This window comes from Yoonia sp. R2-816, from assembly GCF_046762905.1.
Lineage (GTDB): Bacteria > Pseudomonadota > Alphaproteobacteria > Rhodobacterales > Rhodobacteraceae > Yoonia.
The window spans coordinates 1-111011 of the sequence record NZ_JBKQXN010000316.1 but is presented as its reverse complement, the minus strand read 5'-3'; the positions used below and the strand labels follow the sequence as shown (position 1 = coordinate 111011).

General features: G+C 59.4%; 124 protein-coding genes (1 of these 124 running past the window's edge). 62 read left to right on the top strand and 62 right to left on the bottom strand.

Annotated features, from left to right (window positions below):
* Positions 1–554: the 5' portion of a LysR family transcriptional regulator gene (locus ACFWW2_RS21660; protein ID WP_393931872.1), read on the bottom strand. Its footprint begins 325 nt before the window's first position; 554 of the gene's 879 nt are visible here — the first part of the coding sequence; the start codon lies at positions 552–554; its stop codon lies off the left edge, out of view.
* A 113-nt stretch (positions 555–667) separates the two neighbouring features.
* Here ACFWW2_RS21660 and ACFWW2_RS21655 point away from each other — a divergent pair, with 113 nt between their 5' ends.
* From ACFWW2_RS21655 to ACFWW2_RS21570, 18 genes are all read left to right on the top strand, one after another.
* Positions 668–1210 (top strand): FMN-dependent NADH-azoreductase, encoded by a 543-nt coding sequence (locus ACFWW2_RS21655; RefSeq protein WP_393931747.1) that lies wholly within the window; start codon positions 668–670, stop codon positions 1208–1210.
* Positions 1211–1354: 144 nt separating this feature from the next.
* Entirely contained in the window at positions 1355–1543 is a 189-nt protein-coding gene (locus tag ACFWW2_RS21650) for a hypothetical protein (protein ID WP_393931745.1), read from the top strand.
* 269 nt (positions 1544–1812) lie between these two features.
* Entirely contained in the window at positions 1813–2736 is a 924-nt protein-coding gene (locus tag ACFWW2_RS21645) for an alpha/beta hydrolase (protein ID WP_393931743.1), read from the top strand.
* A 9-nt stretch (positions 2737–2745) separates the two neighbouring features.
* A complete protein-coding gene (locus ACFWW2_RS21640; protein ID WP_393931741.1) occupies positions 2746–3102 on the top strand; it encodes a hypothetical protein in 357 nt (118 codons plus the stop codon).
* A 23-nt stretch (positions 3103–3125) separates the two neighbouring features.
* A complete protein-coding gene (locus ACFWW2_RS21635; RefSeq protein ID WP_393931739.1) occupies positions 3126–3620 on the top strand; it encodes a hypothetical protein in 495 nt (164 codons plus the stop codon).
* 36 nt (positions 3621–3656) lie between these two features.
* Positions 3657–4124, top strand: a complete 468-nt coding sequence (locus ACFWW2_RS21630) for a hypothetical protein (protein ID WP_393931737.1) — start codon at positions 3657–3659, stop codon at positions 4122–4124.
* A gap of 154 nt (positions 4125–4278) precedes the next feature.
* Positions 4279–5769, top strand: a complete 1491-nt coding sequence (gene ffh / locus ACFWW2_RS21625) for a signal recognition particle protein (RefSeq protein ID WP_393931735.1) — start codon at positions 4279–4281, stop codon at positions 5767–5769.
* A 3-nt stretch (positions 5770–5772) separates the two neighbouring features.
* Positions 5773–6321: a GNAT family N-acetyltransferase gene (locus ACFWW2_RS21620; protein WP_393931733.1), complete on the top strand. Its 549-nt coding sequence runs from the start codon at positions 5773–5775 to the stop codon at positions 6319–6321.
* A complete protein-coding gene (locus ACFWW2_RS21615) occupies positions 6318–6827 on the top strand; it encodes a GNAT family N-acetyltransferase (RefSeq protein WP_393931731.1) in 510 nt (169 codons plus the stop codon). Before ACFWW2_RS21620 ends, ACFWW2_RS21615 begins: the two co-directional genes overlap by 4 nt.
* Entirely contained in the window at positions 6824–7333 is a 510-nt protein-coding gene (locus tag ACFWW2_RS21610) for a GNAT family N-acetyltransferase (protein ID WP_393931729.1), read from the top strand. Before ACFWW2_RS21615 ends, ACFWW2_RS21610 begins: the two co-directional genes overlap by 4 nt.
* Positions 7330–7848, top strand: coding sequence for a GNAT family N-acetyltransferase (locus ACFWW2_RS21605; protein WP_393931727.1), 519 nt, complete (start codon positions 7330–7332; stop codon positions 7846–7848). The genes ACFWW2_RS21610 and ACFWW2_RS21605 overlap by 4 nt, the downstream gene beginning before the upstream one ends.
* A complete protein-coding gene (locus ACFWW2_RS21600) occupies positions 7845–8357 on the top strand; it encodes a GNAT family N-acetyltransferase (RefSeq protein WP_393931725.1) in 513 nt (170 codons plus the stop codon). Before ACFWW2_RS21605 ends, ACFWW2_RS21600 begins: the two co-directional genes overlap by 4 nt.
* Positions 8354–8860: a GNAT family N-acetyltransferase gene (locus ACFWW2_RS21595; protein WP_393931723.1), complete on the top strand. Its 507-nt coding sequence runs from the start codon at positions 8354–8356 to the stop codon at positions 8858–8860. Before ACFWW2_RS21600 ends, ACFWW2_RS21595 begins: the two co-directional genes overlap by 4 nt.
* Positions 8857–9423 carry a GNAT family N-acetyltransferase gene (locus tag ACFWW2_RS21590; RefSeq protein WP_393931721.1) on the top strand — a complete coding sequence of 189 codons (567 nt, stop codon included), beginning with the start codon at positions 8857–8859 and terminating at the stop codon, positions 9421–9423. The genes ACFWW2_RS21595 and ACFWW2_RS21590 overlap by 4 nt, the downstream gene beginning before the upstream one ends.
* Entirely contained in the window at positions 9416–9712 is a 297-nt protein-coding gene (locus tag ACFWW2_RS21585) for a chorismate mutase (protein ID WP_393931719.1), read from the top strand. Before ACFWW2_RS21590 ends, ACFWW2_RS21585 begins: the two co-directional genes overlap by 8 nt.
* 40 nt (positions 9713–9752) lie before the next feature.
* Complete coding sequence (gene rpsP / locus ACFWW2_RS21580) at positions 9753–10172, top strand: 30S ribosomal protein S16 (RefSeq protein ID WP_393931717.1); 420 nt, start codon at positions 9753–9755, stop codon at positions 10170–10172.
* A 210-nt stretch (positions 10173–10382) separates the two neighbouring features.
* Positions 10383–10892 carry a ribosome maturation factor RimM gene (gene rimM / locus ACFWW2_RS21575; protein ID WP_393931714.1) on the top strand — a complete coding sequence of 170 codons (510 nt, stop codon included), beginning with the start codon at positions 10383–10385 and terminating at the stop codon, positions 10890–10892.
* Between the two features lie 79 nt (positions 10893–10971).
* The gene (locus tag ACFWW2_RS21570; RefSeq protein WP_393931712.1) at positions 10972–11361 is read left to right on the top strand and encodes a VOC family protein; all 390 of its coding nucleotides are present in this window, start codon (positions 10972–10974) and stop codon (positions 11359–11361) included.
* A 39-nt stretch (positions 11362–11400) separates the two neighbouring features.
* Here ACFWW2_RS21570 and ACFWW2_RS21565 read toward each other — a convergent pair whose 3' ends face one another.
* A complete protein-coding gene (locus ACFWW2_RS21565) occupies positions 11401–12588 on the bottom strand; it encodes an elongation factor Tu (RefSeq protein ID WP_393931710.1) in 1188 nt (395 codons plus the stop codon).
* A 392-nt stretch (positions 12589–12980) separates the two neighbouring features.
* Here ACFWW2_RS21565 and trmD point away from each other — a divergent pair, with 392 nt between their 5' ends.
* Complete coding sequence (gene trmD / locus ACFWW2_RS21560; RefSeq protein WP_393931708.1) at positions 12981–13784, top strand: tRNA (guanosine(37)-N1)-methyltransferase TrmD; 804 nt, start codon at positions 12981–12983, stop codon at positions 13782–13784.
* Here trmD and ACFWW2_RS21555 read toward each other — a convergent pair.
* On the bottom strand, positions 13757–14398 hold the full coding sequence (locus ACFWW2_RS21555; RefSeq protein ID WP_393931706.1) for a VPLPA-CTERM sorting domain-containing protein: 642 nt from the start codon (positions 14396–14398) through the stop codon (positions 13757–13759). The genes trmD and ACFWW2_RS21555 overlap by 28 nt on opposite strands.
* A gap of 200 nt (positions 14399–14598) precedes the next feature.
* Here ACFWW2_RS21555 and ACFWW2_RS21550 point away from each other — a divergent pair, with 200 nt between their 5' ends.
* The 3 genes from ACFWW2_RS21550 (at position 14599) to rpmE (ending at position 16086) form a co-directional block, all read left to right on the top strand.
* Positions 14599–15180 (top strand): YceI family protein, encoded by a 582-nt coding sequence (locus tag ACFWW2_RS21550; RefSeq protein ID WP_393931704.1) that lies wholly within the window; start codon positions 14599–14601, stop codon positions 15178–15180.
* A 289-nt stretch (positions 15181–15469) separates the two neighbouring features.
* Complete coding sequence (rplS, locus tag ACFWW2_RS21545; RefSeq protein WP_393931702.1) at positions 15470–15853, top strand: 50S ribosomal protein L19; 384 nt, start codon at positions 15470–15472, stop codon at positions 15851–15853.
* 11 nt (positions 15854–15864) lie between these two features.
* The gene (rpmE, locus tag ACFWW2_RS21540) at positions 15865–16086 is read left to right on the top strand and encodes a 50S ribosomal protein L31 (protein ID WP_320238226.1); all 222 of its coding nucleotides are present in this window, start codon (positions 15865–15867) and stop codon (positions 16084–16086) included.
* Positions 16087–16168: 82 nt separating this feature from the next.
* On the opposite strand, the gene ACFWW2_RS21535 is transcribed toward rpmE, so the two are convergent.
* Positions 16169–16561 (bottom strand): four-helix bundle copper-binding protein, encoded by a 393-nt coding sequence (locus tag ACFWW2_RS21535; RefSeq protein WP_393931700.1) that lies wholly within the window; start codon positions 16559–16561, stop codon positions 16169–16171.
* Between the two features lie 190 nt (positions 16562–16751).
* Here ACFWW2_RS21535 and ACFWW2_RS21530 point away from each other — a divergent pair, with 190 nt between their 5' ends.
* The gene (locus ACFWW2_RS21530) at positions 16752–17426 is read left to right on the top strand and encodes a lysophospholipid acyltransferase family protein (protein ID WP_393931698.1); all 675 of its coding nucleotides are present in this window, start codon (positions 16752–16754) and stop codon (positions 17424–17426) included.
* A gap of 56 nt (positions 17427–17482) precedes the next feature.
* On the opposite strand, the gene ACFWW2_RS21525 is transcribed toward ACFWW2_RS21530, so the two are convergent.
* Complete coding sequence (locus ACFWW2_RS21525) at positions 17483–18766, bottom strand: DEAD/DEAH box helicase (protein ID WP_393931696.1); 1284 nt, start codon at positions 18764–18766, stop codon at positions 17483–17485.
* 378 nt (positions 18767–19144) lie between these two features.
* Between ACFWW2_RS21525 and ACFWW2_RS21520 the strand changes: the two genes are divergently transcribed.
* The 3 genes from ACFWW2_RS21520 to ACFWW2_RS21510 all read left to right on the top strand — a co-directional run bounded on the left by ACFWW2_RS21520 (position 19145) and on the right by ACFWW2_RS21510 (position 22254).
* Positions 19145–19657, top strand: coding sequence for a DUF4329 domain-containing protein (locus tag ACFWW2_RS21520; RefSeq protein WP_393931694.1), 513 nt, complete (start codon positions 19145–19147; stop codon positions 19655–19657).
* A 110-nt stretch (positions 19658–19767) separates the two neighbouring features.
* Positions 19768–20577, top strand: a complete 810-nt coding sequence (locus ACFWW2_RS21515) for a division plane positioning ATPase MipZ (RefSeq protein WP_393931692.1) — start codon at positions 19768–19770, stop codon at positions 20575–20577.
* A gap of 132 nt (positions 20578–20709) precedes the next feature.
* Complete coding sequence (locus ACFWW2_RS21510; RefSeq protein ID WP_393931869.1) at positions 20710–22254, top strand: FMN-binding glutamate synthase family protein; 1545 nt, start codon at positions 20710–20712, stop codon at positions 22252–22254.
* 51 nt (positions 22255–22305) lie between these two features.
* Here ACFWW2_RS21510 and ACFWW2_RS21505 read toward each other — a convergent pair whose 3' ends face one another.
* The 5 genes from ACFWW2_RS21505 to ACFWW2_RS21485 all read right to left on the bottom strand — a co-directional run bounded on the left by ACFWW2_RS21505 (position 22306) and on the right by ACFWW2_RS21485 (position 26880).
* The gene (locus ACFWW2_RS21505) at positions 22306–23271 is read right to left on the bottom strand and encodes a DMT family transporter (protein ID WP_393931690.1); all 966 of its coding nucleotides are present in this window, start codon (positions 23269–23271) and stop codon (positions 22306–22308) included.
* Between the two features lie 107 nt (positions 23272–23378).
* Positions 23379–24047, bottom strand: a complete 669-nt coding sequence (locus ACFWW2_RS21500; protein WP_393931688.1) for a VPLPA-CTERM sorting domain-containing protein — start codon at positions 24045–24047, stop codon at positions 23379–23381.
* A 188-nt stretch (positions 24048–24235) separates the two neighbouring features.
* A complete protein-coding gene (gene leuB / locus ACFWW2_RS21495) occupies positions 24236–25342 on the bottom strand; it encodes a 3-isopropylmalate dehydrogenase (RefSeq protein WP_393931686.1) in 1107 nt (368 codons plus the stop codon).
* Between the two features lie 204 nt (positions 25343–25546).
* The gene (locus ACFWW2_RS21490; protein WP_393931684.1) at positions 25547–25891 is read right to left on the bottom strand and encodes a hypothetical protein; all 345 of its coding nucleotides are present in this window, start codon (positions 25889–25891) and stop codon (positions 25547–25549) included.
* A 92-nt stretch (positions 25892–25983) separates the two neighbouring features.
* Positions 25984–26880, bottom strand: a complete 897-nt coding sequence (locus ACFWW2_RS21485; protein WP_393931682.1) for a LysR family transcriptional regulator — start codon at positions 26878–26880, stop codon at positions 25984–25986.
* A 96-nt stretch (positions 26881–26976) separates the two neighbouring features.
* Here ACFWW2_RS21485 and ACFWW2_RS21480 point away from each other — a divergent pair, with 96 nt between their 5' ends.
* Positions 26977–27885 carry an epimerase gene (locus ACFWW2_RS21480; RefSeq protein ID WP_393931680.1) on the top strand — a complete coding sequence of 303 codons (909 nt, stop codon included), beginning with the start codon at positions 26977–26979 and terminating at the stop codon, positions 27883–27885.
* Here the strand turns inward: ACFWW2_RS21480 and ACFWW2_RS21475 are convergent.
* The 4 genes from ACFWW2_RS21475 to ACFWW2_RS21460 all read right to left on the bottom strand — a co-directional run bounded on the left by ACFWW2_RS21475 (position 27820) and on the right by ACFWW2_RS21460 (position 31656).
* A complete protein-coding gene (locus ACFWW2_RS21475) occupies positions 27820–28779 on the bottom strand; it encodes an endonuclease/exonuclease/phosphatase family protein (RefSeq protein WP_393931678.1) in 960 nt (319 codons plus the stop codon). The two genes, ACFWW2_RS21480 and ACFWW2_RS21475, sit on opposite strands and share 66 nt — an antisense overlap.
* Before the next feature lie 20 nt (positions 28780–28799).
* A complete protein-coding gene (locus ACFWW2_RS21470; RefSeq protein ID WP_393931676.1) occupies positions 28800–29603 on the bottom strand; it encodes a hypothetical protein in 804 nt (267 codons plus the stop codon).
* A gap of 368 nt (positions 29604–29971) precedes the next feature.
* On the bottom strand, positions 29972–30577 hold the full coding sequence (gene leuD / locus ACFWW2_RS21465; RefSeq protein WP_393931674.1) for a 3-isopropylmalate dehydratase small subunit: 606 nt from the start codon (positions 30575–30577) through the stop codon (positions 29972–29974).
* Between the two features lie 44 nt (positions 30578–30621).
* Positions 30622–31656, bottom strand: coding sequence for a patatin-like phospholipase family protein (locus ACFWW2_RS21460; protein ID WP_393931672.1), 1035 nt, complete (start codon positions 31654–31656; stop codon positions 30622–30624).
* Positions 31657–31835: 179 nt separating this feature from the next.
* On the opposite strand from ACFWW2_RS21460, the gene ACFWW2_RS21455 reads away from it, so the two are divergent.
* Entirely contained in the window at positions 31836–32360 is a 525-nt protein-coding gene (locus tag ACFWW2_RS21455) for a hypothetical protein (protein WP_393931670.1), read from the top strand.
* Between the two features lie 434 nt (positions 32361–32794).
* Here ACFWW2_RS21455 and leuC read toward each other — a convergent pair whose 3' ends face one another.
* Entirely contained in the window at positions 32795–34201 is a 1407-nt protein-coding gene (gene leuC / locus ACFWW2_RS21450) for a 3-isopropylmalate dehydratase large subunit (protein ID WP_393931668.1), read from the bottom strand.
* Between the two features lie 229 nt (positions 34202–34430).
* Here leuC and ACFWW2_RS21445 point away from each other — a divergent pair, with 229 nt between their 5' ends.
* Positions 34431–35051, top strand: coding sequence for an SOUL family heme-binding protein (locus ACFWW2_RS21445; RefSeq protein WP_393931666.1), 621 nt, complete (start codon positions 34431–34433; stop codon positions 35049–35051).
* Positions 35052–35057: 6 nt separating this feature from the next.
* On the opposite strand, the gene ACFWW2_RS21440 is transcribed toward ACFWW2_RS21445, so the two are convergent.
* Positions 35058–36164 carry a calcium-binding protein gene (locus ACFWW2_RS21440; RefSeq protein ID WP_393931664.1) on the bottom strand — a complete coding sequence of 369 codons (1107 nt, stop codon included), beginning with the start codon at positions 36162–36164 and terminating at the stop codon, positions 35058–35060.
* Positions 36165–36246: 82 nt separating this feature from the next.
* On the bottom strand, positions 36247–36717 hold the full coding sequence (locus ACFWW2_RS21435; RefSeq protein ID WP_393931662.1) for a GNAT family N-acetyltransferase: 471 nt from the start codon (positions 36715–36717) through the stop codon (positions 36247–36249).
* 87 nt (positions 36718–36804) lie between these two features.
* Between ACFWW2_RS21435 and ACFWW2_RS21430 the strand changes: the two genes are divergently transcribed.
* From ACFWW2_RS21430 to ACFWW2_RS21415, 4 genes are all read left to right on the top strand, one after another.
* Positions 36805–38214 carry a mechanosensitive ion channel family protein gene (locus ACFWW2_RS21430; protein WP_393931660.1) on the top strand — a complete coding sequence of 470 codons (1410 nt, stop codon included), beginning with the start codon at positions 36805–36807 and terminating at the stop codon, positions 38212–38214.
* A 158-nt stretch (positions 38215–38372) separates the two neighbouring features.
* Positions 38373–39014, top strand: a complete 642-nt coding sequence (locus tag ACFWW2_RS21425; RefSeq protein WP_393931658.1) for a glutathione S-transferase family protein — start codon at positions 38373–38375, stop codon at positions 39012–39014.
* A 90-nt stretch (positions 39015–39104) separates the two neighbouring features.
* Positions 39105–40907: an NAD(P)/FAD-dependent oxidoreductase gene (locus ACFWW2_RS21420; RefSeq protein WP_393931656.1), complete on the top strand. Its 1803-nt coding sequence runs from the start codon at positions 39105–39107 to the stop codon at positions 40905–40907.
* 155 nt (positions 40908–41062) lie between these two features.
* The gene (locus tag ACFWW2_RS21415) at positions 41063–41464 is read left to right on the top strand and encodes a hypothetical protein (RefSeq protein WP_393931654.1); all 402 of its coding nucleotides are present in this window, start codon (positions 41063–41065) and stop codon (positions 41462–41464) included.
* Positions 41465–41494: 30 nt separating this feature from the next.
* Here ACFWW2_RS21415 and ACFWW2_RS21410 read toward each other — a convergent pair whose 3' ends face one another.
* The 3 genes from ACFWW2_RS21410 to acs all read right to left on the bottom strand — a co-directional run bounded on the left by ACFWW2_RS21410 (position 41495) and on the right by acs (position 45884).
* Positions 41495–43006, bottom strand: coding sequence for a winged helix-turn-helix domain-containing tetratricopeptide repeat protein (locus tag ACFWW2_RS21410; RefSeq protein WP_393931652.1), 1512 nt, complete (start codon positions 43004–43006; stop codon positions 41495–41497).
* Positions 43007–43121: 115 nt separating this feature from the next.
* Entirely contained in the window at positions 43122–43676 is a 555-nt protein-coding gene (locus tag ACFWW2_RS21405) for a hypothetical protein (RefSeq protein WP_393931650.1), read from the bottom strand.
* A gap of 249 nt (positions 43677–43925) precedes the next feature.
* Positions 43926–45884 (bottom strand): acetate--CoA ligase, encoded by a 1959-nt coding sequence (gene acs, locus ACFWW2_RS21400; RefSeq protein ID WP_393931648.1) that lies wholly within the window; start codon positions 45882–45884, stop codon positions 43926–43928.
* 205 nt (positions 45885–46089) lie between these two features.
* On the opposite strand from acs, the gene ACFWW2_RS21395 reads away from it, so the two are divergent.
* Positions 46090–46554 (top strand): YdcF family protein, encoded by a 465-nt coding sequence (locus ACFWW2_RS21395; RefSeq protein WP_393931646.1) that lies wholly within the window; start codon positions 46090–46092, stop codon positions 46552–46554.
* Positions 46555–46618: 64 nt separating this feature from the next.
* A complete protein-coding gene (locus tag ACFWW2_RS21390) occupies positions 46619–47284 on the top strand; it encodes a hypothetical protein (RefSeq protein WP_393931644.1) in 666 nt (221 codons plus the stop codon).
* Here ACFWW2_RS21390 and ureG read toward each other — a convergent pair.
* The 7 genes from ureG to ureC form a co-directional block, all read right to left on the bottom strand.
* A complete protein-coding gene (gene ureG / locus ACFWW2_RS21385) occupies positions 47281–47889 on the bottom strand; it encodes an urease accessory protein UreG (RefSeq protein WP_393931642.1) in 609 nt (202 codons plus the stop codon). The two genes, ACFWW2_RS21390 and ureG, sit on opposite strands and share 4 nt — an antisense overlap.
* Before the next feature lie 3 nt (positions 47890–47892).
* The gene (locus ACFWW2_RS21380; RefSeq protein ID WP_393931640.1) at positions 47893–48300 is read right to left on the bottom strand and encodes a DUF3995 domain-containing protein; all 408 of its coding nucleotides are present in this window, start codon (positions 48298–48300) and stop codon (positions 47893–47895) included.
* On the bottom strand, positions 48297–48932 hold the full coding sequence (locus tag ACFWW2_RS21375) for an urease accessory protein UreF (RefSeq protein ID WP_393931638.1): 636 nt from the start codon (positions 48930–48932) through the stop codon (positions 48297–48299). The genes ACFWW2_RS21380 and ACFWW2_RS21375 overlap by 4 nt, the downstream gene beginning before the upstream one ends.
* Positions 48925–49380: an urease accessory protein UreE gene (locus ACFWW2_RS21370; protein ID WP_393931636.1), complete on the bottom strand. Its 456-nt coding sequence runs from the start codon at positions 49378–49380 to the stop codon at positions 48925–48927. Before ACFWW2_RS21370 ends, ACFWW2_RS21375 begins: the two co-directional genes overlap by 8 nt.
* 4 nt (positions 49381–49384) lie before the next feature.
* Positions 49385–49978, bottom strand: a complete 594-nt coding sequence (locus ACFWW2_RS21365) for a hypothetical protein (RefSeq protein ID WP_393931634.1) — start codon at positions 49976–49978, stop codon at positions 49385–49387.
* A gap of 135 nt (positions 49979–50113) precedes the next feature.
* On the bottom strand, positions 50114–50338 hold the full coding sequence (locus ACFWW2_RS21360; protein ID WP_393931632.1) for a DUF1127 domain-containing protein: 225 nt from the start codon (positions 50336–50338) through the stop codon (positions 50114–50116).
* A 120-nt stretch (positions 50339–50458) separates the two neighbouring features.
* Entirely contained in the window at positions 50459–52219 is a 1761-nt protein-coding gene (gene ureC / locus ACFWW2_RS21355) for an urease subunit alpha (protein ID WP_393931630.1), read from the bottom strand.
* A 61-nt stretch (positions 52220–52280) separates the two neighbouring features.
* Here ureC and ACFWW2_RS21350 point away from each other — a divergent pair, with 61 nt between their 5' ends.
* Complete coding sequence (locus tag ACFWW2_RS21350; protein WP_393931628.1) at positions 52281–52940, top strand: hypothetical protein; 660 nt, start codon at positions 52281–52283, stop codon at positions 52938–52940.
* Between the two features lie 203 nt (positions 52941–53143).
* Here ACFWW2_RS21350 and ACFWW2_RS21345 read toward each other — a convergent pair whose 3' ends face one another.
* The 8 genes from ACFWW2_RS21345 to ACFWW2_RS21310 form a co-directional block, all read right to left on the bottom strand.
* On the bottom strand, positions 53144–53449 hold the full coding sequence (locus ACFWW2_RS21345) for an urease subunit beta (protein WP_393931626.1): 306 nt from the start codon (positions 53447–53449) through the stop codon (positions 53144–53146).
* 18 nt (positions 53450–53467) lie between these two features.
* Positions 53468–53770 (bottom strand): urease subunit gamma, encoded by a 303-nt coding sequence (locus tag ACFWW2_RS21340; protein ID WP_393931624.1) that lies wholly within the window; start codon positions 53768–53770, stop codon positions 53468–53470.
* 3 nt (positions 53771–53773) lie between these two features.
* Positions 53774–54613, bottom strand: coding sequence for an urease accessory protein UreD (locus ACFWW2_RS21335; RefSeq protein WP_393931622.1), 840 nt, complete (start codon positions 54611–54613; stop codon positions 53774–53776).
* A 155-nt stretch (positions 54614–54768) separates the two neighbouring features.
* Positions 54769–57060 carry a glycosyl hydrolase family 28-related protein gene (locus tag ACFWW2_RS21330; protein WP_393931867.1) on the bottom strand — a complete coding sequence of 764 codons (2292 nt, stop codon included), beginning with the start codon at positions 57058–57060 and terminating at the stop codon, positions 54769–54771.
* 185 nt (positions 57061–57245) lie between these two features.
* On the bottom strand, positions 57246–58880 hold the full coding sequence (locus ACFWW2_RS21325) for a substrate-binding domain-containing protein (RefSeq protein ID WP_393931620.1): 1635 nt from the start codon (positions 58878–58880) through the stop codon (positions 57246–57248).
* Between the two features lie 183 nt (positions 58881–59063).
* Complete coding sequence (locus tag ACFWW2_RS21320) at positions 59064–59468, bottom strand: DUF4864 domain-containing protein (protein ID WP_393931618.1); 405 nt, start codon at positions 59466–59468, stop codon at positions 59064–59066.
* Between the two features lie 52 nt (positions 59469–59520).
* Complete coding sequence (locus ACFWW2_RS21315; protein ID WP_393931616.1) at positions 59521–59865, bottom strand: hypothetical protein; 345 nt, start codon at positions 59863–59865, stop codon at positions 59521–59523.
* A 22-nt stretch (positions 59866–59887) separates the two neighbouring features.
* The gene (locus tag ACFWW2_RS21310) at positions 59888–61456 is read right to left on the bottom strand and encodes a lysine--tRNA ligase (protein WP_393931614.1); all 1569 of its coding nucleotides are present in this window, start codon (positions 61454–61456) and stop codon (positions 59888–59890) included.
* 108 nt (positions 61457–61564) lie between these two features.
* Here ACFWW2_RS21310 and ACFWW2_RS21305 point away from each other — a divergent pair, with 108 nt between their 5' ends.
* The 3 genes from ACFWW2_RS21305 (at position 61565) to ACFWW2_RS21295 (ending at position 63599) form a co-directional block, all read left to right on the top strand.
* Positions 61565–61984, top strand: a complete 420-nt coding sequence (locus tag ACFWW2_RS21305; RefSeq protein WP_393931612.1) for a tellurite resistance TerB family protein — start codon at positions 61565–61567, stop codon at positions 61982–61984.
* A gap of 90 nt (positions 61985–62074) precedes the next feature.
* Positions 62075–62257, top strand: coding sequence for a PLDc N-terminal domain-containing protein (locus ACFWW2_RS21300; RefSeq protein WP_393931610.1), 183 nt, complete (start codon positions 62075–62077; stop codon positions 62255–62257).
* A gap of 67 nt (positions 62258–62324) precedes the next feature.
* Positions 62325–63599, top strand: a complete 1275-nt coding sequence (locus tag ACFWW2_RS21295; protein ID WP_393931608.1) for a DUF2330 domain-containing protein — start codon at positions 62325–62327, stop codon at positions 63597–63599.
* Positions 63600–63651: 52 nt separating this feature from the next.
* On the opposite strand, the gene ACFWW2_RS21290 is transcribed toward ACFWW2_RS21295, so the two are convergent.
* The 6 genes from ACFWW2_RS21290 to mgrA form a co-directional block, all read right to left on the bottom strand.
* Positions 63652–63951: a hypothetical protein gene (locus ACFWW2_RS21290; RefSeq protein ID WP_393931606.1), complete on the bottom strand. Its 300-nt coding sequence runs from the start codon at positions 63949–63951 to the stop codon at positions 63652–63654.
* A 95-nt stretch (positions 63952–64046) separates the two neighbouring features.
* Positions 64047–65510 (bottom strand): D-alanyl-D-alanine carboxypeptidase/D-alanyl-D-alanine-endopeptidase, encoded by a 1464-nt coding sequence (dacB, locus tag ACFWW2_RS21285; protein ID WP_393931604.1) that lies wholly within the window; start codon positions 65508–65510, stop codon positions 64047–64049.
* Positions 65510–66103, bottom strand: a complete 594-nt coding sequence (locus tag ACFWW2_RS21280) for a nicotinate-nucleotide adenylyltransferase (RefSeq protein ID WP_393931602.1) — start codon at positions 66101–66103, stop codon at positions 65510–65512. The genes dacB and ACFWW2_RS21280 overlap by 1 nt, the downstream gene beginning before the upstream one ends.
* 61 nt (positions 66104–66164) lie before the next feature.
* The gene (locus ACFWW2_RS21275) at positions 66165–66983 is read right to left on the bottom strand and encodes a TolB family protein (RefSeq protein WP_393931600.1); all 819 of its coding nucleotides are present in this window, start codon (positions 66981–66983) and stop codon (positions 66165–66167) included.
* A gap of 27 nt (positions 66984–67010) precedes the next feature.
* The gene (locus ACFWW2_RS21270) at positions 67011–68597 is read right to left on the bottom strand and encodes a glycoside hydrolase family 43 protein (protein WP_393931598.1); all 1587 of its coding nucleotides are present in this window, start codon (positions 68595–68597) and stop codon (positions 67011–67013) included.
* The gene (gene mgrA / locus ACFWW2_RS21265; RefSeq protein WP_393931596.1) at positions 68594–69649 is read right to left on the bottom strand and encodes an L-glyceraldehyde 3-phosphate reductase; all 1056 of its coding nucleotides are present in this window, start codon (positions 69647–69649) and stop codon (positions 68594–68596) included. Before mgrA ends, ACFWW2_RS21270 begins: the two co-directional genes overlap by 4 nt.
* 166 nt (positions 69650–69815) lie before the next feature.
* On the opposite strand from mgrA, the gene ACFWW2_RS21260 reads away from it, so the two are divergent.
* From ACFWW2_RS21260 to ACFWW2_RS21250, 3 genes are all read left to right on the top strand, one after another.
* Complete coding sequence (locus ACFWW2_RS21260; RefSeq protein ID WP_393931594.1) at positions 69816–70013, top strand: hypothetical protein; 198 nt, start codon at positions 69816–69818, stop codon at positions 70011–70013.
* Positions 70010–70450, top strand: a complete 441-nt coding sequence (locus ACFWW2_RS21255) for a hypothetical protein (protein ID WP_393931592.1) — start codon at positions 70010–70012, stop codon at positions 70448–70450. The genes ACFWW2_RS21260 and ACFWW2_RS21255 overlap by 4 nt, the downstream gene beginning before the upstream one ends.
* 70 nt (positions 70451–70520) lie before the next feature.
* Positions 70521–71189 carry a DUF2306 domain-containing protein gene (locus ACFWW2_RS21250; RefSeq protein WP_393931590.1) on the top strand — a complete coding sequence of 223 codons (669 nt, stop codon included), beginning with the start codon at positions 70521–70523 and terminating at the stop codon, positions 71187–71189.
* On the opposite strand, the gene ACFWW2_RS21245 is transcribed toward ACFWW2_RS21250, so the two are convergent.
* The gene (locus ACFWW2_RS21245; RefSeq protein ID WP_393931588.1) at positions 71150–71746 is read right to left on the bottom strand and encodes a hypothetical protein; all 597 of its coding nucleotides are present in this window, start codon (positions 71744–71746) and stop codon (positions 71150–71152) included. The genes ACFWW2_RS21250 and ACFWW2_RS21245 overlap by 40 nt on opposite strands.
* Positions 71747–71815: 69 nt before the next feature.
* Between ACFWW2_RS21245 and ACFWW2_RS21240 the strand changes: the two genes are divergently transcribed.
* From ACFWW2_RS21240 to ACFWW2_RS21225, 4 genes are read left to right on the top strand one after another with little or no spacing between them, the layout of a single operon-like run.
* Positions 71816–72748, top strand: coding sequence for an aldo/keto reductase (locus tag ACFWW2_RS21240; RefSeq protein WP_393931586.1), 933 nt, complete (start codon positions 71816–71818; stop codon positions 72746–72748).
* Positions 72745–73815 carry an NAD(P)/FAD-dependent oxidoreductase gene (locus ACFWW2_RS21235; RefSeq protein ID WP_393931584.1) on the top strand — a complete coding sequence of 357 codons (1071 nt, stop codon included), beginning with the start codon at positions 72745–72747 and terminating at the stop codon, positions 73813–73815. The genes ACFWW2_RS21240 and ACFWW2_RS21235 overlap by 4 nt, the downstream gene beginning before the upstream one ends.
* Complete coding sequence (locus tag ACFWW2_RS21230) at positions 73812–74531, top strand: GNAT family N-acetyltransferase (protein ID WP_393931582.1); 720 nt, start codon at positions 73812–73814, stop codon at positions 74529–74531. The genes ACFWW2_RS21235 and ACFWW2_RS21230 overlap by 4 nt, the downstream gene beginning before the upstream one ends.
* Positions 74532–74583: 52 nt before the next feature.
* The gene (locus tag ACFWW2_RS21225) at positions 74584–74892 is read left to right on the top strand and encodes a hypothetical protein (protein ID WP_393931580.1); all 309 of its coding nucleotides are present in this window, start codon (positions 74584–74586) and stop codon (positions 74890–74892) included.
* 3 nt (positions 74893–74895) lie between these two features.
* Here the strand turns inward: ACFWW2_RS21225 and ACFWW2_RS21220 are convergent, their stop codons facing one another.
* From ACFWW2_RS21220 to ACFWW2_RS21210, 3 genes are all read right to left on the bottom strand, one after another.
* Complete coding sequence (locus tag ACFWW2_RS21220) at positions 74896–75186, bottom strand: DUF6958 family protein (RefSeq protein ID WP_393931578.1); 291 nt, start codon at positions 75184–75186, stop codon at positions 74896–74898.
* Positions 75187–75236: 50 nt separating this feature from the next.
* Positions 75237–77732, bottom strand: a complete 2496-nt coding sequence (locus tag ACFWW2_RS21215; RefSeq protein ID WP_393931576.1) for an FAD-dependent oxidoreductase — start codon at positions 77730–77732, stop codon at positions 75237–75239.
* 123 nt (positions 77733–77855) lie between these two features.
* Positions 77856–78806 carry a hypothetical protein gene (locus tag ACFWW2_RS21210; RefSeq protein ID WP_393931574.1) on the bottom strand — a complete coding sequence of 317 codons (951 nt, stop codon included), beginning with the start codon at positions 78804–78806 and terminating at the stop codon, positions 77856–77858.
* Positions 78807–78973: 167 nt separating this feature from the next.
* Between ACFWW2_RS21210 and ACFWW2_RS21205 the strand changes: the two genes are divergently transcribed.
* Positions 78974–79630 carry a hypothetical protein gene (locus tag ACFWW2_RS21205; protein WP_393931572.1) on the top strand — a complete coding sequence of 219 codons (657 nt, stop codon included), beginning with the start codon at positions 78974–78976 and terminating at the stop codon, positions 79628–79630.
* Positions 79631–79640: 10 nt separating this feature from the next.
* Here ACFWW2_RS21205 and ACFWW2_RS21200 read toward each other — a convergent pair whose 3' ends face one another.
* Together ACFWW2_RS21200 and ACFWW2_RS21195 are read right to left on the bottom strand one after the other, a co-directional pair.
* Entirely contained in the window at positions 79641–80723 is a 1083-nt protein-coding gene (locus ACFWW2_RS21200; RefSeq protein ID WP_393931570.1) for a hypothetical protein, read from the bottom strand.
* A 124-nt stretch (positions 80724–80847) separates the two neighbouring features.
* Entirely contained in the window at positions 80848–81834 is a 987-nt protein-coding gene (locus ACFWW2_RS21195) for a 2-hydroxyacid dehydrogenase (protein ID WP_393931568.1), read from the bottom strand.
* Between the two features lie 110 nt (positions 81835–81944).
* Here ACFWW2_RS21195 and ACFWW2_RS21190 point away from each other — a divergent pair, with 110 nt between their 5' ends.
* The 3 genes from ACFWW2_RS21190 (at position 81945) to ACFWW2_RS21180 (ending at position 84009) form a co-directional block, all read left to right on the top strand.
* Positions 81945–82472 carry an SH3 domain-containing protein gene (locus tag ACFWW2_RS21190; RefSeq protein ID WP_393931566.1) on the top strand — a complete coding sequence of 176 codons (528 nt, stop codon included), beginning with the start codon at positions 81945–81947 and terminating at the stop codon, positions 82470–82472.
* A 62-nt stretch (positions 82473–82534) separates the two neighbouring features.
* Positions 82535–83029, top strand: coding sequence for a hypothetical protein (locus tag ACFWW2_RS21185; protein WP_393931564.1), 495 nt, complete (start codon positions 82535–82537; stop codon positions 83027–83029).
* 74 nt (positions 83030–83103) lie between these two features.
* Complete coding sequence (locus tag ACFWW2_RS21180; RefSeq protein WP_393931562.1) at positions 83104–84009, top strand: cation diffusion facilitator family transporter; 906 nt, start codon at positions 83104–83106, stop codon at positions 84007–84009.
* A 105-nt stretch (positions 84010–84114) separates the two neighbouring features.
* Here ACFWW2_RS21180 and ACFWW2_RS21175 read toward each other — a convergent pair whose 3' ends face one another.
* The 7 genes from ACFWW2_RS21175 to ACFWW2_RS21145 all read right to left on the bottom strand — a co-directional run bounded on the left by ACFWW2_RS21175 (position 84115) and on the right by ACFWW2_RS21145 (position 91535).
* Positions 84115–86142 carry a M3 family metallopeptidase gene (locus ACFWW2_RS21175; protein ID WP_393931560.1) on the bottom strand — a complete coding sequence of 676 codons (2028 nt, stop codon included), beginning with the start codon at positions 86140–86142 and terminating at the stop codon, positions 84115–84117.
* 93 nt (positions 86143–86235) lie between these two features.
* Positions 86236–87024 carry an amino acid ABC transporter permease gene (locus ACFWW2_RS21170; protein ID WP_393931558.1) on the bottom strand — a complete coding sequence of 263 codons (789 nt, stop codon included), beginning with the start codon at positions 87022–87024 and terminating at the stop codon, positions 86236–86238.
* Between the two features lie 43 nt (positions 87025–87067).
* The gene (locus ACFWW2_RS21165) at positions 87068–87850 is read right to left on the bottom strand and encodes a transporter substrate-binding domain-containing protein (RefSeq protein WP_393931555.1); all 783 of its coding nucleotides are present in this window, start codon (positions 87848–87850) and stop codon (positions 87068–87070) included.
* Positions 87851–87892: 42 nt separating this feature from the next.
* Complete coding sequence (locus tag ACFWW2_RS21160) at positions 87893–88948, bottom strand: HesA/MoeB/ThiF family protein (RefSeq protein ID WP_393931553.1); 1056 nt, start codon at positions 88946–88948, stop codon at positions 87893–87895.
* Complete coding sequence (dut, locus tag ACFWW2_RS21155) at positions 88945–89400, bottom strand: dUTP diphosphatase (protein WP_393931551.1); 456 nt, start codon at positions 89398–89400, stop codon at positions 88945–88947. Before dut ends, ACFWW2_RS21160 begins: the two co-directional genes overlap by 4 nt.
* Complete coding sequence (coaBC, locus tag ACFWW2_RS21150; protein ID WP_393931549.1) at positions 89397–90590, bottom strand: bifunctional phosphopantothenoylcysteine decarboxylase/phosphopantothenate--cysteine ligase CoaBC; 1194 nt, start codon at positions 90588–90590, stop codon at positions 89397–89399. The genes dut and coaBC overlap by 4 nt, the downstream gene beginning before the upstream one ends.
* 66 nt (positions 90591–90656) lie before the next feature.
* Positions 90657–91535 carry an RNA polymerase factor sigma-32 gene (locus ACFWW2_RS21145; protein WP_393931546.1) on the bottom strand — a complete coding sequence of 293 codons (879 nt, stop codon included), beginning with the start codon at positions 91533–91535 and terminating at the stop codon, positions 90657–90659.
* Positions 91536–91627: 92 nt separating this feature from the next.
* Between ACFWW2_RS21145 and cobU the strand changes: the two genes are divergently transcribed.
* The 4 genes from cobU to ACFWW2_RS21125 are packed head-to-tail and all read left to right on the top strand — an operon-like array spanning position 91628 to position 95019.
* Positions 91628–92152, top strand: a complete 525-nt coding sequence (cobU, locus tag ACFWW2_RS21140) for a bifunctional adenosylcobinamide kinase/adenosylcobinamide-phosphate guanylyltransferase (protein ID WP_393931544.1) — start codon at positions 91628–91630, stop codon at positions 92150–92152.
* Positions 92149–92712 carry a histidine phosphatase family protein gene (locus ACFWW2_RS21135; protein ID WP_393931542.1) on the top strand — a complete coding sequence of 188 codons (564 nt, stop codon included), beginning with the start codon at positions 92149–92151 and terminating at the stop codon, positions 92710–92712. Before cobU ends, ACFWW2_RS21135 begins: the two co-directional genes overlap by 4 nt.
* Positions 92713–92770: 58 nt before the next feature.
* Positions 92771–93463, top strand: coding sequence for a glutathione S-transferase (locus tag ACFWW2_RS21130; RefSeq protein WP_393931540.1), 693 nt, complete (start codon positions 92771–92773; stop codon positions 93461–93463).
* 41 nt (positions 93464–93504) lie between these two features.
* Positions 93505–95019 carry a YifB family Mg chelatase-like AAA ATPase gene (locus ACFWW2_RS21125; protein WP_393931866.1) on the top strand — a complete coding sequence of 505 codons (1515 nt, stop codon included), beginning with the start codon at positions 93505–93507 and terminating at the stop codon, positions 95017–95019.
* Here ACFWW2_RS21125 and ACFWW2_RS21120 read toward each other — a convergent pair.
* From ACFWW2_RS21120 to rsmI, 4 genes are all read right to left on the bottom strand, one after another.
* Positions 94989–95876 carry an alpha/beta hydrolase gene (locus ACFWW2_RS21120; RefSeq protein WP_393931538.1) on the bottom strand — a complete coding sequence of 296 codons (888 nt, stop codon included), beginning with the start codon at positions 95874–95876 and terminating at the stop codon, positions 94989–94991. The two genes, ACFWW2_RS21125 and ACFWW2_RS21120, sit on opposite strands and share 31 nt — an antisense overlap.
* Before the next feature lies 1 nt (position 95877).
* Positions 95878–96822 (bottom strand): glutathione synthase, encoded by a 945-nt coding sequence (gshB, locus tag ACFWW2_RS21115; protein WP_393931536.1) that lies wholly within the window; start codon positions 96820–96822, stop codon positions 95878–95880.
* 69 nt (positions 96823–96891) lie between these two features.
* The gene (locus ACFWW2_RS21110; protein ID WP_393931534.1) at positions 96892–97248 is read right to left on the bottom strand and encodes a YraN family protein; all 357 of its coding nucleotides are present in this window, start codon (positions 97246–97248) and stop codon (positions 96892–96894) included.
* Positions 97245–98105, bottom strand: a complete 861-nt coding sequence (rsmI, locus tag ACFWW2_RS21105) for a 16S rRNA (cytidine(1402)-2'-O)-methyltransferase (protein ID WP_393931532.1) — start codon at positions 98103–98105, stop codon at positions 97245–97247. Before rsmI ends, ACFWW2_RS21110 begins: the two co-directional genes overlap by 4 nt.
* Positions 98106–98207: 102 nt before the next feature.
* Here rsmI and ACFWW2_RS21100 point away from each other — a divergent pair, with 102 nt between their 5' ends.
* From ACFWW2_RS21100 to murJ, 3 genes are all read left to right on the top strand, one after another.
* Entirely contained in the window at positions 98208–99383 is a 1176-nt protein-coding gene (locus ACFWW2_RS21100) for a penicillin-binding protein activator (RefSeq protein ID WP_393931530.1), read from the top strand.
* Positions 99343–102153, top strand: coding sequence for a [protein-PII] uridylyltransferase (locus ACFWW2_RS21095; RefSeq protein ID WP_393931528.1), 2811 nt, complete (start codon positions 99343–99345; stop codon positions 102151–102153). Before ACFWW2_RS21100 ends, ACFWW2_RS21095 begins: the two co-directional genes overlap by 41 nt.
* A gap of 73 nt (positions 102154–102226) precedes the next feature.
* Positions 102227–103777, top strand: a complete 1551-nt coding sequence (gene murJ / locus ACFWW2_RS21090; RefSeq protein WP_393931526.1) for a murein biosynthesis integral membrane protein MurJ — start codon at positions 102227–102229, stop codon at positions 103775–103777.
* Here murJ and ACFWW2_RS21085 read toward each other — a convergent pair.
* Complete coding sequence (locus ACFWW2_RS21085) at positions 103774–104472, bottom strand: rhomboid family intramembrane serine protease (RefSeq protein WP_393931524.1); 699 nt, start codon at positions 104470–104472, stop codon at positions 103774–103776. The genes murJ and ACFWW2_RS21085 overlap by 4 nt on opposite strands.
* Before the next feature lie 100 nt (positions 104473–104572).
* Here ACFWW2_RS21085 and trpS point away from each other — a divergent pair, with 100 nt between their 5' ends.
* Positions 104573–105589: a tryptophan--tRNA ligase gene (gene trpS, locus ACFWW2_RS21080; protein WP_393931864.1), complete on the top strand. Its 1017-nt coding sequence runs from the start codon at positions 104573–104575 to the stop codon at positions 105587–105589.
* Here trpS and ACFWW2_RS21075 read toward each other — a convergent pair.
* The 3 genes from ACFWW2_RS21075 to ACFWW2_RS21065 form a co-directional block, all read right to left on the bottom strand.
* Complete coding sequence (locus tag ACFWW2_RS21075) at positions 105559–105762, bottom strand: hypothetical protein (RefSeq protein WP_393931522.1); 204 nt, start codon at positions 105760–105762, stop codon at positions 105559–105561. The genes trpS and ACFWW2_RS21075 overlap by 31 nt on opposite strands.
* Positions 105763–105764: 2 nt before the next feature.
* Positions 105765–106727, bottom strand: a complete 963-nt coding sequence (locus tag ACFWW2_RS21070; protein WP_393931520.1) for a sulfurtransferase — start codon at positions 106725–106727, stop codon at positions 105765–105767.
* Positions 106728–106888: 161 nt separating this feature from the next.
* The gene (locus ACFWW2_RS21065) at positions 106889–107386 is read right to left on the bottom strand and encodes a GNAT family N-acetyltransferase (protein ID WP_393931518.1); all 498 of its coding nucleotides are present in this window, start codon (positions 107384–107386) and stop codon (positions 106889–106891) included.
* A 453-nt stretch (positions 107387–107839) separates the two neighbouring features.
* Here ACFWW2_RS21065 and ACFWW2_RS21060 point away from each other — a divergent pair, with 453 nt between their 5' ends.
* The 4 genes from ACFWW2_RS21060 to ACFWW2_RS21045 are packed head-to-tail and all read left to right on the top strand — an operon-like array spanning position 107840 to position 110859.
* Positions 107840–108703, top strand: a complete 864-nt coding sequence (locus ACFWW2_RS21060; protein ID WP_393931517.1) for a branched-chain amino acid aminotransferase — start codon at positions 107840–107842, stop codon at positions 108701–108703.
* Positions 108700–109755 (top strand): AbrB family transcriptional regulator, encoded by a 1056-nt coding sequence (locus ACFWW2_RS21055; protein WP_393931515.1) that lies wholly within the window; start codon positions 108700–108702, stop codon positions 109753–109755. The genes ACFWW2_RS21060 and ACFWW2_RS21055 overlap by 4 nt, the downstream gene beginning before the upstream one ends.
* Positions 109756–109789: 34 nt before the next feature.
* Positions 109790–110245 carry a universal stress protein gene (locus tag ACFWW2_RS21050; RefSeq protein ID WP_393931513.1) on the top strand — a complete coding sequence of 152 codons (456 nt, stop codon included), beginning with the start codon at positions 109790–109792 and terminating at the stop codon, positions 110243–110245.
* Positions 110245–110859 (top strand): type II CAAX prenyl endopeptidase Rce1 family protein, encoded by a 615-nt coding sequence (locus ACFWW2_RS21045; RefSeq protein WP_393931511.1) that lies wholly within the window; start codon positions 110245–110247, stop codon positions 110857–110859. The genes ACFWW2_RS21050 and ACFWW2_RS21045 overlap by 1 nt, the downstream gene beginning before the upstream one ends.
* Positions 110860–111011 lie beyond the last annotated feature (152 nt).

Sequence of the window (111011 nt, the reverse complement as noted above, 5' to 3'; positions counted from 1 at the left end):
TTGAAGTCGTCGATCCCGTCAGGCAGCCCGTGCCGCGCCACATAGGCGTCAGAGGCGACCAACGCCATCTGCTGATGCATGAAAGGCTGAACCACATTGTCCGGTTCTTCCGGCATGGTTCCGGCCCGGATCGCCACATGCGCCTCACCATATTCCAGCCGGAACACCCGGTCGCCGGTCCGGTAGCGGATCCGCACCTCGGGATGTTCGGCCTGAAAATCGACCAGGATCGGTGTCAGCATACGCGATGCCATGCCAAGGGAAGTGACCACCAGATCGCCCGAGACCCCTTCGCCCTGCCCTTTGATCCGGCCTGCCAGTTGGGTGAACTGATCATCGGTGGCCTGCGCCACCTGCAAGAGGTCCTGCCCGGCTTCGGTCGCGGTGTAACCTCGCGCATGCCGCTGGAACAGTTTGACCCCCAGCCGCTGTTCCAGCGCATCGATATGGCGGATTACGGTAGCGTGGTGGACCCCCAATTGCTCGGCCGCGCCGCTGACGGTGCCTTTGCGCGCGACCTGAAAGGCGGTCCTGATTTCATCCCAATTGTCCATCTGCGTATCCTGTGCGCTGGCAAACATGTGATGTTAGAAATCAGGCATTTCGTTCGTGAGCACAAGAAGTAAATAAGGGATCACAGAGTATTTACACGCTCAAGGAGCATCCGATGACCCATACTATCCTGCATATCAACGCCTCTGGCACCACTGACGGTTCCGTATCCCGCGCTGCAACGGCACGGCTGATTGCCGACATGGACCCGACCAGGGTCATCACCCGCGATCTGGCCGCAACGCCGCTGCCGCAGGTGGACGGCACATGGATCACTGCGCGCATGGTGCCCGAGTCTGACCGCACTGACGCAGACCGGGCTGCGCTGGCATTGTCTGATGAACTGATCGCAGAGCTGAAGGCCGCTGATACCGTTGTAATCGGGATGCCGATGTACAATTTCGGCATGCCCGCCGCGCTTAAAGCTTGGATCGACCTGATCGCGCGGCCCAAAGTGACCTTTGCCTATTCCGAGGATGGTCCGGTTGGCCTGCTGGAGGGGAAAAGGGCGGTGGTCGCCGTTGCCTCCGGCGGCGTGCCGGTGGACAGCCCCGTGGATTTCGCCACCCCGCATCTGCGGCAGGTGCTGCGGTTCATCGGGATCGAGGATATCACCGTGCATGTGGTCAAGGATGTGATTGCAGCGCAGGCCGCCTAAGGTTTGCGCCACTCCGTCATCATCAGATAAGGCATGTTCTGGTAGGCCGCGATCCGGTCTGCAGGGCCGGTGGCGGGTCGCTCAAGCCGGACAGGATTGAATGATCCAAACCGTGAGACCTAACGGCAACAGGATAGTCAACGCATGCAAAGCGTTGATCGCAAGAGTTCGGTCAAACTTTTTCATGCCGACCGCCGCCAAGATAGCATCCTTAAGGCCAAAGCGATTGTGGCGGGACACAATGTAAGTCAGCAGGATCACCATTGGCCAAAAAACCAAATGAACCCAAACAAAGTCTTCACTGCACGGCAAAAAAGAAACCTCCTGCTCTGAACACTTCTACAGAATTCGTCATCAAAGCGTGGCGCGCAAGGCTTTTCAGTTCTGCGATAACTGAGGTCTCCGGGCCGCTAAGCCTTGCTACCATCCCACCTGTTAGTGATATTTCTGCTTGGTTGCAGCAATTTCGGCGAAGCCTCCGACATAGGTGCCGCCGGGGTGTTCTGCGCACGCCGCATCAATCGAAGCAATGTCTTAGCAACCCGGCGCGCCGCTGTCAGCCACCGCTTGACCGCATTGCCCATCACCGCAAGAGTGCGCCCATGCTATCGCGTCAACAGAAATTCTGGAACATCTATGCCCGTCTGGTGCAAAAACCGGCACTTGCCCTGATCGGATATCAGCCGCTGGCCCGTAAGGTGGCTGATCTGAACGCCGTTCTGACGCTCAAAACACCGGCCGATTTGCGGCTGACCGACCGGACGCTGACCCATGCCGATGAAACGGTGCAGGTGACACTTTGCCAGACGGGCCCGGACCCCGCCGGCGGCACGATGCTTTATCTACATGGCGGGGCGTTCATGATCGGCAATTTGCGCATGTACCGGCATCTGGTCGCCCGCTTGGGCGACGCCGCCGGGCAGCGGGCGTATTTCCTGCATTACGGGCTGGCCCCGGAACACCCCTATCCCATCGCCTTGGATCAGGCGACTGTCGCTTATCAGGCCCTTTGCGCTGATCCGGACGCGGGGCCGATCAGCATTGCCGGGGACAGTGCGGGCGGCAATCTGGTTTTTGCCTTGCTGCACCGCATTTGCAGCCGTGACCTGCCCCGGCCTGCCGCAGTGGTGGCCCTGTCGCCGCTGACCGATATGCGGATGACCGGCGCGTCCCTGCGCACAAATGCAAAGTCCGACCACCTCGTCGCCCCCAGTTGGGCGCGACGCGGGAAGGAGGCCTATCGCGCAGGCCATGATACGGCAGACCCTGAATTGTCGCCAGTGCTGGGCGATTTTAATGGCGCGCCACCCTGTCTGATCCATGCCGATGATACAGAAATACTGCTCGATGATGCGCGCGCCATCGCCGATGCCCTGCGCGCGCAGGGGGTTCCGGTGACGTTGGAGATTAGCCATGGCCGCACTCATGTCTGGCATCTGAATGTGGGGCGCAGCCCCGAGGCGGACGCGTCCGTCGCCGAAATCGGGCAGTTCATTCAGCGCGTGACTTCGCCAAAATCGCCCTAACTGAGGGAGATGACACGGACCACTGCCCTGACCCTTCTCAAAGCCGCGCTGACGGTGGCCTTTCTTTATTTCGGGCTGCGCAAGCTGCTGAGCTATCACGTCGATGTCGGGATTTACGAGGCGATCGGGTTTGGCCAGTTCCCCCGCTATATCACCGGATCGGTCGAGGTTCTGGGGGCCGCCCTTCTGTGGAGGCGTGGTGCGGAAGGTTTCGCCGGCTTGCTATTGCTGGGCACGATGATCATCGGACTGAGCGCGCTGCTGATCTGGGTCGGCCCGCCTTATTGGCACTTGCTGGTGTTGATGGCGGGGTCGGCCACGGTGGCCTGGGTGCATCGCGATCAGTTGCTGCGCTTGATCCGTTAGGCAGGTCCGCTTACCTGTAAGCTATGAAGATTGTGCGAAATCAGCCGGATATTCTTGTCCTGCAATCGGCCCCATGGGTGCTGGGCGCGGTGCTGGTGGCGGTCATCATTCTGCTGACCGGTCTGGGTTTGCACCTGATGGCCGGAGACAATACCGGCGCGGCCTTCCTGTGTTTTGCCTTCGGGCCCGGATTTACCGGTCTTTTCTTTGTCATGTTTGTCCGGCGTGACGATCTGGTGCTGGATCGGCAGCGCAATCTGGTCGAGCTTTATCACGCAAGTGTTCTGGGCCATCAGACAAAGCAGCATTGCCTGCATCACCTGCGCCGCGCTATCGTGCAAAGCCGCCGGATGCGCCACGGCGATCCGGCATATCGCGCCGTTCTTGAGCTGGACAACGGCGTGCATCGTGACACCGCGCCAGTGACCGAGATATTCATCGAAGGCCCGGATGCGGAACGGGACGCAGCCGCGATCAATCGCTGGCTGGGTGTGTCTGGCCTGCGTGTTGCGGGTTAGGCGGACATGACGATTGTCCGCAATAGCCCTCAACAGTTGATCCTTCGATCAGTCCCCTGGGTGCTGGGGGTCATCTTTGCTGCGACGATCCTTGGCCTTTCGGCTGCGGGACTGAAAAACCTGGCCGCGGGGCAATACGATACCGCCGCGATGATGTTTCTGTTTGGGCCGGTTTTTATGGGTATCTTTTTTGCCGTCTTCGTGCGCCGCGATGACCTTATCCTTGACCGCAGCCGCAATCTGCTGGAGTTGCGCCATGCGACGGTACGGGGTCGCCGCAAGATCAGGCATGACTTGCACCATCTGAGCCGCGCCATGGTGCAGACCAACCATTCCAATGATGGCGAGACATATCGGGTCGCCCTCGTACTGGACGGCGGCATGGACGCAGGGATTCACCCGGTGACCGAGGTTTATACAGGCGGGACCGGGGCGCAGCGAACGGTTGACGTGATTAACGCTTGGCTGGCCATGGATGTTGACTCAGGCCAAAGGCAGGCGTAAACGCGCCCCAACACCCGGATTGCATCAGCTTTCCGGTCCCCGATATCAGGGGATCGCCCTCCGTCAGCGCGTTGCGCCCACGGGGGCGCTACTGCATTTGGCCGCGCGTTCTTATATATGCGTGGCAACCGAAACGACGTGAGGGCCTTGGCCGATGTTTGAAAATCTCTCCGAACGCCTGTCTGGTGTTTTCGACAAGCTGACCAAGCAGGGTGCGCTGTCCGAGGATGATGTCAAAACCGCCCTGCGCGAGGTGCGGGTGGCCTTGCTGGAGGCTGACGTGTCCCTGCCCGTCGCCCGCGATTTCGTGAAGGCTGTGCAGGACAAGGCGACCGGTCAGGCGGTCACCAAATCAATCACCCCCGGCCAGCAGGTCGTCAAGATCGTCCATGATGAACTGAAACATGTGCTGACCGGCGATGCCGACCCCGGCGCGCTGAAGATCGACAATCCCCCGGCCCCGATCCTGATGGTCGGTCTGCAGGGGTCGGGTAAGACGACCACGACCGCGAAGCTGGCCAAGCGGCTGAAAGAGCGCGAGGGCAAGCGGGTGCTGATGGCCTCGCTCGACACCAACCGCCCTGCCGCGATGGAGCAGCTGGCTATCCTTGGCGGGCAGATCGGCGTGGATACCCTGCCGATTGTTCCCGGTGAAACCCCGGTGCAGATCGCGAAACGGGCCAAGACGCAGGCGTCTTTGGGTGGTTACGATGTCTATATGCTCGACACCGCGGGCCGCTTGCATATCGATCAGGAACTGATCGCGCAGGCCGCCGAGGTGCGCGATGTCGCCAACCCGCGCGAGACGCTACTGGTGGTCGACGGCCTGACCGGTCAGGACGCGGTGAATGTCGCGCAGGAATTCGACGACAAGATCGGCGTGACCGGCGTGGTCCTGACCCGGATGGACGGTGACGGGCGCGGCGGTGCGGCCCTGTCGATGCGGGCGATTACCGGCAAGCCGATCCGCTTTGTCGGTCTGGGCGAAAAGATGGACGCGATCGAGACGTTCGAGCCGGAACGGATCGCGGGCCGTATCCTTGGCATGGGCGATATCGTGGCCCTTGTCGAAAAGGCGCAGGAAACGATCGAGGCCGAACAGGCCGAACGCATGATGAAGCGGTTCCAGAAGGGCCGGTTCAACATGAATGATCTAAAAATGCAGCTTGAACAGATGATGAAGATGGGCGGCATGGAAGGGATGATGGGCATGATGCCCGGCGCCGCGAAAATGGCCAAGCAGATGGATCAGGCGGGGTTCGATGACAGCATCCTGAAACGCCAGATCGCCCTGATCAATTCAATGACCAAGGCAGAACGGGCCAACCCCGATCTGCTCGCCGCCAGCCGCAAGAAACGCATCGCCAAAGGGGCCGGTCTGGAAGTGTCCGAACTCAACCGCCTTGTGAAACAGCACAAGCAGATGGCGGGGATGATGAAGAAGATGGGCAAGGGCGGCATGCTGAAACAGGCCATGAAGGGCATGTTCGGCAAGGGCGGCGGCATGCCCGACATGAACGACCCCGAGGCGATGGCTCAGGCCGCAAAGGAACTGCAAGGCAAGATGCCGGGCGGTCTGCCCGGACTGGGCGGCGGCGGTATGCAGCTGCCCCCCGGACTGTCAGGGTTTGGAAAGAAGAAGTAACCGATGACCCCCGCCCCCACCCTCACCACGGCGCGGCTGATCCTGCGCGGTCCAGAGAAACGCGATCTCGCGGCCTTTACCGCTTGGCTGACGCGCTCTGAACGTATGGTGCATGTGGGCGGTAACGACACTGAGGGCAATGCATGGCGCGGGTTTCTGGCGGGGATCGGGCATTGGAACTGGCACGGTTACGGGTTTTTCACCGTCGTGGAAAAGGATTCCGGCATTGCGGCGGGGCGCGTCGGCATTCTCAACCATATCGAATGGCCGCAGCCGGAACTGGCCTGGCATATGTATGACGGGTTCGAAGGCAAATCCTTTGCGTTCGAGGCGGCCTGCGCCGTGCGCGAATGGGCCGGCAAGGAACTGGGGCTGGAGCCACTGATTTCACTGATCGCCCCCACCAATTTCCGCTCGATCAAATTGGCCACCCGGCTGGGCTGCAAGGAAGAACGCCGCGCCACGGTACAGGACGAGAAGGTCATCGTATTCCGCCACCTGCGCTATGACGACACGCGCGCCAAGGTCCAACTGGACAAGGTGCGCGCATGATCCCGACTCTGACAACAGAGCGGCTGACGCTGCGGGTGCCAAAGCTGGAGGATTTTCCGGTATTCGAAGCATATCTGCGCAGTGACCGGTCGCAATATGTTGGCGGTCCGATCACAGATCGCGCAACTATCTCACATGCATTGGGTCATGTGACCGGCCTGTGGATTTTGCGCGGTTATTCTTCATTCACCGCCTGTCTGCATGATGGCACCGTAATCGGTATGTTTGGGCCATGGTATCCGATAACCTGGCCGGAACCGGAGTTTGGATGGAGCCTTTGGGACGAACGGTTTGAAGGTGAGGGATATGTTACCGAAGCGATGCGCGTCCTGATCCCGTGGACCTGGCAAAGAACTGATCTAAAGACCGTCGTCGCCCATATCCACCCCGACAACGCCGCCTCGATGCGTGTCGCTGAACGCCTCGGCGCCACGGTTGATCCGGCAGCCCAACCGCCCAATGACAAACCAACCGTCACCTATCGTTTCATGGCGGACGCGTCATGATCCCCACCCTCACCACATCTCGGCTGACGCTGGGCCCGTTCAGCATGGCGCATTACGAGGCGTTTCATGCATTTTGCGCCACGGATCGCTCCAGGTTTCTGGGCGGCCCGACGGATGACCCCCGCGACAGTTGGGACAGTTGCATGCAAGGTCTCGGTCAGTGGATCGCCCGCGGGTACGGTGCCTTCTTCATGACCGAAACAGCCACCGGCGCGCCGGTCGGACGTACACAGCTGCGCCATCCGATTGATCTGAACGAACCGGAACTGGCTTGGGCGGTCTACGAGCGTTTCGAAGGCAAGGGCCTTGCCCATGAGGCGGTTCTGGCAGTTCGCGAGTATGCCTATCGGACACTTGGCTTTGCCCCGCTAATGTCGCTGATCGCCTCGGAAAACACCCGCTCTGTCGCGCTGGCTGAAAAGCTGGGCTGTGTGCCGGATGGTGAAAAAGCATATGACAGCGATGTCAGTGTCACAATCTACCGGCATCCGGGGGTTGGCGCATGACCGCGACCTTGCAGACGCCGCGCTTGATCCTGCGCCGCCCGACACCTGCCGACTGGCCAGCATTCCGTGACTTCTATATTTCGGAACGCGCGGCCTCATTGGGTGGTCCTGCCACGCTGGGCAAAAGCTGGCGCCATTTCGCTTCAGAGCTGGGCCATTGGGAGATCCATGGCTATGGCATGTGGACCGTCACCCTGCGCGGCGATGATAGGGCGGTTGGTCTGATCGGCCCGTGGACCCCGGTGGATTGGCCCGAGACAGAGATTGGCTGGATCATCCTTTCAGGTGATCTGGAAGGCAAAGGCGTGGCGACTGAGGCGGCCGCCGCAGCCGTGAAACATGCCTATGAGGTGCTGGGCTGGCACACGGCTGTCAGCTATATCGCGCCAGAGAACACACGTTCGATCCGTTTGGCGGAGAAGCTGGGGGCGGTGCGTGACGATAATGCCCCCAAGCCAGAGGCTTACCCGGATACGCTGGTCTATCGGCATCCTGTACCGGAGGTGTCGGCATGATCCCCGTGCTTCAGACAGAGCGGCTGACGCTGCGCGCGCCCTGTTGGGACGATTTTGACGCTTACGCCGCGTTCCGCGCATCGGACCGGGCCAAGCTGCTTGGCGGGCCCTACACCCGCGCCCAAGCCTTTGACCAATTGGCCGAGATCATCGGACATTGGACCTTGCGCGGCTATGGCCGATGGATGGTGGCGGATCGCGAGACCGATCAACCACTGGGCATCGTCGGGTTGTTCTATCCCGAGGATTGGCCGGAACCGGAAATCGCATGGTCTGTCTTTGAAGCGGGAGAAGGGCGCGGGATCGCCTATGAGGCTGCAATGGCGTCGCGCGCCTACGCCTACGACACGCTGGGTTGGACCACTGCGGTCAGCCTTATTGATCCATCCAATACGCGCTCCGTCGCACTGGCCCGGCGCATGGGGTGCATGGACGGCGAAACCTATGACCATCCGACCTATGGCACCCTGCATATCTGGCGGCATCCGGCACCGGGGGATTGCGCATGATCCCGACCTTGCAGACCAAACGGCTGACCCTGCGCCCCTACCGGCGCGATGATTTTGACACCTATGCGGCGTTCATGGCCTCAGAGCGTGCCTGTTACATGGGTGGGCCTTTTGACCGCGATAAGGCCTGGGCGTGGTTCACAAATGATGTGGCAACATGGGCTCTTTATGGGTTTGGAACCTTGGCGATGGTTTATGACGGCAAGCTTGCCGGTGGCGTCGGCCTTGTGCATCCGCCCCATTTTCCTGAGCCTGAATGCGGCTGGTTCGTTTTTGATGGTTTCGACGGCCTTGGGCTGGCGACCGAGGCCGGTCGGACAATGCTGGATCATACATTTGCGACAACCGATCTGGCCACAATCGTAAGCTATGTGCATGTGGAAAATGCAGCGTCCATCCGGGTGGCCGAAAAGCTGGGCGGTGTGCGAGACCCAAATGCTGCAAAAGCTGATGGCGACGGTGACGATACCTTCGTTTTTCGTCACATGCGGGGTGCAGCATGACGCCCTGGACGAACCGCCCCATAAAAACGCTGGACCAGATCAAGGCCCTGCAGAACGCCGTGCCGGTGATTGAAACCGACCGGTTGATCCTGCGCCTGCCCCGGATCGACGACTGGGCAGTGCTGGAGCCAATCTGGACCACCGATCGCTCGATCCATATTGGCGGGCCTTTCACGCCGGAAGCCGCCTGGCTGGATTTCAACCAGCTCGTCGCAGGATGGGTTCTGCGCGGCCATGGCGCGCTGACGATCTGTACCCGGGATGGGGCCGTGCAGGGCATGGTCCTGCTGGGGCATGAGTTTGGCGATCCGGACCCGGAACTGGGCTGGCTTCTGACCGAAGCCGCCGAGGGGCATGGCTATGCGACCGAGGCTGCATCGGCGCTGCTGCCGTTGTGTCGCAATATCTATGGCGACGCATTCGTCAGCTACATCGCAGAGGCGAACACGCCATCAATCCGCATCGCCGAAAAGCTGGGGGCCGTGAAGGGCACCCCGCATCCACGCCGCACCGATGATGTGGTCGCCTATCGTTATACCAGTAAAGGAGGCAGCAATGACTGATGCCGTCGCCCGTGCCGCAGAGGTCCTGAAAGGCCACCGCGAAAGCATCGACCGGCTTGATGCCATCCTCGTCTATACATTGGGCGAGCGGTTCAAGCACACACAGGCTGTGGGTCGGCTCAAGGCCGAACACGCCCTGCCCCCGTCCGACCCCGCGCGCGAAGAACAGCAGATCGCGCGGCTGACCGATCTTGCAAACCGGGCCGATCTTGACCCGGAATTTGCCAAGAAATTCCTGAACTTCATCATTCAGGAAGTGATCCAACACCACAAACAACACCAATCCTGAGGGGCATCCCCCTCAAACCCATCTTAAAGGAGAAAACCAGATGGCAATGAAGATCAGACTGGCCCGTGGCGGCTCAAAGAAACGTCCGTTTTATGCGATTGTCGCCGCCGACAGCCGCATGCCACGCGACGGCCGCTTCATCGAGAAACTGGGCACATACAACCCGATGCTGCCCAAGGACAGCGAAGAGCGCGTCAAGATGAACATGGAGCGGGTCAAGTACTGGCTGGGCGAAGGCGCACAACCAACCGACCGTGTGTCGCGCATGCTGGAAGCTGCTGGCGAGCTGCCCAAGAAAGACCGCAGCAACCCCAAGAAGGGCACACCTGGCAAAGCCGCACAGGCCCGCGCCGAGGAGAAGGCAGAAAAGGCCAAGGCTGCTGAAGAAGCCGCCAACGCCCCTGCGGAAGAGGCCCCTGCAGAGGACGCCCCAGCCGAAGAAGCTGCGGCTGAAGAGTAAGACCCCTTGCCTTGCCCCGAGCGTTGAAGCTTGGGGCGGGCCCATCCCTGGCTTTATGAGGCCGCATGTTCCGCCTGCTGCGTTTGATCATCCTCACAGGTTTCGCTTTCGTTGCGGGCATCCTGTTTGAACGAAACAATGCACAGGATACATGCACCAGGGGGGGTGGGCTTTGGATCGATGATATCTGTGTAGGAGTGGACCTGACCAATGACTGACCGCGTAATCGTTGGGGCCATCGGTGGCGCATTTGGCGTCAAGGGCGAGGTCCGCCTGAAATCCTATTGCGCCGATCCTGCCGCCATCGCCGACTACACCCCGCTTTATACCGAAGACGGGCGCGCCTTTGCGCAAGTCGTCCTAACCGGCCAGATGAAGAACGGTTTCGCCGCCCGGCTGGATGGCGTGATCACCAAAGAAGACGCGGACGCGCTGCGCAATGTCAGCCTTTATGCCGACCGGGCGCAGATGCCGTCCCTCCCGGATGACGAATACTACTATGCCGACCTGATCGGCCTCACCGTGCTGGACACAGGCGGCGCCACGCTTGGCACGGTCAAGAACGTGATGGACCACGGCGCTGGCGATCTGCTTGAAGTCGCCGTACCGGGCCAGGCCGAAACCGTACTGCTGCCCTTTACCCAGGCCAATGTGCCCACCGTGGATCTGACCGCCGGCCGGATCATCGCGGACCCGCCACTGGGCAGTTTTCCCGACTAGGGCAAGGTCATGCCTTGCCTTGTCCCACTCAGGCCGCATGATACCCGCAGAAGTGCCTCGACTATAATCGGAGACCGCGATGCTACATCATGTCGAGATTTACGTGTCCAACCTTGCCGCCTCTCAGGCGTTCTGGCGCGGCCTGTTGGGGCAGATCGGCTACACCCAATCGGATGCCTGGGATGAGGGTTTCACGCTCAAGAACGGCAAAGACGCCTATCTGACCTTTGTTCAGGTCGAAGACCGGCACGCGTCGCGCCCCTATCATCGCTGCGCAGTCGGTCTGAACCAAGTGGCGTTCACGGTCAAAGACCGCCCGACCGTGGACAGCCTGCGCACCTATTGCCAGCAGCAGGGTATCACCTGCCTTTACGATGACCGCTATCCGTTCGCCAATGGCGGCACGGATTACTATGCGCTGTTTGTCGAAGACCCTGACCGAATCAAGGTGGAAATCGTGGCAGGTTAGTGCCGGGGCCCCGATTGCGCAGGGCCCCAGCTATGGCTTTCAGGCGGTGACGTCGGTTACCACACCTGCACCAACGGTCCGGCCGCCTTCGCGCAGGGCAAAGCGGACACCGGGTTCAATGCCGACGGGCCTGTGCAGGACAAACCCGACCTCGGCCCGGTCACCGGGCATCACGGGCAGATCACCCGTCACGCTGACCACACCGCTGACATCGGTCACGCCGAAATAGAACTGCGGGCTGTAGCCGGTGGAAAAGGGCTTATGACGGCCCCCTTCATCGGCGTTCAGCACAAAGATCTCGGCCCGACCGGCGGTGAACGGCTTGACCACGCCCGGCGCGCTGAGGATCTGGCCGCGCTGGACCTCGTCCCGTTTCAGGCCCCGCAGCAGCAGACCGACATTCATACCGGCCCGTGCCTCCGGGATATCGCGCCGGAAGGCCTGCGTTCCGGTGACCACCACCTCGGCCCCGTCATTGGCCAGACCGATGATTTCGACCGCTTCGCCAACGCGAACGACACCACGCTCCACCCGGCCGGACACCACGGTGCCACGGCCCGGAATGGTGTGCACGGCCTCGATCGGCATCATGAACGGGCTGTCATAATCCCGGACGGGATCCGGGAAATGACGGTCCATCGCGTCGACCAGTGCTTTCACACAACCCACTTCGGGCGCGTCGATCTCACCTGCGACGGCCTTTTCAAGCGCCTGCAGGGCAGAGCCGAAGATGAAGGGGGTGTTTTGATACCCCTGCGCCTCCAGCAACGCACCTGTTTCCAGCTCAATCAGTTCGGCCATGTCGGCATGGTCGGCGTCATCCAGCATGTCCATCTTGTTCACAAAGACCACCATGTGGCCCACATTCACTTGACGGGCGAGCAGGATATGCTCGATTGTTTGCTTGGCCGCACCTTCGGTGCCGTCCACCAACAGGATCGCCCCGTCCATCTGGGACGCGCCAGTGATCATGTTCTTCACATAATCGGCGTGGCCCGGGCAGTCGATATGGGCATAGATCCGGGTGTCAGAGCTATATTCCACATGGGACGTGTTGATGGTGATGCCGCGCGCCTTTTCCTCGGGCGCCTTGTCGATCTGGTCAAACGACATGGCCTGTCCGCCAAGGCGGGCGGCCTGCACTTGCGTCAGGGCCGAGGTCAGGGTCGTTTTCCCATGGTCGACGTGACCGATGGTGCCGACATTAATGTTCAGTTTCGTAGCCATTTCTGGTTCTCCTTTTCGCTACGAGCGCCGCCGCGCATCCGCTGGCCAAGCGGACACGAAGCGGCCATTGGTATCTGGCGCGCCAAATTCTAGTGTCGAGTCAATCATGGCCCGAAATGAAAAACCCCGGCGGGCATTTGGCCATCCGGGGTCACATTGCGGAACCGTATCGGAGGCCATCGGCCCCCGGGAGTGTTAGTCACAGAGGCAGGTCAAATTTCCATGCGTCTTCGCTTGCAACAGCAAAGGCTGATGCAGCGCGCAGGTTCAGTTTGTCCAAGACCATCATCATGACGGGTATCCTCTGGGTTTGAGCCGCGGCAGATAAGGACTGTGATTTCACATTGCAAGAGAAAGTTTGCACCTGCGGTGAAATCCCCTAAGACAGCGCCATGACAGACAAGACCCCGAAATCCGCTGGCCGCATCAAGGTCCGCCCGACCCTGCAGCCGCGTGAGCTGATGACCGATACCCCGGCGCTTGCTGGTGCGTGGACGGCGCAGATCATCACGCTGTTTCCGCAGGCCTTTCCGGGCGTGCTGGGCGAAAGCCTGACGGGCAAGGCGTTGCAGGACGGGATCTGGCAACTCGAAACCTTTGATCTGCGCCGCTACGGCATCGGCAAACACCGCAATGTCGATGACACGCCTGCCGGTGGCGGGGCCGGTATGGTCCTGCGCGCCGATGTGCTTGAGGCCGCGATCACCGATGCCCGCGCCGGGGCGCGCGGGACCATGCCGCTGGTCTATCTGTCGCCACGGGGGCGCCGCTTTGATCAGGCGGTGGCGCGGGACTGGGCGCGGCGCGACGGGGTGACCATGCTTTGCGGACGCTTTGAAGGGGTGGACGAACGGGTCCTGACGCATTTCGGTGTTCAGGAGGTTAGCCTTGGCGATTTTGTCCTGACCGGCGGAGAGATCGCAGCACAGGCGATGATCGACGCCACCGTGCGCCTGTTGCCCGGCGTGCTGGGCAATGCCGAAAGCGCGGTCGAGGAAAGCTTTGCCACCGGCCTTCTGGAGCATCCGCAATACACCAAACCTGCCGAATGGCAGGGCCACGCGATCCCGGACGTGCTGCTGTCAGGCAATCACGCCAAGATCGCGGAGTGGCGGCGGGCCATGGCCGAAGATATCACCAAGGACCGGCGGCCCGACCTTTGGGCGGCCTATAAGGCGCGCAAGGGCAATAACTGACGGCGGCGCATCAGCCCCAGCGCGCCAAGGCCCGACAACAGCAGAACCATCCCTGCTGGCAGCGGGATCGGCGCGGTGGAGCCTTCGAAACTGACGGTCTGGTTGAAGCCGATATTGTCATCCGCCAAGGACACGAACGCCCCGCTGAAAAAGCCTGACATACTGGCCCCTGACAGGAACATGGTCAGATCGGCAGCTGATGTGATGGGCAGGAACCCGGGCGTGCTGGTGTAGACGAACTCATACGCCCCGGCAGAGATGAAATAACCCGGGAAAATGCCCGTCAGCCCGCCCAACTGGCCGCTGATCGTCACCGTTCCGGCGCTGCTGTCCTGCGCAAATGTCTTTTGAAAGAACGATCCGGCGGTGCCGCCGCCGATCTGGGCGCTGAAAAACGCGTCCTGGAGGGCAAAGTTGAAATCGGTCTCGGTCTCATCGATGATGGCGCCACCGGTGCCCATTTCACCCACCGTGGCGGAGCCGAAAAAGCCAACGCCCTGCGGTTCGCCCTGACCAGTGACGGCTGTCAAGATCAGGTCGTAACTGAAGGTGGCGGCGCTGGCAGAAGTGGTGAATGTAAACAGCGCACAAAAAATGCAGATGATCTTATACATCACAAAATCCTTTCCTTAAATGCGGATAGCATAGTCGAAAAACGTGTTTCTGACAATTGTTGGCGTAATCCCGAACCGCGGCCGCAGTGGTTGCATGCCGTTCACAATCTCGCGCCCATGGGCTGAAATCCGATAGTGTATGCGCTAAGGCTGAGAGGGCAGGACGCACTGGACCTGCTTTCATCGAATGGAGCGACCTCATGCTGACGATCTTCAAGACCGCCACACTTGCCCTTACCCTGATGTCTACCGCCGCCCTGGCTGACACCTGGACGCTAGACAGCGACCGATCAGTTCTGGGTTTCGGATCGATCAAGAATGACGACACCGGCGAGGCGCATGTATTCCAGCGATTGTCTGGCAGCGTGAACGATGACGGACAGGCAGTGATCGACATCGACCTGACATCGGTCGAAACCAATATCGACATCCGCAACGAACGGATGCAGGAACATGTCTTTGGCCCGGCAACCACGGCCACCCTGACGGCCAATGTCGACATGGACCAGATTGCAGCGCTGCGTGTCGGCGACAGCACCGTGACCGAGATCGAGGGAGATGTGGGTTTTCTGGGGCAGGACATTCCGGTGTTTCTGGATGTGTTCATCATGCGCATGAGCGAAGATCAGGTGCTGGTGACGACCAACAGCATGCTTTTCGTCAGTACCGAAGAGGCCGGGATCAATGCCGGGATCGATACGCTGATGGAGATTGCTGGGCTGGACGGGATCACCCGGACCTTCCCGGTGACATTACGGCTGATCTTCGACGCGACAGCCTGAAAACAGGCACTTTTGAAGGTATGACCCCTTGATCCGATGCACCGGGGCTCGTATACGGGCGCATCTTCGGATCGGGTAACCGATTCCGGGGGTTGATCTATGGAACCGCTGGAGCGCTGGACGACCCTTCGTTGGGTCATGATCCACCAGACAGGCCGGACGATCACAAAAAACAAACGATGACGGCACCCTGCGGCGGGCGGCATGACCGGACCCGGAAACGACACGCAGCTCTGACGCCACGAAGACACGTCACGGGACAACCCGTGCTAGATTTTAGGAGCGGATCATGGATTTGATCGCACAACTCGAAGCCGAGCAGATTGCTCAGCTGGGGAAGAATATCCCCGATTTCAAAGCGGGTGATACCATCCGCGTCGGTTACAAAGTGACCGAAGGCACACGGACCCGTGTGCAGAACTACGAAGGCGTCTGCATCGCCCGCAAGAACGGCAAAGGCATCGCCGGGTCGTTCACCGTTCGCAAGATTTCCTTTGGTGAAGGTGTGGAACGTGTGTTCCCACTCTATTCCACCAATATCGACAGCATCGAGGTCGTCCGCCGTGGTCGCGTGCGCCGCGCCAAGCTGTATTACCTGCGTTCGCGCCGTGGTAAATCCGCACGGATCGCAGAGGTCGCAAACTACAAGGCCCCCAAGGGCGCTGAAGCGTAAGGACGTCAGCTATGAAAAAAGATATTCACCCCGATTATCACATCATCGACGTCAAGATGACCGATGGCACAGTGGTGCAGATGAAGTCCACCTGGGGCAAGGAAGGTGACACCATGTCGCTGGACATCGACCCCTCCGTTCACCCGGCCTGGACCGGTGGCGGCACCCGCCTGATGGATGCCGGCGGTCGCGTGTCGAAGTTCAAGAACAAATACGCCGGTCTGGGTTTCTAAGACCGGGATGGGTCAAGACCCATCTTACGTTGTTGCAACGCCGCTCCGTTTTGGGGCGGCGTTTGTTTTTGAGCAGCAACGATCAAAGGTTCTGCGCAGCCTTCCGGCAATCTGCCGCACATTCCCGGCACATGCGTGCGCAACGAACGCAATGCGCGTCGTCATGCATCTCGCACATCTCGGCGCAGGTGTCGCAGGCCTCGGCGCACATCTCCAGCATCGCCTTCAGGACCTCTTCATTTGCACCGGTCCGCCGGCTGGCCACCCGGAAGGTCGCGTTGCAGATATCGGCGCAATCCATGCATTTGCGGATGCAGTCCCCGCGATCCGCGGCGTCTGGTTCTGCCGCGCAGGCGTCAGCGCAGGAATTGCAGATGGCGGCACAATACATGGCGTGCCGTACCGCTTCGGTCAGGATGTCGTTGTCATGACCCGCCACATCGGGGTGTTCGGCAATCATTTCCTTGATGGACATGGGATTTCCTTTTTCTTTACAACAGGAAAACATCTTGGCCACAGATTGGTTCCGCGTGGCTGATGCGGGAATGCGACAAGATGATCCGAAAACCACCCTGTCGGGATTACATTCAGACGCAGGTTGATAAGGTGACGCCAAAGCGCAGAAGAGTTTTCATGTTCCGATCAAACCAACCCGAACATCCCAAATGCTAGCTTTCCTTGACGCGACCGTCGGCAAGTGGCTGCGGCATTTCTTTTTTGTTCTGGTTCGCACCTATTATGCGCTGTTCTACAATGTCAGCTGTGCCAACAAGCACCTGTTACAGGACCAACATGGCACGCTGATCCTGGCCACTCATGTCAGTCGCCATGACGGGCCGCTGATCTCCGCGCTGCTTTATTCGACGATGCGGATCAGGCCGACGGTGCATTACCACGAATATTACAACTGGGTTCAGTGGTTTCCCATGATGGTCGCAGGGGCCATCCCGATGAGCTCGCCCAAAAGCTGGCCCGAGGAGAAGCGCAAAGCCCGCAAGACGCAGACGCTGCAAGCCATCCGGGACAGCCTGGCCCGCGGAGATTCCCTTCTGCTGTTTCCGGCAGGTCGTGTTCGCCGTCAGGAAAGAGAGATCGTCGAACCCTACCTGTCAGGCGTACATGACATCATCAGGGCACAGCCCAACACACCGCTGATGCTGCTCAAGATTGATGGGCTGGGGCAGTTTCAGTATGCAAAGCATGATCTTTTCTGGAGCTTTCTGGGCATCACCAAAGGGCGCAGGCATGTCAGCGTGACGATCACACCTATCGAAAAGCTTGATACCTCAATGGAGCGTGAAGCGTTCAACGCCCATCTGGAAACACTTCTGAACGACTGAATGGATCGCCGGCACCGGTGAGGTCCCGGATCAGCTCCGGGACCGGTTTTCCTAGATCAGGCCGCCGATTTTCCGCGTGACCGGTTGCCACCACTGCGCCGCCGCTGTCCGGCGGGCTTGCCACCGGCCGGTTTACCCTGCCGCTGACCGCCACCGCCGCCACGCCGTCCGCCGCCACCACCATTGGGTCGCTTTTTCTGGCCTGGCTGGATTTCCCACCGGCGACCGGAGGCGACAGGGATCGTTTCCTTCATCGCTTTCTCAATGTCCTGCAGCTCTATCATCTCATCCGGGGCGACCAGCGCAATCGCGGCGCCATCGGCCCCGGCCCTTGCTGTCCGCCCGATCCGGTGAACGTAGTTTTCGGCCACATTGGGCAGATCATAGTTATAGACATGGCGCACATCGGGAATATCGATGCCCCGGGCGGCCACATCCGTGGCCACCAGCACACGCACCTTGCCTGCCTTGAAGGCGGCAAGCGCGCGTTCGCGCTGACCCTGGGACTTGTTGCCGTGGATGGATGCGGCGGCGAAACCTTTTTTCTCCAGCACTTTATACAGCTTCTCGCAGCCATGTTTGGTGCGGCCAAAGACCAGCGCCAACTCGTCCCGGTGGGCATCAAGCAATTCGACCAACAGGTCCATCTTGGCGGCTTGCGCCACAAAATGCACCGACTGGTTGATCTTCTTGACCGCCTGACCCGGCGGGTTCACCTGCACACGCACCGCGTCCTTGAGATAGGTATCGGCCAGTTCATTCATCAGTTTCGGCATGGTGGCCGAAAACATCATCGTCTGGCGATCCTTGGCCAGCAGGGGTGCGATCCGGCGCAGGGCATGGATGAACCCCATGTCGAGCATCTGGTCGGCCTCGTCCAGCACCAGATAGATCGTTTCGTCCAGCCGCACCGCGCGGCGGTCCAGCAGGTCGATCAGACGGCCCGGGGTGGCGACCAGCAGGTCAACACCGTTTGCCAGCCGCTTGGTCTGGGCAACAATGCCGGCACCACCGACCACTAGCGCCACTTTCAGATGGCTGCCCTTAGTATAGGCGGTCAGGTTGTCGGCAATCTGCTTGGCCAGTTCGCGAGTGGGCGCAAGGATCAGACCGCGCACCGTCTTGGGGTTCGGCTTGACCCCGGCCTTCATCAGGGCGTGGATCATCGGCAGGCCAAAGGCCGCCGTCTTGCCGGTGCCGGTCTGAGCCAGGCCCATCACGTCGCGCCCGTTCATGGCGTGCGGAATGGCCTGTTTCTGGATCGGGGTGGGATCGGTGATCCCCTGTTCTTTCAGTATGTTAATCAATCGGGGCGCAAGGCCCAGCATGTCAAAATCCATGGAATGGATATCCTATTGTCTGCGGGGCAAGCCCCGCGCATATATGTCGGCCCATGACCGGATGTCATGAACGCGTGCAAGGTTGCGCCATATGCTGACAGCCTGAACCGCATTGTCCGGGCGCCGATCTGGCGCGGGACCCCTGCGTGATGTGGGAACCGGGAGGTTTGGTCGATGCCTTGCGATGGACATTTGTCCCGCTCTGCTCACGCGGCAGCTTGCATCGGTTGACTGGCACATGAGGGTTTGCAGTGCCGCTGTCAAGGTCAGCGTTGATCCGGGATCCGGAAAACCCTGCGTCGTGGCGCATGATCCTCATTTCGCGATCAACCCAAATCCAGTAGGTGAGGGATCATAAAGATTGTGAGGTTGCCAATGATGAAACACCTGATCCCCCTGTTGCTTTTGCCTGTCGGCGCGCTGGCCCAGCCTGCCGATGAACAAAGCCTTGTCATGGGTGTGTTCGCATCGCTGCAACCCGTTTCGATCCGTGAAAATGTCGAATACTGCGGCTATGTCGGGTTTGATGCTGCAGGCGTGCTTATCGCCTCGCCACCAACGCGCGGGGATGAGGCGTCGTGCCTGTCCGATGATCCGCAGAACATCGCGGTCATCACCGCCTCTTATCACACGCACGGTGCCTTCACCCCCGACTACTTTAATGAGGTTCCCAGCGGCGACGATATGGAAGGTGATGAGGAGGAAGGGATCGACGGCTGGGTCGCCACCCCCGGCGGGCGTCTGTGGTATATCGACACCACGGATATGGTGACCTTTCAGGTCTGTGGGCTGGGCTGCTTGCCCAGCGATGCTGACTTTGTCGCCGGTGACATGGGCATTGTCGCCGACAGCTACGCCTATGATGATCTGGTCAAGCGACTGGAAGAGTAGCCCACCTATCGCAACGACCAAAAAACTGGCCACTGACCTGATGTAGCGCTTTCCCTGCGCGCACCCCCATCATAATGTGCGTCAAATCACCAAAGACCGGGGCAGACTGCGTGGCGCATATCATCGTTGTGGGCAATGAAAAGGGTGGCGCGGGCAAGTCCACCGTGTCCATGCATGTGGCCACCGCGCTTTCACGCATGGGCCACAAGGTCGGCACGTTGGACCTTGACCTGCGCCAGCAGACGCTGGGGCGCTATATCGCCAACAGGCAGTCATTCCTTGCAAAGGAAGGGTTGAACCTGCCCACGCCTGACTATGCCGAACTGCCAGATATTGACCCCGCCAGCCTTCAACCGGGCCAGAATGCGCAGGACCAGGCCCTGTCACAGGCGGTCGAGGCGATGCATGATGTCTGCGATTTCATCCTGATCGACTGCCCCGGCTCCCACACAAGGCTCAGCCAGTTGGCGCACGCCATGTCAGACACATTGATCACACCGCTGAATGACAGTTTCGTGGATTTCGATCTGTTGGCCCATGTGGATGGCGAGGGGGAGGAGATTATCGGCCCGTCGGTCTATTCCGAAATGGTCTGGAACGCGCGCCAGATGCGGGCGCAGGCGGGTATGAACCCCATCGATTGGGTGGTGGTGCGCAACCGATTGGGGACCACAGCGATGATCAACAAGGAAAAGATGCAGCGCGCGATTGCCAAGCTGGCCAAGCGGATCGGGTTTCGGGCCGCCCCCGGTTTTAGCGAACGCGTAGTGTTTCGGGAACTCTTTCCCCGCGGTCTGACCTTGCTGGATCTGCGTGATATCGGCGTGACCAGTCTGAGCATGTCCAACATCGCCGCACGGCAGGAACTGCGCGAGTTGATCAAAGCGCTTGATCTGCCGGGTGTCACACCGGATTTCTAGCCTTCCGCTTCCCGTTATGCCCACCTAACATCCAATCCAAATCTGGGAGGATCCATTTTGCGAAATCTGTGGGAATTGGAACGGTTTACGACGCTGGCATTGGTTTGCGCCCTGACAGTGATTTGCTTTGTTGTGGGTTTCTGGATTCCGTGGGTGTTCATCCTGTGCCTTGGCTTCGGTGCCCTTTCGGTGCTGGGCTTTCGTGACCTGCAACAGCCGCGCCATTCGATCCTGCGCAACTATCCCGTGCTGGGCCATATGCGGTTTCTGTTCGAAGGGATCCGCCCCGAAATCCGCCAGTACCTGATCGAAAGCGATCAGGACGAACAGCCGTTCAGCCGCGAACAACGCTCACTGGTCTATCAGCGCGCCAAGGGCGAAGAGGACAAACGCCCCTTCGGCACGCAGGAAGCGGTGTATGAGGCTGGCTATTCCTGGCTCACCCATTCGGTGCAGCCCACCCATTTCGACGATAACGATTTCCGGGTGATGATCGGCGGACCGGATTGCAAGCAACCCTACTCCGCCTCGCTTTATAATATCTCGGCGATGAGCTTTGGATCGCTGTCGGCCAATGCCATTCTGGCGCTGAATACCGGGGCCAAGATGGGCGGGTTCGCCCATGACACCGGCGAAGGCGGGATCAGCCGCTATCACCGCGAACCGGGCGGCGATCTGATCTATGAAATCGGGTCAGGTTATTTCGGTTGCCGCAATGATGATGGCAGCTTCAACCCTGACAAATTCGCCGAACAGGCGGCCAGCGATCAGGTCAAGATGATCGAGGTGAAGCTGAGCCAGGGGGCCAAGCCGGGCCATGGCGGGATGCTGCCCGCGTCCAAGATCACGCCAGAGATCGCAGAGGCGCGCGGCGTGCCGATGGGCATCGATTGCGTGTCACCCGCAGCCCACAGCGCCTTTTCCAACCCGATTGAACTGATGGAGTTTCTGGGGCTCCTGCGCGAAAAATCAGGGGGCAAGCCGGTCGGTTTCAAGCTTTGCATCGGGCACCGGCGCGAATTCATGTGCATGGTTAAGGCGATGCTGGAAACGGGTATCGTGCCGGATTTCATTGTGGTGGACGGCACCGAAGGGGGCACAGGTGCGGCCCCGCTGGAATTCGCCAACCATGTCGGCATGCCAATGGTGGAAGGGCTGACATTCGTGCACAACACGTTGCGCGGCGCCGGCATCCGCGATCAGGTCAAGATCGGGGCGGCGGGCAAGCTGGTCAGCGCCTTTGACATCGCCCGGGCGCTGTCACTGGGGGCGGATTGGTGCAACTCGGCCCGCGGTTATATGTTTGCCATCGGCTGCATTCAGGCGCAGGCCTGCCATACCAATCACTGCCCTGTGGGCGTGGCCACGCAGGACCCGCTGCGCGCACGTGCGCTGGATGTGGGCAATAAAAGCCAGCGGGTGGCGCGGTTTCATGACAACACCCTGAAAGCGTTGGGTGAAATGGCCGGGGCGGCAGGGCTGAAAAACCCGTGCGAATTCCTACCCTATCACTTCATGGCACGGCGCAGCGATGGGCAGATGACCGAAGCGGCGGATGTTTATACCTACATGCCCGAGGGCTTTCTGCTGGACGACAGCCCGGATGAACACGGCTACAAAGAACGCTGGGCCCGGGCAAATGCCCATAGTTTCGCACCACCTGAGGCCGCGCGCTGACAATTTCCTTACAAAGGAAATTGCCAAGAATTTTCTGAAAATTCTTGCGGCTCACTCCTGCCGGGGCGGTGTCTTGCCAGCAAGACGCATGACCATGCTGACCCGTGGTGTGGTGCCCGTTTCTGACCGCGACCGTGTGCGCAGGACCGGCGTATTTTCAGACGTACCGCTGCGGCTTTCGCGCAGTACGATATACAGACCACTGCAGATGATAATCCCTGCGCCAATCATGGTGGCCTGATCAACCACCTCGTCAAAGAACAGCAGACCAAACCCGGTCGCCCAGATGATCTGGCTATATTGCATGGGCGCGATGATCGCCGCCTCGCCCACCTGATAGGCGGCGATGACAAAGCGGCTGGCGATCCAGGCAAAGACGGCAGTGATCCCTAACATGCCCAGATGCTCAATCGGCATCGGCTGATAAACGAATGGCAGGGCGCAGGCCATGACCACAAAGTTCACCACCATGGGATAAAGCAGCATGACCACAGGCCGTTCTTCTGACCCGATCTTGCGCACCACGATGGACGCCACAGACCCGCAGATCGCGGCGGACAAGGCCGCCAGATGGCCCAGCGACAATTCGGTCTGTCCGGGCCGCAGCACCACTAGCACGCCCGCGAGTCCCACCAGTACCGCCAGCCAGCGGCGCAGGCGCACCTTTTCGCCCAGCACCGGAATGGCCAGCACCGTGATCAACAAGGGCGAGGCGAACAGGATCGCATAGGTCTGCGCCAGCGGCAGGACCGAAAACGCATAGAATGCCGACACACCCGTCACTACCGCCGCCCCGGTCCGCAAGGCCAGCCACCAGGGATGCACCGGCACTAATGTGCCGGGTGTCGCATCGCGCATCAGCATCACAGTCGCCAGCGGAAAGCTGAGCAGCACACTGAAAAACACGATCTGAATGGGTGAATAGATGCCGCCCAGGAATTTGACGAACACATCATGGGTGGAAAACACGCCAAAGGCGATCAATGCGAACAAGGCACCTTTGACATTTGGGGACATGGGTCAATCCTTTGTGCAGTTACCGCTAACTGACAAAGGAATGACCATAGGTCAACGCAAAGGGGCGGCCCAATGGACCGCCCCTGCATATTTCTATCAGACTGTGATCAGGCTGCGCGGCGGCGCAGGAACCCAAGACCAAACAGACCGGTCAGCAATAGAAGTGCACCGGCAGGCAGCGGTATGGCCGCGGTATCAACGTCGATACGCCCAATCCGGAAGTTGTCAAACCGACCATCGGCACCAAAGCTGATCGAATGACCAGAGGCCACGGTCAGCGATGCCAGGCTGAATGGATTGCTGTTCGAGATATTGATTTCCTCACGGACCAGCGTGCCATCAACGAAAACGTCAAAGTCATCATTCCAATCCACACCTGTGAACAGGATCGAGGTGAAATCAACAACGCGGTCGAATGCAAAGGTGATCAGATCGTTGCCGTGGTTGCCATCAATCGAGCTGCCGTCCCAGAAACCATCAATCCCAAGACCGGCATTGGTCTGGCGCACATAACGATGACCCCAGAAACCGCAACCGCCGTCGGAACAGTCGCTATCGATGATCGTGTCGTTGGGCTGACCTGCGGGTGCACGGTAGCGTCCTGCGGTCACATCAACGCTGAGCCCGTCAACTGTTGCAGAATAGCTGCCGTAGCCCGAGGAATTGTGGGCTGGCCCGCCATTCATAAAGTCGAAACTGATGGTAGCTGCCATTGCTGGCATCGCGATCAGTGTAGCCGCTGCGGCTGCCGCGATTCTCTTGACGATATAATTCATTGTTTTTCCAATAATTTTTATAACCGATTATCGAACTCGTGTTTACCTTCTGTTAACACTACCTTTTTTTGGCCTCAATTGCCAGCGTTACACCCGAAAAACACCACATTCCGGACACTTTCAACCGGGCCGTGCAGGGCGCTCTGCCAGTCGCCCACGGCGAGCACGGCCCTTGGTTGATTTCGATACTATAGACTCGCGCCCAATGCAGCGATGATCACATCACCCATCTGTGTGGTGGACAGTGGCGTTCCATCATCCGGTCCCATCAGATCACCTGTGCGCGCGCCATCCGCTAGAACCTTTTCGATTGCGGCCTCCAGACGATCCGCTTCGGCCCCTTCGTCAAAGGAATATCGCAGCGCCATCGCAAAGCTCAGGATACAGGCGATCGGGTTCGCCTTGCCCTGCCCGGCAATATCCGGTGCTGAACCGTGGACAGGTTCATACATCGCCTTGGGCCGCCCATTGGCCATCGGCAGACCCAGCGATGCGGACGGCAACATACCCAATGACCCCGTCAGCATCGCCGCACAATCCGACAGGATATCGCCAAACAGGTTATCGGTCAGGATCACGTCGAACTGCTTGGGCGCGCGGACCAGCTGCATCGCACCGTTATCGGCATACATATGGCTCAGCTCAACATCGGCATAATCGGTCTGATGGACCTCAGTGACCACATCGCGCCACAGGATGCCGCTTTCCATGACATTGGCCTTTTCCATCGAACAGACCTTGTTCGACCGTTTGCGCGCCAGATCAAAGGCGGCACGGGCAACCCGTTCAATCTCGGCCTCGGTATAACGCTGGGTGTTGATGCCCACGCGCATGTTGTCCTCGGTATGGATGCCGCGCGGCTCACCGAAATAGACACCCGAGGTCAGTTCGCGCACGATCATGATATCAAGGCCTGCAACCACATCCTTTTTCAGCGAAGAAAAATCAGCCAGCGCGTCGAAACACTGGGCCGGGCGCAGATTGGCAAACAGGTCCATTTCCTTGCGCAGGCGCAACAGCCCGCGCTCGGGCTTCAGGCTGAAATCCAGATTGTCATATTGCGGGCCGCCCACAGCACCCAACAGCACCGCGTCAACCTCTTGCGCCTTGGCCATCGTTGCGTCCGTCAAAGGCACACCATGGGCATCATAGGCGCAGCCCCCCACCAGATCCTCTGACACATCAAATGTCAGGTCACGCTTGTCGCCAAACCAGTCGATGATCCGCTTTACCTCTGCCATGACTTCGGGGCCGATGCCGTCACCGGCGAGGATCAAGAGGGATGGGTTTGGCATGAGGCACCTTTTGTCACAATTATGGTTCGCCTCGACCTAGCGTGACCGCTGCAAAGGTGCAAGCAAACGGCGACATATGGTTGCCCCGAAACGGGGACGCGTGGCATCACTACCAACGGGCATTGCGGGTCGCAGCAAACACGACCTGCTCAAATAAACGCAATCAAATGCGCGCTGGCGTCGTAAGATGAATAGGGCCTGACCCTAGTTGGTTTCATCACCGCTGGCAGGTTCCGCCGTTTCAGCGGTCGCCGACGTCTCGCCTTCCGCATTTGCCGTCACCGGTTCATCGAGACAAGGTATGAACAGTTCCATCCCAACGGCAAGACTGCCCGGATCAGGTCCGATAATCAGCCTGTTGCGCTGGTGAAGGTTTTCAACCTCCTGTGTTGTGCCATAAGCCCAAGCAGAGATATTCGACAGGCTGTCTGCCTTTTCGACCACATAGGTTGTGTCACATTTGATTTCGTCAGAATGGGCATGGGCGGTCACCGCAAGGTTCGCGCAAATCAGCGACAGTGCGGATACCGAAATACCGGGCAATTTCATGTCTCTCTTTCCCTAATAACTTACAAACGATGCCATCATTGAATATCATGCTGGCAAAACTAAGGCGACGGGCGTGCCGCGGTCAGATCTGGTCAGACAACCAGCGGCTTTAATCCCTCTGCGAGCAGGTCCCACACGCGCCTGATCCGCGGGGTCTGGCGCATCGCCTCGTGCGCAGTCAGCCACACTGGCAAGGTGGGCAGCGGGATGCCGATGTCGATCTCTTCAATTAACGGATCGTTTCGCCCGATATCGGCTTGGGCAAACCCGATCCCGCAGCCCGCGCGCACCAGTTCCCAATAGGCGATATTGTCATCGCAGCGGGTCTTGAAGAACTCCCGTTCGACCGGAATGCCAAATTCGGCAAACCCATTGATTATGTCAGGGTTCGTGTCATAGCCGACAAAATCATGCGTCGGCAGATCAGCCAGGGATTGCGGCCTGCCCCGGTCGGCCAGATAGGATTTGGCGGCAAAGACCCCCAGCGGGATATCCCCGATATGCTGGGTTACCAGGTCCAATTGGGTCGGGCGGTACATGCGCACGGCGATATCCGCCTCGCGATAAAGCAGGTTGCGGCTGTCATCGCTGGGGACAAGTTCAATGGCGATTTCGGGCTCCAGCCTGCGGATACGCGCGATGACCGTTGGCAGATGCATGGCCGATGTGGCCACGCTGGCGGTGATCCGCACGGTGCCTTCCAACCGGGCCTGCTGGCCCGCGGCGGTCAGTGCGATCTGCTGGACGGCGGCGCGCATCGCCTGCGCCGGGGCGACGAGATCGGCGCCGGTCTTGGTCAGGGCAAAGCCACGCGGCTGCCTGCGAAACAGCTCGGCCCCCAGTTGCGCCTCGATCGCCCTGATCTGGCGGCCCAGCGTCGGCTGACTAGTGCCAAGTTCGCGGGCCGCCCCTGAAAGGCTGCCGGTTTCGGCCACCGCCAGAAAGGCTTGCACCAGTGACCAGTCCAATGATGAGAGCGGCTTATCCATTCATTCATGAATACATGATCTGCGATTTTCGGCAATTTATTTGACGACATGAATAGATCATCTTGGCTGCAACTGCCCATCAACAGGAGCGATCCCATGCAGCAGACAGTTCTAATTCTTGGTGCCAACGGCAAGATCGGCAGCCATGCCGCCGACGCGTTCTGGAACGCAGGCTGGGCCGTGCGTCACTTTGAACGCGGCACCGATATGGTCACGGCGGCCAAGGGTGCCGATGTCATCATCAATGGCCTGAACCCGCCCGCCTATCACAACTGGGCCGAAGCGATCCCGGCGATCACCGAACAGGTGATCGCTGCAGCCCAGGCCACCGGGGCGACTGTGATCATCCCCGGAAACATCTACAATTTCGGTGATCAACCCGGTGTTCTGGATGAAAACACCCCGCAAACCGCCCAAACGCGCAAAGGCCAGGTCCGGGTCGCGATGGAGGGCGCCTATAAAGCCTCTGGCGTGCAGACGATCATTCTGCGGGCAGGCAATTTCATCGACCCCAAAGGCAATGGCGATTACATGAGCCTGCTGGCCTTGCGCGAAATCGGCAAAGGCAAGGTAACAGCGGCGGGCGATCCGGATGCGCTGCAGGCCTATGCCTATATGCCCGACTGGGCGCAGGCGGCGCTGGCACTCGCCGAAAAGCGGCACGACCTGGCGCAGTTCGAAGACGTGCCCTTTCCCGGCCACGCCTTTACCACCAATCAGCTTCTGGCCGAACTGCAGGCCGTTTCGCCCCGCAGGCTGCGGCTGGCTCACTTTCCCTGGTGGCTGATGACCGCGCTGGCCCCGTTCTGGGAACTGGCCCGCGAAATGCGTGAAATGCGCTATCTTTACAGCATGCCGCATCAAATCGGATCGGCCAAATTCAACCGGCTGCTGCCGGGCTTTCGCCCCACCGGTCTGGATCAGGTCATGCGCACTGGCCTACCGGCTGATATCCACCCAGACCAGATGATGCGGTCCGGCGGCAAGACCATCGCTGCCGAGTAATCCAGCCCCCGGCGCGGGCCAATAGACACCCGCGTCGGCAACCCGCCAATCGGCAGATGGCAGCACATAGCTGACCCGCAGATTGCCTGGTCCACCCTCTTCGGGCCAGTCCGCGGTATCAAGCCCCGGCAACGGATCCTGCAGCCGGGGATCCGCGAGAAAATCTGCCATGGCGTCTGAAAACCCGTCGCCATCTGCCGGGTCAAGGTTTGCATTGCCCGCAATCACGAAACTGTCCGGCGCAGGACCAAATCCGCCATCCAGTACAACCTGCCAGAGCCGCAATTCATCCCGGTTGCGCAATCCGTTGCGGTCCTCTGGCCCGTCGAACACTGGCGGGGTCGCGGCAAAAGCCATCAGCGACAGCGGCCCATCGGGCAGGTCAACTGGCACGATCCAATGGCCTGATGTGGACAGGCGCTGCACCTCCAGCACCTCTGGCGGGTAGAACCCTTCGGGCAGCGTGGCACCCGGCAAATCCCGCCATAGCAGGCCCGAAAGATCCGTCGCCTCGCTCAGCGCGAAACGCGACAGGATCGCCATGCCCCCATCACCGGCAAAACGACCATAGCCGATAGCATCGCGCGGCTCACCCAGTCGCCCGTTGCGATCCAGATCCAGACCTGTGGCAAGACCGGTGTTCGGACGCAATGCAAAGCGATGCGGAAACAAATCACCAAACGTGTCGGCAAAGGCGTTCAGGGCAACGCCATCAAGATCATAATCGAAATCAGTCAGAACCAGTACATCCGGGGCGATATGGGCGATGACCGCCTGACTGGTCGCGATCTGGCTGTCCTCGGCCTTCAGAATATCACGCAGCAGCAGGCCCGGACCATCACGGCTGAGCGGGGTGGCATAGGTGGCAATCCGATAGGTGTCAGCGGCTGCCACTAGCGGCAGGCCGGTCAAAATCAGGCAGGCAATAACCGATCGGCCGCCGCCTTTTTTGAGGCCTTTTGGCGCTGCTGATGGATCATGCGGGCCACACGGGTCAGCGCAATCCCCCGCATCAGAATACCTGCAGGCAAAAATGCCCATGCTGTCACCGTCCAGATCATGGTGTGCGGATCGTCAAGGCGAATGGGTGCCCCCAGATAGCCCGAAAACTTCACCATCGCCGGCACCAAGAAGGGCAGCAGAAACCCTAAGATAATGTTAATCCAGCCATCCCGGCGCAGGCGTTTGACCACATCGCCACCCGATGTCGGGTCGAATGTTGGCAGGTTGATCCAGACGTTGAACGATCCGCCCCGCGGGGGCCATTGCTGCAGACGCAGCAGAATCATAAACCAGATGATCGACAACAGCGACAGCAGATAGCTGAACCCGGCTGCATCGCGCATTGTCTCGACATATTGTGGGGTGGCAGATGGCGGCATGATCGACACCATCAACCGGACCGGCGAATAGGGAAAATCAATCATCCGCCCGATCTGCGCCCCGCTCATCTGAAAAAACTCAGTCAGCGTCGACGGCGCTACATAACCCCGAAAGATAATCGACAGCGACAACACCGTGGCGAACAGGGCACAGAACCGGACCCGGTTAAACGGCGGTGCATCACGAAATTCGACAAGGCTTGGGCTACTGGCGCTATATTCCACCAGCGTGAAAAGGGCCGCAAAAATCGCGATGAGGACGATAACCTGCGTCCCGTCACTGGACCGCCCGGGGACAAGCGCCGCAGGAAGCCCGATCAATATCACGACGAGCACTGCGCGAACCAAAGCTCCTGGCAGTCGAAATAGCAATTTATCCCGTACCCTCATATGATCTACGCCGCGCGGCGGCGTGACCGATGTCCCGATTAGCATGCCGTCCCGACATGCGTCTTTCCTAAGGTGTAACCGTCACTAATTCTTTATGTCCCGACTATATTTTAAAACCCGCAATGCATTTGTCCAATGCTTTGCGTGTAACCTGTGGGGACAATGCAACTGATAAATGATAGATCAGCGATCCATCAGCAATGATCAGACCTTTAAGATACACGGATAAATGGCGCAAAGTGAAGGGTTATTTGCGCGACGTCACGCATCCGGCGCGTCAGCGCGCAAGACCAGGCGGCCTTGCGCGGATCGTATTACACCCAAGGACGGGCGGCGGTGGCCTGAGCCTCAAAGCTGTCGATGGCAGCCGCTTTTTCCATTGTCAGGCCGATGTCGTCCAGACCGTTCAGCAGGCAGTGCTTTTTGAAAGGATCAACATCAAACGCAAACACATCCCCATCGGATGACGTGATCGTCTGCGCCTCAAGATCAACCTCGATCCGGGCGTTCGACCCTTTTTCGGCGTCCTTCATCAGCACATCGACCTGTTCCTGCGGCAGGGCAATGGGCAGGATGCCGTTCTTGAAGCAGTTATTGTAGAAAATATCGGCATAGCTGGGCGCAATGACACAGGTGATCCCAAAATCGGCGATGGCCCATGGCGCATGTTCGCGCGACGACCCGCAACCGAAATTCTCACCGGCCACAAGGATCTGCGCACCGCGATATTGCGGCTTGTTCAGCACGAAATCCGGAATCTCGTTGCCATCATCATCGTAGCGCATTTCGTCGAACAGGTTCACCCCAAGGCCCGACCGCTTGATCGTCTTCAAGAACTGCTTGGGGATGATCATATCGGTGTCGATATTGACCAGCGGCAAGGGGGCGGCGATCCCGCTCAGCTTGGTGAACTTTTTCATTTGCGTCTCCGTTGAACCGGCCCTGTTGGGGGGGCGTGGCTGTTTCACCAGTCCTTAATCAACTTGATTGCATCTTTCCAGCCCTGCCCCTTCTTTGCATCGGCAATCGCTGCGTCCATGATGGCGTAATCGGCATTCTCATATGCATCCAGCGGCACAGGTCTGCTCAGCACAGGATTGATCCGCGCCATCCGGTGGCCCAACAGGCGGTCGGCGATGGACCCGGCGTTCTGCGCCGACAGATCCATCGTCATGACCAGCAGTGCTGTGGCGGGCGCACCCCTGCTCGATTTCCAAGGCCGCAACCACGACGTCACCCCCCAACCCAGCGGCTTGCCAATCGCCTTGGGAGAGATCCCCTGCGGGGTCAGACCCGTACCGAACGAGATGACCTCGATATCAGCCAGCGCTGACGCTTTGCCCGTACTCAGCGCCACTTCGATGGCATTCATCACCGGATTATTGGCAAATGTACCGCCATCGGCAAAATAGCCGCGCTTTCCAATCTGATGCGGTGGGAAATAGGTCGGCGCGGCAGACGTTGCCAGTGCGGCATCCGCAAGCAGGATATCACCATAATCATCGCCGGCGTTCAGGTTATTCAGGGTGACAGGCATCCAACCCGGCGGTTTGGACCCATCGTCAAGCAGTTGCGCCGTATTGACGGCAATCATCTTTTCCGTGGTGCCACCCAAGGTGGCTGTCTTGTCCGGCAGCAACTCGTCGATGACCTGGCGCAGGCCCGTCGCCACATATTCACATTCGAAAATCCCTGGCCCGGCCCGCAGACCCTCTGCCTCAACCGCCTGACGCATGGCCATATCGGTGGCATCGGCGCTGAAGAATGTATTTTCCTTGAAAATCGTCGCCGCCTTGGTGGCATAGACCGAAACGATGTCGTCAATCGGCACGCCCGCGCCCAGCGCAATCGATATCAACCCCCCGGTCGATGTGCCAGCAAACCCGTGCACCCCGTCCAGTAGCTTGCCATCGGTTTCGGTGTTCAGCGCCTTGATCAGCGAACTGGAAAGATAGCCGCGAATGCCGCCGCCATCGCAGGACAGAATACGAAATGTCATCGGAAAATCCCCATCTGAATGCATCAGGGTTAAGTCTAACAGCCGCATTCCGGTCTTGCCGGTGTCCCGGGACACAGACGGCAGCGCATCTTTGCCAATGCCACATTCAGGTCATGCTTTGATCACGAATCCCCGTTCTAGATGCTTACCACCACAGATTGACAACCGGACCAGATTTCATGCCCATTCTCATTGCAATCATCGCGGCCGCCACGGCCTTTTACTTTCTCGTCATCCGCGCCCGGAACGCGGCCAATATCGCAACCGACATGATGGATATGGCCAATGATGTGCGGCTGGCCGCCCGCCGGTTCGGCTTCAAACGGCAAACCAACCTGCACCCGGTCGAAAGCATCGAAGACCCCAACCTTGCCATCACCGCCATCGCGCTCAGCTTCCTGGAACTCAACGACCTGCCCACGCAGGACCAGCGCAACGCGATGATCGTGCAGGCGCAATCAACACTTGACATCTGCAAGACGGATGCCGAGGAAATGATGGTGCTGGGCCGATGGCTGATGAATGAATGCCACGGGGCCGACGGGGCGATCAGCCGGATCAGCCGCAAGCTCTACAAACTTGACGGCGCAAAAGGTTTTGATCCGCTGATGACGCTGGTCAAATCAGTCCTGCCCGAGGACGGGCTAAACGACAAACAGCGCGATGCGCTGGACGACATCAAACGGGCGTTCAAGATCAGGTAGGGCCCTACAAAAGCGGAAGGCCGTGCTGACCTAAGACCTTGTTCTGGCATTGCACGCGACCAGCCAACCTCTCCGCTTCGGTCGGGCCATTCTCAACCCAGCGCGGAGTTTCGTAGTAAATGCAAACATCCAGCGCCTTCGCCCTGATGCTACGGATCGCACAGGTCTCGTCATCCAGATCTTCCCGAGATTCAGGCGACCGGTCTGCGCATCGTCCGCGGTAGTAAGCCAAACGTTCGTCTGCTGTTGTTGACAGAAACCATGACTCGCCGCCAATGCGATCCGGATCAGGCACGTTGTCTCCACAATACCCCGTCGGATTGTGACAACCCAACACTGTAGAGCATGAGATTACGCCGAAACCCAGCAGAACAAATGAGAAGCTGATCCAGACCCATTTCATCGAATATCACCAAATGTGAGCGGCGCGCCGGTCACATCATCTCCCGCACATCCGTCAGCCGCCCGGTGATCGCCGCCGCCGCCGCCATCTGTGGCGACATCAGGTGGGTGCGTCCGCCCCGACCCTGACGGCCCTCGAAGTTGCGGTTGGATGTGGCCGCACAGCGCTCGCCGGGTGCCAATTGGTCGGGGTTCATCGCAAGGCACATCGAACAGCCCGCAAGGCGCCACTCAAACCCAGCCTCCTTGAAGATATCCGCCAGCCCTTCTTCCTCCGCCTGCGCGCGGACAAGGCCCGATCCGGGCACAACCATCGCCCGCAACCCGTCCTTCTTCTTCTTGCCCTTCAGGATCGCGGCAGCGGCGCGCAGATCCTCGATCCGGCCATTGGTGCAGGAGCCAATGAACACCGTGTCGATCTCAATCTCGGACAAGGGCGTGCCGGGCTTGAGGTCCATATAGTCCAGCGAACGCTGCGCGGCTCCCACCTTGCCGCCCTCGAAATCGTCGGCGGAGGGGACCGTGGCCGTGATCGGCAGTACATCTTCGGGCGATGTACCCCATGTCACCACTGGCGCGATATCCTCGCCCTTCAACGTGACCACCTTGTCGAAATGCGCGCCTTCATCAGTGTAAAGCGTGCGCCAATAGGCCTCTGCCGCTTCCCATGCGGCACCCTTGGGAGCATGTGGACGGCCCTTGCAGTATTCGAACGTCTTTTCGTCCGGGGCGATCAGACCGGCACGCGCGCCGCCTTCGATGGCCATGTTACAGACGGTCATGCGGCCTTCCATGGACAGATCGCGGATCGCCTCACCACAATATTCGATGACATATCCGGTGCCGCCGGCAGTACCGGTCGCCCCGATCACGGATAGGGTGATATCCTTGGCGGTGACACCGGGACGCAGCTTGCCCGTGATCTCGACCTTCATGTTCTTGGATTTCTTCTGGATCAGGGTCTGGGTGGCCAGCACATGCTCCACCTCTGACGTACCGATGCCATGGGCCAGCGCGCCAAAGGCACCGTGGGTCGCCGTATGGCTGTCACCACACACCACAGTCATGCCGGGCAGCGTCCAGCCTTGTTCGGGCCCAACGATATGAACGATCCCCTGACGGACGTCGGAAACGGGGTAATAGTGAATGCCAAATTCCTTGGCATTGGTATCCAGCGCGGCCACCTGAATGGCACTATCTTCGGTCATGTTCTTGGGATCATCACGCCCCGGCGTTGTCGGCACATTGTGGTCCGGCACGGCGATGGTCTTTTCCGGGGCACGCACCTTGCGACCCGCCAAGCGCAGACCCTCAAACGCCTGCGGGCTTGTCACCTCGTGCACCAGATGGCGGTCGATATAGAGCAGGCATGTGCCGTCTTCGGCTTCGTGGGCGACATGCGCGTCCCAGATTTTATCATAGAGCGTTTTGGGGGACATGGGTCCTCTCCCGTATCTGGTGTCAGTAAAAGGCAGGCGTGCGGAAACGGGGGCGGTCAGCCCCGGGCAAGGATTGTGCAGTTGGCACCGTAAAACCGCCATGGCAGGCGGGCGCGGTCATCCATGTCAAAAACCTGTTTCATAAGGGGTCAGATACATCGGCATCGCCTGTCCCGCAAGAGTGATCGGAAACGCAACATCATCCGTACCAATGAAAAGAGAGGATGCCATGATACGAACCGCAGCAGCGCTGACAGCCATGATCGCCGCGACCCCCGCCGTGGCCCAGGACAGCTATAACGGCTATGAAACGCCAGCATACACGGTGGTGGCGCAGGACGGACCTTATGAAATCCGCGAATACAGCCCCACCATTCTGGCCGAAGTGACAGTGAAATCCGAACGGTCACAGGCCTTGCGTCAGGGTTTCCGCGTGCTGGCGGGATATATCTTTGGTGGCAATACCAGCGCCGACAAGGTGGCAATGACCACGCCCGTGGCTCAGACGCCCGCCGAAAGCATCACCATGACAACGCCTGTGACCCAAACCGGTGAGTCGGGGTTGTGGACCGTCAGTTTCATGATGCCGCGGGAATACACGCTTGATAGCCTGCCGATCCCCGACAGCAACGCGATCCGGTTCACGCAAACACCGCCTGACACCCAGGTGGTCCTGCGGTTTTCCGGTTGGGCGACACAATCCAGACTGACGCAGCACGAGGCCGATTTACGCCGCTACGCGATACAGGCTGGCCTGTCAGTAAAGGAGCCCGTTCGCCACTATTACTACGACGACCCCATGACGCTGCCATGGAAACGGCGGAACGAAGTGGCGTTCAGTATCGAGTGATTTTGATCAGGCGGGCGGGCTGGTGTTGAGGAACCCAGGTAATGCGTTCTTTACGGTCTCTAACGTCGCTTCAGGATTGAACAAGGTGAAATCAGCCTCGGTCAGCACATCATCCGGCCCCGGCTCGGGGATATCGTTGTCCGTCAGCACAACCGCAAAATCGCTTTCGTCCAAACTCGCAATAGTGGCACCACGCAGAAACGCGCGGGACACTTCATAGTCAAAATCCGGATCGGTCGGATCGCCCATCGCATCCTCGAACCGGGCCTCAACCAGAACGCCGTCTTCACCGTCCAAACTGGTCTCTGTCAGTACAAAATCCACAGCGGGCGCTGTCGCCCCGTCAAGATCAGCGTCAATGGTCAGCACCAGTTTGTGCTGCGCAGGATTGAATTCGACAATCGTCGCCAGCGTATCCTGATCATCTTCCAGATTGGCGAAGGCAAAAAAGTTGGTGGGGCCTTCGTCGTCCTGCAGATCGGACTCACCGGTCACCAGGATCAACTCATCCAGTTCAGGGGTGCCCACTTCACCCGGCGGTGCACTGTTCACACCGCCTACAGCCAGGCTCAGGCCCTTCGGATTATCCGGCGTGCTGTTATCGCTGTCATCACCCCACATGAACAGCGTATCCTCGCCCCCCTGACCGCGAATGATGTCCAGCGTCTCAGTCGCATTCACCAGTTCATTGTCGATCAGGCGCGCATTAAAACCGCTTTTGATGACGTCGGTGCCACGGCCGCCCAGAATGGTGTCCGAACCATAACCGCCATCGATCATATCATCACCCGCGCCGCCCTCAATCCGGTCATTGCCGTTATCACCATTGATAATATCGTTGCCTGCGCGGCCTTGGATGACATCGCGACCTTCGCCGCCATTCACCGTATCATTACCCAACCCGGCATTGACGAAATCATTGCCGCCACCGGCATTAATAATATCGTCACCCGCCAGCGCAAAAATGCTATCCGCACCCTCTGTGCCGTTGATCGGTTCGCCTTCGGGACTGCCATCAATCCGGTTGGCCTCGTCGTCATCATCGTCCCCACCCAGAAATGGCACGGCAAGGGCCAAACCGAGGCCGAGAAGCAAAAGAATGGAAAGATCCATGATGGCTGATCCAGTACAAATATCCGTTAAGAGTTTGTAAACCTTTCATCGCAGCCGCGACAAGGCTTGCAAAAGGACAGCGTTAATTGCGCATCTCAACTGTGCGTTCGGTGCCATCCCAATGGTCGCGAACGGAAACAAAGCCCAGCCTTTCGTAGAATGGTATCCCAGCGATGGACGACCGGACGGTAAATCGGGCAATCCCGCTTTCGGCGGCCTTGGCGACCACATGCGCATAAAGCCGCGCACCAATGCCAAGGCGCTGCATGCGCGCATCCACAAAGAAGGTTTTGACCGCCGCCGTCTGACCATCCTCATCCAGATCAAGACTGGCCGTCCCCACAACCCTGTCGCCCTGTAACGCCACAAAGGTTGCGTGCCGGTTGCCAAGCATGGTTTTCACACCCTCCACACTGAAATGGCCGGCAACACGGGCGACATTCTCGGCCCCATAATCGGCAAGGTTAGAGGCATAAAGCACCGCAATGACAAGTTCTGACAGGGCAGGCGCATCCGCCATGACTGCAGGGCGCACCGTAATTTCCTCAGCCATTTCAGCACCTCACCTGTTTGCGGCAACTTGCCTGCCCGGTCCGGCCCGTGCAACACTTGTCCAAACAGCCACCACTGCAGGACCCCCATGTCGCGTCACGTCAATATGAAAGGCCCCGATGACGCGATCACCGAAATGGTGCCGGAAGAGGCGCTTGAACAGGCGCTGACCATTGGCACCGATCTTTATGATCAGGCCCAGGTCTTTATCAGCAGCATGTTCCGGACCTGGAACCTTTATCAGATCCTGATTGCCATTGGCCTGTTCATTCTGGCCCATTTGATGCGCAAGGTTCTGGGCCCGCGTATTCGCGCCTGGATGGGCGCACGGCATGACTGGCCCAAATGGCGCATGCGTATCCTTGTGGTGGTTCACCAACGACTACGGGCGATCTTCTTTGTCGGGCTGATCTGGGCCACGATCTACATCATGCGCGAGGTCACATGGCCCAGCCGCAGCTATCTGCTCAGTATCATCGGGACGCTGGCCTTTGCCTGGCTGGTCATCGCCTTCCTGACGCGCCTGATCAAAAGCCCGTTTTTGCGAAAAATGGTGCGCTACGGGGCGTGGACTTATGCCACATTGGTCATCCTCGGACTGCTGGATCAGGCGGAACAACTGCTCGACGCGGCCGGTTTCCAGATCGGTGAAATCCGGTTCTCGCTGCTGCTACTCGCGCAGGCGCTTGTGGTTCTGGGGGCCACGATCACGCTGGCCCGGTTCCTGACGACAACCACAGCCGGGCGGGTGCGCACCAACGAAGACATCAGCCCGTCCATGCAGGTGCTGATTATCAAAGGTGTGCAGATCGCCTTTTATGGGGCCGCCTTCTTTGTCGGGGTCCGGGCGCTCGGGATCGACCTGACCGGCCTTGCGGTGCTGTCCGGTGCCATCGGTGTGGGCCTTGGTTTTGGTCTGCAAAAGGTGGTGTCAAACCTCGTCTCAGGCGTCATCATCCTGCTCGACAAATCGATCAAACCCGGCGACGTCATCAGCCTCGGCGACACGTTCGGCTGGATCAATTCGCTGGGCGCGCGTTACGTTTCCGTCGTCACCCGTGACGGGCGCGAATACCTGATCCCGAACGAAGACCTGATCACTGGTCAGGTCGTCAACTGGTCCCATTCCAACGATTTCGTCCGGCTCGACATCCATTTCGGTACATCCTACGCGGACAACCCGCATCAGGTGCGCCGGATCGCGATCGAGGCCGCGCAAAGCGTCGACCGGGTCCTGAAAAACCGGCCCACCGTCTGCCATATCGTGGGCTTCGGGGACAGTTCGGTCGATTATATCCTGCGGTTCTGGATCAGCGACCCGACCGGCGGGCTGACCAACATTCGGGGGAATGTGTTTCTGGCGCTCTGGGATGCGTTCGCCGAAAACGATATCTCGATCCCCTTCCCTCAGCGCGAGGTCAAGCTGCTGGACAGCGAAACGGTCAATATCGCTATGGATGGCAGCAGGCCAAATCTGCAAAAGGGTGCTGCGGAATAAACCGGCACTTGCGTGCAGGACGGGCCCGCAGGCTCCGGAAACCACGAGGCGGGACTGTGCATCAAATCAAAAAGCGGGAAACATCTGTTCTTTCCTGACAGGAACTGGCAGCAGCCCCTGCTACTTCGCTGTCAGACCCAAGCAACAGGAGAACTCCAATGATCACCCTCTACTACTCACCACAATCCCGTTCGACCAGCGTTCTCAGCCTGTTGCGCCTTATGGGAAAGGAAACGGAGGTAAAGATTGAAACGGTCCATATCCAGCGTCAGAGCGGCGCCGGAAAAATAGACCCGCGCAACCCACACCCCGATGGCAAGGTCCCTGTACTTGAGGTTGATGGTCAAGTGATCAGGGAACGGGCCGCGATCATGCTGTGGCTGACGGACCATTTTGACAGCGATCTTGGGCGCGGTATCTCATCGCCGGGCCGTGGCGCTTACCTGTCCTGGCTCTTTTACTACGGCAATGTCATGGAACCGCTGCTGTATCTGGGCTTTCTCGAAATGGCCGACAACCCACTGGTCAAAAGCTGGTGCCGCGACAGTGCCACCATGTATTCAACAATCGAAGCCGCCCTCGCCCGCCATGATTTTTTGATTGATGATCAGTTTTCGGCAGCCGATCTGCTGATGGTATCACCATTCTCCTGGCTGCCCGATGCCATTCCAGACAGCAAACCGATCCGTGACTGGATCGCCCGCTGCGAGGCCGCACAGGATATGGTATTTATTGCCGAGACGGAAAATGCCGCCATGAAAGAACTTGGGCTGCCAACCGGCGACGAACCAGCAACTTAGTGGCAGAACCCCAGGTCATGACCAACGTCGCATAGGGCGAATCCCTTTGCCCGTGCGAAACTATCCTCTCAATGAGTGGGAGGAACGACTTTGCTTGATACGACAACAAACGATCACGTCACCACATTCCTGAACGATTTCGGCGGTGCTCTGGAGGCTGGCGATATCGACGCCGCCGTCGCCATGTTCGTGGATGACTGTTACTGGCGCGATCTGGTCAGCTTCACCTGGAACATCAAAACCATGGAAGGACCCGATCAGGTCCGCGACATGCTGAACGCCCAACTGGCCAGCACCAAACCATCCAACTGGCAAATCGCCGAAAGTGAAACCGCGACCGAGGATGGGGGCATCACAACCGCTTGGATCACGTTCGAAACCGGCGTCGCCCGCGGCTATGGCCTGCTGCGCCTGCGCGACGGCAAAATCTGGACCCTGCTCACCACGATGTCCGAACTGAAAGGGCACGAGGAACCGCTGGGTCACGAACGCCCGCTTGGGGCCAAGCATGGTGCAGGCAAGCACCGGCTGACCTGGGCGGAAGAGATCGCAAAGGAACGCGCCGAACTCGGCTATAAAACCCAACCCTACACCGTCATCATCGGCGGCGGGCAAGGCGGCATTGCACTGGGTGCCCGGCTGCGGCAGTTGGGCGTGCCCACCATCATCGTGGAAAAGAACGACAAACCCGGCGATAGCTGGCGCAAGCGGTACAAATCGCTCTGCCTGCATGACCCGGTCTGGTACGACCACCTGCCCTACCTGCCGTTCCCGCCCAACTGGCCGGTTTTCGCGCCCAAGGACAAGATCGGCGACTGGCTGGAAATGTATACCAAGATCATGGAGCTGAATTACTGGACCCGCTCCATCGTCACCAACGCCAAATATGACAAGGCGGCAAAGGAATGGACCGTCACCGTGGACCGGGACGGCGAAACCGTCACGCTGAAACCGAAACAACTGGTCTTTGCCACCGGCATGTCCGGCAAGGCAAACGTGCCGGATTTCCCCGGCATGGACACGTTCAAGGGTGATCAGCACCATTCCAGCCAGCACCCCGGCCCTGACAAATACAAAGGCAAGAAAGCGGTCGTCATCGGCTCCAACAACTCCGCCCACGACATCTGTGCGGCGCTCTGGGAAAACGATGTGGACGTCACCATGGTGCAGCGGTCCACCACCCATATCGTCCGATCCGAACCGCTGATGGAAATCGGCCTCGGCGATCTTTATTCGGAACGGGCCGTCGCCGCCGGGGTCACCACGCAAAAGGCCGACCTGATCTTCGCCTCCCTGCCTTACGCGATCCTGCACGACTTCCAGATCCCCGTGTATGACAAGATCAAGGAGGTGGACGCCGATTTCTACGCCGCCCTTGAAAAGGCCGGGTTCCAGCTTGATTGGGGCGCCGATGGCTCCGGCCTCTTCATGAAATACCTGCGCCGCGGGTCGGGCTATTACATCGATGTGGGCGCCAGCCAGTTGATCATCGACGGCAAGATCAAGCTGAAGGCGGGGCAAGTCACCGAAATCGTGCCTGACGGCGTGATGCTCGATGACGGCACCAAGCTTGAGGCTGACCTGATCGTCTACGCCACCGGCTATGGCTCGATGAACGGCTGGGTCACCGACATCATCGATCAGGACACGGCGGACAAGGTCGGCAAGGTCTGGGGGCTGGGCTCAGACACACCCAAGGACCCCGGCCCATGGGAAGGCGAACAGCGCAACATGTGGAAACCCACCCAGGTCGAAAACCTCTGGTTCCACGGCGGCAACCTGCACCAGTCGCGGCACTATTCGCAGTTCCTGTCGCTGCAACTCAAGGCCCGCATGGAAGGGATCGACACACCCGTCTACGGGCTGCAAGAGGTGCATCACAACGGGCGGTAGGCGCAGGGCGGGCAAGAGCCCGCCCTTACCAACCCCACAAAAACTCCACAGGAACTCAACATCCCTTCCCGCGCACAGATGTTAGGGTGTGCGGCGTGGGAATGCACATTTTGCTGCACCGCATTTGAAAAAGTTCATTTTGAAAGGAAACGAAGATGCAAAATTCCGATTTCGTGTGGTTGAACTTCGACACAGAATTCGTGTCAGCCAACCAAGAGGCAACACGGACCTTTGTCATTGATGAAGAGCCCAGCGCGGCCAGCCAAAGCGGTTCGCGCATCAGCGCCGAAGGCTACCTTGTTATACAAGCCCAGGATGTCGGCAATTCCTCGACAGACGAAGGGGATGAGATCACCCACCGGATCCTGATCAACGACAAGCATCTGCCGTCCTTCGACATGGTCGACCGCGAAGGCTGGAACCTGTGGATGGATCGCATCCCGCGCGATTTCCTCAAGAAGGGGATCAACACACTGACCATCCGCAGGCGGGCAGTTGACCGGTTCCGTGTGGCCAATGTCGTCGTGCATTGGCGCGAAGGACAGCCTGCCAACTGATCCAGGCCCGGGCGCTGATATCCTCCCAAATCAGCGCCCGTCCAGACCAGCGCGCAGCAGGGTGACGGCGGTGTCGTAACGATCACGGGCTTTCGGGTCCGCTATTGGAAAATACCGGGCATAGAACTCCGGATCGAAGCCGGGATAGCGTTCCAATAGGTCTTCATAAGTAATCACCGCCGCCGCAATCTGCCCCAGCATGACCTGCGACAAACAGCGATAAATCATGGCAGAGACCCGTTGCGGCCCCGTTTTTGAGGCCGCAACACTTTGCGCATATTCACCAAAGTAAAAACGCAGGCGGGCCTCGACAAAGCGATACCAGCCCGGCGGGGCATGATTGATCGCATGGGCGCGGTCAAAAAACTGGCGCGCGGTTTTGAAACGGCCCTGCAGGACGCATAATGCAGTGGCCACGCAAATGCTGGCATCAGCATCTGATCCGCAACTGTTCTCGGCCTGAGCCAACGCCTCAAGCCCGCCGGCCAGATCGCCTTCACGCGCGCGCTGAAGTGCCATGAACGACAGCGTGACAGGATCACGCGGGTTCAGCACATAAGCGCGATCCATCGCCTCTGCGGATCTTTTCAGAATATCGGGGTCCTTGCCTGCAAAGACGTCAAACGACCACTGCAGCATGATCGACTTCATCACCCAGCACCGTGCAAACCCGGGGTCCAGCGCCAGTGACTGATCCAGATGATCTAGAGCACGGGTCACGCTCGCCTCGTCAAAGTTCAACTCCAGATCGCAACCGCAGATAAAATGCTCAAAGGCGGTCAAGTGCCCACGGCGCTTACGTGCAATCAGCCGAAAGGCCGCTACATGCAGTTCCCCGTGCCAACCCGCCAGCGCATGAACAACCTTGTGGACCAGATCCTGCAGCTCCGCCTGATCGGTGCCGGTCACGTCAAATCGCTGCGCCCAGACATGACGACCGGTTTCGCCCTCAACCAGAAAATAGGTGACATGGGGCTGACATCCGGCCACGGCCATCCGGCTTTCCAGCAGATAGCCCACCCCAAGCTTGCGGGCCGTCGCGGCAGGATCAGCAGGCAGGTCAGAGGCAAAAGAGGCATGGCGCGACACCACATCAATCGGCCCGCTATTGGCCAGCGACGCCACAATCGCATCTGACAACGCCTCGGCGATCAGAGTTAATGCCGGATCATCGCCAGCAACAATCGGAGGCAAAACGCCAATCGTAGATCGGTCCAGATCAGTGCTGGGGGCGCCCGGTTCCTGCGCGAATGACACCTCGCCAGCAAGCTTAAAACCCTTCCCGCGCACGGTTTCTATATAGCGGGGCTGACGGGCGTCATCGCCAAGCGCCGTGCGCAAATCAAAGACATACTCCCGCACAAGATCTTCTGTCACATGCAAGCCGGGCCAGACGTCTGCCAGAATATCCTGCTTGCTGACAACCTTACCTTTCTTGTGCAAAAGGCAACGCAGGACAGCCGCCGCCTTGGGGGTGATATGGGTCACCACATCATCCGAAATGATCCTGTTTTCAGGCTCGTCAAAAAACCACTTCTGCAAATGCCTGCCCCCTTCATTTGTCTAATGGACGCAACGGGAATGGGCTAAAATAATGAGCTGCAGCACATCACGGCTGCGACGTTTTCAGTACATCAACTAAGGGAAAAAGTCACCCTCACGGGATCAGAATACCACTGCGTTGAAACGTCGCCGCATCCGTGGTCCCGTCATCGTAATCAATCTCGACCGTCACGCTTTGCACGGTTTCAGGCGCGAACGTCACCCAGATCGGAAACGCCACCGGGTCGGTCAGCGCGGCGGGTTGGGCCGTATCTTCATAACACGGCTCCATCTCCACCACCTGATCGGCAGGCGCGCCGTTGACGCCATAGCGGATTTCCCACAAGCCACAACGCCAGGACAAAAGACTGGTGAAATAAAGCAGATCCTGCCCTTCATAAAGCCGGACCGCGACCCAACTGCCCTTGGTGGCGTCCAGAATAGGGCGGACCTCAGTTGCATTCAGAAACTTGCCGGTTGGTTCCTGCGGCTCTGGAGTGCGTGTGTCGGTGGCAGGCGCCGGCTGCGGTTCTTCAATCGCCTCTGGCGCGGCCTCCGCCGCAGGTGCGTCAACGACAGGAGCCATGGGCGTCGCGCGCGCAGCAGAGTCCGATCCGCCCGGTGTTCCACCAACCAGCACAATGAAAAAGATGACAACAAGTTCCAGCATGATATCGCCTTTCCAAATCGGCGGTCGGGGTCAGCCAACCATATCAAAACGTTAATGGCGTCTTCATACGTCCACCGCGCGCTGCCTTAAACCGGCAATTTGGGCGAAAAGGGTCCGACGCAAGTCCGACGTTTTGCCGACGCGATGCCGATAGGTCAAAATCGTGAAAACCCCCGCATTAACTGGTGATTCGCAAAAAAGGCCGCGCAAGGGTGTTGCGCGGCCCCGAACATAGCACCGAACGTTGCGTCAGCCCCGGTTCATCCGGTTCTCGATCAGGTCATCGACCACCGACGGATCAGCCAGGGTCGAGGTATCACCCAGCGCCCCGTAATCATCCTCGGCGATCTTGCGCAAGATCCGCCGCATGATCTTGCCCGATCGTGTTTTCGGCAGGCCCGGCGCCCACTGGATCAGATCAGGCTTGGCAATCGGCCCGATCTCGGCCCGGACCCAGGTCTCCAACTCCTTGCGCAGGTCATCCGAGGGCTCTTGCCCGGTCATCAGGGTCACATAGGCATAGATGCCTTGCCCCTTGACCGGATGCGGATAGCCGACCACAGCCGCCTCAGCGACCTTGCCATGGGCGACCAGCGCGCTTTCCACCTCGGCCGTGCCCATCCGGTGACCGGACACGTTGATCACATCGTCCACACGGCCCGTGATCCAGTAATAGCCATCGGCGTCACGTTTGCAGCCGTCACCGGTGAAATAGTAATTCTTGTAGTCGGCGAAATAAGTCTTTTCGAACCGCTCATGATCACCCCAGACCGTGCGCATCTGGGCGGGCCAGCTATCCTTGATGCACAACACGCCCTCGGCCGCCGTGTCGTGGATTTCCTCACCCGTGGTCGGTTCCAGAATGACCGGCTGAATGCCAAAGAACGGCAGTGTCGCCGACCCCGGCTTGGTCGCTGTGGCCCCCGGCAGTGGGGTCAGCAGATGCCCCCCCGTTTCGGTCTGCCACCATGTATCGACGATAGGCACTTTGCCTTTGCCCACGACATTATTGTACCAGTTCCACGCTTCGGGGTTGATCGGCTCACCCACGGTGCCCAGCACCTTCAGATCAGAAAGGTCATATTTCTCAACAAAATCATTGCCCTGCCCCATCAGCGCACGAATGGCAGTCGGGGCGGTGTAGAATTGGTTAACCTTATGCTTTTCGCAAACCTGCCAGAACCGACCCGCATCGGGATAGGTCGGCACCCCTTCGAACATCAGCGTGGTCGCCCCGTTGGCCAGTGGGCCATAGACGATATAGCTGTGTCCGGTCACCCAGCCCACATCAGCCGTACACCAGAAGACATCACCATCATGATAGTCGAACGTGTACTGATGGGTCATCGACGCATAGACGATGTAACCCCCGGTGCTATGCACCACGCCCTTGGGCATGCCGGTCGAGCCTGACGTATAAAGTATGAACAGCGGGTCCTCGGCGTTCATCTCTTCCGGCGGACAATCGGCGCTGACCTGTTCTTCCATCTCGTGCAGCCAGTAGTCGTCTTCGCCGCGCCACGCGATCTGCTGCCCGGTGCGGCGGACGCACAGGCATTTGACGTCATGCATCACGTTGATCAGCGCCTGATTGACACTGTCCTTGAGGTTCGTCACCCGGCCACCCCGCGGCGCACCATCGGCAGTAATGACAACCTTGGCATTTGAGCCGCTGATCCGCGCGGCCAAAGCGTCGGCAGAAAACCCTGCAAAAACAATGGAATGGATGGCGCCGATCCGGGCGCAGGCTAGCATGGCATAGGCGGCCTCCGGGATCATCGGCATGTATAGGACGACGCGATCACCCTTTTTGACGCCCAGTTCCTTCAGGCTGTTGGCCATGCGGCAGGTCTTGTCATGCAACATCTTGTAAGTGATGTGCTGGGCGTCATCATCGGCGCTATCGGGTTCCCAGATAATCGCGGTCTGATCGTCACGATCCGCCAGATGCCGGTCAATGCAGTTGGCACTGACATTCAGCGTGCCATCCTCGAACCATTTGATGTCGATATTGCCGGGGGCGAAGCTGGTGTTCTTGACCTTGGTAAACGGCTTGATCCAGTCGACGCGCTTGCCATGTTCGGCCCAGAACGCCTCAGGATCATTGATCGAGGCCGCGTACATCGCTTCATACTTCGCCTTATCCGCATGGGCGCCTGCGGCCATTTCGGCGGATGGCGGATAGGTTCCGGCTGGTTGATCGGTCATAGCGGTCTCCCCCTCATTCATGTCGTTCGGGCCGCGCAAGTGCGTCGGCCTCCTCCATCGCTTATCATGGGCAGATTGCAGCGGAATCCAAGTCGGCTAAAAGTGTCAGGCCAGAGTTTGTCAATCCTGGCGCGTCAGGGTCGGTGGTCCCGTCAACGAATTGACACCCCTTTCCTTTCGGTTTGCGGCCCGCTTAGATCGCCAGATGGACGCAATCCTGATCCTCGGTGCTGCTGTCTGGCAGGACGGCCCGTCACCCACATTGCGGCGGCGCACGGCCCATGCTGCGCGCCTGTGGCATGCAGGCCGCGCGCCGTTGATCATCCCCTGTGGTGGATTGGGCCGGCATCCGCCCAGCGAAGCGGCCGTGATGCAACAGCTTTTGATCGACGCCGATATACCCGCATCTGCAATCCGGCCCGAGGACCAATCGACGACAACGCTGGAAAACATACGCAACGCCAAACAGCTTCTGCCCGGTCCGCGGATCATCATCGTCACCGATCACTATCACGGCCGGCGCGCCCTGATGGTGGCGCGGCACCTGCAATTGCAGGCCGAACTTTCCGCACCAAAGACGCCCCATATCCCCCTGAAACAACATCTACGCGAGGCGCTGGCCCGCCCCGCCTACGCCCTGAAACTGCGCCGCCTGCCGCGCGACGGTTAACACATCTTAACCTGTAATTAACTCATCCAGCAGAAAGATGGTCCCCGTTCAAACGGATGAGTTCATGCGGGTTTTTCTGGTTTCAGTGTGGCTGACGATGGTGGCAAACATGGCCCATTCCGGGGCGTGGGCCCGCGAAGAAGGGCAGTTTTTCATCGCCTCTGCCAGCAATGTCACCCTGTTCGAAGACATCGATGACCCGATGTATTACGATCCCACGTTCTATGCCGAATATGGGCTGACACCGCTTGTCACGCTGGGTGCGGAATACTTCACAACCGAACGGGACACGGTCCAGACCGGGTTCGTTTTTGCCCGCATCCCGCTGGGGGATACAACGGGGACGGACCGCTTTGCCGCCAGTCTGGCCTTTGGGGCGGAAATCCTGCCGTTCGAAGACCCCACACCGCTGGTGCGCGGCGGCCTGTCCTGGGGCCGCGGTCTGGAAAATGGCTGGCTGGCGGTCGACACCAGCGCCACCTACAACCGCACGACGGAATTGTTCATTCCCAAGGCTGATTTCACCTGGGGGCATAAACTGACGGATCGCTGGACGGTTATGTTCCAACTCCAGACCGGCAGGACCAAGGATGATGCGGACTACAGAAAGATCGAAACCGCTGTGGTTTTCAGTGTCATGGATGGCATGCGCATCACATTTGGCGCGATCCAGCCGCTGAACGGGGATGATCCGGGTGCCTTGCGTGTCGGGCTATGGCAGACGTTCTAAAGCCCGCCAACCTCGCGCAAAAGGCGGATGACCTCATCCACCCCGTCGCCATGGCGCAGACTGGCGAATACGACCGGCAGGTCACCACGCATCCGCGCCGCATCCCGCGCCATCACATCCAGCGACGCACCCACATGCGGGGCCAGATCGGTTTTGTTGATCACCAGAATATCGGACCGGGTGATCGCCGGGCCGCCTTTGCGCGGGATCTCTTCGCCCGCAGCCACGTCGATGACATAGACGGTGACATCGGCCAGTTCCGGGCTGAACGTGGCCGACAGATTGTCGCCCCCGCTTTCGATCAGCACCAATTCCAGATCGTCATGCCGCCCACGCATCTCGGCCACAGCGGCCAGATTGATCGACGCATCCTCGCGGATCGCCGTATGCGGGCAACCCCCGGTTTCGACGCCCATCACCCGGTCGGCTGGCAGGATCTGCATACGCATCAACGCCTCTGCGTCCTCTTGCGTGTAGATATCGTTGGTGATGACCCCAAGGCTGACCTGTTCCTTCAGCGCGCGTGCAAGGGCAGCGGTCAGCGTGGTTTTCCCGGCCCCGACAGGCCCGCCAATTCCCACACGCAATGGTCCGTTCGGTGACATTGATCAGCTTCCCAGATTAAGAATGATGAACGCGATGCCAAGGGCCAGGCAGAGCGGGCCATAGACGCGGCGGTCCAACGTGGCAAAGGGTTCCTCCGGCGTCATCAGGCGCCATTTCTTCAGATAGGCCAGCGCGCCGCGGGCCAGAAATACCGCCGTTGCCCCCATGAACAAGACGGTACGCAGGCTGCCCTGCGGCAGGAACAGAACCGCCGCAGCCAGCAGGCTCAGCCCGCCAGCCACCAGAAAACACGGGATCGGCCCCGGCATCCGCGTGACACCGCGCGCGCCGACCACCGCCTTCGCCAGCGACTCTTCGTTCCGGATCGGCACCCAGACGCCAAAGCCCCACAGCGCATGAACCAAGGCCACGCCAAGCAGCACGATCACAATGAAGCTGGACAGGATCATGACCTGAAAATCCGCGGATAATGTGTTTCATGCTGCATTGAAGCGATATCGACAGCAAAGGCCGCACTGCCAATATCGTCAAGCGTCGCGGTCAATGCCTCTGCCCCCGTTTCAATGCACACCGGTGACAGACCCGCCAGAATACGCTGCCCCTCGGTCTGGCCCAGCGGCATCAGACGGGTCGCGGCCTGCACCAGATTGCTGACAAAGGCCTGAAGCCAGAGTTGCACAACAGGCCGCGCGTCGAGCCCGATCAAACCAGCAGCCCGGCCAACTGCAACCGGGTAAGCCATATCAGGCAGATCAAGGCCCCAGCCCGCACGGGTCGTTGCCGCAAAGGCCGCGCCTTGCTGCAAGGTTTCTTCTCGCCGTTCGCGCGATGGGGCAAGGGCAGCAGCGAGCTCTGCGACCTCTGTCACATCCTCTGCCCCATGTGCGACACACAGCAGGATAGCATCAGACCGGCCTGCCCCATGGGTTAATACAGCACTTAGCCAGTCGGCTAAGCTTGCGGAATCTGTGACATCCCCGCGACTTACGGCGCGTTCCAAACCATGTGACCATGCAAAGGCGCCGACAGGATAGGATGGCGACAGCCATTGCGTCAGGGTCAGAAGATGATCGTCAAGCATGGGAATGACTGTGATCATGACCCATGGTGCGGCCATGGCCATAGGCCCCGCCTTCGGGGGTGAAGGGACCGTCGAAATCACTCACCGTGGCACCCAATTGTTCCAGCATGGCTCGCATGACCTTTTCACGCTGCACGACAAGCGCATCAGGCTCGATGGCACATGGCGCGTGCCGATTGCCGACATGCCAGGCCAACCGCACCAGATCACCAGTGACCCTCATCAGCGGCTCGTCCGCTGCGGCCACGCCGATGAGCCGGCCATCCTCCAATGCAAACGCATCCCCGGCATTCACGGATGTGGTTTGTGGCAGGTCCACCAGAAACCCCTCGCCCTCTGCCGTCTGCAGCCGTTTGCGACGCAGCATGCGGGCATCATAGGTCAGCCGCACCGTGGCCGATGTTTCAACATCGGTCCCGCTGACAATCTGATGGGCAATCGCGGTCATCCGGTCAGTTCCTGATGGTCTTGATGTCGGCAACAGGATAAATATCAGCTTCCGTCATTTCATCGTCGAAATAGGAATGCAGCACGCTGATCCCCAGTTCGGGCAGATAATGCACAACTTCCTGATGGTCATAATCGTCACTAGTATGCGAAAAGGTGCCTGGGATCATTGCATAGCTGCACTTGCCATATGTGACAGTGGCGCGATCGCCCCAATCAATTACGATGTTCTCGGGGTATAACCCGCCACCATCGCGAACGGTCGTGCCAAACTTCATCTGCGTGTTGGAGTCGGGAAGTGGCATGTCACCGGCGGCCATCCTAAAGGCAAAGACCGCCTGAGTGTAAGGATCAATCGATCCATCGATGACATCCGCAACCTCAAGCACGTAAATCCCCTGCCCCAGCAAAGTGCGCGCGACATAGCCATCGGTGTAGGTGCTTATCGTCTCGACCACGCCGGGACGCAGGGCGCGGTAGTCATCCGTTGTGCCGTCCGCCTGCACCAGACGGATGCCGCTGGCCAGATCCGCACCCACCGGGCAGGACGCAATGGCCGGTGTCGCAATAACGCAAGCCAAAAAAAGTCTGATCATCATGCTGGGGCCCCCGCACTTCTGCTCCGGCCCTCAGATTACGCCACCATGCGCCTGTTGCAATGACTTATCAGTGACTTGATCGGTCACATGTCATTGCAATTGGCGAAGGTCCATTTTTTCAGCGCTTCACGACGCTCAGGCGTCGTGACGGAACATCATGTTGACGGCCTCTGCACGGGTCAGACCGCGGGCAGCCAGATCGGCATCTGTCATGTTGTTGATCTGATGGAGCGCCTGGGTGCGCGAATTGTTCTCGGCCAGCGAAATGAACCAGCGACCAATGGCCCGGAACGGTGTCAGCACCAGTTCGATCATCATTTCGCGGTTGGAAATCAGTGTGTTGTCGGTTTGGAAAGCCATTTTGTGCCTCTTTTCAGCGAATATCTTTCCTCCCTGCGACAGATGTAGTCTGGCACATGCGGTCCAACAATCGCCGAAGACGCATTCCGACTATGCGCCCAGCGCATTGATAACGTTAGGTCAGAAAAGGAAATAGCGCTGTGCCATGGGCAGGCTTTCCGCAGGCTGGCAGGTCAGCAGTTCACCATCGGCCCGTACCTCGTAGGTTTCGGGGTTCACTTCGACTTGCGGCATTGCATCGTTCAACTTGAGGTCTTTCTTACCAATGCCCCGCGTGTTGACCACCGGCAAAGTCTGTTTGGCCAGTCCAAGGCTGTCGGCGATGCCCATGTCCTGCGCGGCAGCACTCACGAACGTGACCGCAGAGTGTTCGACAGACCGCCCGTAAGACCCGAACATCGGACGGGTATAGACCGGCTGCGGCGTCGGGATCGATGCATTGGGGTCACCCATCTGTGCGGCCACAATCGTGCCGCCCATCAGGATCATCTCCGGCTTCACCCCGAAAAAGGCCGGGTTCCACAGCACCAGATCGGCACGTTTGCCGGTTTCGACCGAACCCACATGCGCCGAAATCCCATGCGCAATCGCCGGGTTGATCGTGTATTTCGCGATGTAGCGACGGACACGCAGATTGTCGTTGTCGCCCGTCTCCTCGCTCAACTGCCCGCGCTGCACCTTCATCTTGTGCGCGGTCTGCCAGGTCCGGATAATCACCTCGCCCACGCGGCCCATCGCCTGACTGTCGGACGCGATGATCGAAAACGCGCCCATGTCGTGTAGGATATCTTCTGCCGCGATGGTTTCACGCCGGATGCGGCTTTCGGCAAAGGCCACATCTTCGGGGATCGATTTGTCGAGGTGATGGCAGACCATCAACATATCCAGATGTTCATCCACCGTGTTGACGGTGAAAGGCCGGGTAGGGTTGGTCGAGGATGGGATGACGTTCGGCTGACCGCAAATCTTGATGATATCCGGGGCATGACCGCCGCCCGCGCCCTCGGTATGGAAGGCGTGGATCGTCCGGCCCTTCATCGCGGCAACCGTGTTTTCGACGAACCCACTTTCATTCAGAGTGTCGGTGTGGATCATCACCTGCACATCCATCGCGTCCGCCACGTTCAGGCAATTGTCGATGGCCGCCGGGGTCGTGCCCCAATCCTCGTGCAGTTTCAGGCAGGCCGCCCCGGCCAATACCTGCTCTTCCAGCGCGGCGGGCAGTGACGCATTCCCCTTGCCCGCAAAACACAGGTTCATCGCAAAAGCATCCGCGGCCTGCAGCATCCGCCCGATATGCCATGGGCCAGGTGTGCAGGTCGTGGCCAGGGTTCCGTGGGCCGGGCCGGTACCGCCGCCGATCATCGTGGTCAGGCCGGAATGCAACGCATCCTCGATCTGTTGTGGGCAGATGAAATGGATGTGGCTGTCGATCCCGCCAGCGGTCAGGATGCGCCCTTCGCCCGCAATCGCCTCGGTCCCCGGCCCGACGATGATATCGACGCCGGGTTGTGTGTCCGGGTTGCCCGCCTTGCCGATCCCGACAATCCTGCCATCCTTCAGCCCGACGTCGGCCTTGATGATCCCGGTCCAGTCGACAATCAGCGCGTTGGTGACAACCGTATCAACGGCCCCCTCGGCCCTTGTGACCTGACTTTGGCCCATGCCGTCGCGGATCACCTTGCCGCCGCCGAACTTGACCTCTTCACCATAAAGCAACGCGTTGCTGCCAGACCCGCCAGTGGCGGCCGTCCCTGCCCGTTCCGCAGTCAGATCCCGCTCAACTTCGATGATCAGGTCTGTATCGGCGAGCCTGACGCGATCCCCCACAGTGGGGCCAAACATGGCGGCATAGTCAGCGCGAGGGATCGTTGCGGGCATATGGTTCTCCGGTCAGGTTTTCGCTGGGTCCTTTTCAGCGCTCCAGGGGGCGTCAGGCACAGTGATCTTCTTTGATTTTGGTGCGGGCTTGGCGGGCTTCGCCGGGGCTTTCGCAGCCGAGGTTGCGACAGTTTCCGTGACGGGCTTCGACGGCTTTGTCGTGGCCTTTTTGGCCGGTGCTGGCTTTGCGCTTGCTGTCTTTTCAGGCGCTGACTTTTTCGCCGTCTTTTTCTTTGGCGTGTCAACCTTCGCGGTGGTTTTGGCGACAGCTGGCTTTGGCGCGGCGACCTTGGTCACCGGTTTTGCGGCAGGCGTGGGCTTTGCTGGTTTCGCAGCAGCCACTTTCGGCGCAACTGCTTCAGTTGTCGACTTGGTCGGGGCAGGCTTCGCCGCTACCTTTGCAGCAGGTGCTGTTTCAACGGGTTTGGCAGCGATGGCCGGCTTGGGTGCCGCGACCTTCGGGGTCGTTTTCGGTGTGGGCGCTTTTGTCACTGCCTTCTGTGCGACCGGGGCTACTGATGCGGGCTTGGTGACAACCTCTGCCAATACCGGTTTGGGCGCGGGGGACTTGGCTGCAGATTTTGATGGCTTTGCCACCGCCGATTTCTTAGCCGGGGCTGCCTTTTTGGCGACCGGCTTGGCTTTGGCCGCCTTTTTCGGGGAAGCCGCTGGCGCAGCCTCGCTCCAGAACGGCAGCATCATTGCTTTCTGGGCGACATAGGTCTGGTCCAGAACGGTCTGCGTCAGGCGCATCTGCTGGCCAATCACCGCGCTGGAGGCACGCAGGATTTCGGCAGAAACGGTCAGTGTGAATGCTGGGGTCATCTTTCGTCCTTCAGGTTAAGGGAAAATCTCACGGCACGATTATACCCTACATACTTTGCGGTCGCAGCATTTTTCTGCACCGCAGCAAACCGAATACCCCTATAAATCGCCCATGACCTTGCCATTGAAGCCAAACACGCGGCGCGCGCCCGCTATCGGGATCAATGCCACCTCGCGTCGCTGACCCGGTTCGAATCGCACTGCCGTTCCAGCGGCAATATCCAGACGCATCCCGTGCGCAGCGTCCCGGTCAAAATCCAACGCCGCATTCGTCTCGGCAAAATGAAAATGCGAACCAATCTGCACCGGACGATCCCCGGTATTTGCAACCTCGATCACGGTCACCTCAGCGCCCGCATTCAAGGTAATATCCCCCTCTGCGGCCATCACTTCACCCGGTTTCATTTGGTTCCCCCTCTTTTTTCAACGGATCGGATCATGGACCGTCACCAGCTTTGTGCCATCGGGGAATGTCGCCTCGACCTGCACCTCGTGGATCATCTCGGCGATCCCGTCCATCACCTGGTCGCGGGTGATGACATGCGCCCCTGCCTCCATCATGTCGGCCACGGACCGGCCATCGCGCGCACCTTCGACTACCGCATCGGTGATCAGGGCAATCGCCTCGGGATAGTTCAGCCTGACACCACGGGCGAGCCGCTTGCGGGCAACCTCGGCGGCCATGGCGATCAACAACTTGTCCTTTTCGCGCGGGGTCAGTTGCATATCTTACAGTCTCCAGACACGGGGCATCGGGGCATCAGTCAGTGCTTCAACCACAGGGATCAGGTCGCGGCGCAGCGTAAAACTGTCGGCCGCGAGGAACCGTAACAACAGCAAATCATCTGTGATCCGGCTGACCCCGACGGTATCGGGTAGTTGCAATGACTGCGTGGCCCCTGGCCCTGCGAACAGGACCGTCGCCATCGCCCCGGCATCACCCCCGATGGCCTGACGCTGCAGCAATGCCTGTGCATCACCCATCAAACGCACCGCATCGGCGAATACCAACCGACCATCGCGATAGACGCGCCACTGATCGGTAAAGCGTAGGTCACGCAGTTTTTCACCCATCGCGGCCCGCCCGAAAACCAGCGTCTCCACGATCAAGGCTTTTGCATCTTGCGCCAGATCCACCCTCAACCGGCGGTTCAGTGCGGCACCTTCGAACAGGATCGTCTCTTGCGGGATCCAGTCGATGCGGGCAGCTGCGCAGGCCTTCAGACACAATTCCGTCCGCGCCACCTGCCCCGGCTGTGCCATATAGGCGCGTTCAGCCGCTTGCGATGACATCACAACATGCGCGCTCGCTTCGGCGGTCACATCGATCATCATCCGGTCGCCACCGGTCAATCCACCCGCCGTGTTCAGAAACACCGCTTGCAGGGCATCGCCGCCCGTCTGAGGAAACAGCGCCTTTAATGATCCTTCCTGCCGCAGATCACCAATAACAGTGGCTGCGTCGCGCCGCTTGGCGGCAAGCCGCAAGGCCCCGCGGGCGCGCGGTGCCGCCTCAACATTCTGGATTTGCGCAGCGTAGGTAATGGTAAAAGCCCAACATTCAGTCAATTGGGCCTTTGCTGCCAAAGAATGCGGCGTCTTGGCCAGAACAAGGGGAGCGAGCACAGATCAAAAAGCGTCCCAGCACAAACAAACCGCACAAGAAACGAGCACCGCACAAAAAAAGGGCGCCAAAAAGCGCCCTTTGAAAAAACCGAACCAGATCAAATCTCGGGCTGATCCATCCGAACCTGAAACCGGACCCGCCCCTTGACTGGTCGCGACCAGTTGACCTGCACACTGCGCAGATCAGATCCCTTTTCACCCTCGGCCCACGGAAAATCATGCACGCGGTTGTTAGCGGTGTCCGTGATTGACCCGATCGGGGCTATACTTTCAACCGTTTTCGCGCGCCCACCAAAGGGCAGGACCGTCCCGGTGCTCATCGTCCATGTGCTCGCCTCGGTCGCCTGGGTATGTGTCAGGAACACCGGGTTCTGGGCGGGCTGGTTGACGTTGTGGTAAGTGTTGCCACTGAACTCCAGACCGCGTGTGCGGTTGAAATCGAGATCGGCAAAGGTCGTATCCACATTATCCACCCGGTCGATCCGGCCATTCAGCGAACGGAATACATTGCTGACCACCGAAAAACCGTTGATGTAATGACCCGGACCATAAGGTTTGATCACGATGAAATTGAACCAGGTCGCCACATCATTGGTGGTGAAAATGTTGCCCGTGATGGTCAGCCCGCCAAAGGAAAATTGATTACCCAACGCGGGTGAGCTGAAATGCTCATTCGTCCACTCAATGAAGTTGTTGTCGCAATAGTTGCCGGTGAACACACTTTTTGGGTTCAATTCGGTAAGGATAATACCACCCTTGCGCGGGCCGTTGATCTCATCATCGCCATGGAACCAATGGTTCGCCGTAATTAGGTTGCCGCTTCCCGCAAGCACACAGAAATGCTTGAACTTGCTCACCCTATTGTCGCGGATTTTCACATCATTGGCGTTGGCGTTGAACCCGATGCTGACGCGATCAGAAACCGGCACGGCCTGCTCGTCCGAAATCAACTGGCAACGATCGATCATCATCCCCTGACAGCCAACCCCGGGCGAGGTGATGCCCCGATCCTTCGGCCGGTTGATGAAACTGTCGCGCACGTGAAAGGTAAACCCATCCGCAGACATCATGATCCCGCTGGCCACGCCCCGGCACTGAAACTCGATATCATCCAGAACAAACTGGCTCAGCTTGTTGAAGCCTGAAAAATCCAGCATGTATTTGAAACGGGTAAAGGTAAATTCCTGGGTGCCTTCCGCGTCATAAAGCGGCTGGCTCAACTCAATGGTCTGACTGCCAACATTGACGCCGCGAACGTAAACCTCGCGACCCACACCATTTCCTTCAACCAAGGCTCCGACCGGAATATTGGCAATGTCGACGACGTTGGTCAGCCGCCGGTCGTCAGATACCGCATAAGTCGCCTGAGAGGTGACAATAGTGCTGTCCCAGGCCGCGCCACTGACCGGTTCAAACTGGCCATTGCGAATAACACGCCGGGTTTCAAACCGCGTTTTCGACGGATCTGTCGCCTGCATATCCACCGGCTCCGTCAGTGAGATACGCCGCCCATTCAGATCAAGCGACTCATGATCCGAAAAATTTATGAGCGCCTGAAATGCCTTCTTAAAGGCAACCTCTTCGTCCTCAAATGCCTCAACATAAGTCTCGTAGTTATAGTCGCGCTGCAGAATGAACCGGTGTTCCGGCGCCTGCACGATCCGGCCCTCAAACCGCACCCGGCTTTCCAGTGTCACGCTGTTTTCCAGCAGATAAACACCCGCCGGCACCATGATTGTCCGACCATTGGCCGCCGCATCCGCCGCATCGAAAGCGGCTGAATCGTCCGTCGTACCATCCCCCTTGGCACCGAAATCACGCACATCAACAAGAGCCACCAGATCGCGTGTAAAGACCGCACTGACATCCTCAATCTTGATATCGTCCACCCGGACAAGGCCGCCATTGGGGCCAGTCAGGTCAATGCCGAAGTGACCGTAATTGGCACCGGTCCAGACCAGATCAACACCGTTACGATCTGCGGTCGCAATGATTGCGCTCACCTCAACAACCTCACCATAGGTGGTCAACTGCACTGATGGCCCTGCCTCAGGCAAACCTGTGGCTTGCGCACCGCCGGCGAGCCCGGACCAACCCGATATGCGCACCGCGGGCAATGGTCCGGCCACGGCTTTGACGCGTGCGGTCACCCGCAGATAGCAACCGGGCAGGATGGGCGTTTCGCCCATGTAACGGACGCGGGTCACAGGTTCTGTCTTGAGAACCTCCAGACATCCGGCAAAATCCTGATCGGCGGCTACGAACACGCCTGACCCGCTGACCGCATAAGTGTCAGACCCCGGCGTGCCGTCCCCGCTCGACCACACCCCCAGACCCGCCGCAAAGGGCAGTGGGTTAAATACAATCCCGTCAGTAATCGCCTTGTTCATCGGTGGTCCCTCTTTGGCAGCCAGATCAAACAGGTCCCGCAGATCGCAGGACCGTCGCCCAAGAGTTATCGCGCAGGTCTGAATTGCATCTGACAGCACCGTGACGGTGGTGGATGCAACACAACAAAAAAAGGGGCGCCGACCATCGTCCGCGCCCCTCATCTTATTCATTTGTGCCAGGTAATCTAGCGCAGGTTGGACCGGCTGTTTGGCAACCGCAGCCACACCTCGACCCGGCGATTGCGGGCGCGGCCGACCTCGCCATCGTTGCATGACAATGGCAGCAATTCACCGTAGCTCAACGGCAACAAGCCCAAGCGCCGTCTCGTCTCCGGGGCCAACGCGCGAGCCAGGATTTCGCGAACGGCTTCGGCACGCGCTTGTGCCAATGCCGTGTTGCGCGTCCGCTCACCGATCGAGTCAGCGAAACCAACCAGCAAAACCTCAAGCCCATCAAACTCGCCAGCTTCCATTCGGGCGGCCAGTTCCTCGATGTTGCGGATTGATTCAACGTCAAGCACACTTGACCCGGTATTGAACCGGAAAGAAATGCTCAGGCGATCCGCACCGCGCAACTGCTGCATCATGTTGGAATACTGTGCGCCATCGAAATCCGGTTCGACCGCGGCGGTGTGAACCAGCATCATGCCCATATCTTCCAGACGCATCCGCTCCAACTCGCGATCAACGAAATAGCTTTCCTTGATATAGGGCTGCGCTTCGCTCGTCAGTGTCCAGTCAAGGAACGCCTGCGCTTCGGGATGGATCCGGCCCGGGGTTGTATAGGCATACAGGCGACGCGACAGGGCATAACCTTCGATCTTCATCCGGAAATCGGTCGGCGGCGATAGCAGCCCACACTCCTCGCGGATATCCAGCAGGTTCACGTCATTGGTCCGTGCCAGCCAACGGCCGACAAAACCGATACCCCCGCGGTCGGCCATCACGGCATCGACCAGATCCTGATACGCGCTCCAGCGGGTAACCTGCGCCGTTTCATCACGGCCATTGGGGCGAACCAGCGCATCCATCATGACGGCGCGATCACCGGAACCCTCGCCAAAGGAATTGACGGTGATCGGATAGTTCCCGCCACCCAACTCAAGCCAATTGGTGATCTCACCCGACCAAATGCGCGCAATATCAAACGAACTGAGATTGCGCACCGGATTGTCAGGATGGGTGATCATGACGATGCCATCAACACCCAGAACCGTTTCGTTTGCTGTATCTCGCAGGTCGGGAATGCCAGCAACCGCGATCTTTTCAACATCGCTGTCCTTCATGCGGCGGTCAGCGACACCGATCGCTGCAACACCATCAGCAAGTGCCGGGAAGGCGCTGCCAGAACCACGGGTCTGCAGATCAATTTCGGCACGCAGACTACCGTCGGCATTTGTCAGGCGGACAATACGTTCAGCAGGCTCGTCGGTCGGTATGATTTCGTAAGTTGCCCCGACCGAACTGGCATAGCCTCGCAACAGGTTCGGTATCAGAGTCGTGCCAACAGTCCGCGATCCATAGATGCCAAACTCGGGGCCAAACTCTTCAGGCGCCGGGCATACCAGGCCCGTGCAGGTCACACTTTCCGCTTTGATCCGCAAAACACCCAACTCAACCGTTTCGACCACATAGATGTCATTATCGAAACTCAGCAGGTTCCCGGTGATCGACATCGATCCGTCGGTAGCTTCCAACTGAACCGGAGCGGTTTGTTGTGCTTGCACCGCCGTCGCGCCAAAAACACCCATCACACATAAAAAAGCGCCCGTCAGGGAAATCCCACGACGCGCGCCGACTGCAAAATTCTTTATAACCATTATCACTCACTAACTGTTCAAACCGCCCAGCAAGCGATTCAATGTCGCCGAATTTCGTCAGAAACATGTCAAGATTGTGTCATGTCTTTCCGCGACCGACACATTTGCGCCAACTCCTTGAATTCCCACCAATATCTCAGCCAAGCACTACGGGCAGCACTATCACTTTAGTTAGGTTATCAGTCATGCACCCAGCTGCGCACCGGGCAAGAGCTGAACACCGTTTATCTGCCAGCCGCGTGGCGTTTCGATCATCTGATACAGCAATGTGTGCAAGGTGCCGCTAGCGTCTCGGATCATCACCTTCTGTATCTGCCCGCCATTCACCTCGAGCAATTCAAGAAACTGTACATCCGTATTGTCCCAGACCATCGGATAGCCGCGCTCGACCATCACACCAAAGTTGTCAGGCGTCCCAAACAGCCGCTTGATATTCGGGCTGGCATAGCTCCAGGCCTCCTGCAGATCACGGTCATTAAAGGCCTGCAGCTGATTGCCGATGACCGTCTCGATCGCATCGCCATCCTGCGCGAGTAACGCCGTCACCGACATCCAAATCCCCAAAAACCCTGCAAAAATCCGGCGCATCCCTGCCTCCAATCAAATCCATACACAATATGAATACGCGCCAAACCGTCGATCAGTTCTTTTTCTTTGTCGGTTTAGGTTTCAGGGTACCGGCAAAAGCAACAGATTTGCCAAACCAATCGGCCAACACGAGCTCGTTTTGCAACAACGCGTCCGGCACCGCGACATACCCGTTCATCACGCTGTTGTAACGGATGACCGGATCATTCGGATAGTCCGCGCCATAGGTCGCGATGTCGTCTTTCGACAGCCGGATACACATCTCGCCGTCCGGGCCAACAAAGCTGAACATATTGCCATTCACCGCCGTATAAGCGCTGGCCTTGCCCTTTCGGGCAAGACCCTCATGCCCGGCGATCAGGCGATCATAGATTGCAATGACGGCATCGCGGTCCATGACCCACAATACCGTAACCCGGCTATTCCGCCAAACGCGCTTCGATCAGGGCGACCGTTTCATCCACGCCATAAAGCGCGATGAAACCACCAAACCGTGGCCCCTGACTGGCCCCAAGCAACACTTCATAAAGTGCCGTGAACCAGGCTCGCAACGGCTCAAATCCGTGATCCTTACCGACGGAAAACACCATTGTCTGCAACTCCTCCGCATCCAGACCACCATCCCAGGCCTTCAGACGCGTGACCAGATCCTCCATGGCCGCTCGCTCCTGATCGGTCGGGGCGCGATAAACCTTGGTCGGCTTCACAAAGTCATTGTAATAACGCACAGCGAACCCCGCTGCCTGATCCATCTGCGGGTTCTTCTCCGCCGACGCCTCTGGCGCATAACGCTGAATGAAACCCCAAAGGGTCTCCTTATCCTCGGCCCCTGAAACGGAGGCGAGGTTCAAGAGCATCGCAAAAGGCACAACCATATCCGACGCAGGCACGTTATGGCCGTGGATATGGAACACCGGGTTGTTCATCCGGGCTGTCGCATCTTGATCGGCATAGGCGCGCAACTGCTGGTGATACTCATCCACCGCCTTCGGGATCACATCAAAATGCATCCGCTTGGCCGTCTTCGGCTTGAGATACATGAAATAACTCAGGCTTTCAGTCGCGGCATAGGTCAGCCATTCGTCAATCGAAATCCCATTACCGGATGATTTCGAAATCTTCTGGCCTTTTTCATCCAGGAACAATTCGTACGAGAAATGGTTCGGCTTACGCCCACCCAGAATCTCGCAAATGCGGTCATAGATGGCAGTGTTGGTGGCGTGTTCCTTACCATACATCTCAAAATCGACATCAAGCGCTGCCCAGCGAGCCCCAAAATCGGGCTTCCACTGCAATTTCACATTGCCACCCGTTACCGGCAGCGTCCATTCGCGGCCATCTTCATCGTCAAACGTGACTTCGCCCTTTTCAGCATCCACATGCTTCATCGGCACATACAGAACACGGCCCGTTTCAGGATGGATGGGCAGGAAAACAGAATAGGTCTCGCGACGCTCCTCGCGCAGCGATTTCAGCATTACTGCCATGACGTCATCGTAACGGGCAACGGCGCGCAGAAGCACCTCATCAAATTGGCCGGATTTGTAGAACTCACGGGCCGAATAGAACTCGTACTCAAACCCGAAAGTATCCAGAAACCGGCGCAGCATGGCATTGTTGTGATCGCCAAAGCTTTCATGCGTGCCAAACGGATCAGGCACTGATGTCAGCGGCTTTTGCATATGCGCGGCCAACGCCTCTGGGTTCGGCACATTGCCCGGCACCTTGCGCATCCCGTCCAGATCGTCGGAAAAACAGATCAGCTTGGTCGGGATATCCGAAATGACCTCGAACGCGCGGCGGATCATGGTGGTGCGCAGCACCTCACCAAAGGTCCCGATATGGGGCAGACCGGACGGGCCATAGCCGGTCTCGAACAGCACATACCCCTTTTCTGGGTCCTTCTTTTCATACCTTTTCAGCAATGCGCGCGCCTCTTCAAAGGGCCAGGCCTTCGACGTCATCGCCGCGTCACGCAGATTGCTCATGATATCTCTCACTTCAAATCGTCACCCCAATGGCGACAACACCGCGCACTCCCTATTGCGGCAACGGTCCAGCGTCAATAAATGGGACGTACAACCAAAGGATACAGCATGATCGAAGACGCCCCGATGACGGCCCAGGATTCACTCGCCGCCCTGATGATTGCGGTTTCCGCCTCTGACGAAAACATCAGCACGTCTGAATTGGTCAAGATGAGCAATGCCATCAACAACCTGCCTGTCTTCGCGGGATACGATTCCGAACGGCTGCCGCGGATATCACAAATGGTATTTGATCTTCTGGAGCAGGAAGACGGGCTCGAGGCCCTTTTTGGCCTGATCCGTGATGCGCTGCCTGAAAAACTGTATGAAACCGCCTATGCCCTCTCCTGCGATGTGGCGGCAGCTGATGGCAAGATCGTCGGTCCTGAATCGCGCATGCTCGAAGAAATCCGTGATGAGCTTGAACTGGACAGGCTGCATGCCGCCGCAATCGAACGTGGCGCCAGAGCACGACATATGACACTCTGACAGCACCACACCCGTATTCGCCAAAATTTGAACATAGTTCAGATGTAGCCTAAACACCAATACTCACAAAAGCCGAGAGAAGAGAGAATTATGCCAGTCACCATTATCAGCATCATCGCCCTTGCCTGTGCCGCCTATGCCATTTTGCAGGTTGTCACTTCGGCAGAAACCACAGTGAACAAAACTGTCTGGACGCTCCTGATCCTGGTTTTGCCAGTCATTGGATTTATTATTTGGGTAGTCGCGGGTCCGCGGACAAAAAAGGCCGCCTAATCACCGCCAGCCCTTGACCCGGCCGTGAAACCTGCAACCCTTGGATGATAATTCAAGGGAGGCATTCATGCTAAGATCATTCATCATCAGCCTTACCATATGCTGGGCAAGCCAGGCCGCAGCCTTCTGCGGCTTCTACGTCGCCCAGGATGATGGCGAACTCTATAACACCGCCTCCAAGGTCGTATTTGTGCGCGACGGCTACCGGTCACGTATCACGATGGCCTCTGACTATACCGGACCAACCTCCGAATTCGCGATGATCGTGCCAACACCCAACGTGCTGGAAGAAAAACAGATCCGCACCGTCGATCCCGCAGCAGTGGCGCATCTGGAAAACTACACCGCCCCGCGTCTTGTGGAATACTTTGATTACGATCCTTGCGCCCCGCAGATGGTGTTCGAATCTCCCGCCGTAATGGCAGCGCCAGTAGAAAATGCGGCACCGTCCACACCCCGCCGTGGCCGTGCAGCACTTGGCGTCCGGGTCGAGGCTGAATACAGCGTTGGCGAATACGACATCGTGATCCTTTCGGCACAGCAATCTGACGGGCTGATCACGTATCTGCGGCAGGAAAGCTACACCATCCCTGACGGGGCCGAAGACACGCTGGCGGGCTATATCGCCATGGACATGAAATTCTTCGTCGCCCGCGTGAACCTCGAACGCCATGCACAGGGCCAATCGCAAGATTTACGCCCCTTGCAGATCTCGTTCCGATCACCGAATTTCATGTTGCCGCTGCAACTGGGCAAGATCAATTCGACCGGCACTCAGGATTTGCTGATGCTGATGCTGACACGCGAAGGTCGGGTCGAGGCTGAGAATTACCCGAACGCACGGATTCCCAGCGACGTCACCGTCCCAACCTTCGTTGAGGATATGTTCGGCCAGTTCTACCGCGACATGTTCGCCAAAAATGCGGCACCCAACACGGTAATGACCGAATACGCCTGGGACATGGGCTGGTGCGATCCCTGCGCCGCTGACCCGCTCAATATCCACGAATTGCGCGATCTGGGCGCCGTCTGGGTCAAAAGCGCCAAATCCAACCCCAGCGAAGATGTCTTCGTCACACGTCTGCACATCCAGTATGACCGCGACGAATTTCCAGAGGATCTGATGTTTCGCGTCACCGATGACAACAGCAACTTCCAAGGGCGCTACATCATGAACCAACCGTTCGAAGGCGAACTGACCTGCGAAGCTGGGCAGGCTTACCTGGCACGCAAGCGGGATGAAATCCGCGCCGATGCGCTGGCCCTGCGCGAACTCACCAACTGGCGGCAATCAGATATCGACCGGCTGATCAGCGCAAGCGTCCCGGCCCGATTCCGTTAAAGAAAAAGGCCCCCGATAAAAGGGGGCCTTCAGCAATTCAAACTGGTCGGTATCAGCCGTTTTCGTCAGCCGGATTGTCGTCGGCCGGTGGCGTCACCGACAGCGTGGGGACCGACACCGTTTCGGTAGTGGTGGTCACCTCAACCTGTGGCACTTCGACTTCCATTTCCGTTTCACCCATCTGAATGCTGCCCACATCGGCATCAAACTCAGGCATCTGGCCGCCCTCGACGGTCACGTCCACATCTGGCAGGCGCGCCTCTTCGGTTTGATCAATATCGACCATGTAGAATGCAAAAAGACCTGCAGCCGCAACAGCAACAACACCCGCAATTGTAAGTCCGGTTTTCATAACGTTCTCCTTTAGTTGGTGCTACGGCGTTGCCATAGCTTGATCTTGCAGGCACAACAGCCAACCCCAAAGAAAGTTCCCGAAAAATTCCAAAGCTAACCCGACCCGGCGCGGATCCAATGCCGCAGGATACGCTGCTGCAACGCCTTCGCCTGCCGGTTCCAGCGTGACGCACCAGCGGGTGCCTCGCCACCCGCGTTCTTGCCACGTTCGCGTGCCTCCAGATCAGCACCAAAGAACGCAAACGCCAGATCCTGCCCGTCTGCCGTCCGGATATAACCCGCAAGGCTGGAAACGAAATTCAGCGTGCCGGTTTTGGCAACGACCTGCCAGGCCGCGTCACGGATGATCTGGCGGTTCTGATCGACCAAATCGACCCGCTTCATCAACGGGCGCAAGGTCGGGGCGACACGCTCAGCAGTCAAAAACCGCACCATATCCGCCGCTGTCACACGCGAGGCATCGCCAAGCCCGGAATGATCGACAAAATAGGGGGCAATGCCCGCACGGCCATCCGCCCAACGCGCCATGCCCAGCGCCGATGTGCGCAATCCCCGCTGCTGGCCGGTCAATGCAGCCGTCGCCGACAACCCAGCCGCTTCGGCCGTGATATTGGTCGAAAACCGCATCATCCCGTGCATCATTTGCTGCAAGGGATCACTGTGAAAGGTGGCCAGCACCTGACCATCCGGAAGCGCCGCAACCTCCTCTGGCCGTTTCAGCACGATCCCATGCGACCGGGCAAAGGTCGCAAACACCTCACCGGCATAAAGGGCCGGGTTGCGCACTGGCAACCAGCGCGACCCGCCATTGTTCAACGCCCGCCGGGCCACCGTCCATTCATCCACACCCTCGGCCGCACGGTAGGTGAACACTGGCGAGGTGCGATCAACCACCTGCACCCGGGCCACCGTCACCGCCGGGCGGTAATTCTGACTGCGGGCGTCCACCGCGGTGGTGTATTCCCCATCCGCCCGCTTCCATTCGAAATGCACGCGGTTGTAATTCAGGTTCAGTCCCGTAATCGTCGGATTGTATCCCAGATGATCCAACTGGGCGCTGTCGATCTCATCAAGATTAACCAGCGCGTTGTCCCATACCTGAAAACCACCCTTCACCTCGCGCAGACCGGCATCTTTCAAACGCTTTGCCAGTTCTGCCAGATGATCGGTGACGAGGTTGGGATCACCACCACCGACCAGCACCAGATTGCCATCCAGAACACCGTCTCTGACCGGACCGTCTGCAAAAATGCGGGTTTCAAACCGGTGCGCGGGGCCAAGGGCCTCAATCGCATAAAGACTGGTGAATGCTTTTGCGACACTTGCCGGGGGCTGCGGCAGATCCGGGGCGACCGCCTCCAAAACCTCTCCCGTGGCGGTATTGGCCAAAACGCATCCTACGGTTCCCGATAATCCGGACTGCCTGATGATCTGCGCGGCGGCATACTCAGTAAGGCGTGCGCGCGGCCGGATAGATGTCAGCGGCGCGTCGGCCAAGGCCGCGGTCGCCATCGACGACAACACACCGCCCAACATCGCTCTGCGTGTCACCGGCATCACCACTCCCCCCGCGCACGGATCGCCGTTGATGATTGATCGGACAACGGTAGGTTCACGAATGACCACGCCGGTGCCGCCTTCCGCCCCAAGACATGCGCCGCCTGTTTGGGCAGTTTCGCCCGCGCATAGACACGCGCCGCCTTGGATACCCGAGCCGAGATGCGGTCACCCGGACGCGCCAGCACGCCAATTGGCACGGTTTCCATGATCCAGCGCCAGTCCTGCCATCTATGAAACTGTGCCAAGTTATCTGCTCCCATCAGCCAGACAAAGCGCACGCCGGGATAGCGCATGCGCAATGCCGCCAAGGTCTGCGCGGTGTATCGCGTGCCCAGACGGGCCTCCAGATCGGTGACGCGCACCCGTGGATGACGCATCATCGCCCGCGCCGCCTGCATCCGCTGCACCAGCGGCGCAGGGCCATCAGCCTTCAGCGGATTGCCGGGGCTGACCAGCCACCAGACATGATCCAGCCCAAACCGCTTCAACGCTGCTTTGGTGATATGCACATGGCCCGCATGTGGCGGATCAAACGATCCCCCCAACAGGCCAATGACCTGTCCCGCCTTTGCCACCGGAAATCCGCGCACACCATCTCCTTCAGCCCCCTAGGGGCAAAAAGCAGATTGCAGCGCAAAAAGTAAACCCCTGTCAGGTCACAAAGCGCATGAATGCAAAGCGGCGGCTGTCCGCTGACCAGCAGGGCACGTTGATTGTCCCCTGACCGCCATGCAGGCGGATCAACTCTCTGGCCGCGCCGCCACCGGCAGGCATCAGGCGCAGCGCCACATCCAATCCGGCGGGATGCCCAACAGTCCCTTCTGGATAGGCCAGATACAAAACATGTGCCCCGTCCGACGATGGATGCGGGAACCAGTTGACCAGTGCATCCTCCGTCATCCGCTGCAAATCGGTCCCGTCAGGGCGAATACGCCACAGATCAACCACGCCACAACGTTCGCCATTAAACCAGATCCATTCACCATCCGGCGTGTATTCGGGCCCATCCACATGATCAAACGCGTCGGTCACGACGGTCTCAGCCCCACCGGCCACGGGGCATGTCAGCAAGACAAACCGCTCGCCACGACGCCCCACATAGGCCAGCATCGTCCCATCCGGTGACCAGCCATGCCAGTAGGACGGGATCGCCTCCGTCACCCGCTCAGGTTCCCCGCCACCTACCGGCAAGGTATAAATGCAACTCCCCTCAGTCCGGCTGCGATCACTGATCACCAGCCGCTCACCATCAGGCGAAATACCGTGATCATTGTTGCACTGCACGGCAAACCCGGTGTCGATGGGCTGCAGTTCCGGCGCATCCAGCGGCACGGAAAACAGCCGCCCTTGCCCGTTCACAATCAGATAGCCATCCGGATGCCAGTTCGGCGCTTCGATATGGCCATCCTGATCCAGCAGCACCTCCGCCGCGCCGCGCTCCAAATCAAAGATGCATAACTGACTGCGCATAACGGACCCTCACCGTAAGATGGGTTTTCAACCCATCGCCCCCGGCAGATAGTCAAACCGGGAAAACCGCGCCTCGCGCCCTTGCCCGGTCAGATCAAACGCCACCATCCCGACAAAGGCGCCGGTGAATGAAGCATGCTCGCCACGCCCACCCTCGTCAGAGATGACGCTTGCATCCAACTCCGGCCCAATCGCCAACCAATCACCCGCCTGGCGATACCAGAATTGCTGCCGCGCCCGATCAACGGTGACGCGCAATTCGACCGGCCCATCATCCAACGCCACCGGATCAGCGGGAAAGGTCAGCGCGCCCTCTGGCCAGTCACCGGGGCAAGACATCAGGGTTAGGACACGCCCCGTGCCAACCTCATGACTCACCAAAACCGCATGAAACTTGTGCCGGTTGTAGTAGGTCGTCAGCCCTGCCGCCTGCTGATAGGTCTCCGGCGCAAAAGTCACCGCGGTCTCGGCGGCATAGGTGAAGTGCTCCTGCCTGCGCGCCACCAAAGCCTGCTCAAACCAGCTGCCGATACTCTCACGACCGATCAGCACCAGCGCATCTGCCTCCTCCCGAAAAATCCGGTCAGGCTGCGGCGTGCGTAGCCACTGAAACTCCGGCGGCAGTGCTCCACCCAGTGATCGGCGCGCAGGCTGTGGGGCGACAGGCTCCACATCAACCGGTGCAGGCACCGCCTCGCGCGCGACCATCCCGCCGGCTTTCGGATATAGCCAGTCGTCGCGCCATTCGACCTCCTCGATCCCGGTCTCGCGACCCATCGGGCAAAACGGGCCGGGCAAAGGACGCCCCATCAGAAACGTATGATAATGGGCACCCCAATGAGTCTCGACATATTGACCATGCCCCGTCCGTTGCACCGGTCCATCCGACCCGGCGGCACAGATCACATGCAAATCAGGGTGATCCTCGTAGGGGCCCCAGATATCGCGCGACCGGGCCAGCGACACAGCATGCTCATACCCCGTGCCCCCTTCGGCCGTAGTCAGATAGTAATACCCGTTCCGCTTGAACAAGTGCGGCGCCTCAGTCAGTCCGCGCTTCGTGCCAGAATAGATATTCCTGACCGGGCCAAACAACCCGCGCTCCGGCGACCATTCCTGCATTAGAATGCCATCAAACGCATCATGGGCCGGGTTCACACCGGTTCCCAGCCCACGATGGTTCCAGCGCATATTCACAAACCACTTGCGACCGTCATCATCATGAAACAGCGACGGATCAAAACCTGAGCTGTTCACATACCCCGGGTCCGACCACTCTCCATCAATCGTCTCGCAAGTCGTGATGTAATTCGGCGCATCCTTGAACGCACCATCCAGCCGTTTCACATCCGTATACACCAGCCAGAACAAACCATCGGCATAGGACAGGCACGGTGCCCAGATACCGCAACTGTCTGGATTACCTCGCATATCCAGCAGCACGGCACGGTTCAGCGGACGGGCGACCAGGTTCCAATTCACCAGATCACGGGAATGATGAATTTGAACCCCCGGATACCATTCAAATGTCGAGGTCGCGATGTAGTAATCCTCGCCCACCCGGCAAATCGACGGATCAGGGTTAAACCCCGGCAGGATCGGGTTGCGGATCATTTTTTACGATCCGCTCCACCCTTATCCTGCTCTGCCGATTGCGCCCATAAATTGATCTGTTCTTCATCGGCATATTGATCAATCAGCGCCAGCTCCTCCGCGCTGAACTCAAGATTCGCGACAGCACCCGCGCAATCAATAACCTGAGACGGTTTCGATGCGCCAATCAGCGCCGTTGTGATCCCGCCATCGCGCAAAACCCAGGCAATCGCCATCTGCGCCAAGGTTTGCCCGCGTCCTTCGGCAATCTCATTCAGTTTGCGGATATTCTCAATCGCCTGGTCCGTCAGCATCGATGGAAACAGGGACTTATCCTGGCTGGCCCGGCTCCCTTCCGGAATACCGCCCAAATATTTCTTGGTCAGCATCCCCTGCGCCAGCGGCGTAAAGGCAATCGAACCCACGCCGAGCTCCGTCAAAGTCTCCTTCAGCCCATCCCGCTCCACCCATCGGTTCAGCATATTGTAGGATGGCTGATGGATCAGACAGGGCGTGCCCAGATCCTTCAAGATCGCCACTGCCTCCCGCGTACGCTCCGAGTTGTAGGACGAAATACCAGCATAAAGCGCACGCCCCGACCGCACGATGTAATCCAGCGCGCCCATGGTTTCCTCCAGCGGCGTATCCGGATCGAACCGATGCGAATAGAAGATATCGACGTAATCCAGCCCCATCCGCTTGAGTGATTGATCGCAAGAGGCGACCAGATATTTTCGGCTACCCCACTCGCCATAAGGGCCGGGCCACATATCATAGCCCGCCTTGGAGCTGATGATCAGTTCGTCGCGATACCCCGCAAAATCCTCGGTCAGGATAGAGCCAAACGCATGCTCAGCCGATCCCGGCGGCGGGCCATAATTGTTGGCCAGATCAAAATGGGTGATGCCATGATCAAACGCCGTTCGGCAGATCGCGCGCTTGGTCTCATGCGGGGTGTCGTGGCCAAAGTTGTGCCACAGCCCCAATGATACCGCAGGCAGCCTGACACCGGACATACCACACCGGCGGTAGACCATACGGTCATAGCGATTTTCAGCAGGTACATAGGTCATGGCAGGCTCTCCTATAACGTTTACGGAACACGGCACCATGGAGCAAAGAGGATGTCAACCAGACGGTGCGGAAATCCAGACCCAGACAAATCCCAAACCATGTGCTATGGTGTTACTGTCGCATTGTATTTTCAGCGACCAAAGACATTTTGAAAGGAGGTGCCTCATGGCACATATTTCCGTTGAAACCGGCCCGCTGCCGGCGTTCGAAAGGACCTATAACCCTCAGCCGACCAAATCCGAAAAACGGACCACAGTCGCATCAATACAAGCGTGGCGCCGCGCGACGTTGGATCCGCGTTTTGACCGGATCCGGCGGCAGGAAGCGATCTGGAGCCAAAGTCTGGACGGACGCCGGATATGACACAGATCCAGCCAACCGACCCGACCACCGCGCTGGCGGTGCCCACCTGCCCCAATGCGGCTTGCGAACCCGGCGCGATCCTTCTGGGTTTCAAGGCCCCCAACGGGCGTATTAAAAACCTGCGGACTGCGATGGCGGTCGATGACGCCTTTGTCGCACAGGCCCGCGAAGTCGGGCCGCCGGAACAGCGGATGCGATTTGCCTCACCCTGCCCGACCAAGAATTGCGACAACTGGCAGGATGGCGGCTGCGCAACAATTACCCGCGTGCTTGAACAGCTTGAAAACACGATGACGGATATCGCCGAAATCCTGCCACCCTGCCCGATCCGCAAGACCTGCCAATGGTATAGCCAATGCGGGGCCAGCGCCTGTGTGGCCTGTGATGTCATCACAAATGACCACGCCCCGGTGCAGCCCGGGCAAGGTGCAACATAAACGGCATCGTAAGATGGGTCTTGACCCATCCACCGGTTGAGATCGTAGGGCGTAACCCTATTCTCTGGTCATGCAAACCCGCAATTGGCCCAGCATCGCCCAGACAACAGCGCTCCTGCTAGTGGCGCTGCTGGCACTCCCTTTCGGGCTATATTCACTGGATTTCGCGCAAGGCGGGCTGCGCAATGCACTGCCAGAGCCGCACTATATCCGCTCCGACAATCTCAGCGCCAATCTCGCCATATTCACTCATATGGGCACCGGGGCGCTGATCACCGTGCTGGCTCCGTTCCAGTTAATCGCACCGCTGCGTCGCCGGTTCCCGCGCCTGCACCGCTGGTCAGGGCGGATCATCACCGCCGCCGCCGTGATCACGGCAATCGGCGGGCTGATTTACATCGGCCTGCGGGGCACGATCGGTGGAACACCGATGGATATCGGCTTCACGCTTTACGGCACGCTCACGCTGCTGGCGGCAATACAGACATATCGACATGCACGCGCGCGGCGGATCAACCAACACAATGCATGGGCGTTGCGGCTTTTCTGGCTGGCCATCGCATCATGGCTTTATCGGGTGCATTACGGGCTGTGGTATCTGATCACTGGCGGGCTCTGGTCCAACCCTGAATTCACCGGTGCCTTCGATCTGGCACAGAATTTCGCATTCTATCTGCCCTATCTGATTGCTGTCGAAATCTATTTGTCGCGCAGACGATACCGGGTGGCTGTCAACTGATCGGACACAGCACAGGATTTGCTGTCAACAAAGCCCAGACCACGCATCTGCGTCCGCACGGCTGTATCCCCGACAACGGCCGCCTTGCCCTTGCGATAGACCATCCAGATATGTTTACCCGGATGGGCGAGCGCCAGTTCCGAGGCCGCGACCAGGTCAGCATCCACCAAAATCACCGCCAATAGCAGTGCTGCCTGCGCCAAATCATCAACAACAGCCCCGGCCAAGGCTTCTGCCAACGCCGGATCATCCAACTGGCCAAGCACAAAAACCGGGGCCTCCGGTGACACGCCCAGCTTCTGCGCCAGTGTCGGCGGCGTCTTCAGCAACGCCTTCTGCCAGCGCGCCGCCTCAACCTCCGCAAACTCCATCAACAGGTCACCCGCATCCGTCGCGACCCGCACTCCCACTTCACAAAGCGTCACCTCCCGCATTACTTCACGAGCAATCGCCGCGCGAATATCACCGCGCAAGGTCAATTCCTTACTGTCCAGATGCAGCCGCACCTCAGCCACATCACCTTGCCAGTGGCATACCGCCACATCTTCACGCCCCATGATCAGCCCTCCTTCGGCGACAGAACAGCGCATCTTTCCATTACCACACTGCCATGCCAGATTGCGCCCATGTCAACACTTTCCACCCGCAGCGGCGCACCTGTGTCCCGCCTCACCTTCGGGACAATGCAATTCGGCGGCAAGGCCGACGCATCGGCCAGTCAGGCCATGTTCGACGCCGCATGCGCGGCGGGGATCAACCATTTTGACACGGCCGTCGGCTACACCGGAGGCGCATCCGAAATCCTGCTCGGCGGCATGATCAAAGCCAACCGTGACGATCTCTATGTCGCCACCAAGGTCGGGTATCAGGGTGGTGCCAGCCAGGCGAACATCGCCAGACATTTCGACACCTGCCGCAGGCAGTTGAACGAAGACGCGGTCGACCTGCTCTACATGCACCGCTACGACCCCGACACGGGACTGCAGGAAACCTTCAGTACCCTGGCCGAACTGCAATCAACCGGCGCAATCCGGCATATCGGTGTGTCCAACTATGCCGCATGGCAGGTGATGAAAGCCCAGGAAGTCGCCCGGTCTCTGGGCACGAAAATCGATGCGATCCAGCCCATGTACAACCTCGTCAAACGCCAGGCAGAGGTCGAAATCTTCCCTATGGCGCAGGATCAGGACATCGCCATCATCCCCTATTCGCCGCTCGGTGGCGGATTGCTCACGGGCAAGTACGCCAGCGGCGAAACCGGCCGCCTGACCGATGATGAACGATACAAGGCCCGCTATGGCCTCGACTGGATGCACAATGCGGCGGCAGGCCTGAAATCGCTGGCGGACGACATGAATATGGACCCAGCGACGCTCGCAGTTGCATGGGTCGCCGCCCACCCGGCAAGGCCGCTGCCCATCATTTCGGCCCGTTCGACGGCGCAACTGGCCCCCTCACTGGCCGCCGAAGGATTTGAAATGACACCCGATCTTTACGCGCAAATCACCGCACTCAGCCCTACACCAGCGCCAGCGACCGACAGACTGGAAGAAGCGTGATTGATTTTCTGATTATCGGGGGAGGTATCGCGGGTATCTCCGCTGCGGCTCGGCTGTCAGACTTGGGCCAGGTCACCGTGCTCGAGGCCGAGGATGCCCTCGCCTACCACGCCTCCGGACGGTCCGCTGCCATGTTCGAGGAAAGCTACGGCAAACCGGCTACTATCGCGCTCAACGCCGCCAGCCGGGATTATCACGCCAGCGCCCTGGTACTCAGTCCACGCGGGCTGCTGATGATCGGTAACGGGGAAAATGCGGACGCCTTCGCTGGCGACTGTAAGAACATGAAACTGGACGAAATCGACGTTGCCACAGCACTCAATTTCATCCCTATTCTAAACAAGGATAAGTTCGACCGCGCCGCCTATCACAGTGATGCATGGGACATCGATACCGACAAGCTGATCCAGACCTTCGCCCGGGACGCCCGCAAAAAAGGGGCACAGATCAACACAAAGTCCAAGGTGACGCAGATCACGCGCATCCAGACCGGGTGGGAGGTCGTGAGCGAAGGGGCCAGCTATTTTGCCAAGAACCTCGTCAACGCGAGCGGTGCCTGGGTCGATGTGGTCGCCAAAATGGCCGGGATCGCACCCTTGGGTTTCACACCGTTCCGCCGGTCCATGGCGCGACTGCCAGCCCCCGGCGGGCATGACCTCAAATCATGGCCCATGCTCTTTGGTCCGGGGGAAACCTGGTATGCCAAACCTGATGCAGGAGCGCTGATCGTCTCCCCCGCCGACGAAGACCCGGTAGAACCGCACGACGCATTCACCGATGACATGACACTGGCCGAAGGGCTAATGCGTTACGAGGACACGGTGACCGAACCCGTCGTGCGGCTACTGGCCTCATGGGCGGGGCTGCGCACCTTTGCACCTGACCGCAATCTGGTGCTTGGTCCCGATGCGAACGATGAAAACTTCATCTGGTGCGCCGGGCAAGGCGGCTATGGGATGCAATCGGCCCCGGGCTCCAGCCAGTTGCTCGCCGATATCATCGGCGGCAGACAGCCCAGCATCGACGCGGCCACAGTCGCGGCATTGTCGCCGGCCCGGTTTGCATGACCGCCCGACGGAACGATCACGGCCAACCCATTGGCCCGGAGGTGCCCGGCTGGACCGGTTGCGCCCCGATCCCCCGCACCGCGATGCCGGGGCACTACTGCGACGTGGTGCCGCTCGAAACCAGCCATTCGGCAGACCTGCACACCGCCTACAGCGCCGATAAAACCGGCGCGCTCTGGACCTACATGCCAACCGGCCCTTTCAACTCAATGTCAGAGGTAGAAGCCTGGGTCAAAACCTGCAGCCAATCCACCGACCCGCTGTTCTTTGCCATCATCGACAAACGCAATGGCAAGGCCATCGGCGTCGCCAGCTTCCTGCGTATGGACCCCGCCAACGGCGTAGCAGAGGTCGGCTACATCGCCTTTTCCCCAGCCCTGCAGAAGACGCCAATGGCCACCGAAGCGATGTATCTGATGATGCGCCGGGTGCTCGGTGAACTGGACTACCGGCGCTATGAATGGAAATGTGACGCGCTCAATGCCGCTTCACAGGCGGCGGCAAAACGACTGGGTTTCGGCTACGAAGGTACATTCCGGCAAGCAATTGTCTACAAAGGGCGGAACCGGGACACAGCGTGGTTTTCGATTATCGACAAGGACTGGCCACGCATCCAAACGGCATTCGAAAACTGGCTGGCGCCCGACAATTTCGACGATAATGGCTTACAGCGCCAACGCCTGAACGCGCTGATGCCTGACGACCTGCAGGCCTAGGCAACATCGCTGGCCACTTAAAAAGCGGCGCACATGATACCATGTTCTCCATATGACACAGGACAGCGAGAAACGCACACGTCGACGTTTTGACCGCCAGTTTCACCAACTGGCCCGTTTCGCGCCGTGGATCGAGAAACTGCGCAGCCCCGGCTGGGCACTCGCGCGGGCGGCTGTCGGCTTGCTTTTCATCATCGCCGGTTTTCTGGGCTTTCTGCCGATCCTTGGCTTTTGGATGATCCCGTTGGGGCTTGTTCTGCTCGCAATCGACATCCCCGCGCTGCAAGCCCCCGTTTCATCCGCAATCATTCGCGGGCGCCGTCGGCTCAGCACGCTGCGACGAAACCGGAACGGACGCTGAAATCTAAACCTGATGAAACCGCAGCGGCTTGCTGTCTTCACGGATCACCACACCCTTGGCCTCCAGATCAAGCTGCACACATTTCTGCCACCAACCCGACGTGGCCCCGCCCGGAAACAGATGCTCCGGCAAATGCGCTTTTGCGGCCTCTTTCGATTCTTTGGCCGTCATACCGGGCGCGGATCGAGGCAAAGTGGCCAACATGGCCGCCTTCATCGCCTCGTATTTTGCCCGATCCACCCGACTGACCCGCCCGGGTGTGTTGATATTCTCAACCTCGATTTTGTCGTCCATCAGAGCCTCCGGCAAGATGGGTTTAAACCCAGCTTACGTTGTGGCCGCTGTCAACCATCAGCCCTGATCGTGGCGTTCTTGGGGTCGTAGGGGCTGTCCTCGACAATCTCAGCATTCCACAACTGATCCAGCATCTTGACCTGCAACTTGGTGCCCACAACCGCAAGTTCGGGCTTCACATACCCGATGCCAATCGACTTTTCGAACGCCACCGAATACCCGCCAGAGGTCAGACGCCCAACCCGATTGCCATCCATATCATACAGCGCCTCGCGCCCCCACGGATCGGCATCATCAGGCCCATCGATCAGCAGGGTGACGCATTTCGACCGGATGCCCTTCGCCTCCATCGCGGCCTTGCCATGGAAATCCTTGGACAAGTCAACAAAGCGCGGCAAATCCGCCTCCAGCGGTGTCGCGTCGCGACCCAACTCGGTGCCAAATGCGCGATAGCTCTTTTCCTGCCGCAACCAGTTCTGCGCGCGGGCACCAACCAGCTTCATCCCATGCTTCTCACCCGCCTTTTCCAGCAGGTCGAACAGGTAATTCTGCATCTCGATCGGGTGATGCAACTCCCATCCCAACTCACCGGTATAGGCCACCCTGATCGCATTCACCGGGCACATCCCCAACTCGATCTGCTTGGCCGACAGCCATGGGAAACGCTTGTTCGACAGGGCCGTCGCCGGGTCCGCGTCCTTGATCACCTCGTTCAGGACATCCCGCGATTTCGGCCCGGCAATCGCAAACACGCCCCATTGGGTCGTCACATCCTGCTCGTTGATCCGGCCAAACTCGGCCTCTTTCTCCATGACCGCCTTGTAAAGGTAATCCTGATCATAGGCATGCCATGCCCCGGCAGAGACCAGATAGTAATCATCCTCCGCCAGCCGCACGATGGTATATTCGGTCCGTGTCGTCCCATGCGACGTCAGCGCATAGGTCAGATTGATCCGGCCCACCTTCGGCAGCTTGTTCGTCGTGAACCAATCAAGGAAAGCCGTCGCCCCCGGCCCGCTGATCCGGTGCTTGGTGAACGCGGTCGCGTCGATCAGGCCAACGCCTTCACGGATGGCCTTCGCCTCTTCGACAGCATATTGCCACCAGCCACCGCGCCGGAACGACCGGCTCGCCTTGTCGTCAAATCCCGCAGGCGCATAATAATTCGGGCGCTCCCACCCGTTCACAAAGCCGAACTGCGCGCCACGCTCTTTCTGCCGGTCATAGGCGGGCGAGGTGCGCAGGGGGCGACAGGCCGGCCGTTCTTCATCCGGGTGATGCAGAATATAGACGTGGTCGTAACATTCCTCGTTCTTGCGCGCGGCAAACTCGGTCGTCATCCAGTCGCCGTAACGCTTGGGGTCAAGGCTGGCCATGTCGATCTCGGCCTCGCCCTCCACCATCATCTGCGCCAGATAATACCCCGTGCCACCGGCAGCCGTGATGCCGAACGAGAACCCTTCCGCCAGCCACATATTCGTCAGCCCCGGCGCAGGTCCCACCAGCGGATTGCCATCCGGTGTATAACAGATCGGCCCGTTGAAATCGTCCTTCAGCCCGCTGTCCTCGCAAGACGGAATGCGATGGATCATCGCCATATACTGGGCCTCGATCCGCTCCAGATCGAGCGGGAAGAGGTCCGCTCGGAAACTGTCCGGCACACCATATTCGAAACAGGCAGGCGCACCCTTTTCATAGACGCCCAATATCCAGCCGCCACGCTCCTCGCGCACATAGGATTGCGCGTCAGCATCGCGGACCACAGGGTGCTCCACATTCCCCTCCGCCCGGAACTTCACCAGCGCAGGATCCTGATCCATCACAATGAACTGATGCTCAACCGGGATTGCCGGGATCTTGATGCCCAGCTTCTTCGCCGTGGTCTGTGCATGGTTGCCCGACGCGGTGACAACATGTTCGGCGGTAATCACAATCTGCTCGTCAGAGGGGACCAGATTGCCCCCCTTCTCGACCATCTTGGTGCAGGTGACCTCCCACGCGTCGCCATTCCAGTGAAACGCATCCGCCTGCCATTTCCGTTCGATCATCACACCGCGCTGACGGGCACCCTTGGCCATCGCCTGCGTCACATCCGCCGGGTTAATGTAGCCATCCGTGTTGTGATAAAGGGCACCTTTCAGATCATCGGTGCGGATCAGCGGCCACTTCACCTTGATCTCATCCGGGGTCATCCAGACATAAGGCACATCGCAGGTTTCGGCGGTGGAGGCATAAAGCATATACTCATCCATCCGCTCCTGCGTCTGGGCCATGCGCAGGTTGCCGACCACCGCGAAACCGGCATTCAGGCCGGTTTCAGCCTCCAGCCTCTTGTAGAAATCGACTGAGTATTTGTGGATATGGGTCGTCGCAAAGGACATGTTGAACAGGGGCAACAGACCGGCAGCATGCCATGTGGACCCCGATGTCAGCTCATCGCGCTCCAGCAGCATCACATCGTCCCAACCGGCCTTGGCCAGATGATAGGCAATCGATGTACCCACCGCGCCACCACCGACAACCAATGCTTTGACCTGCGTTTTCATGACGACGACTCCCTTCGATCCTTGCCCATAATCTGCGCGAAAGCACGAGGCGGCGAAAGAACCAGCCGACATGTTGTCAGCCGATTGCGACAGTGCGGGTCGGAACGCCGGGAAAGCCGGGTGTCAGTTGCCGCCAATCGTGCAGCGGCGCACGCCATTTTCCACACGGCAGTTGTTGCTTTTGTCACCAGGGCGGCGAACCGTCGGCGCAGGAGGTGCAGCCGGTTCTTCAGGTTCGGTGGCAGCAACAGGCGCTGGTAAGGCTGGTGACGCGGCACCTGCTCCGGGCTCAATGGCAGTCAGCGTGGGCAAGGTCGCGTCCACAGTTTCAACCGGTTCCATCAACATCGCGTTCAGGCTGCTGAAATTGACCTTTGACAGCAGCTCAAGCACGGCCTCATCATCGGCATTGGTCTGCACCGAAACATCAACTTGCTTGCCCAGATGCCCCCTGAAACGGCGACCCTCGGGCGATTCCTCGATCGGCGCGACCCGAAACGGCACCCCTTGCACGGTCGCGAATGGTTCATCCATAAACCCGATCGTGTTCATCATATTATCCTGGACCGAAGACAGAAAGCCGCCGCTCAAACCGCGATACATCCGCTCGGACCGGAAGGTCAGGGTCAGGATCATGATGTCATCACCGCGGGTCAGCGTGATCCGCTCTTGATCGACATCGCGTGCCATCTGGGCCTGCACCATCTGAGCCCCAGGGTCAGCGTCCAGCAAGGCTTTCAACTCGGCCTCCTTGATCTCGTACTCCGTCAATTCCCTCGGGGGGATCTGCGCCATCCGGTCAAAATCAGCCTGCTCAAACGGGGCAATCTGCCAACCGCCCAGAAACCCCGGAAGTGCTGCAGCCAGCGTCGGTGGTGGCGCGGATCCGGCATCAATATCGGCCTTCGTCTGTGAAACACGGCCCGGTATCTCTGACAGATAACCGACAAAGTTCATCTGCGCACCGTCCTCTGCACGTTTCTGAGTATATGAGACGTAATCAAGCCCCATAACCATACCCAGTCCCGCCACAAGAAGAATGATTGGCGATGCGGTCACGAAAAAGCGGTTCACGATGCGGCTCCTGCTCAAGAATCAATGCGTTGGCGCACTATCCCAGAATAGGTGGCTACAACTTTGGCGCGTTGCGGGCAACAGATGGGCAAATCGCAGGGTCAGGGTTTCCTCACTGGACGGCAAGCAAGGCAAAACGGTCTAATTCCGGGCAGGAGGTTTTTCAAATGACTGCATTTTCAATACGTGACGCGGCAATTCTGGCCGAAGCAAGCTACACCCCCGGTGCAATCAGGCAACCCGCCATCATGCATTCCTGCGCCCATGATGACGTGCAGGCGCATATGCTGGAAGGCAATATCCTGCTCCTGCCCGGATCCAACTCAATCAGCGATTACAAGAACTTCAACCTGCGCCCGATCCGGCTCGGGCGCAGGAAACTGCGGATGGATGACAACAAGGCCGAAACCGGCGCATCCGGCACGGTCTGGCATCAGGGCTTTCTCGCCTACGCGTCCGAGATTTTTCATTGGCTGATCCAGAAGGGCACGGCGCCAAATTTCATCATCGGGCATTCCCTGGGGGCCGCGGCGGCACAAATCCTCGCCAAAAGCTACAACGTCCCCGCCATCGGGTTTGCCGCGCCGCGCCCGAAATTCTCGCGCGGGCCGGTCAAACATCACAGGCAATGCCTGCTAATCAACCGTAATGACGATATCGTGCCGCGCCTGCCCACCAGTTTCTTTCACATGGGCCAGGTCAAAAAACTGTCCCCGGCAGTCAAACGGGCGCTGCCGGCCCATTCGATGAAACAGTACCGGGCGATCGTGGACGAAGCGCAGGCAAGTGGTGCACTGCCAGATAAATGGGCAGGCGGGGCCTGATCGCGGCGGATCAGGGGAGCTGGGACACCAACGCCAGCACTTCGGGCGCAATGTCATCCCGCAGCGACAGATAATCCAACAAGTCCGCCTGCGTCGTGTCCGGCCGCGCCACTTGGGCCAGGATGAACGCTTCTGTCTGGCTCCAGTCACGATCCCCCTTCAGCAGGCGGACCGCCGCAAACCGGGCTGAAACCTCTGGTGTCGGTTGGCCCAGCACGGCCATCATCGCAACGGTGGGCGCAGCAAGGTCGGGAAAACGCGCCTGCAGACCGGCCATGTCCGATATTTCGCCTGCACGGACACGCTCCAGCACATCACGATCAAGCGCGGTCAGCGTTACGCCGCTTTGCAACGCGCGATAGGCCAGCAATGCAGGCGCTGGTGTCGGCGGGGTCTGGGACAGCGGGCCATCAGCTGCGGGCACAAAACCCCTGTCGGGTACGATCCGCACATCAGGTTCGGGCAGGCGCTCATTCAGGGCGGCGATATCCAGGCTGTCAAAGACCGACGCGACAAAGGCATCACTGGCATTGGTCAGAACCGTGATCTCCACCGTTTCGGGGCCGTCCGGATCGCCAAGGTTCGCAACAAAGTGGCGGTAACTAAATGGTTCCTGATCAGGCGTGCGCTCCGGGGCAGGTTGCAAGATCACGTCAACCCCGGCCACCGTGCCAAAAACATCCGGCTCGATTTCAGCCTCAGGGTTGGGTTCTTCAAGACCCAACCGGCTGGCAAGGGTCTGGGGCGGGGCAACATATGGCGCGCGATGCAAACTTAACGCGACCCGCTCCTCGCCTTTGACAAAAACCCGCGCCACCCCATCGTCGATACCACCGGCAGAGGCTTCGAACCGGCGCAGCAATTCATTGGTCGGATCGGTCACCTCTGGATCAAGGTTGAACGCGCGCCCGGTCAGCGCCATACCTTGCGCTGCATCGTAATCAACAACATCAACCCCCGCCGGGGTTACAATCTCAACGGCGGCCAGGCTCTGGTTCGCCAGGTAATCATCCAGCCCCTGTTTGAACAAATACAAGGAAAGGGCAGCGAGCCCGGCCAGCAACACCCCCACTACAGGCAGCATGATCTTCATCGGGATGTCCTTTGCTCGGTCAATAGGTTGCAGCCATTCTGGGGCATGTCGTGGCAATGTCCACGCCATCTGCCCAATCAGCCCGCTACCGTGCGTCCGCAACAACAGTGCTGGCGGATTTCCGCTAAAGCATACTCGGAACAACAAGATCGGGGGGGCGGTGACCATCCTCAAACGTTTTGATATTCACGATCACCTTCTCACCCATCTCGATCCGGCCTTCCAGCGTGGCCGATCCCATATGGGGCAGCAGGATCGCATTGGGCAGTTCTTTCAGACGCGGGTTGATCAGATGACCGCGCTCAAACACGTCCAGCCCGGCACCGGCAATCTCTCCCGCGCGCAACATGCGGGTCAGGGCGTTTTCGTCGATCACCTCACCACGGGAGGTATTCACGATCACCGCACTCGGTTTCATCAGCTTCAACCGGCGGGCATTCATCAGATGAAATGTCGACGGGGTATGTGGGCAATTGATCGACAGGATATCGACACGGGCCACCATCTGATCAAGGCTTTCCCAATAGGTCGCCTCCAACTCGTCTTCCACCTCGGGGCGCAGACGCTTGCGATTGTGGTAATGCACCTGCATCCCGAACACTGTGGCACGGCGGGCCACGGCCTGCCCGATACGGCCCATGCCCAAAATCCCCAACCGGCGACCCTTGATCCGGCCACCCATCATCGCCGTGGGTGACCAACCCTGCCAGTCATTCGACTGGGCCAGCCGCAACCCCTCGGCCAGGCGGCGGGTCACACCCAGGATCAGGGCCATGACCATATCGGCGGTATCTTCCGTCACCACGCCCGGCGTATTGGATACGTGAATGCCCCGCTGGCGGGCCGTGGACACATCAATATTGTCCACCCCTGCCCCATAATTGGCAATCAGCTTCAACCTCTCACCGGCACGGCCCAGCAGCTTGGCGTCGATATGATCGGTGATCGTGGACACCAGCACATCAGCCTGCCCCATTGCATCGGCCAGCTGATCAGTTGTCATGGGCGTGTCATCGTCGCGCAATTCCACGTCGAAAAGCTCTTTCATCCGGGTCTCAACCGCCTCGGGCAACCGTCGCGTCACAACAACACTTAATCGCTTACCTGGCATATCCGGGCCTCCCGTGGCTTTTCAAAACGCAGCTTTGATGGCAGGTTGCGCCAAAGGGATGCGCAGCACAAGAACCGCGCACCACAAAAAAGAGCAGACAAGGGCAAACAATGCGTAGATGGGTGCAGTGGTTCCGCGTGATCCGGACGGCAGCAATTGCCGTGTTGATTTGCACAAGTGTCGGGCACGCCCAACAGACCGAAGCACCGACCCTTGGTCCAGAAACCAACCTGCCCCTGCCGCGCTTTGTCTCGCTCAAGGCAGCCGAGGCTAATGTGCGCCGGGGCCCCTCACTGTCCCATCGGATCGACTGGGTCTTCCAGCGGCGGAACATGCCGCTGCAGGTCATCGCTGAATATGGGCATTGGCGGCGGGTGATTGACCGCGACGGACAAGGTGGCTGGGTCCATTACACCATGCTGTCAGGGGCGCGGACCGTGCTGATCAACGGCGACACGACCGCTCTGCGATCCCGACCTGATCCGAATGCCCTTGAAAACGCGATGCTGGAACCCGGCGTGATCGCGCGATTGGGGCGGTGCGACCCCGACTGGTGCCGCCTGACCGCTGGCGGCTACAAAGGCTGGGTGCCGAAGGCTGACCTCTGGGGCGTGGCAGCAGGTGAGATCAGGGATTGATGGCGGCGGCCAATTTCATCCGGTTTCATCCAACATGATCCGGCAGACCCAGAGGAGACCACATGCCCGTTCTGACATTTGACTACCGGTCCGGTTGGCTTCAGTCGGCCACGGTGCTTGTTATCGCATCACTCTTTGCACTCTCATCGGGCTGGTTCGCCTCAGAGAACAACAGCCGGATAGACATCTTCGGCAAAACGCTGTCAGTCGAGGCAAGCGCCATGCTTTTGTGGGGAATAGCGGCGTTTTTTGCTTTGGGAATTCCGGTCGGCCTGAAGATGCTTCTGCTAAGCATGGCCAAGCCCCGTCAGGTCGTTCTGACCGCGACAGACATCACTGCTCCGAAAGCTCCCATCTACAAAACCACCACCACCATCGCCTTGCGCGACATCACCAGGCTGCGGGTCTCGACCGTGCATCGGACCACGGTGTTCGAAATCAAGGCCGGCAAGCAGAAGCTGGGAATTAACAAAACCTGGATCCAACCCGCATCACAGTTCGATGTGCTGCGAGACACGGTCGAAAAACGCGCCGCCGCGGCCGCGATCCGAGGATAGACGCCACCGTTGGCGATCCGCCCGCGCTGCGATAGATAAGGCAGAACCGTGCAGCCAACCGAAAGCGCGCCACCATGCCGCTGAAACATGACACCCGGCTCAATCTTTCCGCAGGCCTGCTCTCTGTCGGCGTGGCGCTCACCCTTGTTCTCCTGAAACTCTGGGCGCTGGGGCAAACCGGATCTCTCGCCGTGGCGGCCACGCTGGCCGACTCGGCCATGGACCTGATGATGTCACTCGGCGGGCTGATCGCCATCGCCTATGCGGCCAAACCTGCCGATGACGACCATCAATTCGGGCACACCTCTGCCGAGGATCTTGCAGCCCTTGGCCAATCCCTCTTCATCCTCATTTCCGCCGGGGTCATCGCCGTCGCGGCCATCCTGCGGCTCCTCGACGATACCGTCTCCCTGCCCGAACGCGAAGGGCTGGGGATCGGTATCATCTTCTTCTCCATCGCGATCACACTGGCGCTGGTGCTCTGGCAACGCCACGTGGCACGCAAGACAGACAACAAGGTCGTCAAGGCCGATAGCTTGCATTACCTTGGCGACCTGATCCCCAACATGGGCGCGATTATCGCGCTCTGGGCCTCGGCCAAGTTTGAACTGCACCAGATCGACAGCGTCGTGGCACTGGCCGCGGCGGCAATCCTTGCGGTCGGCGCGTTGCGCATCGGCAAATCCGCCTGGGACGCGCTGATGGACCGGCAGGCCGATCCGGACATGATCGCAGGGATCCAGGCGATTGCAGCGGATTTCGAAGGGGTGCACGGCTATCACGACCTGAAAACACGGGTCGCCGGCAGCAAGGTCTTCGTCAACCTTCATATCGAACTGGATGGCGGGCAGACGCTGGATGCGGCACACGCCATCGGGGCGGCCTTGCGCCGGGCCATCATCGCGGAATACCCGCGGACCGATGTGCTGATCCACAAGGACCCGGTCGGCGTCCAGCGCCACCCTGACGACGACAGGTAAGGTGGGGTTTCACCCCACCAATTGCTAACAAATAATGAACCAACCTGCGCGTTGGGGTCCGACGCTTTGCCGACGCAAATCCGACGCAACGCCGACCGGCCAAAATCAGGCCGCCTTGTCCAGCCCCCGACCCTTCAGCAAGGCCTCAACCCCCGGCAACCGCCCACGAAACGCGATATAAAGCTCGGCGGCATCCACCGACCCGCCAGACGACAAAACCGTCTCTTCCAGCTTGAGGGCCACGCCCGGATCAAACGGATCACCCGCCTCCTCGAACGCCTCGAATGCGTCGGCATCCATCACCTCTGACCACATGTAACTGTAATAGCCGCTGGAATAGCCATCACCGGCAAACACATGCGCAAAATGCGGCGTCGCATGGCGCATGCGGATGGCATTGGGCATCCCGATTTCTTCAAGGATTTCAGCCTGTTTCTGCATTGGATCAGCCGGTGCCGGGCCATCGTGAAAGCCCAGATCGACCAGGGCAGAGGCAACATATTCCACCGTCTGGAACCCCATATCATAGGTCGTCGCATCCAGCATCCGCTGCAACAGATCCTCCGGCATCGGCTGGCCGGTTTCGGCATGGGTCGCAAACTCCGCCAGCACCTCCGGCACTTCCAGCCAATGCTCGTATAGCTGGCTGGGCAGTTCCACGAAATCGCGCGCCACGGACGTGCCGCTAGTACTTTCGTAAGTCACATCTGACAGCATCTGGTGCAGCGCATGACCAAATTCGTGAAACAGCGTCCGCGCATCATCGTAAGACAACAACGCAGGTTTACCCGCCTCCGGTTTGGCGAAATTGCAGACATTCAGAACGATCGGGCGTTCATCCCCGCCTAACCGTTTCTGATCGCGCATTGTGGTGCACCATGCGCCGGACCGTTTCGACCCTCGGGCGAAATAATCGCCCATGAAAACCGCCACGTGCTCGCCTTTGCGGGTGACATCCCACAACCGCACATCCGGATGATAAACCGGCCCTTCGACTTCCTTGAATTCCAGCCCGAACAACCTGTTGGCACAGGCAAACGCCGCCTCAATCATGCGATCCAATTGCAGATAAGGCTTCAATTCAGCCTCATCCAGATCATGCAATTCCTTGCGTCGCTTTTCGGAATAGAACCGCCAGTCCCACGGCTCCAGCGGGCCGTCCCAGCCGTCCTGATGCAGCATCCGTTCCAGCATCTTTGCATCTGCTTGAGCTGCTGCCTTGGCCGGCTCCCAGACTTTCATCAAAAGATCCCGCACAGCCCCCGGTGTCTTGGCCATCTCTGTCTCAAGCTTGAAATCGGCAAAACTATCATAGCCCAGCAAATCGGCACGTTTCTCGCGCAGTTTCAGCGTGTCCGCCGCAATCGCACGATTATCCGTCTTGCCACCATTCGCCCCACGGGCCACCCATGCCTCATAAGCTGTCTTGCGCAAATCCCGCCGCTCGGAAAATTGCAAAAACGGCACGATCAGCGATCGGGACAGGGTCACAACTGGCCCGCCCGCTTCCTTTTCTTCGCCCGCCGCCTTCGCCGTCGCGATCACGAAATCAGGCAGACCCTGCAGATCATCCGCCTCCAGCTTCATGAACCATTCGCGTTCATCGGCCAGCAGATTCTGGGTAAATTCCGTCCCCAGCACCGACAGCCGCGATTTCACGTCGCGCAGCGCTTCGGCATCGGCACCTTCCAATTGCGCACCCGACCGGACAAAACCGCGCCGGGTCAGCATCAGCACACGCTGCTGTTCATCGGTCAGGTCCAGATTGTCACGGTCTTCCCAGACCGCCTCGATCCGGGCAAAAAGCGCCTTGTTTTCAGAGACTTCAGAACTGTAGGCACTCAGCTTCGGGGCAAAGTCCCGCTGCAACGCCTCGCGCTTTTCATTGCTGTCGGCACTCGCCACACCATAAAACACACTCAGAACACGGTTCAGCGTTTCATCCGCCAGTTCCAGCGCCTCAATCGTATTGGCAAATGTGGGGCCTTCGGCATTCTCGGCAATTCCCGCGATATTGGCACGCGCCTGCTCCAGCGCGGCATCGACCGCCGGGGCATAATCATCATCGGAAATCTCCGCGAAGGGCGGCAGTTCAAAGGGTGTGGTCCAGTCGGACAGCAGCGGGTTTGTCATCACAAATCTCCTTTGCCTACAACCTAGGGGCGGGGCCTGCGACTTGCCAGCGACCTGTTTATCATTTTGGCCAAAATGCTCAAAAATCCGCCCTTACCGCGTGCGCATCCGTTTTTCAAACCGGCGCAAGGCCAGCGATAATGAAATAGTAATCATCAGATAAACCAGCGCCACCACATTATAGGTTTCGAAATAGCGGAAATTGCCCGCTGCCGTGACCTTGCCCAACTGGGTCACATCCGTAACCCCCAGAACGGATACAAGCGACGAATCCTTCACCATCGCCACAAAATCATTGCCCAGTGGCGGCAGAATGGTGCGCAGCGCCTGCGGAAAGACGATCAGGCGAAACCGCTGCCAGCCATTCAGGCCCAGCGCCTCGGCGGCCTCGATCTGGCCTTTGTCGACCGATTGCAGTCCGGCACGAAACACCTCGGCCAGAAAGGATGAATAGGCGATGGTCAGCGCGATCACCGCCCGCCACAGCAGGGAAAAATCGCGGGTGCGGACCGGGTCCAACCCAATGGTTTCCGCAATCCAGTTCCACCCTGCCACCATGGCCGGGGCCAGCACAAAGGCCACGTAAAGCAGCAGCACGATGATCGGAATGCCGCGCACCACCTCGATATAGAACCGCGCCAACTGGCGCAGCACCAGCCAGCGCGACAAACCCGCCAGCGCCAACCCCAACCCCAGCACACAGGCCATCGAATAAGACACCAGCGTCACATAGATCGTGACCCAAATGCCCTTTTGCAGGGTGTTCAGCACGCGCGAATACTCCGCAACCGTCAGCACCTGCCAGAAAAGGTAGGTGCCAATCGCCACAACGGCGACCAGCCACCACGGGAAATCCTTGTCGCTCGGGGATGTCGGAATCATCGGCGCATGTCCCGGGCCTGACCCGGGACCTCCTGATCAGCGCCTACTCACCCAGCTTGTACTCAAGGAACCACTTGGTGTTCAGCGCATCAATCGTGCCATCGGCGGCCATATCGGCAATCGCCGCATTGATCGGCGCCACCAGATCGGACCCTTTGGGAAAGATGAAGCCGAAATCCTCGGTCCCCAGCTTTTCACCAATGATCTTCAATCCGCCATCCGACGCTTCGACATAGCCGTTGCCAGCCGTGCCATCGGTCAGCACCAGATCAACATCACCGGCTCGCAGCGCCTGCACTGTGGCACCAAAGGTCTCCATCAGCTTGATACGCGGGTTCGCCTCATCCCCGTCCAGCACGTCATAGACACCCACATAGAACGGGGTCGTACCGGGCTGGGCCGCCATCAGCAGGTCATCATCGGCGGCGAAACTGGCAGCATCGGTAAACCGGTCCTCATCGCCGCGCACCATCATCACCATCTCGGACGTCATGTATTTATCCGAAAAATCAACCACTTCCGCGCGATCCTCGCGGATGGTGATGCCGGTCATGCCCATGTCATACTGACCTTCGGACACAGCGGGGATCATCGCGTCCCAGCTGATATTCTCGTAAACGACCGTCGCGTTCAGCCGCTTTGCAATCTCGGACATTGCGTCATATTCCCAGCCGACCGCATCGCCATTGCCGTCTATGAATTGCAGCGGCGGATAGGCGTTTTCCGTCACCGCCACGATTTCGCGACCTTCAAGGTTCGGCAAATGGCCGTCAGCGACAGCCGTTGTGGCCAGCATCATGGCGGCCAGTGTTGCAAGAATCTTCATGCGTGTCTCCCCAGGGTAAAACTCAGGATCGCAGTATGAACTTCAACCTTTGGCTTGCAAGCCCCTGCCGCCGCAAACCGCGCAATCCGCACGCGGTTTGACTGCGATGGTCCGGGTCTGGGCATAAAGCGCGTCATAAATCAGCAACCTGCCCCCTAGCCCATCACCGGCGCCGGTAATCACCTTCAGCGCCTCAACCGCCATCATCGCGCCGATCACGCCGGGCAGCGGGCCGATCACGCCAGCCTCGGCGCAATTCGGCACCAGCGCGGCATCCGGGGCAGTCGGAAAAACGCATTCATAACAGGGAGTTCCATGCGCTGGATCATAAAGGCTGATCTGCCCTTCCCACTGCGTCAGCGCCGCCGCGATCAGCGGCTTGCCCAGCGCCACGGCAGTCCGGTTCACCAGATACCGCGTGTCGAAATTATCCGTACCATCAAGGATCAGATCATAATCGGCAAACAGATCGGCGGCGATATCTTCGTCCAGCCGCCGCTGATACGGGCGGACGGTGACAAACGGGTTCTGCGCCCGCATCGCCTCTGCCGCCGAATGGACCTTGGGCATCCCGATATTGCGGTCCAGATGGATGACTTGCCGCTGCAGATTGGCATTCTCGACCACATCATCGTCAATCACACCAATCGTGCCGACACCCGCCGCCGCCAGATACTCCAACACAGGTGCGCCAAGCCCCCCGGCCCCCACGACTAACACCTTGGCATCGCGCAACGCCTTCTGCCCTGGCCCGCCCACCTCGCGCAGGATGATATGGCGGGCATAACGCTCCAGCTCGGTATCCGAAAACGTCCCCGACCGCGCCACCGGCGTCTCCTTCTCGGCAATCCGGGCACGCAACCCGCCCAGAAACCTGCGATATCCCCAGACGATGAAACCAAAGGCAATGAATAACGCCCACAGCCGGGCATCGCCCCCTGTCGCTTCGCGCAACGGGTGGCCAGCGGGCAGCACCACATGCAGCATCATGACCCCAACCAGCAGGATCGCCAGCATCGTCCAGCGCGCGTGATAGGGCGCCTTCATCGCAATACCGATCCCCCACAGGGTGGCCGCCATCACCCCAACCATAATCATAAGCCGGTGGACCCAAACCCGCCGGGGCCGCGCAGCGTGCCGTTCAGGAACGCGACTTCCTTGAAAGTGGCCTGCACCACCGGCGCCACCACCATCTGGGCAATGCGCATGCCATGGGTCACCGTGAAATAGTCCGCGCCAAGATTGATCATGATCACCCCCACCGGCCCGCGATAATCACTGTCAATCGTGCCCGGCGTGTTGAGCAGCGTGATCCCGTGTTTCAGCGCCAGACCAGACCGCGGTCTGATCTGCACCTCGAACCCGTCAGGGATCGCCATGCGCAATCCTGTCGGGATCAGTTGCCGGGCGCCGGGGGGCAGTTCCACCGGTCGCTGATCCTGCAGGTTCGCGCGCATATCGGCGCCCGCTGCACCGGCGGTTTCATATGACGGCAACCCGAGCGACGGATCCGCGCCCGCATCCCACTGAAACTGGATCTGCGGCGTCACGCAATCGCCTCAGCAATCCGTTTGGCCAGCGCAACTGCGACCGCATCCTTGCTCAACCGCGGCCAGTCTTCGGCACCGGCATCCGTGATCAGCGTCACCGCATTTTCAGACCCGCCCATGATGCCCGTCGCAGGCGACACATCGTTGGCGACGATCCAGTCACACCCCTTGCGTTGCCGCTTGGCCGTCGCATTGGCAACCACATCATTGGTTTCAGCGGCAAACCCGACGACCAGTTTCGGGCGGCCGGTCGTCATTTGCGAAACCGTCGCCAGAATGTCCGGGTTTTCCGCAAATTCCAGCTTTGGCAGCCCGCTGCCATCCTTCTTGATCTTGCTTGCCCCGGCGTTGGCGACACGCCAATCGGCGACGGCGGCTGCAAACACGGCGGCATCAGCAGCGGGCGCATTCTGCACCGCCTCCAGCATCTCCTGCGCGGTTTGCACGCGGATCGCACGCACACCCTGCGGCGGCGGCACATCCGCCGGGCCGGTCACAAATGTCACCTGCGCACCCAAACCCGCCAGCGCACGGGCTATGGCCGTACCCTGCGCGCCGGAAGACCGGTTGGCGATGTAACGGACAGGATCAATCGGCTCATGTGTCGGGCCAGAGGTGACCAGCACATGCTTGCCCTTCAACGGCCCATCCGACAAGGCCGCATCAATTGCATCAATGATTTCTGGCACTTCCGCCATCCGGCCAGGGCCATATTCGCCACAGGCCATATCGCCTTCGGTCGGGCCGACAACCAGCACACCGTCACTTTGCAACGTGGCGAGGTTCCGCTGTGTCGCCGCATGTTCCCACATACGCACATTCATCGCAGGCGCGATCAGCACCCGCTTGTCGGTCGCCATCAGCAAGGTCGAGGCAAGGTCATCCGCATGTCCGCCCGCCATCTTCGCCATCAGATCCGCCGTCGCCGGAACAACCACCACCAGATCAGCAGCGCGCGACAGCTCGATATGGCCCATCTCGGCCTCATCAGTCAGATCAAACAGATCCTGATACACCTTCGCGGCCGACAATGCCGACAGGCTCAGCGGGGTGACAAATTCGGTCCCCGCACGAGTCAACACCGGGGTGACGCGGCAGCCACGTTCACGCAAACGGCGCACCAGATCCAGCGCCTTGAACGCCGCGATCCCGCCCCCCACAATCAATAGGATATGTCTGTCAGCCAGCATTTGGCGTCTCCGGTATCTTGCGATCCGACACTAGGTCAGAAGATACCGGAAACACAATGTCAGGCGTCACGCAAAAAAAGCGTGGACCTCATGGCTCTGCGCCTCAAGGCTCTTGCGCATCTTGCCAAAAGCAGCGGCCTCCAACTGGCGCACCCGCTCCTTGGACAGGCCAAGCTCGGTGCCAAGACTTTCCAGCGTCCTTGGGTCATCGCGCAGTTTGCGTTCGCGCACGATGAACTGCTCCCGGTCGTTCAATGCGGTCAGGGCCGTCACCAGCCACTGGCGCAATGTTGCATTGTCATGGCTATTGGCAACTGTTTCGGCCGCCTGCGGACCGTTGTCCTCAAGCGCGTCAATCCATTCGCGACCTTCATCCTCGGTCGATTGCGTCGCATTCAGCGAAAAATCAGAGCCTGACAAACGGCCTTCCATCATCTCCACATCGTGCAATGGCACACCAACCTCGGTCGCAATCAACTCGCGCATTTCCTGACGGTCCAACTCGCGACCTTCGGCTGCGGCCTCACGCTCCAGCCGGGCCTGCACGCGGCGCATGTTGAAAAACAGCGATTTCTGCGATGATGTCGAACCGGTCCGCACCATGGACCAGTTGCGCATCACATAATCTTGGATCGATGCCTTGATCCACCAGACCGCATATGTCGAAAACCGCACGCCACGATCCGGGTCAAACTTGTCGGCAGCCTTCATCAGGCCGACCGACGCTTCCTGGATCAGATCGTTCATCGGGGCACCATAGCGCTTGAACTTGGAGGCCATGGAAATCGCCAGCCGCATATAGGCGGTAATCAAACGATGCAGGGCCTGTTCGTCGCGCTGATCGCGCCAGGCATAGGCCAGCGCCAGCTCGGTTTCGGCATCCAGCAACTCTGCCTTCATCGCGGTACGCGACAGTGTTTGATCAGAAAAACCCATAGCGGCCATGTTATTTCTCCCAGATTGCGTGCGATGCATTAACTTTGTTGGTCAATTTAGTTACGCAAGGACTAACGATCTGGATCAAACAAAGTTGCGTCATGGCACTGGAAAAACTCACATTTGTACTAGGCGGCGCAGCATCCGGCAAATCAGCCTTCGCCGAAAGCCTTGTTTTACAGCGCGGATTGGACCCGGTCTACATCGCCACGGCACAAGTCTTTGATGATGAAATGGCGACTAAAGTCGCGCGCCATCGCGACATGCGCGGCAATAACTGGACCACAATCGAAGAACCCTTCGCCGTCGCAAGCACTCTCAAACAGATCGGACCGGACCATGCCGTTCTGATCGACTGCGCCACGCTCTGGCTCACCAATATCATGCTCGCCAAACACGATATCGCCGCCGAATGTTCCGCATTGATCACCGCGCTGCGCACCTGTCGCTGCCCTGTGGTGATCGTCTCGAACGAGGTCGGACAGGGGATCGTTCCCGAAAATGCGCTGTCACGCAATTTCCGCAACGCCCAGGGCACGCTCAATCAGGCCATCGCGGCAGAGGCTGAGGTCGTCGTCGCGGTCATGGCCGGGCTTCCGCTGATGCTCAAGGGCAGCCTGCCATGACCCGGCTCTGGCTGGTCCGGCACGGGCCAACCCATGCCAAATCCATGGTCGGGTGGTCCGATCTGCCCGCCGATCTGTCCGACACCGCCGCCATCGCGCGGCTGCGGGCCTATCTGCCCAACGCGCCAGTCGTGTCATCCGACCTCTCGCGCGCCACGGCCACTGCCGATGCGCTGTCACCGCAACACCGGCTGCCCCACAACCCCGCCTTGCGCGAAATCCATTTCGGCGCGTGGGAACTGCGCAAATTCTCCGAAGTCGAGGCGGAAGACCCCGACACCATCCGCGCCTTCTGGGAACAACCGGGGCACATCGCCCCGCCCGGCGGCGAAAGCTGGAACATGGTCCGCGCGCGGGTCGATGACGCCATCGACAGCTACCTGACCCACGACAACCTGATCGTCGTGGCCCATTTCGGCGCGATCCTGACACAGGTGCAGCGGGCGCTGGGGATCGGGGCTTATGCAGCCTTCAGCCACAAGATCGACAACCTTTCCGTCACCGATCTTTGCTACGATCAGGGGCAATGGCAGGTCGGCCGGATCAATCACTGCCCGTGATACCCAAATTCAATTTTCATCGTTAGGCGGGCGATCCGCATCCGGCTATGCATGCGCCATGACATATGAACTCTACATCGGTGATCGCACCTTCAGCAGCTGGTCTTTGCGGGGCTGGCTGATGCTGGAAAAATTCGGCCTGCCCTACAACACACATCTGGTCGGGCTCTACGCCGGGACCTACCGGAATGAACTTGCGCATCTGGCGCCCGCCCGGACTGTGCCAACCATGCAAACAGCCGAGGGCCATGTGCTGACCGATAGCCTCGCCATGGCCGAAACGCTGGTGGAAAATCACCCCGAAATCGACCTTTATCCGCGCGAACCGGCAGCCCGGGCACTGGCCCGGTCGATCACGGCGGAAATGCACAGCGGCTTCATGGCCTTGAGAGAGGCCTGCCCGAACATGATCACCCATGTCTGGAAAGGGTTCAAACCGTCCGACGCCGTGATTGCTGATCTCGCCCGGATCGAGGAACTCTGGGCGTTGGCCCGCAAACGGCATGGGTCCGGTGGGCCATGGCTCTTCGGGCAATACAGTCTCGCCGATGTGTTCTATGCCCCCGTCACCTTGCGGATGACCGCCTACGGACTGCCGATCAGCGATGCCGCACAGCGTTACGTCAACGCCCACCTGTCAGACCCCGCATTTCTGGCCTGGCGCGAGGCGTCCAAATCCGAAATCTACGATCCGTGGCCCTATCCCATGAACCTGGATCGCCTTCCCTGGCCAGACGTTAACCATTCCTAAACCACGCCCCACTACCCGTTAACCAGATCGGGGAGATGGCGATGGTCGCAAAGGCCTATACAGTAGCTTTTGAAGGGATCGAGGCACGGCTGGTCGAGGTGCAATGCGCCGTCAGCCCGGGCGTCCCGGCCTTTTCTGTGGTCGGCCTGCCGGACAAGGCCGTGTCAGAGGCAAAGGAACGGGTGCGCGCCGCACTGACAGCCATGGCCATTGCCCTGCCGTCGAAGCGGATCACGATCAACCTGTCGCCCGCCGACCTGCCAAAAGAGGGATCGCATTTCGACCTGCCCATTGCGCTGGCACTGCTAGCCGCGCTCGAAATCATTCCACCGGAAGACGCCGAACAAACGGTCGCCTTGGGCGAACTCTCACTTGATGGCGCGCTGGTCGCGGTCGTCGGCGCCTTGCCCGCCGCCATGGCCGCCGCGAACGATGACCGCACGCTGCTCTGCCCTCAAGCCTGCGGCGCAGAGGCCGCGTGGGTTGGGGCCGCCAACGTCATCGCCCCACGGACACTGGCGGATGTGGTGCGGCACTACACCGGCCAATCAGTACTCAACCCCTCCGAACCGGGTGAGGTGCATAGCCGCGCAGAAAACAAGGACCTGTCCGAAGTCAAAGGTCAGGAACGGGCCAAACGCGCGCTCGAAATCGCCGCCGCCGGGCGGCACCATCTATTCCTTGTCGGCTCACCCGGGTCTGGCAAATCCATGCTGGCCGCCCGCATTCCCGGCATTCTGCCACCCCTGACCCCGGCAGAGGCGCTGGAAACCTCGATGATCCACTCGCTTTGCGGTCTGCTGGACGAAGGCGGGATCAACCGTGAACGACCTTTCTGTGAACCACACCATACCGCCTCCATGCCCGCCATTGTCGGCGGTGGGCGAACAGCCAAACCGGGCCAGATCAGCCTTGCGCATAATGGCGTCCTTTTCATGGATGAATTCCCAGAGTTCGCACGCACCGTTCTGGAAACCCTGCGCCAACCAATCGAAACCGGCGAAGTCGTCGTCGCCCGCGCCAATGCGCATGTGCGTTACCCTTGTCGTTTCATGCTGGTCGCTGCCGCCAACCCCTGCAAATGCGGGTATCTGGCCGATCCGGGGCGGGCCTGTACCCGCGCCCCGATCTGTGGTGAGGATTATCTGGGCCGCATATCCGGCCCCCTGATGGACCGGTTTGATCTGCGGGTCGAGGTCCCGCCAGTGGCCTTCACCGATCTTGATCTGCCTGAAGACGGCGAAAGCTCTGCCACTGTGGCAGCACGGGTTGCCAAAGCGCGCCAGACCCAGACCAAACGCTATGACGAGCGCGACGATATCCGGGTTAACGCCGATGCCGAAGGTCACATCCTTGAGGAAGTCGCAACACCCGACACGGAAGGGCGCGAATTGCTCGTCAAGGTCGCCGAACGGTTCGGGCTGTCCGCCCGCGGCTATCACCGGGTTCTGCGGGTGGCACGCACCATCGCTGATCTGGACGGCTCCGACACCGTACGCAAACCCCACGTGGCCGAGGCGGTGAGCTACCGGCTCGCCATGACAAAAGAGGTATGAACAAAATCCGCAATCTCGCGCAACGCCGCACGGGCCTCTGGAATATAGCCATCGAACATTTGCCAGACATGCGGGACATCGTCCCAGACACGCAGCAGCGCGGCATCACCCAAAACATCCGCCATACGCCTTGCATCATCCAGCAGCGCCTCGCCTCCGCCCACCTGGATCAGCACCGATGGCGGCTCGCAGAAACGGGCAAATATCGGCGACGCGCGCGGATCGTCCACGGCAGCGCCCTGCAGATATCGCTCAACCAGTTCGGGCATCCGGCCAACCGGCAGCAACACCTCTTCGCGCGACCGCAAACTGTCGCCGCACAGCGTCATATCCGTCCACGGCGACATCGCAAAGCACGCCGCCGGTCGGGTGCCGCGCGCGCAAAGCCGCACCAGCAGCGCCAGCATCAGACCGCCCCCCGCACTGTCACCGCCCAGCACAATGTCGGACGGGCGATACCCCTTGGCCAGCAGCGCGTCCCAGGCACGCACCGCATCATCAAACGCCGCCGGAAACGGGGTGTCCTGCAACAACCGGTAATCCGGGGCGCAAACCCGCAACCCGGTCAGTTTCGCAATCCGGCCCAGCAAACCCCGATACGCAACCCCACTGCCCACAATGAACGCGCCACCATGCAGGTACAGGATCACGCGCCGGGGATCAGTCCTTCCGACACTGATCCAATGCAGGCGCAAATCGCCCGCCCGCTCGGTCAGATGGCAGATAAACGGTGGTCCCCGAAACAGGCGCGGACCGATCCGGTCAAACGCGCGAGCCTGCCGTTCCGGCGACCGCGCGCGACCCAGAACAGGCCGGACAGCGTAGCGCAGCCAGGCATTCAGGATACGTAAACGCATATCAGCCAGCGCGACGCGCCTCGATCGCGATCCAGATCTTTTCGGCGATATTCACCCCGTCGAACCGCTCAAGTTCCTGAATACCAGTGGGCGAGGTCACGTTGATCTCGGTCAGCCAGTCACCGATCACGTCGATGCCGACGAAAATCTGACCTTTCTCCCGTAACAGCGGGCCGATCCGGGCACAAATCTCGCGGTCGCGGTCGCTCAGTTGAACCTTCTCAGGCCGCCCTCCCACATGCATGTTCGACCGTGTTTCGCCAGCAGCCGGCACACGATTGATCGCCCCGACAGGCTCGCCATCGACCAAGATAATCCGCTTGTCCCCTTTGGAAACGGCAGGCAGAAATTGCTGCATGATCAACGGTTCACGATTGATACCCGTGAACAGCTCATGCAGCGATGCGAGGTTACTGTCTGCATGGGCCAGCTTGAACACACCGGCACCACCGTTACCATAAAGCGGCTTCAGGATTACATCGCCATGCGCCTCGCGAAACGCCCGCAATGTGGCAAGGTCGCGGGCAATCATCGTCGGCGGCGTCAGATCAGGAAACTGCAGCACCAACAGCTTTTCAGGATAATTGCGGACCCAGAACGGATCATTCACAACCAGTGTCTCGGGATGCACCATATCCAGAATATGTGTCGTGGTGATGTATCCCATATCAAATGGCGGGTCTTGGCGAAGCCACACCACATCCATATCCGCCAGATCGACGACCTGCGCGTCACCCAAACGGAAATGGTCACCCTTGATACGCTGAACGGTTAGCGGCCAACCGCGTGCAACCACTTGGCCCCGATCATAAGCCAGCTTATCGGGTGTATAATAGAAAAGCCGATGACCCCGCGCTTGGGCCTCTTCTGCTATGCGAAACGTGCTGTCCGCATCGATATCAATCGGCCCAATCGGGTCCATCTGAAAAGCTATCTTCAGCGCCATGGCCGACCTCACGCATATCAAAACTGAGGTGATACATGGCGCAGTCAGCCCGCTGGTGCAATGGCTGCGTCAGGCCTCCATGAACGCATTCTCGATCACTTTGACGGCACCGTACCCATCCACCATCGCCAGATCAAAGCGCATATCGGTCAATTGACCACGCGGTTCGCCCGCCAGAAATTCAGCCGCCGCACCGCACAGCCGATCCATCTGACGACGGCCCAGACGGCTGGCCGCACGCGCAAATGTCTTGCTTTTCTTGACCTCAACAAACACGACCGTCTCGCCATCGCGCATGATAAGATCAATCTCACCGCTTTGGCCCCGCCAACGCCTTGCCGCCAGACGATGCTGCCTGCGCCCATAGTCGCCCGCAACGATCTCTTCCGCAGCCAGGCCGGCTTGATAACCCGTTTGTCCTGTCATTCATATTCTCCCAGTTTGAGGGCCACCTGATAAACCTGTCTGCGTGGCAGCCCAAGCGCACCGGCCACGACCGTGGCTGCATCCTTGACCCGCATGGTTTTCATTGCATCCCTCAACGCCGTCTCTACATCCATTTCGGCCACATCCGTCGCACCTGCACGGCCCACAAGTACAACCAATTCGCCCTTCACCGACCTCTCGCCAAAGGCCGCTGTCAATTCGCCCAACGTGCCCCGACTGATCTCTTCAAACCGTTTTGTCAGTTCCCGACAGACAACCGCCTGCCGTTCCTCTCCCAAAACATCACGCAAATTACCTAACATTTCACGAATGCGTTTCGGGCTTTCATAAAACACCAGCGTAAATGGGATATCGCGCAGCGCCGCAATCTCGGTTTCGCGCTGCTGTCTTGCCGCAGGAAGGAACCCAACAAACGCAAACCTATCAGTTGGCAAGCCTGATACAGTCAGCGCGGCTAGCACCGCCGACGCCCCCGGCGCGGTCGTCACGGGCAATCCTGCGGCAATCATCGCCCGGCCCAGCTCATAACCCGGATCGGCAACCAAAGGCGTACCCGCCTCGGACACGTAAGCGACCGACTTACCGCCCGCCACAGCCGCCACCAACCCGTTTGTGGTCCCCTCGCCGCTATGGTCATGAAAGGCCACAACCTTGCGCCCATTCAACGGAACGCCGTGAATTTCCATCAGTTTTCGCGCCGTCCTGGTATCCTCCGCGGCGATCAGATCGGCCGAGGCCAGGATATCCAGCGCCCGCAATGTGATATCCCGCGCCGACCCGATTGGGGTCGCGACAAAGTATAACCCGGCAGAGAGTGGCTTGCTGACATAATTCATCGCTGGACCCGCGTGCCCCCTGCTTTATGATGTGCCCCGAATAGCAGCGATGCCCGGGCACAGATCCGGCAACCGCGGCGCCATCCAAGGGGGATATCATTTATGTTTGCTCGTTTCAGCCAGGCCCGCAACCCGGCGGCGCGGTTTTTTGCCTTTATGTCACTGATGTGGCTTGCGGCCTGTGACCCCGCCCTGTCAACCACGGCCAATGTCGGCCCGCAAATCGATGCCGATGACCCGGTGCAGGTGGCCCTTCTGGTGCCCGGTGGATCAGGCGCGGGCAGCGATGCATTCCTCGCACAAAACCTTGAAAACGCGGCCCGGCTGGCCATTGCCGATCTCGATGGGGCGGATATCCGGTTGCGGGTTTACAACACCGGTGCGAACCCTGCACTTGCCGCCGATGTGGCCCGCGCCGCCGTCAATGATGGTGCGCAAATCATTCTGGGACCACTTTTCGCCGAAGCCGCAAATGCCGCAGGCGTAGCCGTGGCCGACCGCAATGTGAACGTGCTGGCATTTTCCAACAATCCGACTATTGCAGGCGGCAATGTCTTTATCCTTGGCAACACGTTCGACAATACCGCAAACCGGCTGGTGCAATATGCCAACCGGCAGGGGATCAGCCGTTATCTGGTTCTGCATGGGGATGATGTGGCCGGCAATCTGGGACGCGATGCCATCACAAACGCAGTGCAGCGCAACGGATCACAGGTCGTCGCCACAGATAGTTACCCCTTGTCGCAGCAGGGCATATTTACATCCACCCGGCGGATTGTGTCATCGGCCCGCAACGCCGATGCGATCTTTATGACTGCAGGCGTCAACGCCGACCTACCTATTCTGGCCACCGCTCTGCCGGAGGCCGGGATTGACACCACCAGCACCCGGTTCATCGGCCTGACCCGCTGGGATGCGGTGCCGCAGGCCGCCGCACTGCCCGGGCTGCAGGGCGGTCTGTTTGCCATGCCGGATCAATCCACCGCCGCGCTTTTCGCCAATCGCTACGCTGCTACCTATGGGGAAAACCCGCATCCGTTGGCGGGGCTCGCCTATGACGGGATTGCGGCAATTGGTGCGCTGGTGGCAGCTGGCAATGATCAGGCGCTGACCAAGGGCGCGTTGACCAGCCCGCAGGGTTTCCGCGGCACAGCGGGCGTGTTCCGGCTCTTGCCCAACGGGCTCAACGAACGCGCGCTGGCTATTGCAACAATTCAAAACAATCAGGTGGTCGTCCTTGAACAAGCCCCAAGAAGCTTTGGCGGCGCAGGATTCTGATCCTGCCGACACGCTGACAATCGCTGCGCCGGACGGTTTGATCTGTCCGGCGTCTGTCATTTTTGACACACCTGCCGTGTCGGCCGCCATCGCCGAGGCGGCAAGCAATGCCACGTCCGAAATGGACCTGCGCAGTGCCGTCGTATCGATCTTGGGCAAAGCGCGCCAAGATGGGCGGACAGCCATCGCCACGGCCTTCCAGGCGCAGCCATTTGCTGCGCGGCCCGCGACCCGTAGCTATAGCTGGCTGACCGATCAGATCGTCACACAGGCGCTGCACATCGCCATGCACCACCTGCATCCGCTGCCCAACCCGACCGAAGGCGAAAAACTGTCGCTGATCGCCGTTGGCGGCTATGGGCGGGGTGAAATGGCGGGGTATTCTGACGTCGATCTGCTTTTCCTGACGCCCTATAAAATGACTCCATGGGCAGAAAGCGTCATCGAATCGATGCTGTACATCCTCTGGGACCTCAAGCTGAAGGTCGGCCATGCCAGCCGCACAATCAGCGAATGTATCAGACTGGCGCGCGACGACTATACCATCCGGACCTCACTGGTCGAATACCGCTATCTGGCGGGCGACGCCGCCTTGGCCGACGAGCTGGGCAAGCGGCTGTGGAAGGATCTGTTCAAATCGACCACCGCCGAATTCATTGATGCCAAGCTTGAAGAACGGGCCGAACGTCACCGCAAACAGGGCGGGCAACGCTATGTGGTCGAACCCAATGTAAAAGAGGGCAAGGGTGGGCTACGCGATCTGCAATCACTGTTCTGGATCAGCAAATACGTACACGGGGTCAAAGACGCCGCCGATCTGGTCGACCTCAAGGTTTTCACCCCGGAAGAATTCGAAACATTCGTCACGGCTGAGGATTTCCTCTGGGCCGTGCGTTGCCATCTGCACCTGATCGCCAACAGGGCGATGGATCAGCTCACCTTCGACATGCAGGTCGAGGTGGCAGCCGCCATGGGCTATACCGATCACGGGGGCAGACGGGCCGTCGAACATTTCATGCAGGCCTATTTCCGGCAGGCGACCAAAGTCGGCGAACTGACGCGGATCGTTCTGACGGCGCTTGAGGCGGATCACACCAAGCCCGAACCAATGCTCGCCCGTTTGCTCAGCCGGCGCAAGAAAGCCAAACCACCCTATGCGATCAAACAGAACCGGCTGACGGTCGCCGACGAAAAGGCCTTCTTCGCCGACAAGCTCAACATGCTGCGGATCTTCGAAGAGGCGCTGCGCACCGGCACGCTGCTGCACCCCGACGCCATGCGACTGCTCTCGGCCAATCTCGACTTGATTGACGAAGACATGCGTCAGGACAAGACGGCGACACGCATCTTTCTTGACCTGATGCTCAAACACGGCAATCCCGAACGGGGGCTGCGGCGGATGAATGAACTGGGTGTGCTCGATGCGTTCATACCCGAATTCGCGCCCATCGTCGCCATGATGCAATTCAACATGTACCACCACTACACGGTGGACGAACACACGATCCAATGCATCAGCAACCTGGCCCAGATCGAACGCAAGGAACTTATCGAGGAACTGCCCGTCGCCTCGGGCATCCTGGAACGTGGGGTCAACCGCAAGGTGCTCTACGTGGCCCTGCTCCTTCATGATATCGGTAAAGGCCGGAACGAGGATCATTCGATCCTCGGCGCGCAGATCGCGCGCAAGGTGGCGCCCCGTCTTGGGTTGAACAAGAAAGACTGCGAAACAGTCGAATGGCTCATCCGCTATCATCTTCTGATGTCAGACGTCGCCCAAAAACGGGATATCTCTGAACCACGCACGGTGCGTGGCTTTGCCAACGCGGTCAAATCGGTGGAGCGGCTTGATCTGCTGACGGTGCTAACAGTCTGCGATATCCGGGGCGTCGGGCCTGGCACGTGGAACAACTGGAAGGCCGTCCTGATCCGCAACCTTTACAAGGCCACCAAGAACGCCCTTCAGACCGGGATTGAGGATATCAACCGCGAAACCCGCGAAGTCGAAGCAAAACGCGCCCTGCGCGATGCGCTCGCCGATTGGGCACCCAAGGACATCAAGACTGAAATGGGACGGCACTACGGACCCTATTTGCAAGGGATGCCGCTAGCCGCTCAGATCATCTTTGCCGATATGCTGCGTGATATCGCCGATGATCAGATCAAGGTTGATCTGATGCTCGACGAAGACCGTGATGCGACAAGGGCCTGTTTTGCCATGGTCGATCACCCCGGTCTCTTCAGCCGGATGACCGGAGCGCTGACCCTTGTGGGTGCCAATATCGTGGACGCGCGGACCTATACGACCAAGGATGGCTATGCCACAGCCGTGTTCTGGATACAGGACAATGATGGCAATCCTTACGAGGAAGCACGCCTGCCCCGCCTACGCGACGTGATCGTCAAAACGCTCAAGGGCGAGGTCGTGCCGCGCGACAAATTCAAGGACAAGGAAATCAAGAAACGCGAACGGGCATTCAAAGTGCCCACCAATATCACCTTCGACAACGAAGGGTCCGACATCTACACCATCATTGAAGTCGATACACGTGACCGCCCCGGACTTCTGTTCGATTTGACACGAACTCTTGCACATAATCACGTCTATATTGCCTCTGCGGTCATCGCGACTTACGGGGAACAGGTGGTGGATACATTCTATGTCAAGGACATGGTCGGGCTGAAATACCATTCCGAACCCAAACGCAAAGCGCTGGAACAGAAACTGCGCGACGCGATCAGCCAGGTCGCTGAGCGGGCCGGCGCATGACGAGGCATCATAAGGGGGCAAATTTCTTGCAAGAAATTTGTCAAAAGTTCTCCAAAACTCTTGGGCGCGCCGTATGAAACCTATCCGCTTAATGGCAGGCTTTTTCACGGTCGGCATCTGGACGTTGCTGAGCCGCGTGCTTGGCTTTGTCCGCGACATCATGATCGCGGCATTCCTCGGGACCGGGCCGGTGGCAGAGGCCTTTCTAATCGCCTTCTCGCTACCCAACCTCTTCCGCCGCTTCTTTGCCGAAGGGGCGTTCAACATGGCCTTCGTCCCGATGTTCTCTAAGAAACTCGAAGGCGATGATGACGCGCACCGCTTTGCCCAGGACGCCTTTGTCGGTCTGGCTGGTATCCTGACCGTGTTTACTGTGATCGGTGTCATCCTGATGCCGGCGCTTGTGACCATGATGGCCAGCGGGTTCATCGGCACCGAGCGATTTGACCTTGCCGTTTATTATGGGCGCATCGCCTTTCCATACATTCTATTTATCTCTCTCTCTGCTCTGCTGTCGGGGGTTCTCAACGCCACGGGACGATTTGCGGCGGCGGCGGCGGCACCGGTTCTACTCAACATAATATTTGTCGGCGCCTTGCTGATCGGCGCTGTCTTCAGCGACAACAGCCAATCCGAAATCGGCAGCATTCTGGCCTATGCCGTCCCTTTTGCGGGCATCGCCCAAATGATGCTGGTCTGGGTGGCCGCCAAACGGGCGGGCTTTGCACTGATGCCGGGCTGGCCCAAAATAACGCCCGAACTCAAACGGCTGGCTATCATCGCAGCACCCGCCGCGCTCGCCGGTGGGGTCGTTCAGATCAACCTGTTGGTCGGGCGACAGGTGGCCAGCTTCTTTGATGGGGCGGTGGCATGGCTCAACTACGCTGACCGGCTCTACCAACTCCCCCTGGGGGTCGTGGGCATCGCCATCGGCGTCGTACTGCTCCCCGATCTGTCCCGTCGCTTGCGCGCTGGCGACGATACCGGTGGCAAGGACGCCTTCAACCGCGCCTGCGAACTCAGCCTCGCTCTGACCATTCCAGCCGCCATCGCTCTTATGGTCATTCCCCTGCCCCTTGTCAGCGTCCTTTACGAACGCGGGGCGTTTACCAGCGATGACACAGCCAACACCGCGATTGCCGTCGCCATATACGGGCTCGGACTACCTGCCTTTGTCATGCAAAAAGCGCTGCAGCCACTATTTTTCGCCCGCGAGGACACCAAGCGGCCATTCTACTATGCCCTCGTCGCCATGGCACTGAACGCGGCCCTTGCCATCGGCCTGTCCCCAATCATCGGCTTCACCGCCGCCGCGATCGGGACAACCATCACCGGTTGGGCCACTGTTGCACTGTTGTGGTGGGGGTCACGCAATATGGGCGATGCGGCACAGTTCGATGACCGTTTCAAACGGCGGCTCTGGCGGATCATCGTCGCCGCCATCGGCATGGGGGTTATCCTTGCCATCAGCGCCACCATCATGAAACCGTTCTTTGGCACCGCGACTATTCGCTACGCGGCCCTCGCATTGCTCATCAGCATCGGGATCATCAGCTACTTCGGGATCGGGCACCTGATCGGTGCCTTCCGCATGGGCGAATTCCGGCGCGCATTGCGCCGTTAGGAGCGCTGGCGCATCCGGTCCAGGAATGTCGTCCAGCCCCCAGGCGCCAAAAGCACCGAAATACCAAGCCCGCCAAAGAATCCGGACAGCTCGGCAATCCATGATGGCGGTGGCGGGGCCTCGGCGATCAGGCCGAACACCACGCCAAAGATCAGTTGAATCAAGAGCAGCACGCCAATCAGGCGAAAGGCAAGCAACTGGTTCTGACCGGCCTGCCCCAATTGCAGCCACAGCGCATATGTATAGGCGCCGATCAGGCCATAAACCGGGGTGAACCCGCCATAAAGCGGGAAATCCCCGTTCGCCAGCAGGCCAAACACAAACGCGCCGACGATGCTGGAAAACACATAGATGACCAAGACCTTCAGCCCGCCGTAATATTCGCCTGCGAACTTGCCCAGGGCCAGGGTCAGCGCGGCGCAGAACGCCACCTGGGTCAGTTGGGCATTGACATAAGGATAGGTGACAAAGCGCTTGAGCATATCGAAAGAGTAATTCGCCCGCTCCACCACCCGATCAAACACGCGCGTCGAAAAGCCGAATTCATTGACCGCATTCAATCGCCAGCTCAACCCCTGCGGTCCGCCAATAAAACCGTTATTGGCCAGTTGCAGAACAACCTCGATGCCGACAATCAAGAGCGTCAGTGCGATCACAACAGGCGGGATGGCATTCAGCGGCTTTTCGGGGGTCATCGGGCGGCCTTTGCGGGCTGTTGAAGTTGACGGGTCTGTCTGGCATGGGTATGCGACGCCTGCCCCGAAATCCAGCCCCGAAACCAAACCGGACCCTGACATGACCGACACAAAATTCACCCCCCGCGTCTTTTCCGGGATCAAGCCCTCTGGCGGGTTGCAACTGGGTAACTATCTGGGGGCGATCAAGCGGTTCGTCGGCATGCAGGGCGAAATGGAAACCGTCTATTGCGTGGTCGATCTGCACGCCATTACTGTCTGGCAGGACCCGGCAGAGCTGGCCAATGGCACGCGCGAGGTCGCCGCAGGTTATCTGGCCGCCGGGCTCGACCCGACCAAATCCATCCTTTTCAACCAGTCACAGGTGCCCGCCCATGCTGAACTGGGCTGGATCTTCAGCTGCGTGGCGCGCGTCGGCTGGATGAACCGGATGACCCAGTTCAAGGACAAGGCGGGTGCAAATGCCGAAAAGGAGTCGCTGGGACTTTATGCCTATCCAGCCCTGATGGCAGCCGACATCCTGCTTTATCACGCCACCCATGTGCCCGTGGGCGAGGATCAGAAACAGCATGTGGAACTGACGCGCGATATTGCCGCTAAATTCAATCACGATTTCAAATCGGATTTCTTTCCGATCACTGAACCGGTGATCGACGGGCCCGCCACGCGGGTGATGAACCTGCGGGATGGGACGAAAAAGATGTCCAAGTCGGGCGAAAGCGACATGGAGCGGGTCAACATGACCGATGATGCCGACACCATCGTCAAGAAATTCAAGAAGGCCAAGACAGATCCGGCACCGCTGCCAGAAACCGTCGAGGGGCTGAAGGATCGGCCAGAGGCGCGCAACCTTGTCGAAATCTACGCCGCACTTGATGATACCACGCCAGAGGCCGTGATCGCCCAATATCCCGGCGCAGGCTGGGGCACGTTCAAACCCGCACTTGCTGACCTGGCAGTGGCAAAACTGGCCCCGATCGCCGATGAAATGGGGCGGCTGATGAACGACCCCGCTGAAATCGACCGGATCCTGGGCGACGGGGCGGAACGGGCGCGGGCCATTGCCGACCCGATCCTGCAAAAGACCTATGACATCGTGGGGTTGCTGCGGTCGTAAGCAAGGCGCGGGGGGCGCGGCGACAGGGGCAGACGCGTGATCCTGTCCGTGTCGCGCGGCGGTGACCAAGCCATGGTCAGGCTGTGATGACGCCGGACCGGACCGTAGCGGCCCAGTTTGCAGGCCGGGACCAGCGTGATTTCACATTTCTGCACCATCACAACCCGTCCCATGGTCAGCTCTCCAGCGCGTCCAGGGCCCGTTCGCGGGCGCGCAACGAATGGCCATAGACCTTGACGTTGGGAATGCCAGCAATCTCACTGGCCATGAACCAGTCAACCGCCGCCAGCGCCCCATTATTGCAATAGGTGATCACCTCGCCACGCTGCCATTCCAGCCCGGCATCCTTGATCCGCATGAAAATCTCAAGATCGTCACCGGCCATGCCCTTGTCGCCGGTGATCAGTTCCTCGGCATTCAGTGTGAATGACCCTTCGATAGAGGCGTCATTCATGATCTGATGCAGCGGGCGGGCATCCAGCAATTGCGCGTCGCTGGTGCCATTGATGACGGCATCCACATCCTCATGGGTGGCAAGCCAGGTCCCATTTACCGTGATGACCTCTTGCGATGGCACGATCTCGACCGCTTCGGTGGACATCTCGCCGCCCATATCCTTCCAGCCGCGCACCCCGCCATTCAGAATGGCGATGTTTTCAAAACCGGCTGTCTTCAGCACCCAATAGACCCAGGCGGCCGATCCAAAGTTGCCGCGCGCGGCACTGCTGTGCACGATCACGACGGGGCGATCCTTGGTCAGGCCCATGGATTGGATGGCACGGGTCATATCCGCATCAGTGGGCACGTTCAGCGGGTCGGCCCAGATATTGCGCCAGGTGCCGTAGGGGACATTCACCGCACCGGGAATATGGCCGCTGGCATAGCTGTAAAGGCTACGGATGGCGCGCGGGTTGCGGATATCGACGATCTGCGGCTCTGTCAGGCCCATCAGTACCTGCAGATCAACCGCGCCGATCAACGGGGGGACCTGCACCTGTTCTACAGCACTGTCTGCCAGCGCGCTGGACGCGTACATTGACTGCTGGGCCGTTGCGGGGCTCGCCATGATCAGGCTCAGCGCCAACGCGGCAGCCACATTCGCTTTGGCAAGGATCGGGCGGTTGGACATTACAAACATCGGGGTACTCACTTACTCACTGTCGCTTTTCTGATACCGGCTCAACAAAGCCGAATGAGGGCGCATTCCCGACCAAAGCTGGCTTTTTCAAGGGACGAAAAGTGACTTTACGGCAACTGAAGATGAACGGGCCAGGTCACGGAACCGCCTTTCAGGATTAGTCAGACCGGGCGACGATGCGCCGCCATGGGCAGAATTAGACCCCAACGGGTCTGGCGCGGGGCACCCAGCTTGCGAAACCCGACCTTGGCATAGGCGGCGATGGCGCGGGTATTGTCCGGATGCGGATCAATCGCAATCACCGGGGCCCCTGCATCAAACAAATCTCCCATACGCTGCGCGATAAATCCGGGGCCGTGCCCCTGCCCCAACATCTCTGCGGGGCCAATGAACTGATCAATGTCGCGCACGCCCGGCGGAAGATGGGAAAAGTGGTGATCCGCCCACCCATGCACATCATAATCCTGCAGGTAGCCAAAGGGCGTGCCATCCATCGCCACAATCCATTGCGAGACGCGCGGATCGGCCAGATCCGCCGCATCATAGACCGGGTCATCATCCCACCACCGTGCGACATGCGGCAGCGCCTGCCAGGCGCTGACCATGGGCATATCTTTCAGGCGGGCCGGACGAAACTGATATGGGCCGGGTTTTCTCATGCCGTCAGCATCGCAAATCCGGAGCGGTCCGCGAAAGGCACAATCCTTAACGGCTCATTCATCTTTCGACCGCGCGGGGCGTTAATGCGGTGATTTGGGCCTTTGGGGTCCGACGTAAGGCCGACGCGATGCCGACGCGATGCCGACCAGCCATTTCGCACCAAACCCCAACGTTAACTGATGATTCGCTCATTCAGGCAAATCGTGGTGTTGCGCCGTCCTGCCGCACCCACCGAACGTTGCGCACACACTGTCATAAATCTGAAACGCGCCGGGTGAATTCTGCAGCCATCCGGCGGAACAGAATCGCTTTGCCCCGCCATTGCACGATGCCCATACCGTCCCTCGGGTTCATCCTGCAGGCGCGTTCGATGTTCCCCGGCATCGAACGCGCCGCCCCTTCTTTACCTTCGGTAAACGCAGGCCTAGGGTTCCGGCAAGGGAGAGACGAAAATGGCAACCGGGACGCATATCCGCACATATTTTCAAGGGCAATGGCATGATGGCGACATCCCCATCATGCGCGCTGCCGATCATGGCAGCTGGCTGGGCACAACCGTGTTTGACGGGGCGCGCGCGGTCAACGGGCTGACCCCGGATCTTGATCTGCATTGCGCCCGCGCCAACCATTCCGCCAAGGCGCTGATGCTGACACCCACGGTCAGCACCGACGATATGCTCGCCATCATCCGCGAAGGCCTGCAGGCCTATCCCAAGGACGCCGCGATCTATATCCGGCCCATGTACTGGGCGATCCATGGCGATGCGGCGGCCATTGTGCCCGATCCGGGCGAGACCGGCTTTGCCATCTGTCTAGAAGAAATCCCCTTCGCCCCACCCACCGCCACAACCACGCTGGGCCCGACGAAATTCCGGCGACCGGTGATGGAGGATAACGTGGTCAACGCCAAGGCGGGCTGCCTTTATCCCAATAACGCCAGGATGTTAGCCGAGGTGCGCACACGCGGCTTTGCCAATGCTCTGGTCGCTGACGCGATGGGCAATGTGGCCGAAACCGCCACCACAAATGTGTTCATGGTCAAGGATGGGGTGGCGTTAACGCCCATCGCAAACGGCACGTTCCTCGCCGGGATCACCCGCGCCCGGCACATCGCCAATATGAAGGCCGACGGGATAGAGGTGCATGAGACCGTGCTGACCTTTGACGATTTCCGCGACGCGGATGAGGTGTTTCTGTCCGGCAATATGTCCAAGGTCACACCCGTCACCGCCTTTGAAGACAGGCAGTATCAGGTTGGCCCGATCACCAAGCGGGTGCGCGAGATGTATTGGGATTGGGCGGCGTCCAACGCATGACGGATTGGCGCAGGATCGCTGTCAGACTGCTGCTTCTCGCCGCCCTGTCGGTCGTCGGGGCCATTGTGGCAATCCTGCTCAAACTTCCCATCCCGCTGTTGATCGGACCTGCGATCGCCACGACCATTGGCGCGCTTTGCGGGCTAGACCTGCGGTTCCCGAAACCCCTGCGCAACGCGGTCTTTCTGGTCGCGGGTGTCGCAATCGGGGCCACCGTTTCACCGGCGTCGGTCGTGGCGTTAACCAAATGGCCATTTGCCTTTGCCATCCTCGGGTTTTCCCTGATCGCGATGGTTCTGCTAGGGCGGCGATTGATGCAGCACCTGATGAGCACCGATGCCCGATCCGCCCTGCTTGCGGCCACGCCGGGGCATCTGAGCTATGTCATCGCGCTGGGCGAAGACCTCAAACTCCCGACCGAGCGGGTCGCCATCGTGCAATCAATCCGACTCTTGGCGCTGACGTTGGCCGTGCCTTTCGCCGCCTATCTGGCAGGGATTGAAACAGGCGTCGGGATCACGCCCAGCGACACGACCGAAATGACCCTGCTGCAAACGGCCCTTTGCCTTTTGGCGGCCGCTGCACTTGCGCCGCTGGCGATATATCTGCGCATCCCTGCCGCCACCCTGATCGCCGGTATGGCCGTCGGGGCCGCCGCGCGGCTGACCGGGTTCACGCCCGGAACGCTCAGCTATTGGATCGCCTATCCGGCCCTGGCCGCCATTGGCGCTTTGATCGGCACCCGGTTCGTGGGGATCAGCCTGCAGGATTTGCGGCAATCTGCATTCGCAGGTCTAGCCGGCACCACACTGGCCGCGCTGATCACGCTTTTGGCCGCTCTGGCGGCGATGCGGATCGTGGATATGCCGCTCTTGCACGTGCTTGTGGCCTTCGCGCCCGGCGGTCTTGAAACCATGACCGTCATGGGGGTCGCCATCGGGGCCAATCCCGGCTTTGTCGCGGCGGCCCATGTGGCGCGGCTGTTGCTGCTGTCAGTGCTGATCCCGGTCATGATCGGACGTGCGCAAGGCCCGTTGCCAGCGCCGCGCTGATACTTCACAATCAGCCCGACTGAGGGAGAATACCATGCGCAAGTTTCTGGTCGTGCTGGATGACAGCCGCGAATGTCTGAACGCGATGCGCTTTGCCGCGATGCGGGCGGCGCATTCGGGCGGGGGCGTTGCGATCCTGTCGATCATTCCGCCTGATGAATTCAATCACTGGATCGGCGTGGGCGAGATCATGCGCGCCGAAGCCCGTGAACGGATCGAGGTCCATTACGAGGTTTTCGCCAAATGGATGCGCGACAAACAAAACGTACATCCCGAACTGATCATCCGCGAAGGCGAACCGCTGGTAGAGATCATGAACCAGATCAAGGAAGACCCGGATATCGGTGTGCTGGTTCTGGGTGCAGGCACCGATAACAAGGGGCCGGGGCCGCTGGTCACGCATCTGAGCCGTCAGGCAGGCAGCCTGCCCATTCCGATCACGATTGTGCCCGGTGATCTGTCCAAGGAACGGCTTGAAGCCATCACCTGATGGATCGCCACGCGGCATGGGCCGTCACTGCCGCTATCCCCTTGCTGGCGCTTGTGTTCTATAGCACGACGCGTCTGCTACCACCATTCTGGGGATATTTCGCCGCGCTGGCGGTGTATTGGGGCTGCATCCTGATCCCCTTGATCGCATGGCGCGGCGGCTTTCGTCTGAAGCGGCTGCAACTCAAATGGCCCGCCAGGTGGCTGGTCATTGTCAATGTCTTGGTGATCTTGGCGGTGGCCGTTGCGGCCATCCTGGCATTGCTGGAAAACGCCCTGCCGCTCTGGATCATCGCAGTAATGGGGACATGTGCCGTTTTGAACGGCACACTGGAAGAATTGTTCTGGCGCGGCACCGTGTTGCAGGACGACGCGACACGGTCTGATCAGGCGATACAGCTTTTCCTTTTCACCGGCTGGCACATTGCCTTGCTGTTCGCCGCTGACGTCGCCACCACCGGCGGTGCGACAGCGCTTTTGGGCGGTGCCTTACTCGGCGGAATTCTATGGACCGCATCGAAAGTTCAGACTGGTACGGTCGGATTCGGCGTGCTGGCACATATTGGTCTGAACCTGTTTGCCTTCACCGAACTGGCCGCGAACAACGTGATTTGATTTCATTCCGGTCACGCCCTCGCGAAAAGTTGGAAATAATTGGGTGTCACGCAATTGGGTGCGCCTGAAATCTGTGAACAGCTGAAAGAGTTTGCGGGGGTCCGGGGCTGACCTAGGGGCAGCCTGGCGCACAGATCGGGGTCGGGTTCTGT

Excerpts from the sequence above, each read along its gene's own strand:
- ACFWW2_RS21655 (WP_393931747.1), top strand. The coding sequence starts at position 668 with ATGACCCATACTATCCTGCATATCAACGCCTCTGGCACCACTGACGGT.
- ACFWW2_RS21650 (WP_393931745.1), top strand. The coding sequence starts at position 1,355 with ATGCAAAGCGTTGATCGCAAGAGTTCGGTCAAACTTTTTCATGCCGAC.
- ACFWW2_RS21645 (WP_393931743.1), top strand. The coding sequence starts at position 1,813 with ATGCTATCGCGTCAACAGAAATTCTGGAACATCTATGCCCGTCTGGTG.
- ACFWW2_RS21640 (WP_393931741.1), top strand. The coding sequence starts at position 2,746 with ATGACACGGACCACTGCCCTGACCCTTCTCAAAGCCGCGCTGACGGTG.
- ACFWW2_RS21635 (WP_393931739.1), top strand. The coding sequence starts at position 3,126 with ATGAAGATTGTGCGAAATCAGCCGGATATTCTTGTCCTGCAATCGGCC.
- ffh (WP_393931735.1), top strand. The coding sequence starts at position 4,279 with ATGTTTGAAAATCTCTCCGAACGCCTGTCTGGTGTTTTCGACAAGCTG.
- ACFWW2_RS21620 (WP_393931733.1), top strand. The coding sequence starts at position 5,773 with ATGACCCCCGCCCCCACCCTCACCACGGCGCGGCTGATCCTGCGCGGT.
- ACFWW2_RS21615 (WP_393931731.1), top strand. The coding sequence starts at position 6,318 with ATGATCCCGACTCTGACAACAGAGCGGCTGACGCTGCGGGTGCCAAAG.
- ACFWW2_RS21610 (WP_393931729.1), top strand. The coding sequence starts at position 6,824 with ATGATCCCCACCCTCACCACATCTCGGCTGACGCTGGGCCCGTTCAGC.
- ACFWW2_RS21605 (WP_393931727.1), top strand. The coding sequence starts at position 7,330 with ATGACCGCGACCTTGCAGACGCCGCGCTTGATCCTGCGCCGCCCGACA.
- ACFWW2_RS21600 (WP_393931725.1), top strand. The coding sequence starts at position 7,845 with ATGATCCCCGTGCTTCAGACAGAGCGGCTGACGCTGCGCGCGCCCTGT.
- ACFWW2_RS21595 (WP_393931723.1), top strand. The coding sequence starts at position 8,354 with ATGATCCCGACCTTGCAGACCAAACGGCTGACCCTGCGCCCCTACCGG.
- ACFWW2_RS21590 (WP_393931721.1), top strand. The coding sequence starts at position 8,857 with ATGACGCCCTGGACGAACCGCCCCATAAAAACGCTGGACCAGATCAAG.
- ACFWW2_RS21585 (WP_393931719.1), top strand. The coding sequence starts at position 9,416 with ATGACTGATGCCGTCGCCCGTGCCGCAGAGGTCCTGAAAGGCCACCGC.
- rpsP (WP_393931717.1), top strand. The coding sequence starts at position 9,753 with ATGGCAATGAAGATCAGACTGGCCCGTGGCGGCTCAAAGAAACGTCCG.
- rimM (WP_393931714.1), top strand. The coding sequence starts at position 10,383 with ATGACTGACCGCGTAATCGTTGGGGCCATCGGTGGCGCATTTGGCGTC.
- ACFWW2_RS21570 (WP_393931712.1), top strand. The coding sequence starts at position 10,972 with ATGCTACATCATGTCGAGATTTACGTGTCCAACCTTGCCGCCTCTCAG.
- ACFWW2_RS21565 (WP_393931710.1), bottom strand. The coding sequence starts at position 12,588 with ATGGCTACGAAACTGAACATTAATGTCGGCACCATCGGTCACGTCGAC.
- trmD (WP_393931708.1), top strand. The coding sequence starts at position 12,981 with ATGACAGACAAGACCCCGAAATCCGCTGGCCGCATCAAGGTCCGCCCG.
- ACFWW2_RS21555 (WP_393931706.1), bottom strand. The coding sequence starts at position 14,398 with ATGTATAAGATCATCTGCATTTTTTGTGCGCTGTTTACATTCACCACT.
- ACFWW2_RS21550 (WP_393931704.1), top strand. The coding sequence starts at position 14,599 with ATGCTGACGATCTTCAAGACCGCCACACTTGCCCTTACCCTGATGTCT.
- rplS (WP_393931702.1), top strand. The coding sequence starts at position 15,470 with ATGGATTTGATCGCACAACTCGAAGCCGAGCAGATTGCTCAGCTGGGG.
- rpmE (WP_320238226.1), top strand. The coding sequence starts at position 15,865 with ATGAAAAAAGATATTCACCCCGATTATCACATCATCGACGTCAAGATG.
- ACFWW2_RS21535 (WP_393931700.1), bottom strand. The coding sequence starts at position 16,561 with ATGTCCATCAAGGAAATGATTGCCGAACACCCCGATGTGGCGGGTCAT.
- ACFWW2_RS21530 (WP_393931698.1), top strand. The coding sequence starts at position 16,752 with ATGCTAGCTTTCCTTGACGCGACCGTCGGCAAGTGGCTGCGGCATTTC.
- ACFWW2_RS21525 (WP_393931696.1), bottom strand. The coding sequence starts at position 18,766 with ATGGATTTTGACATGCTGGGCCTTGCGCCCCGATTGATTAACATACTG.
- ACFWW2_RS21520 (WP_393931694.1), top strand. The coding sequence starts at position 19,145 with ATGAAACACCTGATCCCCCTGTTGCTTTTGCCTGTCGGCGCGCTGGCC.
- ACFWW2_RS21505 (WP_393931690.1), bottom strand. The coding sequence starts at position 23,271 with ATGTCCCCAAATGTCAAAGGTGCCTTGTTCGCATTGATCGCCTTTGGC.
- ACFWW2_RS21500 (WP_393931688.1), bottom strand. The coding sequence starts at position 24,047 with ATGAATTATATCGTCAAGAGAATCGCGGCAGCCGCAGCGGCTACACTG.
- leuB (WP_393931686.1), bottom strand. The coding sequence starts at position 25,342 with ATGCCAAACCCATCCCTCTTGATCCTCGCCGGTGACGGCATCGGCCCC.
- ACFWW2_RS21490 (WP_393931684.1), bottom strand. The coding sequence starts at position 25,891 with ATGAAATTGCCCGGTATTTCGGTATCCGCACTGTCGCTGATTTGCGCG.
- ACFWW2_RS21485 (WP_393931682.1), bottom strand. The coding sequence starts at position 26,880 with ATGGATAAGCCGCTCTCATCATTGGACTGGTCACTGGTGCAAGCCTTT.
- ACFWW2_RS21480 (WP_393931680.1), top strand. The coding sequence starts at position 26,977 with ATGCAGCAGACAGTTCTAATTCTTGGTGCCAACGGCAAGATCGGCAGC.
- leuD (WP_393931674.1), bottom strand. The coding sequence starts at position 30,577 with ATGAAAAAGTTCACCAAGCTGAGCGGGATCGCCGCCCCCTTGCCGCTG.
- ACFWW2_RS21460 (WP_393931672.1), bottom strand. The coding sequence starts at position 31,656 with ATGACATTTCGTATTCTGTCCTGCGATGGCGGCGGCATTCGCGGCTAT.
- ACFWW2_RS21455 (WP_393931670.1), top strand. The coding sequence starts at position 31,836 with ATGCCCATTCTCATTGCAATCATCGCGGCCGCCACGGCCTTTTACTTT.
- leuC (WP_393931668.1), bottom strand. The coding sequence starts at position 34,201 with ATGTCCCCCAAAACGCTCTATGATAAAATCTGGGACGCGCATGTCGCC.
- ACFWW2_RS21445 (WP_393931666.1), top strand. The coding sequence starts at position 34,431 with ATGATACGAACCGCAGCAGCGCTGACAGCCATGATCGCCGCGACCCCC.
- ACFWW2_RS21440 (WP_393931664.1), bottom strand. The coding sequence starts at position 36,164 with ATGGATCTTTCCATTCTTTTGCTTCTCGGCCTCGGTTTGGCCCTTGCC.
- ACFWW2_RS21435 (WP_393931662.1), bottom strand. The coding sequence starts at position 36,717 with ATGGCTGAGGAAATTACGGTGCGCCCTGCAGTCATGGCGGATGCGCCT.
- ACFWW2_RS21430 (WP_393931660.1), top strand. The coding sequence starts at position 36,805 with ATGTCGCGTCACGTCAATATGAAAGGCCCCGATGACGCGATCACCGAA.
- ACFWW2_RS21425 (WP_393931658.1), top strand. The coding sequence starts at position 38,373 with ATGATCACCCTCTACTACTCACCACAATCCCGTTCGACCAGCGTTCTC.
- ACFWW2_RS21415 (WP_393931654.1), top strand. The coding sequence starts at position 41,063 with ATGCAAAATTCCGATTTCGTGTGGTTGAACTTCGACACAGAATTCGTG.
- ACFWW2_RS21405 (WP_393931650.1), bottom strand. The coding sequence starts at position 43,676 with ATGCTGGAACTTGTTGTCATCTTTTTCATTGTGCTGGTTGGTGGAACA.
- acs (WP_393931648.1), bottom strand. The coding sequence starts at position 45,884 with ATGACCGATCAACCAGCCGGAACCTATCCGCCATCCGCCGAAATGGCC.
- ACFWW2_RS21395 (WP_393931646.1), top strand. The coding sequence starts at position 46,090 with ATGGACGCAATCCTGATCCTCGGTGCTGCTGTCTGGCAGGACGGCCCG.
- ACFWW2_RS21390 (WP_393931644.1), top strand. The coding sequence starts at position 46,619 with ATGCGGGTTTTTCTGGTTTCAGTGTGGCTGACGATGGTGGCAAACATG.
- ureG (WP_393931642.1), bottom strand. The coding sequence starts at position 47,889 with ATGTCACCGAACGGACCATTGCGTGTGGGAATTGGCGGGCCTGTCGGG.
- ACFWW2_RS21380 (WP_393931640.1), bottom strand. The coding sequence starts at position 48,300 with ATGATCCTGTCCAGCTTCATTGTGATCGTGCTGCTTGGCGTGGCCTTG.
- ACFWW2_RS21375 (WP_393931638.1), bottom strand. The coding sequence starts at position 48,932 with ATGCTTGACGATCATCTTCTGACCCTGACGCAATGGCTGTCGCCATCC.
- ACFWW2_RS21370 (WP_393931636.1), bottom strand. The coding sequence starts at position 49,380 with ATGACCGCGATTGCCCATCAGATTGTCAGCGGGACCGATGTTGAAACA.
- ACFWW2_RS21365 (WP_393931634.1), bottom strand. The coding sequence starts at position 49,978 with ATGATGATCAGACTTTTTTTGGCTTGCGTTATTGCGACACCGGCCATT.
- ACFWW2_RS21360 (WP_393931632.1), bottom strand. The coding sequence starts at position 50,338 with ATGGCTTTCCAAACCGACAACACACTGATTTCCAACCGCGAAATGATG.
- ureC (WP_393931630.1), bottom strand. The coding sequence starts at position 52,219 with ATGCCCGCAACGATCCCTCGCGCTGACTATGCCGCCATGTTTGGCCCC.
- ACFWW2_RS21345 (WP_393931626.1), bottom strand. The coding sequence starts at position 53,449 with ATGAAACCGGGTGAAGTGATGGCCGCAGAGGGGGATATTACCTTGAAT.
- ACFWW2_RS21340 (WP_393931624.1), bottom strand. The coding sequence starts at position 53,770 with ATGCAACTGACCCCGCGCGAAAAGGACAAGTTGTTGATCGCCATGGCC.
- ACFWW2_RS21330 (WP_393931867.1), bottom strand. The coding sequence starts at position 57,060 with ATGAACAAGGCGATTACTGACGGGATTGTATTTAACCCACTGCCCTTT.
- ACFWW2_RS21325 (WP_393931620.1), bottom strand. The coding sequence starts at position 58,880 with ATGGTTATAAAGAATTTTGCAGTCGGCGCGCGTCGTGGGATTTCCCTG.
- ACFWW2_RS21320 (WP_393931618.1), bottom strand. The coding sequence starts at position 59,468 with ATGCGCCGGATTTTTGCAGGGTTTTTGGGGATTTGGATGTCGGTGACG.
- ACFWW2_RS21315 (WP_393931616.1), bottom strand. The coding sequence starts at position 59,865 with ATGGACCGCGATGCCGTCATTGCAATCTATGATCGCCTGATCGCCGGG.
- ACFWW2_RS21310 (WP_393931614.1), bottom strand. The coding sequence starts at position 61,456 with ATGAGCAATCTGCGTGACGCGGCGATGACGTCGAAGGCCTGGCCCTTT.
- ACFWW2_RS21305 (WP_393931612.1), top strand. The coding sequence starts at position 61,565 with ATGATCGAAGACGCCCCGATGACGGCCCAGGATTCACTCGCCGCCCTG.
- ACFWW2_RS21300 (WP_393931610.1), top strand. The coding sequence starts at position 62,075 with ATGCCAGTCACCATTATCAGCATCATCGCCCTTGCCTGTGCCGCCTAT.
- ACFWW2_RS21295 (WP_393931608.1), top strand. The coding sequence starts at position 62,325 with ATGCTAAGATCATTCATCATCAGCCTTACCATATGCTGGGCAAGCCAG.
- ACFWW2_RS21290 (WP_393931606.1), bottom strand. The coding sequence starts at position 63,951 with ATGAAAACCGGACTTACAATTGCGGGTGTTGTTGCTGTTGCGGCTGCA.
- dacB (WP_393931604.1), bottom strand. The coding sequence starts at position 65,510 with ATGCCGGTGACACGCAGAGCGATGTTGGGCGGTGTGTTGTCGTCGATG.
- ACFWW2_RS21275 (WP_393931600.1), bottom strand. The coding sequence starts at position 66,983 with ATGCGCAGTCAGTTATGCATCTTTGATTTGGAGCGCGGCGCGGCGGAG.
- ACFWW2_RS21270 (WP_393931598.1), bottom strand. The coding sequence starts at position 68,597 with ATGATCCGCAACCCGATCCTGCCGGGGTTTAACCCTGATCCGTCGATT.
- mgrA (WP_393931596.1), bottom strand. The coding sequence starts at position 69,649 with ATGACCTATGTACCTGCTGAAAATCGCTATGACCGTATGGTCTACCGC.
- ACFWW2_RS21260 (WP_393931594.1), top strand. The coding sequence starts at position 69,816 with ATGGCACATATTTCCGTTGAAACCGGCCCGCTGCCGGCGTTCGAAAGG.
- ACFWW2_RS21255 (WP_393931592.1), top strand. The coding sequence starts at position 70,010 with ATGACACAGATCCAGCCAACCGACCCGACCACCGCGCTGGCGGTGCCC.
- ACFWW2_RS21250 (WP_393931590.1), top strand. The coding sequence starts at position 70,521 with ATGCAAACCCGCAATTGGCCCAGCATCGCCCAGACAACAGCGCTCCTG.
- ACFWW2_RS21245 (WP_393931588.1), bottom strand. The coding sequence starts at position 71,746 with ATGGGGCGTGAAGATGTGGCGGTATGCCACTGGCAAGGTGATGTGGCT.
- ACFWW2_RS21240 (WP_393931586.1), top strand. The coding sequence starts at position 71,816 with ATGTCAACACTTTCCACCCGCAGCGGCGCACCTGTGTCCCGCCTCACC.
- ACFWW2_RS21230 (WP_393931582.1), top strand. The coding sequence starts at position 73,812 with ATGACCGCCCGACGGAACGATCACGGCCAACCCATTGGCCCGGAGGTG.
- ACFWW2_RS21225 (WP_393931580.1), top strand. The coding sequence starts at position 74,584 with ATGACACAGGACAGCGAGAAACGCACACGTCGACGTTTTGACCGCCAG.
- ACFWW2_RS21220 (WP_393931578.1), bottom strand. The coding sequence starts at position 75,186 with ATGGACGACAAAATCGAGGTTGAGAATATCAACACACCCGGGCGGGTC.
- ACFWW2_RS21215 (WP_393931576.1), bottom strand. The coding sequence starts at position 77,732 with ATGAAAACGCAGGTCAAAGCATTGGTTGTCGGTGGTGGCGCGGTGGGT.
- ACFWW2_RS21205 (WP_393931572.1), top strand. The coding sequence starts at position 78,974 with ATGACTGCATTTTCAATACGTGACGCGGCAATTCTGGCCGAAGCAAGC.
- ACFWW2_RS21200 (WP_393931570.1), bottom strand. The coding sequence starts at position 80,723 with ATGAAGATCATGCTGCCTGTAGTGGGGGTGTTGCTGGCCGGGCTCGCT.
- ACFWW2_RS21195 (WP_393931568.1), bottom strand. The coding sequence starts at position 81,834 with ATGCCAGGTAAGCGATTAAGTGTTGTTGTGACGCGACGGTTGCCCGAG.
- ACFWW2_RS21190 (WP_393931566.1), top strand. The coding sequence starts at position 81,945 with ATGCGTAGATGGGTGCAGTGGTTCCGCGTGATCCGGACGGCAGCAATT.
- ACFWW2_RS21185 (WP_393931564.1), top strand. The coding sequence starts at position 82,535 with ATGCCCGTTCTGACATTTGACTACCGGTCCGGTTGGCTTCAGTCGGCC.
- ACFWW2_RS21180 (WP_393931562.1), top strand. The coding sequence starts at position 83,104 with ATGCCGCTGAAACATGACACCCGGCTCAATCTTTCCGCAGGCCTGCTC.
- ACFWW2_RS21175 (WP_393931560.1), bottom strand. The coding sequence starts at position 86,142 with ATGACAAACCCGCTGCTGTCCGACTGGACCACACCCTTTGAACTGCCG.
- ACFWW2_RS21170 (WP_393931558.1), bottom strand. The coding sequence starts at position 87,024 with ATGATTCCGACATCCCCGAGCGACAAGGATTTCCCGTGGTGGCTGGTC.
- ACFWW2_RS21165 (WP_393931555.1), bottom strand. The coding sequence starts at position 87,850 with ATGAAGATTCTTGCAACACTGGCCGCCATGATGCTGGCCACAACGGCT.
- ACFWW2_RS21160 (WP_393931553.1), bottom strand. The coding sequence starts at position 88,948 with ATGATTATGGTTGGGGTGATGGCGGCCACCCTGTGGGGGATCGGTATT.
- coaBC (WP_393931549.1), bottom strand. The coding sequence starts at position 90,590 with ATGCTGGCTGACAGACATATCCTATTGATTGTGGGGGGCGGGATCGCG.
- ACFWW2_RS21145 (WP_393931546.1), bottom strand. The coding sequence starts at position 91,535 with ATGGCCGCTATGGGTTTTTCTGATCAAACACTGTCGCGTACCGCGATG.
- cobU (WP_393931544.1), top strand. The coding sequence starts at position 91,628 with ATGGCACTGGAAAAACTCACATTTGTACTAGGCGGCGCAGCATCCGGC.
- ACFWW2_RS21135 (WP_393931542.1), top strand. The coding sequence starts at position 92,149 with ATGACCCGGCTCTGGCTGGTCCGGCACGGGCCAACCCATGCCAAATCC.
- ACFWW2_RS21130 (WP_393931540.1), top strand. The coding sequence starts at position 92,771 with ATGACATATGAACTCTACATCGGTGATCGCACCTTCAGCAGCTGGTCT.
- ACFWW2_RS21125 (WP_393931866.1), top strand. The coding sequence starts at position 93,505 with ATGGTCGCAAAGGCCTATACAGTAGCTTTTGAAGGGATCGAGGCACGG.
- ACFWW2_RS21120 (WP_393931538.1), bottom strand. The coding sequence starts at position 95,876 with ATGCGTTTACGTATCCTGAATGCCTGGCTGCGCTACGCTGTCCGGCCT.
- gshB (WP_393931536.1), bottom strand. The coding sequence starts at position 96,822 with ATGGCGCTGAAGATAGCTTTTCAGATGGACCCGATTGGGCCGATTGAT.
- ACFWW2_RS21110 (WP_393931534.1), bottom strand. The coding sequence starts at position 97,248 with ATGACAGGACAAACGGGTTATCAAGCCGGCCTGGCTGCGGAAGAGATC.
- rsmI (WP_393931532.1), bottom strand. The coding sequence starts at position 98,105 with ATGAATTATGTCAGCAAGCCACTCTCTGCCGGGTTATACTTTGTCGCG.
- ACFWW2_RS21100 (WP_393931530.1), top strand. The coding sequence starts at position 98,208 with ATGTTTGCTCGTTTCAGCCAGGCCCGCAACCCGGCGGCGCGGTTTTTT.
- murJ (WP_393931526.1), top strand. The coding sequence starts at position 102,227 with ATGAAACCTATCCGCTTAATGGCAGGCTTTTTCACGGTCGGCATCTGG.
- ACFWW2_RS21085 (WP_393931524.1), bottom strand. The coding sequence starts at position 104,472 with ATGACCCCCGAAAAGCCGCTGAATGCCATCCCGCCTGTTGTGATCGCA.
- trpS (WP_393931864.1), top strand. The coding sequence starts at position 104,573 with ATGACCGACACAAAATTCACCCCCCGCGTCTTTTCCGGGATCAAGCCC.
- ACFWW2_RS21075 (WP_393931522.1), bottom strand. The coding sequence starts at position 105,762 with ATGGGACGGGTTGTGATGGTGCAGAAATGTGAAATCACGCTGGTCCCG.
- ACFWW2_RS21070 (WP_393931520.1), bottom strand. The coding sequence starts at position 106,727 with ATGTTTGTAATGTCCAACCGCCCGATCCTTGCCAAAGCGAATGTGGCT.
- ACFWW2_RS21065 (WP_393931518.1), bottom strand. The coding sequence starts at position 107,386 with ATGAGAAAACCCGGCCCATATCAGTTTCGTCCGGCCCGCCTGAAAGAT.
- ACFWW2_RS21060 (WP_393931517.1), top strand. The coding sequence starts at position 107,840 with ATGGCAACCGGGACGCATATCCGCACATATTTTCAAGGGCAATGGCAT.
- ACFWW2_RS21055 (WP_393931515.1), top strand. The coding sequence starts at position 108,700 with ATGACGGATTGGCGCAGGATCGCTGTCAGACTGCTGCTTCTCGCCGCC.
- ACFWW2_RS21050 (WP_393931513.1), top strand. The coding sequence starts at position 109,790 with ATGCGCAAGTTTCTGGTCGTGCTGGATGACAGCCGCGAATGTCTGAAC.
- ACFWW2_RS21045 (WP_393931511.1), top strand. The coding sequence starts at position 110,245 with ATGGATCGCCACGCGGCATGGGCCGTCACTGCCGCTATCCCCTTGCTG.